The organism is Nitrospira sp. Nam74 (assembly GCF_965152615.1).
Window position 1 is genome coordinate 3,613,634 of sequence record NZ_OZ224220.1, and the last position, 113,546, is coordinate 3,727,179.

Annotated in this window: 111 protein-coding genes and 2 pseudogenes (1 of these 113 cut by a window edge); 56 read left to right on the top strand and 57 right to left on the bottom strand. The window is 56.7% G+C overall.

Features of this window, described 5'->3' with window-relative positions:
- The first annotated feature begins 77 nt into the window (after positions 1-77).
- Both ACWHYZ_RS16955 and ACWHYZ_RS16960 read left to right on the top strand, forming a co-directional pair.
- Positions 78-530, top strand: coding sequence for a VOC family protein (locus ACWHYZ_RS16955; RefSeq protein ID WP_447983855.1), 453 nt, complete (start codon positions 78-80; stop codon positions 528-530).
- A gap of 112 nt (positions 531-642) precedes the next feature.
- Complete coding sequence (locus ACWHYZ_RS16960) at positions 643-1,014, top strand: VOC family protein (protein WP_447983856.1); 372 nt, start codon at positions 643-645, stop codon at positions 1,012-1,014.
- Positions 1,015-1,062: 48 nt separating this feature from the next.
- On the opposite strand, the gene ACWHYZ_RS16965 is transcribed toward ACWHYZ_RS16960, so the two are convergent.
- From ACWHYZ_RS16965 to ACWHYZ_RS16980, 4 genes are all read right to left on the bottom strand, one after another.
- Positions 1,063-2,076 (bottom strand): polyprenyl synthetase family protein, encoded by a 1,014-nt coding sequence (locus tag ACWHYZ_RS16965; protein WP_447983857.1) that lies wholly within the window; start codon positions 2,074-2,076, stop codon positions 1,063-1,065.
- A 277-nt stretch (positions 2,077-2,353) separates the two neighbouring features.
- Positions 2,354-2,695: a small metal-binding protein SmbP gene (gene smbP, locus ACWHYZ_RS16970; RefSeq protein WP_447983858.1), complete on the bottom strand. Its 342-nt coding sequence runs from the start codon at positions 2,693-2,695 to the stop codon at positions 2,354-2,356.
- Between the two features lie 461 nt (positions 2,696-3,156).
- Complete coding sequence (locus ACWHYZ_RS16975) at positions 3,157-3,732, bottom strand: SRPBCC family protein (RefSeq protein ID WP_447983859.1); 576 nt, start codon at positions 3,730-3,732, stop codon at positions 3,157-3,159.
- Positions 3,733-3,815: 83 nt separating this feature from the next.
- Positions 3,816-4,232: a cupredoxin domain-containing protein gene (locus tag ACWHYZ_RS16980; protein ID WP_447983860.1), complete on the bottom strand. Its 417-nt coding sequence runs from the start codon at positions 4,230-4,232 to the stop codon at positions 3,816-3,818.
- A 90-nt stretch (positions 4,233-4,322) separates the two neighbouring features.
- Here ACWHYZ_RS16980 and ACWHYZ_RS16985 point away from each other — a divergent pair, with 90 nt between their 5' ends.
- Positions 4,323-5,000, top strand: coding sequence for a TIGR04283 family arsenosugar biosynthesis glycosyltransferase (locus ACWHYZ_RS16985; RefSeq protein WP_447983861.1), 678 nt, complete (start codon positions 4,323-4,325; stop codon positions 4,998-5,000).
- A gap of 110 nt (positions 5,001-5,110) precedes the next feature.
- On the opposite strand, the gene ACWHYZ_RS16990 is transcribed toward ACWHYZ_RS16985, so the two are convergent.
- Positions 5,111-6,100 (bottom strand): AraC family transcriptional regulator, encoded by a 990-nt coding sequence (locus ACWHYZ_RS16990; RefSeq protein ID WP_447983862.1) that lies wholly within the window; start codon positions 6,098-6,100, stop codon positions 5,111-5,113.
- Positions 6,101-6,304: 204 nt separating this feature from the next.
- On the opposite strand from ACWHYZ_RS16990, the gene ACWHYZ_RS16995 reads away from it, so the two are divergent.
- From ACWHYZ_RS16995 to ACWHYZ_RS17015, 5 genes are all read left to right on the top strand, one after another.
- Complete coding sequence (locus tag ACWHYZ_RS16995) at positions 6,305-7,126, top strand: class I SAM-dependent methyltransferase (RefSeq protein ID WP_447983863.1); 822 nt, start codon at positions 6,305-6,307, stop codon at positions 7,124-7,126.
- 23 nt (positions 7,127-7,149) lie between these two features.
- On the top strand, positions 7,150-7,683 hold the full coding sequence (locus ACWHYZ_RS17000; RefSeq protein ID WP_447983864.1) for a DUF4395 family protein: 534 nt from the start codon (positions 7,150-7,152) through the stop codon (positions 7,681-7,683).
- A gap of 41 nt (positions 7,684-7,724) precedes the next feature.
- Positions 7,725-8,087 (top strand): cupin domain-containing protein, encoded by a 363-nt coding sequence (locus ACWHYZ_RS17005; protein WP_447983865.1) that lies wholly within the window; start codon positions 7,725-7,727, stop codon positions 8,085-8,087.
- Between the two features lie 36 nt (positions 8,088-8,123).
- A complete protein-coding gene (locus ACWHYZ_RS17010; RefSeq protein ID WP_447983866.1) occupies positions 8,124-8,432 on the top strand; it encodes a carboxymuconolactone decarboxylase family protein in 309 nt (102 codons plus the stop codon).
- A gap of 90 nt (positions 8,433-8,522) precedes the next feature.
- On the top strand, positions 8,523-10,169 hold the full coding sequence (locus ACWHYZ_RS17015; protein WP_447983867.1) for a hypothetical protein: 1,647 nt from the start codon (positions 8,523-8,525) through the stop codon (positions 10,167-10,169).
- A gap of 693 nt (positions 10,170-10,862) precedes the next feature.
- On the opposite strand, the gene ACWHYZ_RS17020 is transcribed toward ACWHYZ_RS17015, so the two are convergent.
- Positions 10,863-11,618 (bottom strand): MBL fold metallo-hydrolase, encoded by a 756-nt coding sequence (locus ACWHYZ_RS17020; RefSeq protein ID WP_447983868.1) that lies wholly within the window; start codon positions 11,616-11,618, stop codon positions 10,863-10,865.
- A gap of 134 nt (positions 11,619-11,752) precedes the next feature.
- Positions 11,753-12,913 (bottom strand): RuBisCO large subunit C-terminal-like domain-containing protein, encoded by a 1,161-nt coding sequence (locus ACWHYZ_RS17025; protein ID WP_447983869.1) that lies wholly within the window; start codon positions 12,911-12,913, stop codon positions 11,753-11,755.
- 178 nt (positions 12,914-13,091) lie between these two features.
- Here ACWHYZ_RS17025 and ACWHYZ_RS17030 point away from each other — a divergent pair, with 178 nt between their 5' ends.
- A complete protein-coding gene (locus tag ACWHYZ_RS17030; RefSeq protein WP_447983870.1) occupies positions 13,092-13,583 on the top strand; it encodes a hypothetical protein in 492 nt (163 codons plus the stop codon).
- 636 nt (positions 13,584-14,219) lie between these two features.
- On the opposite strand, the gene ACWHYZ_RS17035 is transcribed toward ACWHYZ_RS17030, so the two are convergent.
- A complete protein-coding gene (locus ACWHYZ_RS17035; RefSeq protein ID WP_447983871.1) occupies positions 14,220-14,969 on the bottom strand; it encodes a Tll0287-like domain-containing protein in 750 nt (249 codons plus the stop codon).
- Between the two features lie 578 nt (positions 14,970-15,547).
- Here ACWHYZ_RS17035 and ACWHYZ_RS17040 point away from each other — a divergent pair.
- The 4 genes from ACWHYZ_RS17040 (at position 15,548) to ACWHYZ_RS17055 (ending at position 19,144) form a co-directional block, all read left to right on the top strand.
- Positions 15,548-15,841 (top strand): GYD domain-containing protein, encoded by a 294-nt coding sequence (locus tag ACWHYZ_RS17040; protein WP_447983872.1) that lies wholly within the window; start codon positions 15,548-15,550, stop codon positions 15,839-15,841.
- Between the two features lie 376 nt (positions 15,842-16,217).
- Positions 16,218-16,868 carry a c-type heme family protein gene (locus ACWHYZ_RS17045; RefSeq protein WP_447983873.1) on the top strand — a complete coding sequence of 217 codons (651 nt, stop codon included), beginning with the start codon at positions 16,218-16,220 and terminating at the stop codon, positions 16,866-16,868.
- Positions 16,869-17,087: 219 nt separating this feature from the next.
- Complete coding sequence (locus ACWHYZ_RS17050) at positions 17,088-17,705, top strand: DNA-3-methyladenine glycosylase I (RefSeq protein WP_447983874.1); 618 nt, start codon at positions 17,088-17,090, stop codon at positions 17,703-17,705.
- 215 nt (positions 17,706-17,920) lie between these two features.
- Entirely contained in the window at positions 17,921-19,144 is a 1,224-nt protein-coding gene (locus ACWHYZ_RS17055; protein ID WP_447983875.1) for a hypothetical protein, read from the top strand.
- Positions 19,145-19,234: 90 nt separating this feature from the next.
- Here the strand turns inward: ACWHYZ_RS17055 and ACWHYZ_RS17060 are convergent, their stop codons facing one another.
- Together ACWHYZ_RS17060 and ACWHYZ_RS17065 are read right to left on the bottom strand one after the other, a co-directional pair.
- On the bottom strand, positions 19,235-19,681 hold the full coding sequence (locus ACWHYZ_RS17060; protein ID WP_447983876.1) for a DUF2513 domain-containing protein: 447 nt from the start codon (positions 19,679-19,681) through the stop codon (positions 19,235-19,237).
- Positions 19,682-20,413: 732 nt separating this feature from the next.
- The gene (locus tag ACWHYZ_RS17065) at positions 20,414-20,803 is read right to left on the bottom strand and encodes a VOC family protein (protein ID WP_447983877.1); all 390 of its coding nucleotides are present in this window, start codon (positions 20,801-20,803) and stop codon (positions 20,414-20,416) included.
- Positions 20,804-21,343: 540 nt separating this feature from the next.
- On the opposite strand from ACWHYZ_RS17065, the gene hpnA reads away from it, so the two are divergent.
- A complete protein-coding gene (gene hpnA / locus ACWHYZ_RS17070) occupies positions 21,344-22,330 on the top strand; it encodes a hopanoid-associated sugar epimerase (RefSeq protein WP_447983878.1) in 987 nt (328 codons plus the stop codon).
- Positions 22,331-22,343: 13 nt separating this feature from the next.
- Complete coding sequence (locus ACWHYZ_RS17075; protein WP_447983879.1) at positions 22,344-23,054, top strand: hypothetical protein; 711 nt, start codon at positions 22,344-22,346, stop codon at positions 23,052-23,054.
- 246 nt (positions 23,055-23,300) lie between these two features.
- On the opposite strand, the gene ACWHYZ_RS17080 is transcribed toward ACWHYZ_RS17075, so the two are convergent.
- From ACWHYZ_RS17080 to ACWHYZ_RS17100, 5 genes are all read right to left on the bottom strand, one after another.
- Positions 23,301-23,885, bottom strand: coding sequence for a PepSY domain-containing protein (locus ACWHYZ_RS17080; protein WP_447983880.1), 585 nt, complete (start codon positions 23,883-23,885; stop codon positions 23,301-23,303).
- Between the two features lie 25 nt (positions 23,886-23,910).
- Positions 23,911-24,753 (bottom strand): SHOCT domain-containing protein, encoded by an 843-nt coding sequence (locus ACWHYZ_RS17085; protein ID WP_447983881.1) that lies wholly within the window; start codon positions 24,751-24,753, stop codon positions 23,911-23,913.
- Positions 24,754-24,766: 13 nt separating this feature from the next.
- Entirely contained in the window at positions 24,767-24,997 is a 231-nt protein-coding gene (locus ACWHYZ_RS17090) for a hypothetical protein (protein WP_447983882.1), read from the bottom strand.
- A gap of 15 nt (positions 24,998-25,012) precedes the next feature.
- The gene (locus ACWHYZ_RS17095; protein ID WP_447983883.1) at positions 25,013-26,473 is read right to left on the bottom strand and encodes a hypothetical protein; all 1,461 of its coding nucleotides are present in this window, start codon (positions 26,471-26,473) and stop codon (positions 25,013-25,015) included.
- Positions 26,474-26,647: 174 nt separating this feature from the next.
- A complete protein-coding gene (locus ACWHYZ_RS17100) occupies positions 26,648-27,814 on the bottom strand; it encodes a TIGR03118 family protein (RefSeq protein ID WP_447983884.1) in 1,167 nt (388 codons plus the stop codon).
- A 348-nt stretch (positions 27,815-28,162) separates the two neighbouring features.
- Here ACWHYZ_RS17100 and ACWHYZ_RS17105 point away from each other — a divergent pair, with 348 nt between their 5' ends.
- The 5 genes from ACWHYZ_RS17105 (at position 28,163) to ACWHYZ_RS17125 (ending at position 32,758) form a co-directional block, all read left to right on the top strand.
- Positions 28,163-29,185 carry a methyltransferase gene (locus tag ACWHYZ_RS17105; protein WP_447983885.1) on the top strand — a complete coding sequence of 341 codons (1,023 nt, stop codon included), beginning with the start codon at positions 28,163-28,165 and terminating at the stop codon, positions 29,183-29,185.
- A 67-nt stretch (positions 29,186-29,252) separates the two neighbouring features.
- Positions 29,253-29,714 carry a DUF302 domain-containing protein gene (locus ACWHYZ_RS17110; RefSeq protein WP_447983886.1) on the top strand — a complete coding sequence of 154 codons (462 nt, stop codon included), beginning with the start codon at positions 29,253-29,255 and terminating at the stop codon, positions 29,712-29,714.
- Between the two features lie 166 nt (positions 29,715-29,880).
- Positions 29,881-31,056 (top strand): endonuclease/exonuclease/phosphatase family protein, encoded by a 1,176-nt coding sequence (locus ACWHYZ_RS17115; RefSeq protein ID WP_447983887.1) that lies wholly within the window; start codon positions 29,881-29,883, stop codon positions 31,054-31,056.
- A 46-nt stretch (positions 31,057-31,102) separates the two neighbouring features.
- A complete protein-coding gene (locus ACWHYZ_RS17120) occupies positions 31,103-31,489 on the top strand; it encodes a VOC family protein (RefSeq protein WP_447983888.1) in 387 nt (128 codons plus the stop codon).
- A 273-nt stretch (positions 31,490-31,762) separates the two neighbouring features.
- On the top strand, positions 31,763-32,758 hold the full coding sequence (locus tag ACWHYZ_RS17125) for a hypothetical protein (protein ID WP_447983889.1): 996 nt from the start codon (positions 31,763-31,765) through the stop codon (positions 32,756-32,758).
- 172 nt (positions 32,759-32,930) lie between these two features.
- Here ACWHYZ_RS17125 and ACWHYZ_RS17130 read toward each other — a convergent pair whose 3' ends face one another.
- From ACWHYZ_RS17130 to ACWHYZ_RS17145, 4 genes are all read right to left on the bottom strand, one after another.
- Entirely contained in the window at positions 32,931-33,440 is a 510-nt protein-coding gene (locus tag ACWHYZ_RS17130; protein ID WP_447983890.1) for an SRPBCC family protein, read from the bottom strand.
- A 34-nt stretch (positions 33,441-33,474) separates the two neighbouring features.
- Entirely contained in the window at positions 33,475-34,158 is a 684-nt protein-coding gene (locus tag ACWHYZ_RS17135; RefSeq protein WP_447983891.1) for a hypothetical protein, read from the bottom strand.
- Positions 34,159-34,504: 346 nt separating this feature from the next.
- Positions 34,505-34,690 (bottom strand): hypothetical protein, encoded by a 186-nt coding sequence (locus ACWHYZ_RS17140; protein ID WP_447983892.1) that lies wholly within the window; start codon positions 34,688-34,690, stop codon positions 34,505-34,507.
- Positions 34,687-35,274 (bottom strand): HPP family protein, encoded by a 588-nt coding sequence (locus ACWHYZ_RS17145; protein ID WP_447983893.1) that lies wholly within the window; start codon positions 35,272-35,274, stop codon positions 34,687-34,689. Before ACWHYZ_RS17145 ends, ACWHYZ_RS17140 begins: the two co-directional genes overlap by 4 nt.
- Before the next feature lie 661 nt (positions 35,275-35,935).
- Here ACWHYZ_RS17145 and ACWHYZ_RS17150 point away from each other — a divergent pair.
- The 3 genes from ACWHYZ_RS17150 (at position 35,936) to ACWHYZ_RS17160 (ending at position 37,213) form a co-directional block, all read left to right on the top strand.
- Entirely contained in the window at positions 35,936-36,109 is a 174-nt protein-coding gene (locus ACWHYZ_RS17150; RefSeq protein WP_447983894.1) for a hypothetical protein, read from the top strand.
- Positions 36,110-36,387: 278 nt separating this feature from the next.
- Positions 36,388-36,831, top strand: a complete 444-nt coding sequence (locus tag ACWHYZ_RS17155; RefSeq protein WP_447983895.1) for a response regulator — start codon at positions 36,388-36,390, stop codon at positions 36,829-36,831.
- 247 nt (positions 36,832-37,078) lie between these two features.
- Positions 37,079-37,213 carry a hypothetical protein gene (locus ACWHYZ_RS17160; RefSeq protein WP_447983896.1) on the top strand — a complete coding sequence of 45 codons (135 nt, stop codon included), beginning with the start codon at positions 37,079-37,081 and terminating at the stop codon, positions 37,211-37,213.
- A 100-nt stretch (positions 37,214-37,313) separates the two neighbouring features.
- Here ACWHYZ_RS17160 and ACWHYZ_RS17165 read toward each other — a convergent pair whose 3' ends face one another.
- The 5 genes from ACWHYZ_RS17165 to ACWHYZ_RS17185 form a co-directional block, all read right to left on the bottom strand.
- On the bottom strand, positions 37,314-38,108 hold the full coding sequence (locus ACWHYZ_RS17165; protein WP_447983897.1) for a PEP-CTERM sorting domain-containing protein: 795 nt from the start codon (positions 38,106-38,108) through the stop codon (positions 37,314-37,316).
- A 692-nt stretch (positions 38,109-38,800) separates the two neighbouring features.
- Positions 38,801-39,403 carry a GNA1162 family protein gene (locus ACWHYZ_RS17170; RefSeq protein WP_447983898.1) on the bottom strand — a complete coding sequence of 201 codons (603 nt, stop codon included), beginning with the start codon at positions 39,401-39,403 and terminating at the stop codon, positions 38,801-38,803.
- Positions 39,404-39,508: 105 nt separating this feature from the next.
- Positions 39,509-39,850, bottom strand: a complete 342-nt coding sequence (locus ACWHYZ_RS17175) for a DUF4810 domain-containing protein (RefSeq protein WP_447983899.1) — start codon at positions 39,848-39,850, stop codon at positions 39,509-39,511.
- On the bottom strand, positions 39,847-40,188 hold the full coding sequence (locus ACWHYZ_RS17180) for a hypothetical protein (protein ID WP_447983900.1): 342 nt from the start codon (positions 40,186-40,188) through the stop codon (positions 39,847-39,849). Before ACWHYZ_RS17180 ends, ACWHYZ_RS17175 begins: the two co-directional genes overlap by 4 nt.
- A 14-nt stretch (positions 40,189-40,202) precedes the next feature.
- Positions 40,203-41,192: a CsgG/HfaB family protein gene (locus ACWHYZ_RS17185; protein ID WP_447983901.1), complete on the bottom strand. Its 990-nt coding sequence runs from the start codon at positions 41,190-41,192 to the stop codon at positions 40,203-40,205.
- 1,010 nt (positions 41,193-42,202) lie between these two features.
- Between ACWHYZ_RS17185 and ACWHYZ_RS17190 the strand changes: the two genes are divergently transcribed.
- Positions 42,203-43,426 carry an efflux RND transporter periplasmic adaptor subunit gene (locus tag ACWHYZ_RS17190; RefSeq protein WP_447983902.1) on the top strand — a complete coding sequence of 408 codons (1,224 nt, stop codon included), beginning with the start codon at positions 42,203-42,205 and terminating at the stop codon, positions 43,424-43,426.
- Positions 43,423-46,557, top strand: coding sequence for a multidrug efflux RND transporter permease subunit (locus ACWHYZ_RS17195; RefSeq protein WP_447983903.1), 3,135 nt, complete (start codon positions 43,423-43,425; stop codon positions 46,555-46,557). The genes ACWHYZ_RS17190 and ACWHYZ_RS17195 overlap by 4 nt, the downstream gene beginning before the upstream one ends.
- 107 nt (positions 46,558-46,664) lie before the next feature.
- Here the strand turns inward: ACWHYZ_RS17195 and ACWHYZ_RS17200 are convergent, their stop codons facing one another.
- Positions 46,665-47,483: a PEP-CTERM sorting domain-containing protein gene (locus tag ACWHYZ_RS17200; protein WP_447983904.1), complete on the bottom strand. Its 819-nt coding sequence runs from the start codon at positions 47,481-47,483 to the stop codon at positions 46,665-46,667.
- Between the two features lie 201 nt (positions 47,484-47,684).
- On the opposite strand from ACWHYZ_RS17200, the gene ACWHYZ_RS17205 reads away from it, so the two are divergent.
- Positions 47,685-48,134, top strand: a complete 450-nt coding sequence (locus ACWHYZ_RS17205; RefSeq protein WP_447983905.1) for an OsmC family protein — start codon at positions 47,685-47,687, stop codon at positions 48,132-48,134.
- A 39-nt stretch (positions 48,135-48,173) separates the two neighbouring features.
- Here ACWHYZ_RS17205 and ogt read toward each other — a convergent pair whose 3' ends face one another.
- The 4 genes from ogt to ACWHYZ_RS17225 form a co-directional block, all read right to left on the bottom strand.
- Positions 48,174-48,701 carry a methylated-DNA--[protein]-cysteine S-methyltransferase gene (ogt, locus tag ACWHYZ_RS17210; RefSeq protein ID WP_447983906.1) on the bottom strand — a complete coding sequence of 176 codons (528 nt, stop codon included), beginning with the start codon at positions 48,699-48,701 and terminating at the stop codon, positions 48,174-48,176.
- Positions 48,691-50,202 (bottom strand): AlkA N-terminal domain-containing protein, encoded by a 1,512-nt coding sequence (locus tag ACWHYZ_RS17215; protein ID WP_447983907.1) that lies wholly within the window; start codon positions 50,200-50,202, stop codon positions 48,691-48,693. The genes ogt and ACWHYZ_RS17215 overlap by 11 nt, the downstream gene beginning before the upstream one ends.
- Positions 50,203-50,313: 111 nt before the next feature.
- Positions 50,314-50,610, bottom strand: coding sequence for an antibiotic biosynthesis monooxygenase family protein (locus ACWHYZ_RS17220; protein ID WP_447983908.1), 297 nt, complete (start codon positions 50,608-50,610; stop codon positions 50,314-50,316).
- Positions 50,611-50,838: 228 nt separating this feature from the next.
- A complete protein-coding gene (locus ACWHYZ_RS17225) occupies positions 50,839-52,023 on the bottom strand; it encodes an NnrS family protein (protein WP_447983909.1) in 1,185 nt (394 codons plus the stop codon).
- A 422-nt stretch (positions 52,024-52,445) separates the two neighbouring features.
- Here ACWHYZ_RS17225 and ACWHYZ_RS17230 point away from each other — a divergent pair, with 422 nt between their 5' ends.
- Entirely contained in the window at positions 52,446-53,507 is a 1,062-nt protein-coding gene (locus ACWHYZ_RS17230) for a bile acid:sodium symporter family protein (RefSeq protein ID WP_447983910.1), read from the top strand.
- Between the two features lie 49 nt (positions 53,508-53,556).
- Here ACWHYZ_RS17230 and ACWHYZ_RS17235 read toward each other — a convergent pair whose 3' ends face one another.
- The 3 genes from ACWHYZ_RS17235 to ACWHYZ_RS17245 form a co-directional block, all read right to left on the bottom strand.
- Complete coding sequence (locus tag ACWHYZ_RS17235) at positions 53,557-54,072, bottom strand: hypothetical protein (protein WP_447983911.1); 516 nt, start codon at positions 54,070-54,072, stop codon at positions 53,557-53,559.
- 17 nt (positions 54,073-54,089) lie between these two features.
- Positions 54,090-54,641, bottom strand: coding sequence for a BON domain-containing protein (locus ACWHYZ_RS17240; protein WP_447983912.1), 552 nt, complete (start codon positions 54,639-54,641; stop codon positions 54,090-54,092).
- A gap of 227 nt (positions 54,642-54,868) precedes the next feature.
- Complete coding sequence (locus ACWHYZ_RS17245; RefSeq protein WP_447983913.1) at positions 54,869-55,555, bottom strand: Rho termination factor N-terminal domain-containing protein; 687 nt, start codon at positions 55,553-55,555, stop codon at positions 54,869-54,871.
- A 424-nt stretch (positions 55,556-55,979) separates the two neighbouring features.
- Here ACWHYZ_RS17245 and ACWHYZ_RS17250 point away from each other — a divergent pair, with 424 nt between their 5' ends.
- The 3 genes from ACWHYZ_RS17250 to ACWHYZ_RS17260 all read left to right on the top strand — a co-directional run bounded on the left by ACWHYZ_RS17250 (position 55,980) and on the right by ACWHYZ_RS17260 (position 59,376).
- Positions 55,980-56,756 (top strand): alpha/beta hydrolase family protein, encoded by a 777-nt coding sequence (locus ACWHYZ_RS17250; RefSeq protein WP_447983914.1) that lies wholly within the window; start codon positions 55,980-55,982, stop codon positions 56,754-56,756.
- 317 nt (positions 56,757-57,073) lie between these two features.
- Entirely contained in the window at positions 57,074-57,676 is a 603-nt protein-coding gene (locus ACWHYZ_RS17255; protein ID WP_447983915.1) for a CHRD domain-containing protein, read from the top strand.
- 437 nt (positions 57,677-58,113) lie between these two features.
- The gene (locus tag ACWHYZ_RS17260; protein WP_447987604.1) at positions 58,114-59,376 is read left to right on the top strand and encodes an RNA polymerase sigma factor; all 1,263 of its coding nucleotides are present in this window, start codon (positions 58,114-58,116) and stop codon (positions 59,374-59,376) included.
- A 236-nt stretch (positions 59,377-59,612) separates the two neighbouring features.
- Here the strand turns inward: ACWHYZ_RS17260 and ACWHYZ_RS17265 are convergent, their stop codons facing one another.
- The 5 genes from ACWHYZ_RS17265 to ACWHYZ_RS17285 form a co-directional block, all read right to left on the bottom strand.
- Positions 59,613-59,978, bottom strand: coding sequence for a glyoxalase superfamily protein (locus ACWHYZ_RS17265; RefSeq protein WP_447983916.1), 366 nt, complete (start codon positions 59,976-59,978; stop codon positions 59,613-59,615).
- A gap of 197 nt (positions 59,979-60,175) precedes the next feature.
- Positions 60,176-61,000 (bottom strand): alpha/beta fold hydrolase, encoded by an 825-nt coding sequence (locus ACWHYZ_RS17270; protein WP_447983917.1) that lies wholly within the window; start codon positions 60,998-61,000, stop codon positions 60,176-60,178.
- Positions 61,001-61,306: 306 nt separating this feature from the next.
- Positions 61,307-61,699, bottom strand: a complete 393-nt coding sequence (locus ACWHYZ_RS17275; RefSeq protein ID WP_447983918.1) for a YybH family protein — start codon at positions 61,697-61,699, stop codon at positions 61,307-61,309.
- A 46-nt stretch (positions 61,700-61,745) separates the two neighbouring features.
- On the bottom strand, positions 61,746-62,378 hold the full coding sequence (locus tag ACWHYZ_RS17280; protein ID WP_447983919.1) for a PAS domain-containing protein: 633 nt from the start codon (positions 62,376-62,378) through the stop codon (positions 61,746-61,748).
- A 237-nt stretch (positions 62,379-62,615) separates the two neighbouring features.
- A complete protein-coding gene (locus ACWHYZ_RS17285; RefSeq protein WP_447983920.1) occupies positions 62,616-63,404 on the bottom strand; it encodes an SDR family NAD(P)-dependent oxidoreductase in 789 nt (262 codons plus the stop codon).
- A gap of 307 nt (positions 63,405-63,711) precedes the next feature.
- Here ACWHYZ_RS17285 and ACWHYZ_RS17290 point away from each other — a divergent pair, with 307 nt between their 5' ends.
- From ACWHYZ_RS17290 to ACWHYZ_RS17335, 10 genes are all read left to right on the top strand, one after another.
- Positions 63,712-64,068, top strand: a complete 357-nt coding sequence (locus ACWHYZ_RS17290) for a YciI family protein (RefSeq protein WP_447983921.1) — start codon at positions 63,712-63,714, stop codon at positions 64,066-64,068.
- Between the two features lie 159 nt (positions 64,069-64,227).
- On the top strand, positions 64,228-64,992 hold the full coding sequence (locus ACWHYZ_RS17295) for a DUF899 domain-containing protein (RefSeq protein ID WP_447983922.1): 765 nt from the start codon (positions 64,228-64,230) through the stop codon (positions 64,990-64,992).
- A 151-nt stretch (positions 64,993-65,143) separates the two neighbouring features.
- Positions 65,144-65,500, top strand: coding sequence for a YciI family protein (locus ACWHYZ_RS17300; protein ID WP_447983923.1), 357 nt, complete (start codon positions 65,144-65,146; stop codon positions 65,498-65,500).
- Positions 65,501-65,759: 259 nt separating this feature from the next.
- Positions 65,760-66,125 (top strand): YciI family protein, encoded by a 366-nt coding sequence (locus ACWHYZ_RS17305; protein ID WP_447983924.1) that lies wholly within the window; start codon positions 65,760-65,762, stop codon positions 66,123-66,125.
- An 84-nt stretch (positions 66,126-66,209) separates the two neighbouring features.
- Positions 66,210-66,803, top strand: coding sequence for a DUF1579 domain-containing protein (locus tag ACWHYZ_RS17310; RefSeq protein ID WP_447983925.1), 594 nt, complete (start codon positions 66,210-66,212; stop codon positions 66,801-66,803).
- Between the two features lie 387 nt (positions 66,804-67,190).
- The gene (locus tag ACWHYZ_RS17315) at positions 67,191-67,598 is read left to right on the top strand and encodes a VOC family protein (RefSeq protein WP_447983926.1); all 408 of its coding nucleotides are present in this window, start codon (positions 67,191-67,193) and stop codon (positions 67,596-67,598) included.
- Between the two features lie 55 nt (positions 67,599-67,653).
- Entirely contained in the window at positions 67,654-68,139 is a 486-nt protein-coding gene (locus ACWHYZ_RS17320) for a VOC family protein (RefSeq protein ID WP_447987605.1), read from the top strand.
- A gap of 92 nt (positions 68,140-68,231) precedes the next feature.
- Positions 68,232-69,416: a WD40/YVTN/BNR-like repeat-containing protein gene (locus ACWHYZ_RS17325; RefSeq protein WP_447983927.1), complete on the top strand. Its 1,185-nt coding sequence runs from the start codon at positions 68,232-68,234 to the stop codon at positions 69,414-69,416.
- 168 nt (positions 69,417-69,584) lie between these two features.
- A complete protein-coding gene (locus ACWHYZ_RS17330; protein WP_447983928.1) occupies positions 69,585-69,881 on the top strand; it encodes a MoaD/ThiS family protein in 297 nt (98 codons plus the stop codon).
- A gap of 704 nt (positions 69,882-70,585) precedes the next feature.
- On the top strand, positions 70,586-71,821 hold the full coding sequence (locus ACWHYZ_RS17335; RefSeq protein WP_447983929.1) for a hypothetical protein: 1,236 nt from the start codon (positions 70,586-70,588) through the stop codon (positions 71,819-71,821).
- Positions 71,822-71,878: 57 nt separating this feature from the next.
- On the opposite strand, the gene ACWHYZ_RS17340 is transcribed toward ACWHYZ_RS17335, so the two are convergent.
- The gene (locus ACWHYZ_RS17340; protein ID WP_447983930.1) at positions 71,879-73,189 is read right to left on the bottom strand and encodes an MFS transporter; all 1,311 of its coding nucleotides are present in this window, start codon (positions 73,187-73,189) and stop codon (positions 71,879-71,881) included.
- Between the two features lie 203 nt (positions 73,190-73,392).
- Here ACWHYZ_RS17340 and ACWHYZ_RS17345 point away from each other — a divergent pair, with 203 nt between their 5' ends.
- Positions 73,393-74,721, top strand: a complete 1,329-nt coding sequence (locus ACWHYZ_RS17345; protein ID WP_447983931.1) for an MFS transporter — start codon at positions 73,393-73,395, stop codon at positions 74,719-74,721.
- Positions 74,722-74,747: 26 nt separating this feature from the next.
- Here the strand turns inward: ACWHYZ_RS17345 and ACWHYZ_RS17350 are convergent, their stop codons facing one another.
- Positions 74,748-75,698, bottom strand: coding sequence for an NmrA/HSCARG family protein (locus ACWHYZ_RS17350; RefSeq protein ID WP_447983932.1), 951 nt, complete (start codon positions 75,696-75,698; stop codon positions 74,748-74,750).
- Positions 75,699-76,018: 320 nt separating this feature from the next.
- On the opposite strand from ACWHYZ_RS17350, the gene ACWHYZ_RS17355 reads away from it, so the two are divergent.
- The 5 genes and pseudogenes from ACWHYZ_RS17355 (at position 76,019) to ACWHYZ_RS17375 (ending at position 83,265) form a co-directional block, all read left to right on the top strand.
- Complete coding sequence (locus ACWHYZ_RS17355; protein ID WP_447983933.1) at positions 76,019-77,974, top strand: AAA family ATPase; 1,956 nt, start codon at positions 76,019-76,021, stop codon at positions 77,972-77,974.
- 169 nt (positions 77,975-78,143) lie between these two features.
- A pseudogene (locus ACWHYZ_RS17360) lies at positions 78,144-79,086 on the top strand (glutathione S-transferase family protein).
- A gap of 184 nt (positions 79,087-79,270) precedes the next feature.
- Positions 79,271-79,945, top strand: coding sequence for an FKBP-type peptidyl-prolyl cis-trans isomerase (locus ACWHYZ_RS17365; RefSeq protein WP_447983934.1), 675 nt, complete (start codon positions 79,271-79,273; stop codon positions 79,943-79,945).
- 314 nt (positions 79,946-80,259) lie between these two features.
- Positions 80,260-82,674 carry a PAS domain S-box protein gene (locus ACWHYZ_RS17370; RefSeq protein WP_447983935.1) on the top strand — a complete coding sequence of 805 codons (2,415 nt, stop codon included), beginning with the start codon at positions 80,260-80,262 and terminating at the stop codon, positions 82,672-82,674.
- Between the two features lie 96 nt (positions 82,675-82,770).
- Entirely contained in the window at positions 82,771-83,265 is a 495-nt protein-coding gene (locus ACWHYZ_RS17375) for a thermonuclease family protein (protein ID WP_447983936.1), read from the top strand.
- Positions 83,266-83,610: 345 nt separating this feature from the next.
- Here the strand turns inward: ACWHYZ_RS17375 and ACWHYZ_RS17380 are convergent, their stop codons facing one another.
- Entirely contained in the window at positions 83,611-83,931 is a 321-nt protein-coding gene (locus tag ACWHYZ_RS17380; RefSeq protein WP_447983937.1) for a hypothetical protein, read from the bottom strand.
- 326 nt (positions 83,932-84,257) lie between these two features.
- Entirely contained in the window at positions 84,258-84,479 is a 222-nt protein-coding gene (locus ACWHYZ_RS17385; protein WP_447983938.1) for a hypothetical protein, read from the bottom strand.
- Positions 84,480-84,645: 166 nt separating this feature from the next.
- Here ACWHYZ_RS17385 and ACWHYZ_RS17390 point away from each other — a divergent pair, with 166 nt between their 5' ends.
- The 4 genes from ACWHYZ_RS17390 (at position 84,646) to ACWHYZ_RS17405 (ending at position 88,285) form a co-directional block, all read left to right on the top strand.
- Positions 84,646-85,911, top strand: a complete 1,266-nt coding sequence (locus ACWHYZ_RS17390; RefSeq protein ID WP_447983939.1) for an MFS transporter — start codon at positions 84,646-84,648, stop codon at positions 85,909-85,911.
- A gap of 157 nt (positions 85,912-86,068) precedes the next feature.
- Positions 86,069-87,172, top strand: coding sequence for a Gfo/Idh/MocA family protein (locus tag ACWHYZ_RS17395; RefSeq protein WP_447983940.1), 1,104 nt, complete (start codon positions 86,069-86,071; stop codon positions 87,170-87,172).
- Positions 87,173-87,401: 229 nt separating this feature from the next.
- The gene (locus ACWHYZ_RS17400; RefSeq protein ID WP_447983941.1) at positions 87,402-87,641 is read left to right on the top strand and encodes a hypothetical protein; all 240 of its coding nucleotides are present in this window, start codon (positions 87,402-87,404) and stop codon (positions 87,639-87,641) included.
- 98 nt (positions 87,642-87,739) lie between these two features.
- Positions 87,740-88,285 (top strand): 5' nucleotidase, NT5C type, encoded by a 546-nt coding sequence (locus tag ACWHYZ_RS17405; protein ID WP_447983942.1) that lies wholly within the window; start codon positions 87,740-87,742, stop codon positions 88,283-88,285.
- 133 nt (positions 88,286-88,418) lie between these two features.
- Here ACWHYZ_RS17405 and ACWHYZ_RS17410 read toward each other — a convergent pair whose 3' ends face one another.
- Positions 88,419-88,901: a hypothetical protein gene (locus ACWHYZ_RS17410; protein ID WP_447983943.1), complete on the bottom strand. Its 483-nt coding sequence runs from the start codon at positions 88,899-88,901 to the stop codon at positions 88,419-88,421.
- A gap of 474 nt (positions 88,902-89,375) precedes the next feature.
- On the opposite strand from ACWHYZ_RS17410, the gene ACWHYZ_RS17415 reads away from it, so the two are divergent.
- Positions 89,376-91,118 carry a DEAD/DEAH box helicase gene (locus tag ACWHYZ_RS17415; RefSeq protein ID WP_447983944.1) on the top strand — a complete coding sequence of 581 codons (1,743 nt, stop codon included), beginning with the start codon at positions 89,376-89,378 and terminating at the stop codon, positions 91,116-91,118.
- A 221-nt stretch (positions 91,119-91,339) separates the two neighbouring features.
- Here the strand turns inward: ACWHYZ_RS17415 and ACWHYZ_RS17420 are convergent, their stop codons facing one another.
- Positions 91,340-91,648, bottom strand: coding sequence for a hypothetical protein (locus ACWHYZ_RS17420; protein WP_447983945.1), 309 nt, complete (start codon positions 91,646-91,648; stop codon positions 91,340-91,342).
- 101 nt (positions 91,649-91,749) lie between these two features.
- On the opposite strand from ACWHYZ_RS17420, the gene ACWHYZ_RS17425 reads away from it, so the two are divergent.
- From ACWHYZ_RS17425 to ACWHYZ_RS17435, 3 genes are read left to right on the top strand one after another with little or no spacing between them, the layout of a single operon-like run.
- Positions 91,750-93,513, top strand: a complete 1,764-nt coding sequence (locus ACWHYZ_RS17425; protein ID WP_447983946.1) for a sensor histidine kinase — start codon at positions 91,750-91,752, stop codon at positions 93,511-93,513.
- Positions 93,510-93,962 (top strand): response regulator, encoded by a 453-nt coding sequence (locus tag ACWHYZ_RS17430; RefSeq protein ID WP_447983947.1) that lies wholly within the window; start codon positions 93,510-93,512, stop codon positions 93,960-93,962. Before ACWHYZ_RS17425 ends, ACWHYZ_RS17430 begins: the two co-directional genes overlap by 4 nt.
- 22 nt (positions 93,963-93,984) lie before the next feature.
- On the top strand, positions 93,985-95,082 hold the full coding sequence (locus ACWHYZ_RS17435; protein ID WP_447983948.1) for a response regulator: 1,098 nt from the start codon (positions 93,985-93,987) through the stop codon (positions 95,080-95,082).
- Between the two features lie 40 nt (positions 95,083-95,122).
- Here ACWHYZ_RS17435 and ACWHYZ_RS17440 read toward each other — a convergent pair whose 3' ends face one another.
- From ACWHYZ_RS17440 to ACWHYZ_RS17505, 14 genes and pseudogenes are all read right to left on the bottom strand, one after another.
- On the bottom strand, positions 95,123-95,416 hold the full coding sequence (locus ACWHYZ_RS17440) for a DUF1579 family protein (protein WP_447983949.1): 294 nt from the start codon (positions 95,414-95,416) through the stop codon (positions 95,123-95,125).
- A 229-nt stretch (positions 95,417-95,645) separates the two neighbouring features.
- On the bottom strand, positions 95,646-95,783 hold the full coding sequence (locus ACWHYZ_RS17445; RefSeq protein WP_447983950.1) for a hypothetical protein: 138 nt from the start codon (positions 95,781-95,783) through the stop codon (positions 95,646-95,648).
- A gap of 401 nt (positions 95,784-96,184) precedes the next feature.
- Entirely contained in the window at positions 96,185-96,424 is a 240-nt protein-coding gene (locus tag ACWHYZ_RS17450; RefSeq protein ID WP_447983951.1) for a hypothetical protein, read from the bottom strand.
- A 545-nt stretch (positions 96,425-96,969) separates the two neighbouring features.
- Complete coding sequence (locus tag ACWHYZ_RS17455) at positions 96,970-97,482, bottom strand: hypothetical protein (protein ID WP_447983952.1); 513 nt, start codon at positions 97,480-97,482, stop codon at positions 96,970-96,972.
- A 163-nt stretch (positions 97,483-97,645) separates the two neighbouring features.
- On the bottom strand, positions 97,646-97,825 hold the full coding sequence (locus ACWHYZ_RS17460) for a hypothetical protein (protein ID WP_447983953.1): 180 nt from the start codon (positions 97,823-97,825) through the stop codon (positions 97,646-97,648).
- Between the two features lie 399 nt (positions 97,826-98,224).
- On the bottom strand, positions 98,225-99,697 hold the full coding sequence (gene zwf / locus ACWHYZ_RS17465; RefSeq protein ID WP_447983954.1) for a glucose-6-phosphate dehydrogenase: 1,473 nt from the start codon (positions 99,695-99,697) through the stop codon (positions 98,225-98,227).
- 2 nt (positions 99,698-99,699) lie between these two features.
- Positions 99,700-100,608 carry a phosphogluconate dehydrogenase (NAD(+)-dependent, decarboxylating) gene (gnd, locus tag ACWHYZ_RS17470; protein ID WP_447983955.1) on the bottom strand — a complete coding sequence of 303 codons (909 nt, stop codon included), beginning with the start codon at positions 100,606-100,608 and terminating at the stop codon, positions 99,700-99,702.
- Between the two features lie 25 nt (positions 100,609-100,633).
- Positions 100,634-103,480 carry a bifunctional transaldolase/phosoglucose isomerase gene (locus tag ACWHYZ_RS17475; RefSeq protein WP_447983956.1) on the bottom strand — a complete coding sequence of 949 codons (2,847 nt, stop codon included), beginning with the start codon at positions 103,478-103,480 and terminating at the stop codon, positions 100,634-100,636.
- Between the two features lie 61 nt (positions 103,481-103,541).
- Positions 103,542-104,885: a cytochrome b N-terminal domain-containing protein gene (locus tag ACWHYZ_RS17480; RefSeq protein WP_447983957.1), complete on the bottom strand. Its 1,344-nt coding sequence runs from the start codon at positions 104,883-104,885 to the stop codon at positions 103,542-103,544.
- 3 nt (positions 104,886-104,888) lie between these two features.
- The gene (locus tag ACWHYZ_RS17485) at positions 104,889-105,437 is read right to left on the bottom strand and encodes a QcrA and Rieske domain-containing protein (protein WP_447983958.1); all 549 of its coding nucleotides are present in this window, start codon (positions 105,435-105,437) and stop codon (positions 104,889-104,891) included.
- A 26-nt stretch (positions 105,438-105,463) separates the two neighbouring features.
- Entirely contained in the window at positions 105,464-107,986 is a 2,523-nt protein-coding gene (gene glgP, locus ACWHYZ_RS17490) for an alpha-glucan family phosphorylase (RefSeq protein WP_447983959.1), read from the bottom strand.
- 278 nt (positions 107,987-108,264) lie between these two features.
- On the bottom strand, positions 108,265-108,858 hold the full coding sequence (locus tag ACWHYZ_RS17495; protein WP_447983960.1) for a sigma 54-interacting transcriptional regulator: 594 nt from the start codon (positions 108,856-108,858) through the stop codon (positions 108,265-108,267).
- Positions 108,785-109,233 (bottom strand): annotated as a pseudogene (locus ACWHYZ_RS17500) (sigma-54 factor interaction domain-containing protein). The gene ACWHYZ_RS17495 and the pseudogene ACWHYZ_RS17500 overlap by 74 nt, the downstream one beginning before the upstream one ends.
- The gene (locus tag ACWHYZ_RS17505; protein WP_447983961.1) at positions 109,142-109,576 is read right to left on the bottom strand and encodes a GAF domain-containing protein; all 435 of its coding nucleotides are present in this window, start codon (positions 109,574-109,576) and stop codon (positions 109,142-109,144) included. The pseudogene ACWHYZ_RS17500 and the gene ACWHYZ_RS17505 overlap by 92 nt, the downstream one beginning before the upstream one ends.
- Positions 109,577-110,869: 1,293 nt before the next feature.
- On the opposite strand from ACWHYZ_RS17505, the gene ACWHYZ_RS17510 reads away from it, so the two are divergent.
- Complete coding sequence (locus ACWHYZ_RS17510) at positions 110,870-111,229, top strand: hypothetical protein (protein WP_447983962.1); 360 nt, start codon at positions 110,870-110,872, stop codon at positions 111,227-111,229.
- 304 nt (positions 111,230-111,533) lie between these two features.
- Positions 111,534-113,546: the 5' portion of a response regulator gene (locus tag ACWHYZ_RS17515; protein WP_447983963.1), read on the top strand. The gene runs 252 nt beyond the window's last position; the window shows 2,013 of its 2,265 coding nt (coding positions 1-2,013); it begins with the start codon at positions 111,534-111,536; the stop codon falls past the right edge of the window.

The window sequence follows — 113,546 nt, forward strand, 5'->3', positions numbered from 1 at the left end:
CAACTCTTGCACGCTGATTGCGCTGACTCTTCGTGCTGCCAGAGACCATCAATGTTGATATTGAAAGGAGAGACATCATGGCGACCAAGGCAACACCAATTCCTAAGGGGTATCACACCGTGACGCCGGTTCTGACGGTTCATGGGGCGGCCGACCTGATCGAGTTTCTCAAGCGAGCATTCAACGCACAGGAGATTTACCGCATGCCCGGTCCCGATGGCAAAGTCATGCACGCGGAGGTGAAAATCGGTGATTCGATGGTGATGTTGGGCGAAGCCACCGATCAGTGGAAGCCGACGCCGGCCACGATCGCGCTGTATGTCGAGGATGCGGATGCCTGGTATAAGCGGGCGGTCCAAGCCGGCGCGACCTCCGTCCGAGAACCGAGCGATCAGTTCTATGGCGACCGCAGTGGAGGGGTGAAAGATTCCGCCGGCAATCAGTGGTGGATTCACACGCACATAGAAGACGTCCCGCCGGAGGAGTTGCAGAAGCGTGCCGAGGCCTGGATGAAACAACAGCGTGGCTGAGCCGGCCCTTGTTCCAGTATCATGTAACTAAGCAGGCACGGACAGGAACTTCGGGACCCGTGCTGCTGTCGCCTGTCGAGCTAGTTGATCATAACGTTGATGCAGGATCTCGATGACCATCGAGCTTAACCACACCATCGTGCCGGCACATAACAAGGTCGCGTCGGCGAAGTTTTTCGCGAGGGTGTTTGGATTGCCGTTCGATGAAGGCGCGATCGGATACTTCGCGCCGGTACAGGTCAATAAGTCGCTTACTCTCGATTTTCACGACGACGTCGATCGTTTCGAAGTTCATCACTACGCGTTCAAAGTGAGCGAAGCGGAATTCGACGAAATCTTTGGCCGCATTCAGGCCGAAGGCATGTCCTATGGGGCGAAGCCCGATTCGCTGGACGATATGAAGATCTATCATCGTGGCGGCGGACGCGGTGTTTATTTCTGCGACCCCAACGGACATATCCTTGAACTGCTCACCGTGGGGTAAGGCGGTGTCGGATGAACATGGCGCTATCACTGCGGACGACCTGCGGGGTCAGGAAGTTTCAGGCTTCCCTATCCGATCAGCGATGACAAATAATTGTGTCTTGTATAGCGAATCACTGAAACGCGCGAGGTGACATTTGGCCAGGTCAAGATACCGCCGCATGCACGAAACGGTATAGTCGATTGAGCCATGGTGGAGAAGCCGTGTGCGGACCCATTCGAATGCCTCGTGGGAATGCCGTTGTGTTCCAAGGAGGCCTTGCAGTCGCCTGCGTTCGCTATAAGTACAGTGAGCCTGCAGATGCACTAACGGCAAAGTGACGAGACCTTGCCGAAGGTCCTGACCTAGCAACTTACCAAAGCTACGCGGCCCGATATAATCCAGAACATCATCCATGAACTGGTAGGCGATGCCAAGCCGCAGCCCAAAGCGGAACAGGGCGAGACAATCGGCAGGCGAAGCGCCCGCCAAGAGTCCTCCTGTTTTGCAAGTGGACGCCATTAACGCCCCCGTTTTGCGTGCCACGATACGGACATATGCCGTCTCGGTCGTGGGGCTACCACGCTGACCCGACAGTTGTCTGAGTTCGCCGATTGCCATGTTGCGGCAGGCATAGAGCACCGCTTCGGCCACTTCAGGATTTGCGAAACGAATGAGGCCCGCGACCGCCTGAAAATAAACATAATCGCCCATAAACACTGAGGCCCGATTTCCCCAAAGCTTTCGGGTTGTAGGCTGGTTTCGGCGAAGGTCCGCCTCATCAATCACGTCATCATGAAAAAGAGTCGCGGCGTGAATCGATTCAATCAAAGAGGCCAGGATGACATCATCCGTTCCTTGGTATCCGGCGATGCCCGCACTCAAAAGCAGCAACAAGGGACGAATCCGTTTTCCCCCATCTCGAAGGATGGAAGATCCGATCACTTGGATAGCAGGTGATTGCTCAGCGAACGACTGCGAAATTATCCTTTCTAGTGAACGAACCTTTGGCCCCCATTCTGTCTCTAGCGCATCCTCTAGTGGAGAACGATGGCTCTCAATCGCAATCGGCTCTGGGGTCATGGCCCTCTCCGTCGGAGTCATCAGGAGAAATGGCAAGGTCGATCGCAATGGACCGACACACGCCGAATGCTGCCATGCTACTGCTTAACAGCCATGAGAACCCGATGATTGAAGCCAGTTCTCGAGCAGGTGATCGCCGACAAAAAGCGATCGTGCCCTCGTGACGTGCACTCGGGACGGCCACGCCATCTTTTTGGCAAGCCGCCGCTACTTCCAAATTTCCCTTGACCGGTTTACAGAACGCCCAGCGGTCCGCCGCCCGCTCTCAGCCTCTGGTTTACTTTGCTTCATTCAAGTGCATCAGCGCTGCCTCAGCCGAACTGGCTCCTTCGTCCGCATGGCCAGCCTTTCCATGCTTCACCGCATCCTTTAATCCCTTCACCCCTTCCTGGACGTGGGGATTGCCCTTCATGTCCTTCTGCGCCGCCTCGGCATGCTGCAGCGCCACCTCAGCATGTTTGGTGAGCACGTCCGCATGACCTTGCTTACCGTGTTCAATCGCTTCCTGCGTATGCTCGACCGCTTCTGTAACATGTGCGTTGGTTCCGCTTGCCATCGCCATCGCAGCGGCCGTCACCGTCACGAGTCCGACGAGAATACCTGCTATCCCCTTCATCATGATCCTCCTTGGTTATGGTGAATTGGGTTTCCGACACCTCTTTCTATACGGATACGGCCGGACGCTGGATGCCTGTGACGCGCGACCCACTCATGGACATCACTCTCGTGGTCCTTTGCCGCGACGGCACCGACGCAGTCGACATATCGCATAGAGTCACCGATCAGTGGCGAGCTTCAACAGGTAGCCACGGATACGCAACAACCCACCGTACCACATGATATCGAAGGATGATGTTAGCTAGCTAACAGACCGGCCAGGACGTACCGGAAAGGTAGGGGCTTGTGAAGGATCTTGTCCATGAAACACAAAATTCAGACCGGCCGTCATCACCTTGCTGGTACACCACGGTACCCTTCTCAATATGATGGCCGGGACGATTCGTTAGGCTAGCACACAAGTCACCGCGAAAGAGCATCGAAAGGGCTTCGCAGTGTGTGCTCGACAAAACTGAACATAGCCTAGCCTTCTCGGCGTTGGACGGCGGCGCGGAGTCGTTCAAAGTGATCTGTCAGCTCCTGCTCGATACCATAGCGGATGACCCACTGCGGCGCCCATGTTTTCGGTTGAACAGCCATCTGAAGTTCCGCCCTGGTCTTACGTCCCTCTGCAAACGGCATCAGCCGCCACAGTCGCCAGAAATGGTTTAAGTCTCCACTGAGCAGTTCCGCCTCAATATGGTACGGCGGATCAATCCGCGTGCGAATGATGACATGCAAGGTTCCCGGCAGTAGCACCCGAGGCAGGTACATCTCCGTCACCACCCCGTCGGGCTCCTCGCGAATCGCGGCCATAGTCAGACCATTGCCAAAGAGACTCGGCCAGCCGGCATAATCCGTCAACACGGCAAACACAATTTCAGGTCTGGCCGATAGAACGAGGATCGCGTGGACATGGGCTACGTCCTGCGCATCAAACACGATGTCCACAGGATGTCTATCATCCGTCGCTGAAAGGACAGATCCGGCCGTCAACACGTTCACGAAGAGGACGTAGACGAGCAAGCGAAGTAATCGCTGCCGTAGGCCAGACATCATCGGACGTCGTGGCGGTGGACCCATGGCCTTCGCGTTCATGGATGACCGTATGTGGCAAGCAGGATCGGCTCTCCCAACAAGATTTACCGGACCTCGAGGCGACCCTCCTGACCTCGTTCACGATGGCTCTTCAAAAACAATAATTTTTTATCGCAATAGAATGGCACCGTGCCTTGCGTCGTGGGGGTGAACCGCACCGTCTTGCTTTCCCCGGCGCTCACCTCGACATGAACGTGGAGCCCTGAAGCGGGATCGGCAATGACAAATGTGTGGGGGATGAACGTGGCATCGTTGTGGAGAACCAGTTCGACTGGCTTGCCTGCTTGTACACTGAGTTCATTGGGACTATAAGAGTAGCTGTCCATCACAATCGTTGCACGTTGAACGCCTTGGTCATCCGGTTGGATGACGCTCGCGTCCGCATGCCCATGGCCCTCGCTCATCAGCGTGATCGACAACAGCAGGGCCGATGTCAGCGTCAGGATTCTCAGTCGTTGCATGACCATCTTGTCTCTATCACTGTACTCTTGGAGTGGCCCGACCGCAACAGTCGGACATCCCTCAATCTTCACGGTGCTTTTTGACTTGCTATGATCTCGGTGATTATTCCCACCCTCAATGAGGAGAAGGCGTTACCTGGGACGCTTGCCCATGTGCTGGCCCAGCCTGGCGACTATGACGTGGTCGTGGTAGATGGAGGAAGTACAGACCGCACGTGCGACATCGCTAACAATGAGCGACGCATTCGGCTCCTCCACGCGCCGAAGGGACGGGCCTCGCAGATGAATATGGGAGCCAAGGATGCGGCTGGCGAGTGGTTCCTGTTCCTCCACGCCGACACGCAACTCCCAACCGGTGCGCTGGCTCGGCTCAACGCCTTCGAATCTGATGTTTCGATTCAAGCCGGAGGATTCTTCCATCGGTTCTCGGGACACGACTGGCGCCTGCGCATGCTGTCGTCTTTGAATAATGTCAGATGTCGGTGGTCGAAAGTGATCTATGGGGATCAAGCGATGTTTGTCCGCCGTGCCCTATTTGAGCGGCTCGGGGGTTTTCCCGATCGGCCCTTCTTAGAGGATGTCCTGTTCTCCAGGAAACTCGTCAGGGTCGCCACACCGTTACTCCTCACCCCACCGGTTGTCACGGACTCTCGCAAGTTTGTGCAGATGGGAATTTGGCGAAGCGTCGCCCGCGCCTCCCTGATTCTGCTGGCGGTCGAACTCCGCCTTCCAATGGTCGCCCGTACTTTTTTTCGCGACATCCGTTAACGGGACGGAGCCATGATTCTCGGCACCTTGAACCCGCAAGTGCCCTCCCAGACCTGACCCTCATTCTCCACTCCGCCTCGCTCATCATTTCGCATCGCAGCATCGGTTCGTCATGCGGGACGGACGGCTGTACTTCGTGCTGCCTTCGATTGACTGCGGAATCGCGCCGGCGGGAGGCCGAACGCACGCTTGAACGCGCGATTGAAGGACGGCTCCGACTCATACCCGACTTCCGCAGCGATCTCTGCAACGCTGCGGCTCGTGGTTTTCAACATCTGGGCGCCGAGTTGAAGCCGCCAGCGTGTGAGGTAGGCCATCGGGGTCTCCGAAAGATAGCGCCGGAACCGCTCGGCCAGAACGGAACGCGAAATGCCGACCTCATTTGCCAGCGAGGCAATTGTCCACGGATGAGCCGGCTGTCGATGCAGCAGGGCCAAGGCTTTCCCGACTTCCAGATCGCGGATGCCGGCCAGCCAGCCGGTTTGTTCCACGGGGAGGAGCGCGATGTAGCGCCGCAACGTTTCGATGAACAAGACTTCGGACAACTTGGCGAGCACGGCCTCACCACCGGGCCCGAGCGCATCCGCATCACCGACCGAATACCGGATGGAGTTTTCGAGCCATTGGCCTGAGGCGTCGTTGCGGATATTGACTTTGAGAATGGGTGGCAGGCCGCCAAGAAAGATCCGGCTCAAGTACGGCTCACACGCCATGTAGCCGCAAATGAATTTACTGATCTCCCCGCCGCCCCCCTGGCGGGAGACCTTCAGCCCTGAAGATAAAATTCGTTGCAGCTCTTCGGCGTTGTCCACCGGCGTAACGGGCGAGCCGTTTCCCATGATGTGTGAATCGCCATGGGGAAAGATAACGATGTCCCCTGCGCTGAGCCGAAGAGGCCGGCCGTCTCCCTCGACATGGGCATAGCCACAGCCCTCAGTCAGCAAGTGATAGATGATCACGTGCCTGGGTTCTGGAAAAAGATAAGGAGCTACGATGCTGGAAGCGGGTGCCTGAAAACACCAGGGCGCTGAATACTCGGCGTTGTAAAACAGCGCCCCGTCCAGCTTGACGGCCTTCAAGACTTCGGACAACACATCCATACGGGCACCGGAACCGCGGTGGCGGAGCGTCGGCAAAGTCTACCGGACGCCCGGGCAAATGAAGCACAGCCTAGCACGCCCCGGTCAAGAGAACCAGACTCCTGGATAAGACAACGTCACATGATCGTCCTATAGTGCGACATGGAATGCAGTGTCGATGGCGGATCGCGCATCGATCCGGTAACCAATAGAAAGGAGTACACCATGTCGACCAGCGCACTATCACCTGACGTAGGCAGTGTGAAGACTCGTCTCAAACAGATTTGGATGGCCGGCGACTACGATCGATTCTCGCGCTACATGGAAAGCGGTGCGCGCGAGTTCTACGAGCGTCTCAATGTCGCTCCTGGATGCCGATTGCTGGATGTCGGCTGCGGCTCGGGCCAGCTGGCGTTGATGGCCGCGAAGGATGGCTTGGAAGTGACCGGCGTAGACATCGCCTCCAACTTGGTGGAGCGCGCACAGGCGCGCGCGCAAGCGGAGCGTCTACGGGCCCGCTTCCAGGAAGCCGATGCAGAAGCGCTTCCGTTCGAGGATGCGAGCTTCGACGTGGTGACGAGCTTGATCGGCGCGATGTTCGCGCCGCGGCCTGAACTCGTGGCGAAGGAGTTGCTGAGGGTGTGCGAACCGGGGGGCACCATTGCCATGGCTAACTGGACGCCACAGGGTTTCATCGGACAGATGTTCAAGACCGTGTCGACATTCATTGCACCGTCCGGGATGCCTTCGCCGGTCTTGTGGGGTGATGAAACTACAGTGCGTGAACGGCTCGGCAATGGACTGTCGAGTCTTAATCTGGTCAGGCGCCACTATACGTTCAGTTATCCTTTTCCTCCCTCGGAAGTCGTGGAGTTCTTCCGCCTGTACTATGGACCGACCCATCAGGCGTTTGAATCCCTTGATGGCGGCGGCCGTGGGCGTCTTCGCCAAGAACTCGAAGCACTCTGGGCTGCTCAGAATCGAGCCGGAGCAGGGTGCACCACGGTCTTCGCTGAATATCTGGAAGTGATCGGCGTTCGGGCGTGAAGCTCCTTGAATAGGAGGCCCATATGAAACAGATTTCCACGATCGGAAAGGCGCGCATTGAAGCGCAGGGGTTTGTTGATCTCGACGATCAGACATTGGCGCAGGTCAACTATTGGCTGCGGATGTCTCCCGCGATCTGCATGCTCTGGGGTGCTGTTGGAACAGCCCTGACCTCAGCGACGATTCTGTGGTCGTTGGTCCCGTTTGCCGCGGTGGGGGCTCTCCTTACCGGCCACCCCTTTGATGTCCTGTACAACTTCGGGTTCCGCCACTTCGTAGATGGCCCGCGCTTGCCGAAGTATCCATTGCCTCGGCGTTTTGCCTGCCTGATGGCGACGGTCATGATCTCGGGAGCCGCTTGGAGTTTTCAGTCCGGACAGTCTGTGATCGGACACATCCTCGGTTGGTCCCTTGTTGCAGCAGCCTTCGCGAACGTCAGCATTGGGTTCTGCGTGCCTTCCTTCATTTATAGGATGGTCTTCGGGAAACCGTCGTCGTGCGCCGTGGGACACAGCCCTCTGAGAGAACGAAGACCGGAAATCATGATCGTTGGCTAGAACCGCAAGACCTTTGTAGAACACGCCACAGGAGGAACGGCATGGCACATCTCATTCAGCAACCGACCATCGTCACGGCAGCGGGAAACAAACACAAGGAGATTGCCGAGTACGTGGGGCGTCTCAACTCCGCCACGGCGGCGTTGAGCATTGCACACATGAAGAGTCCGCCGGACTGGAGTGAGCCGGGGCAGACTCCCGACTTCAATGAATATACTGTGGTCTTGCGCGGATCGCTTCGTGCGGAAACTCGCGCGGGAATTATCGATGTAAGAGCGGGGCAGGCGATTTTGGCTCCCAAGGGTGAATGGGTGCGCTACAGCACCGTGGGGCCGGATGGCGCCGAGTATGTGGCGGTGTGTATGCCGGCCTTTTCTCCGGAACTCGTACGACGGGACAAATGAGCACGCTTGAGGTGTTCACAATACAAGGAGGTCGCCATGTACGACATAAAAACTCTGAGCAAGATGAAGACTCTGGAGACCCATGCGCCCGAGGCGATGAAGGCGTTCGTGGCGTTCGACAAGGCCGCCGTGGCTGACGGAGCGATCCCGGGAAAGTATAAGGAACTGATCGCGCTGGGGGTCGCGTTCACCACACAGTGCCCGTATTGCATCGAGGTCCACGCGAACAACGCGCGAGGGCTAGGCGTTTCGGATCGGGAGATCGCCGAAGCCGTTCTCGTCGCGGCGGCGTTGCGCGCTGGCGGGGCGATCACCCACGGCACGCACGCGGTGAACGGAACCTAAACGCACTCCGACTCAGTGAGGCGGACTGTTCAAGCCTGCAGCAAGATCGACCAATTGCATTCCGCGTCCAAGAGAAGAAGGAGGTACGCCATGAAGTTCTCCCACATCATCGAGTTCGCGGCGGCTGCTCTGCTCATCTGTACCGCTCCTAGCTGGGGCACAGAATCGACAGTGGCGCCTGCACCGTCGACGAGCCTTTCTGACACGGTCCCCCTCTACACGAACCTCGGGGACCACCACAAACCCATCTCCACTCGAGTCCCGGCCACACAGCAGTACTTCGACCAGGGCCTGCGACTCCTCTACGGATTCAATCACGCGGAAGCGATCCGGTCCTTCACGCACGCCGCAGAACTCGATTCCACCTGCGCCATGTGCTATTGGGGGATCGCACTCGCCTACGGCCCGCACGTCAACGCTCCAATGGACTCGGCGAGCGGAATCGCCGCGTACGCGGCGGCGCAGAAAGCGCTAGCGCTCAAGTCCCAGGCCACGGCGCCTGAGCGCGCGTACATCGAGGCGGTCGCGCAGCGTTACGAGGCGGTCCCGCCAACCGATCGTACTCGGTTGGATACGCTGTACTCGCGCGCGATGGAGCGGGTGGCCAATAGCTATCCCGACGACCCCGACGCCGCGACGCTGTATGCCGAATCGCTGATGGACCTCCGACCGTGGAACTACTGGCAACCCGACGGGACTCCCTACCCCGGCACCAATGAAATCGTAGGCCAGCTTCAGAGAGTCATCTCGCGCAATCCGAACCACCCCGGCGCGTGCCATTACTACATCCACGCCGTCGAAGCGGTGAACCCGCAGGCGGCGGTGCCATGCGCCGAGCGGCTCGCTCAGCTCATGCCGGGCGAAGGACACATGGTCCACATGCCCGCACACATCTACATCCGCGTCGGACGGTGGAACGACGCCGTCCAGGCCAACCAACACGCCATCCACACCGACGAGGTGTTCATCGAAGGGCAGCACCCGATCGGCGTCTATCCGCTCGCGTACTACCCGCACAACATCCACTTTCTCGCCTTCGCCTCCACGATGGCGGGCCGCAGTGCGCAGGCGATTGAGGCATCGAATACACTCACCTCCAAGGTGAACGTGGACGCGGCGCGCCAGGTCGGGATGCTGCAGGAGATGCTGCCGTACCACGCGCTCACGCTCACGACGTTCGGAAAATGGGACGACGTGCTCGCCAAACCGCTTCCGCCTGAAGACATCCGCTTCTCGTATGCCATGGCGCACTACGCCCGCGGCGTGGCTCACGCCGCGAAGGGACAGTGGGCGGAGGCGCAAGCCGCGCTCGACACGGTGACGGCGATCAACGCCACGACGCCCGAAGGGGCCGATGGCAAGACGGCGCTCTCGATCGCCGTGCAGGCGCTGTCCGGCGAGATTGCCACCCGCCGCGGCGACCTTGACGCGGGCACGAACTACTTCCGGGAGGCGGCCAAGATCGAGGACGCGGGACTCTACTTCGAACCGCCCAAGTGGTACTACCCAATTCGGCACTCGCTCGGCGCCGCACTGGTGAAGGCGGGACAAAATGCCGAGGCCGAAAAGGTGTATCGCGAGGACCTCCGGCGCTTCCCCGAGAACGGCTGGTCCCTGTTCGGGCTCGCGCAGGCGCTCCGGGCGCAGGGGAAGAACTCCGAAGCGGCCGCAGCGGAAGCGCGCTTCCGCCGAGCGTGGGCGAGCACGGACGTGACGCTGACGGCATCGAGGTTCTAGCGAATTGAGTGACCTTCTGGTTCACTCCCTAAGCCCCCGGGGAGGTACTCCAAGAAGATCATTGATGGCAACCATCTAAGCCGCTCTAAGTTTGGGTCAGGTCTTGAGCTCGTCATCAGGCAGCCAAACCGAATTCAACCCCGGAGAACTGTCGGGTGAAGGAGTTATCAAAGACAAGACCTGACCCCTGAGGCCCCTCGACATTCATTGCGCCATCCGGGATGCCGTCGCCGGTCTTGTGGAGCGATGAAGCAACGGTCCGTGAACGGCTGGGCAAGGGCTCTCGGATCTCAAACCCAACAGACGCCACTCAACGTTCAGTTATGCCTTTCCTCCCTCGCAGGTCGTGGAGTTCTTCCGCCTCTACTATGGACCGGCCAATCAGGCGATCGCGTGGAGGTCGCGTTCACGACCCACTGTCCGTACTGCATCGAAATCCACGCCAACAACGGTCGATGGCTCGGTACGTCTGAGGCAGATCGCCGAGACCGTATTAGTCGCCTCGGCATTGCGCGCGGGGGGATCACCCATGATACACACGCGCTGAAGTGAACGTGAAAGTTCTCGACTGCACGTAGAACCAAGGCATCCCTTTTGCGATGGGTCAGCTTGGTTTATTGTTGTGTGAGGTGGATGAAGACCGGAAGGCGCAGGCTTGGCCAGGGGCGGCACGGGGGTTCGGTATCGATTCGGCTACCCATTCCAAGCCGCGGGCAACGTGCGGCCGGCTCTCATGTTCGCGGGCAGCGCGATATCCATTTTCGCTGGCGGCGGCATGTTCCTGCTATGCATCATCTCGATGAATGTGTCCTTGTCGATCGACAGGTTCAGACGTTCGTTGAATTGCTTCTCCTCGCCGATGGTGGATGATACCCGGCCGTTGTAATCGTGACCGGGGTAGACGATGGTGGCATCCGGCAGTGCGAACAGTTTATTGCGGACGGAATCGAACAGCTTCTCCGCAGACCCGCCCTGAAAATCCGTACGGCCATTGCCGCGTATGAACATCGTATCGCCGGTGAAGACCGCACCGGGCAGAACATAGCTGGTACAGCCATCAGTGTGGCCAGGGGTGGCCAACGCGGTCATCGTTGTGGCGCCGAAGTGCAGCTCCTGGCCATCATGCAGAAATATGTCGGCACCCGTGACAACACCTTGTGCGCCGCCACCATAGACTATTTGCGCACCCGTCCGATCCTTGATCATCGATGCGCCCGTGATGTGGTCCGCATGGATGTGCGTTTCGACGGCAAAGGCAAGCGTCAGACCCAGCTCTTTGATTGTTGTAAGGTCGCGTTCGACGTTTTCAAGGACGGCATCGATGATGACCGCCTTGCCCGAATTCCGGTCGGCCACGATGTAAGTGCGGCTTTCCGCCCTGTCGTCGATATCCTGCATATGGTTCACGTCCAGCAGGATGATCACGGTATACGTGCCTTCGATAGCCATGACCTGCGCCCCCAAGCGTGCTGTATTCGTTCGTCCAATGGACGCACGAAAGAAACGCCGCTATTTTACGTTTTACTGTCTACTCGGTCTATCGTTGGAGCAGGAGGGCGTTGTAGCAGGATCAATTCATGCAATCACCCGCCTGTGCACCGTTCCACTTCCCTAACAAACCGCTGGGTCGCCGCGATGAGACCACGAGGATCCTGTTGAATGCGGCTCCCCAAAATAAACACGACATCCCGTCCATAGAGCGGTCCCAGCTCAGCCACTTGCTCGAATCCGATCCGGCCGGCCGCCGTCGGAAACATCGGCCGAATGTGGTGCCAGGACGAGCGACACGCCGCGGCGACCGCCGAGCAGTCGTCCTTGGTCATCGCGAAGCCTGTCCCGTAGCTGGGATAAATCGAAACGTCGGCCCCGGCGAGCCGAGGCAATTGACCATACAGGGCAGCGGGAGCGACGCCGTTGTCCGGATGCACGCCGTAGCTGCCGAGGAAAGACGGATGGCTGGCGATCGGCAATGCCACGGTGTCGTCGTCGGCCAAGGCCCGAAGCGCATCGAACCCGGTCAAGCCCGGAGCGATGAGCAGGCCTCCCGCGCCTGCCTGTTTAGCCCAACGGGCACGCCGGCGTATGTGATCCATGGGACCACTCACATGCGGCAAGTACAGACAGGGACGACCTCTCTGTGCGGCTCCCTTGGCCACGGCCTCGGCGCAACGTGCGACGCGTTCCTCGAACGGACAGAAGGAATGGTCCATGAGGCCTTGGTCGTCTTTGATCAAGTCCGCACCGCCAAGGGCGAATTTGAACGCCAGATCGGAAAGTTCCCGCGGCGACAGCCCGAGCGGCTTCAGCACGGCGCAGACCAGCGCCCGATTGTGCACCCCGCACGCCTCTCGGATTCCCTCCACCCCGAATCGAGGGCCGCGCCAGCCCGATAACAAAGAGACCGGCAGCTCCCACGACAGCAAACGAACACCCGGGCGCAAACTACTCGTGCCGAACAAGACATTCAACAGGCCCGTGCAATCGTCGCCGATCAGGTTGCCGGAATACGTGATCCTGACGTCATAGCGACCAGGAGACCCAGGGCCGACTTCCTCGAGCCGCCCCACAATCTGTTCGCGAAGACGCGGCGTCAGTACCTCCTTACTGGCCTCGACAGTCTGATCCACACAGATGAGATACGCCCTAGCGCGCGCCTCCGCCTCCGAGCCGGTCACTTGGTAAACCGCAGTGACTCGGTTTTCCGCCGAAGAGTTGTCCGACCCGGCTACTGATTTGGAGATCATGGAAGCGGTTTGATCCTATGTAGCCGCCAAGCGTACGTGGTGGCGCGAAGAAATGCCAGCTTGATACGCCACTCAGGAGACGGAACTAGATTTCAAAGTCGATTCAACGTTTCCTTCTCTACGCGCTGCAATTAAATCTCGGGATCGTCACATCGAAATGCATGACTTGATTCAGTCGATGAAGGACCATGCGGAAATTCCATCTACGTTCGATGGAGAGATTCCTGAGTTCGCCTTTGGAAATGGCGAGGCTCGGTTGCTTATAGGGCAGCGGTATCTCGTAACAGACCCGGACGGGAATGAGTCGCCAGGGCTATTAACGACCGCGATGGTTAACGATAACGAGCAAAGAGCATACTGCGCGCTATCCTTCGCTAGCGGAAAAGCAGGGACATACACATGGCCCCTCTCTGAGGCAGAAATGGCAGCATGGCGGAAGCATCCTGATACATTCTTCGGCGAGGTTGGGCAGCGATCAACTAGAGCAGAAGACCCGCTTGACCTTTATGATTTCTTCCACAATTCTTATCGCCAAACGCCCAAAGAACGATTACTTGAGTTCATGGCTGACGCACCTGATCTTGAGGATCTCAGGGAGCTTGAGCAGTCACACCTAGTGAGCATATACGCGGAGCGTTGCGTTTGTTCGATAGTTGCACAGCAGTCATAGCCACCCACCGGCGGCTCCAGCTAACACCGAAGCGTGGCACCAAAAACGAGCCCCTCATACTTCACGTCACCGGGACAGCATAAAAGGGTCGGACGTCTCTTCTCATGATCCCTCTTTAGGCACATGGCCCCGGCTTATGTTGAATAGTTAGTGGGGTGATCTCCTCACATATTTTACGAGCACTTCACTGATGTCCGTCGGACTCTCCTTGGTTAGGATATCGTTCTTCCCATCACACGGAGAGACAAAATATGCCACTCTTCCACCGCATCTCCGCCATAAGCAAACCGCCGAAAAGTAGCTTATAGAGCTTATAAGAGGTCTTCATGGCGACCTACTGATTCAGATTAACTGGACCGACCAAGGTATTCGGAACATCAAGGGGTTCTGAAAAAACGCTCGAACAGCTGACTACGCCTAGTTTTGTATAGCCTAAAACGAAAAAATAAGTGCCTTGCGCACAAGACTTAGGCAGGGACGTCAATATATTCGACCTGGCTACTGGCTGGCGGGACGGGCAGGCCGTCTTGAGCCCTTCAAGATGAAACTCGATGGCTTCGCGGATGAGGGATTCAGGTGTGCACCACCTCTACTGCCATGTAGCCAAATGCGATCCTGCGCTCCATTCCTCGCTGCTCACGGAACGTTCAGCTTTACGCTAATCGCTCCGCCCAGGTCGCCCTCCTTTGCACCTTCTTTCGGGTAGCCGGAGAGGTCCCGCTCGCCCTTCGGCTCACCATGACAGGCTAGGCAGGCCTTCTGATAGTACAAGGGCAGCATCACCCGGACTGCCTTGCCCCCATCTACTACTTCACTGAGGATGCCATCACTTTGTCGGGGATAGGTGGGATCAGCAAAACGAGCTAATATCCGTCGCTCGAACTCATCTGGGGCATTTTGCGGGTTACGGGGAGGATTCATGGTCTGGCGCAAGTAGACCTCGGTGTAGCTGCGGAAGCTGGAGGCCGTGGTAGTGCCGAAGACGGCCGGAATGAAGCCCTTGAATCCGATACCTTCCAGATTAATGATGTGCCGCACATCACCCACGGTCTTCTTGCTGGCCTGGACCAATGTCGGAAGCAACTGTTTGGCCACCTCCGGCACGTTGCTCTGTTGCAGTGCGAATAGATTCAAGCCCGTCCGTTGTTGAAAATTCTCAGACAATTCTTGTTCGAATACGGCAGGGCTATAGCCCTTGTCGCCTTTCTTCCGATCATTGATCAATGGCTGCTTATTTGCGATGGTGACTCGACCGGCATCCAACAGGAGGGCGAGGAGACGGCCCGTTTCCACAAGTTCTTCCGTGGTGGGCTGTGCGGCCAAGCCGGCTTCCAATTCTAAGAGAGATACCAACATGAGCACCACAGCCAGGCTGCTGCGATTCATAAGGCCCTCATGTGTGAACGCGGTTTTGGCTCACACCTACGGGAAAGCTGAAGTGGAGTCAAGTCGTTGTCAATACTACAGGTAATTTCAATTGAGAGTGTCACAGCGTTTCTTGGTGTCTGAAGAGGTGATAAATTTGAAGATGATGCGATAGGCTCGATCGACCCTAAAGCTCGAGACTTCCTGGTGCTTCGGATACACTTTCCCGGTATGAAGTGGCGGATGAAAACTGGCATCCATACCCATAAAAGGCAGGCAAAACTGATTTCTTTCGAGAGAACCTTTCACCAATAACTCAGACACCAGTGCAGATGGTTTATTGATATGCCTTGCAGAGGGCGGTCTCGATTTGTTTATTTCAGTTCACAAATCGTTTTAGAGACATGCCCTGAGCTTACTTATATAGGGTAGCTGGTTAGGTGATCTCCTGACATCTTCTAGGAACACTTCACTGATGTCGGCTCCTCTTTGATTCGGATATCAGTCTTCCCATTACACAGGGAGCCAAAATATGCCGCCCTTCCAACGCCTGTCCGCCGTAAGAACCGTCGACGAGTACCTAATAAAAGGAGGCCATCATGGCGACCTATCTGATTCAGATTAACTGGACCGACCAAGGTATTCGGAACATCAAGGATTCACCCAAGCGGTTGGATGCCGCCAAAAAGACGCTCAAAGACCTGGGTGGTGAGGTGAAAGGGTTCTACATGACACAGGGCGCCTCAGATGCCTTGCTCATCGTCGACGTCCCAACAGACGAGGCGCTCGCCAACTTTGTGCTGAAGGTGGGCTCTGCCGGCAACGTCCGGACCTCAACCGTTCGTGCCTATGCGGAAGACGAGTACCGGAGAATCATCGGAGGCGTGTCTTGATCGTTACGGCGGTTCTCGTCGGTAGGGCGGGGAAGGAATGGCAGATAGGCAAGGGCAACACGATATATCGGGCCACTCCGACCAGGATCTAGGCGAAACACGCCGGTAAAGGGGTTTCCTGCACTCAGTGCTTCTCTCTCTCCAGAATCGGCACCATACGCTCGCGTTGTGCACAATCTGGGAGAATAGGTCCCATAGGTGAAACATCCCCGATTGAGCGGCATCCAGCCCTATGTTCTTGGCTCGGTGTCGGGCTCTATGTCATACTTATTGCCCATTATCCAGATGATCCGCGAAGCGTCCCCATCCGGCACACGGGGGAAATGAAGGGTTGCGGGGCAGAATCGCTGAGTGGGTGTAGAAAGAGGGGAAGGGAATGAGGGCGCATCCACATCTTCGGTCATTACTGTTCATGGTGATAATCATTGGGGCAGGAGCCACAGTACGAGCCGCCGAGCCATCGTTCGATCAAACCGCGCGATACCTCCTGGAATTGGCCAAAGCTTTCCGCACGGCCTATGTGCTGCAAGTCGTCGAGCATGTGCGGTCGGGCGGCATTCAACCGAATGAAGATTGGGTGAGGGCGTCCCATCTCGTACCGCTTCCGGCGCAATTCGTAAAAGGTGCGGCGGAGCAAGTGACCGGGTTTGAGCTCGGCCTGATTGGGCTCACTCCGCTGAACAGCGCCAACCGTCCAAAATCGCAAGCAGAGACAGACGCGCTCCTCAAGCTCGAGAGTAATCGGGACCTGTCGGTGCTCACCTTCATCGATGGAGCGGAGTTTAAGGCTATCTCGTCGGATCTCGCGATTGTGCAATCATGCGTCGATTGTCATAATCACCACCCCCGGGCGACCCGTCATAATCTTCGGCGATGGGATGTCGTGGGTGGAATCGTCGTGCGGCTCAAGCGCGATTCCACACCGGAAGGAATGACCCTCGACAATACAGGCCCGCCGAAACGGCCCGCTGGACCGTTGGAGCGGCTTACCCCAAACTCCAATGTTCCTCCACCCTGGGTGCGCTAAAGAAGTCACGCGTCAACGCTGAGTGACATCTACTCGACAATACCACATCAAACAGCCACAGGAAGCTGAGGCCAACATCCGCCGACGATCGGCGACCACGTCACGGCATCGACCGCGCCGGCCTATCATAGGAATGTGGCGTTGTAGAACGGTGATGCTGTAGGCTTCGACTTGTGCGAGGATACCGCTCTAGAAGAGAGTTCGTCTTTCGGAGCCGATATGCAACAGAAGTCCGGTACCCGCCGCTGCGCTTGGGTTGATCTTACCAAGTCCGACTACATCGACTATCACGATAACGAATGGGGTGTGCCAGTCCATGACGACCGACGCTTATTTGAATTTCTGATTCTGGAAGGTGCTCAAGCCGGGCTCAGCTGGTACACCGTCTTGCGCAAACGGGAAAACTACCGCCGCGCTTTTGACCACTTCGATCCGGAAACGGTGGCTCGCTATGGCGAACGAAAGGTGCAAGAGCTGCTGGGAAATTCAGGCATTATCCGAAACAAATCCAAAATTCTTGCCGCGATTAACAACGCGCGGAGGTTCCTGGAGATTCAGGAGCAGTTCGGAAGCTTTGACGCCTACATATGGAAATTTGTCGACGGCCGGCCGATTGTGCATGCCTTCAAAAGCTTGAAAGATTATCCGGCGACGAGCCGGGAATCCGACGCGATGAGTAAAGATCTGCGCCAAAGAGGCTTCACATTCGTGGGATCGACTGTGTGCTATGCACATATGCAGGCGACGGGCATGGTGAACGACCATGCGATCGCGTGTGCCAGACGGCAGGAGATCATCGATGGGTATTCGGAGGAGGATGAGCTCAAGGACTCGTAACGTATGAAGGCTCGACATTCCTCGTGCTGCTTGCCGACGCAGACGTGCGCGCTGTACGAACGCGTGAATCGACCCGCCTGCTCCCTCGGGTGCTGCGAGATCGGCCTTGACGGTGCCCGGCATCGTATGGTGAGCTTTTCGCGAACCTCCGGACGTGCGCAAGACCGGCCTGAACAGAGTTCGAAAACCGCCGAAAGTCATCAAGGAGTTTACCGATGAAGATACTGACGTTGGCAGTCTTGATGATCGCTGTCATATGGAGCCATGCGGCGGCCCAGTCGTCCGACATGGAATTCACGCCGGGTCCACGGATGATCCGCGCCATCGAGCAGACCGCGGGATACTATGTGCACCTCGGCCACAGTCTGGGGCTGACGCCGGAGCAGAAGGAGACCATGGCGCGTCTCGTTCAGGGCATGAAGACCGACATGTGGATGAAGGAGGCGGTGCTGGTCGGGATGTTCCAGGAGCTGGAGGAAAAGCGCCGGCACGGTCTTCTGCAGGACAACGAATACCGCATCGCCAATACGCTGACCGGAGGAATCGAAACCGATGAGCTCAATCTTTTCATCGACACGCTCGCCGGCTTGCGCGGGTTACTCACCCCCGACCAGCAGGCCAAGGTCCGTGAGGCATCGCATCCGGCCCTAGAATTTCGCCTCTCGCAAGGGTTCAATACGAGAATCGGCCTGATGTCCTTGGAGGCTATTGGACGGGTCTACAACGGCTACCGCGATGAGCTGCGCTTGAGCGAGGCCCAGGCGCAAGCCATGCAGTCGCTACTGGAAGGCGCGCGCCGCGAGGTGCTTCGGCTCGGCACAGAGATCGACCTCAGCCGCGTGGAGGCCGATGAGCTGGTCATGCGGCCGGACGTGAACCCCGAGGTGATCCGCGCGAAGATGCAGAAGACCGGTGAGACGGAAGGGGTGCTCTTCAACAAAATCTTTTCGGTCTCGGACCAGATCGATGCGCAGTTGACGGAGGAGCAGCGAAAGAAACTGACCGAGCTGAAACAGAATCGTCAGCGCCATGCCGCCGGCGTGGAGCGGGCCGGCCATGCGAGCGCTGCTCATGGAGAACGTCCTGGCCATGCAGCCCCAGCCTTCGATTATTTCCTGGATCAAACCGGACGGCTCGGACTCACCCCGGAGCAGGTTGCCGGCCTCGTGGCTGCGAAGAACGAGACGAGAAAAGCCGTATTGATCGAGCAGGCGAAGCTGAAGGGGGCCGAACTCCAGCTCCTGAACCTGCTTCGCTATCAGAATGGCGAAACGCCGGTGCCGGAAGATAAGCTCGCAACCGCCGTTCAAGGCCTGGAACAGGTGCGGAGCAGGATCACCCAGCTGAAAGCCCTGGGGTATCTGAAAGCGCGACAGCTCCTCACCCCGGAGCAGCAACAGCGCGTGCATCCTCCGCAAACGTTCGAGGACGGACGATAACGTATATTGTTTGTGACGTTTGAGGAAGCCCAGAGAACCGTGAATTATGTGCAGTTGTGCCAGCCGCCGAGTGACCCGTCCGGAGGACTTTTACATCTCGATTTCCACACCTGTATGATGCTTGATCTTTTCCTTAATCAATCCTTTCGCAAGGTCCATGATCGTGTCGAAACCAAAGCTGCCAATCTTCTTTGCGCCCTCCTTGGTCTTCTTCCAGAGCTCAGGGTCCCTGACGGTCTCAAGATACTCGTATCCCTTCCACGTGATGCTTTTGGGCGTCACGAAGAAGATGTAGTCGTGATCCACCTGCCGCTTTGTGCTTTGCGACACGCCTAACTTCCCCCTGAACACCCACGCTTCAATGAACCCTGCTTGATACATCAAGCGGAGATGATGATGTATCTGATCATCTGACACCCCGAGTTTTTCGGCGAGGGGTTTGACGTCGATCTCTTCCAGGGTGGTCTGATCCGGGAGAAACGAATAGCTCTCAAGCTCAAGCAAGAGCGAGCGGACCAAATCCATATCGCGGTTCATGTGGCGCTACTCCTTGTTTCAGGCGCATCCGATCCCATAGCACGCTACAGAGGATATGAGAGCACCTTCAAGCTAATTTCAGTAATCTGCGAGACCAGTCTACTGCAGAATTGTAGACGTATTCCATGCCCCTGGAGGCGGACGAAGGATTTGTGTCTGTGGAGATGAGCGAAACGAAAGGGCTGACCGGCACGCGCCGCGAAATGATGACTGGCGCTTTTTCCATCTATTGCCTTTCTCCATGATCAATCTTCAGTAGCTCTTGCCGTCAAAAGACAAAGTCTGGTGAGGCTAGCGTCTCTGGTGTGGCGGTCCCATTCGACACCAGGATTGCGACGAGTGTGTCTGTGTAGCGAGTCCGGCGATAGGTCAATTGCACGACGCCAAAGACGAATGGTTCGGATTTGATGAGCTGAAACTGTTGTTCTTGGCAGGCCGCGAGGAAAGAGCGGCACGCCGTCTCCGAGCACGGTGGGATGGACGGACACAATCAATTCATCGAGCACCAAACGAGCCGTAGTCCTCATCCGTGAAGAGCCAGTCGATCTCGCCCGCCAGGCCGGTGATGTAGCCGTCCAAGCGCGTAGCTATGAAGCAGGCAAGTGGACGCATGGGGTGGTGATTGTATAGCATCCAAGCTTGTCGTATCTCAGCCCGGTGGAGTTCGAGCGACAGATCAGTGACTCTTAACGCGGTTTCCACGGACCCGGACCAATCAGCAATCAGTGCGATTCATCTGGCTCCTTCGGTTCGATGGCAGATTTCCAACCGATTGCCACTAGGATCCTCGAAAAAGACCGCATAGTAGCCAGGCCCTTCGTGGAACCCAGGGCCTTCGACATTCCGAGCTCCTGCCCGGACGATGATCTCAGCCAGCCGGTCGACCTCGCTGGGACTGTCTGCCCAGAAGGCGATCCGGCATTCATTGGCTGTATGCCGCGACGACTCGGTGACGCCAAAAAACTCGCTTGCACTGTCCGCTCCGGCTGCTTCGAACTGCAGCCAGTGCTCGATCCCGACGTCGCGTGTGAACCCCAGCGCCGGGAGGAGCGTCTCGTAGAAGGGCCGCGCCTCGGCCAGGCTTCGCACCCTCAGATCAATGTGATCGTATCGTCTCCGCATAAGTCCTGCTTCGCCGCATGATGAGGAAGCTCGGCCATTCTACTTTTTCAGGTTAGGCTGGTCTATTACAGTTTCAGCGAAAGGAAGAGTATGAGGAGGCGGACCGCCACGCTTCGGGAAATGGTTCCTGGCACCTTTGTGCTTTAATCTTTTTCGTATCTTGCTGTTATTCATTCCGTAGGAAATGTTTTAGCCGAGTTATATAATGGTGGCTAGTGCCTATGCTCAATGCGCTGATCCGGCTCCCCAACCTCCGCCAAACGGAAACCCCGCCCCTTCATCACCCACTTCCATTGGCTGTACCGCGCTGCCACCCCTATTGACTTGACCCGCGATCGCAATTCTCTTGGGATATTCTCTTCTGAAAACGCCCAGATGGCTGATGTCCAGTCTTTATAAAACAGACATCGAGAGGAAACCTTAGGAAACCATGACAGCTTGTCAGGCTCTTATTTTTCAGGGCACGCTTAGGACAGCGACTCGGGTAGCCTAGCGAAATAGACCATAGGCGAGACCGGGCTTTAACAGGTGTAAAGAGTTGTGAAAGTGCTGGTGACTGGCGCGACCGGGTTTATCGGTGCGGCCGTCGTGCGCGCCCTCGCGGCAGCCGGCGTCGAGGTGCGTGCGCTGGTGCGGCCGAACAGCGACCTGCGCAACCTCGATGACCACAAAGTCGAGTTGTTCCACGGCCACCTGCATGACCAGGACTCACTCCGCCGGGCACTCGCGGGATGTCGGCAGCTCTACCACGTGGCGGCGCACTATGCGCTTTGGGCCAACGACCCTTCCATCTTCTACGACGTGAATGTTGCCGGCTCGTTGAACGCTCTCACGACCGCTCAGGAGCTTGGCATCGAACGAATGGTCTACACCAGCTCAGTCAGTGCCGTCGGGATCCCGCACGGCGGCGGTCTTGGTACAGAGCAGACGCCGGTTTGGCTCGATCAGATGATCGGGCACTACAAGCGCTCGAAGTACCTGGCCGAGCAGAAGGTGATGAACCTTGCGCAAGCCGGCTTGCCGGTCGTGATCGTGAATCCCAGCGCGCCCGTCGGCGAAGGAGACATCAAACCGACCCCTACCGGCCAGATGGTCGTGGATTATATGAAGGGACGGATGTGGGGATACGTGGAGACCGGCCTGAACTTAATTGACGTGGATGATGTGGCGATGGGACATCTCCTCGCCATGGACAAAGGACGCGTGGGGGAGCGTTACATCCTCGCGAACCGGAACATGTCACTGCTGGAGATCTTTGAGATCTTGGGCGGACTAACCGGAATCAAGGCGCCCCGCCTGAAACTGCCTCAGCGGATGATCCTAGGACTGGCCTATCTCGATCACTGGCTTGCGGCGTACCTGACGCACCGGCCTCCCCGTATCCCACTCGATGGAGTGCGGATGGCCAAGTACCGTATGCACTACGACAGCAGCAAGGCGATTCGCGAACTCGGGCTACCGCAGACCCCCATCGAGACGGCGCTCAAGAAAGCCGTGACATGGTTCCGGGCGCATGGCTATGCCTAAGGAAGTCAGATCCGTGCGTCGAAGTCCGTGGGGCAGGCTTCACGGGTTTTCCCATGCCGCAGGCCTGATTCCCCTCTTCATTACTATTTTCGTGTTTGCCGGCTTGGCACTGGGGCATGAAACCCAGCAGGAAATCTCTGAAGCAAACGCTTGGTTGGAGTTCAATCACCATGTTGGAGGATTTATTGTCCTGATCTTGGCAGTCCTGACCTGGGTAGAAGTGCTGCAGAGTGAAGCGGCCGGCATGGTCAGGCTCGGCTGGCCGTCCTGCCTCATTCTCACCGGGAGCTATAACCTGATTTGGAGTGACAAGTTCGCTTGGCCGATCGGACCATCAGGGTTGGCCGAGAGCCTGGCTAATCCGCAGGTACTGCAGCATAAAACTCTGGCCGTCGCCGTGCTGACGCTGGGCGTGATTGACCTGTTGCGCCGGCTGAAGAAAGCAACCCATACCGCATGGTTGTTCCTCTTCTACGGTATAGCCATGCTTACCGGCGGCATCCTGCTTCTGCACGATTCGGGCACTGCGTCCCATGCGCATCTCTCCGGGGTAACGACAAGCCATGTGCTGATGGGATTCTTGGCCCTTCTGGCGCTTGTATGCAAGGTCCTCGTCGATCATCGTCTCATCGTCGGATGGGTCGCGTACCTATATCCGTTACTCTTACTGGGGCTGGGTATGCAATTGCTCCTGTTCACAGAGTCCTCTGGTATGGGGCGGTAAGTGAGGGTCTCATGCGGACCCGTCTGGATTTCATGAGGGCTTGATGCAGTCTCACCTTTTCAAGGTGCGCCATAGCAGTAAAGGAAAAAGCACGCTGCTTAGCATGAAGAAACTCGCGGGGCCTTTTGCCGGGCGACCTGGCGATCGTCCCCCGGCTCCCTCCCCTATCGCACGACCATATCATCGCGGCTTAGCGCCCGAACATATGCCAGCACGTCTCGCATTTCCTGTTTATTGAGCCACTCTCTAAAAGGCCGCATCCCTGTGCCTGGACGTCCGTCCCTGATCACCATATACAGCTCGGCATCCCGACTTATCACGGGTATCGTGGCTCAAGAAGTTCGCCGCACGAGGAATGAGGTGGGGTCCCATGTTGCCTTGCCCATCCCCGGCCGCCCCATGACAGACTGAGCAATGGCGTTCGTACACCAGTTGGCCGTTTGTCGCGTTACCCGCGATGTTCTCAATCGCCGTCTTGTCCTGCTTCCCAAGGACCGTGCCGTCGCTGCAATCGACATCGACGAGAACATGACGGCCGTCCTCTCTCACCACTTCGACAAGCCATACCATCTTGCCGTGTTTTTCGACGACATCTAATTCACGAACGTATCCTGGGACTGTAGCGAGGGCGGCGTTGATCGCCGCGTCGATGTTGGTTTTAAGCTCCGGCGCAGCGTGATGATGGTGCTCCTCAGCCCCGGCATGTGCACCATGAGGTGGAGAGCCAGCCTTGTCTGTGGCTGCCGCCGCTTGCTCGATCTCGATCGAACCGGGAGCGGCCGCCAGAAAGATGACGCCACAGAAGAGGACCAGGGAGTTCATGGGTTTCATCTGGATACCTTGTCAGGCGTCGACGTTAGAATCGTTTTAAAAGCTCGCGTTTCTTGTCGAGATATTCTTCGTCGCTCAGGACGTGCTCATCGTGCAAGCGTTTCAATCGCCGTAGTCGATCGTCAATCGACGCCTCATCGTCCATGCGTTCTGGAGCGCTGGGCCGCGGCCCGGTGCCCGGAGGGCCGACGGCCGATTCAGATCGCACTGCTCCCAACAACCCCCGATAAGCGATCCTCAGCGTGGGGCTCACTGCCCGCACCAAATTCGGCAATCCTCGGCTCTCTGGAAAAACGGATTCATACTTACCTGCCACAAAGTCGAACGCCGCACCTGGGCGGACTATGAGCGGCTCCCGCCAGAGCGCGTCGCGAATCGTCGGCATGCTGACGACCACCCGAAAGTTGGGCAGGACGAGCCACAGGAGTCCATCCGCATGGAACCATGCCCCTGTGGTGATGTCTTCCAATTCCGCTGATCGCGGCTCGCTCAGAGCAAACACGGCCTGTTCATCTGGTCGAGCTTCCGCCAGCGTCTGACTGAGCGCCCTGCTTAAATACGTGATCTGTTCTTGCCGAAACGCCGGTTCAGACGCCCCTTTGACGGTCCACACAATCAACACGGACTGCTCTCGCTGCACCGCGATCGCTTGGAGAATGCGGGCCCAGTCCGCGGCAGGCAGGTCGAATGGATGGTCAAACGACTTCCGCTCAGTTCGGCTCTCGGCCGGGATGCGCTGAAGACGGACGACATGGCTCGTACTCTGGCAGGTCTCACACCCCAGCCGAGTTGCCGATTGCTTGCAGGCGGCAGCGCCGAGCCCGATGACCAGCATAGCGAAGCCGATGACCACGGCCTCTCGAACCATCTTTTTACATTCCTTACGGCTGTTCCGGCTGTTTCTCGGGCTCCCCCGGCTCCTCAGTGCAGACAGGCCGCCACGGCGCTGCGGTCCAGTGCCCTTTGATGACATAATCGGAAAACGACCGGTCTGCGGGTCTGCAGACGCCCTCCCGTGTCATCATCTGGGTCGAGTCCACAGCCCAAAAGAACAGAGCGCCGGGCACTGTCGCCACGAATCCGAGGAACGCGAGCGCGTACAGCGCAATCATCAGGACCCCTGTGGCTCAGAATGCGAAATCGAGGCCGAACAACATCGTTTGGCCCAGCAAATCGCCTCCTCCCGTCCCGACGCCGCGCGTGCGATACGTATTATATTCCGCATGGGCCGCGATATCGGTGCGCGATGACTGGTGAATGTAATATCTGGCCATAAACGTGTGCGAGTCGACATTGTTGTAGACCTTCGCAAACGTCGGGTCCCCCTGGCGATCGTTTCGGATCAAATCGTACCGGTAGATCAAGAGCCACCCCGGCATGCGTGTGAACGGGAGGGCTGTGGGATACCAGTCCAATTCGACGAAGCCACCATACCAGGAAGCATTTTGCGCATTCGCGATGCCTTGTGAGAGAAACAAATTCTTGCTGTCGTCGCCGTGCATCACGGCTCCAAAGAGATTCCATTCATTCCCGAGCGTGAGGCTCACATCGACGCCCACCCGGTTGAATGGTTGGCTGTTGCCCGCCACCGCCTGGCATGTTGGACAGGTCGGGTTGACCAATGTGGGCGCTTGCCCGTACATGCCAAAGACGCCGATCCGTTGCCCCGTCACAATCCCATAGCCGCCGAACGATTGCGTGGCATGACCGTAAAAATTGACGTGGCGGCCCCCCGTCCCGCAGGTCGTGCCGGCCGGACATCCGGCTAAGTGGCCACCGAAGCTATTCGTGCTGAGCGCCGCCAGGCTGTATCGAAAATAGCCGTTGGTCGCTGCGGTTTTCGTAATGCCGGCCAGCTCGGCGCCCGGCTGGTTGTCTCCGAGCATGAAGTCATTGGGATTGAGATACGAGCTGGTCGATGTCCCCGAGATCGTCGCAGTGTATGGGGTGCCCGGCAAGTAGTGATACATCACCATATTCGTATTGAGCGTTGGGCTGCGCTTTTCACTGAACGGCAGGTCAAGCTCGAACTTTCCCACGCGCACATTCAACAAATAGGTCGTCGGTTCGGGTTTGATTCCCACGAATTTCTCCAACCGCATCAGTCGAACCCAGGCCGACTCGAGCTCACTCTCAGAGGGCCCCGTCCCAAACCCTGCGCTTTTTAGTCCAGGCGTGAACACTACCCCTAATGCAATGTCACGATACAGGGTGCCGTAACTCAAGATGTCGAGCCCCGTGAATCCAAATCCGCCGGTGGTGATGCCACTGCCGTCGGTCCGGACACTGGCGAGCTGATAGCCGACCGTCGTTCGAAAGGACACGGGCCAAAAGCCCATCGTAATGGTCGGCGACTCCGGGATATCCATGTCGAGGCCCAATTGATACCCTTGGTCGCGGAAAAGGTTTCCGAAGTCGTTGAGCTTGGGAAAGCCCGGGACATGGCACACGTTACAGGCAAAGTTGTATTTTCTCGCGAACGCCGGAATGGCCGTCGCATCAGGAACGAGGGTTGACCAGGTATAGCTGAGTGCACCAATCAAGGCGATACATGCGGCGGTGATCGTCCGGCGTCTGAGGGTTCGCATGCGCTGCGTCCTCCTGCACGCAGGCCGCCGCGGCGGTGCAGCCCTCTTTGATCAGCCCGTCATGAGCAGCATAAAGGTCGCTTTATCCTCGATCCGGTTCGGACGACTCACAAGCAGACGACGCTGCGATACAGGAGACCGCAGATCCGTTACCGTTGAGTGAGGTAGGAAGTTTCACATCTTCAATCTGCGTCGTAGCAGTAAAGGAAAAAGAATAATACTGAGCAGAGCAATGGAGCTAGGTTCTGGAACAGCCGTCAAACGACCAAACAAGCCGTGGTCCTCTATTGCTCCATTCCCCGGTATCCCGGCTGTAAAGAACAGACTATTGGAATCGGCACCCATCACACCATTTCCAAACCGGAGCCCCCAGAGCCCCTCGATCACTAACGGTTGCCCATTTCGATCCTTGAGCTGCCCCAGGAACTGACCCGTCACCGGATCGAACGCGTTGATCGTCCCATTACCAAAGTTGCCCACCAGCAGGTCGTTGCTAAAGAGACCGGAGTGACTGCTGGCCAGTGTCAGCCCCCAGGGCGAGTTCAGAGGACCATTCGCAATGAAATGCCGCAGCAGTTGGCCATTGGGATTATAGATATCCACAAAGCCGTTCCCCGGTCCCGCCACATCGTCATGCAAGGCCGCATCCTGTTTGGCGTAGGTGACAAAGAGATTCCCACCCAAATTTTGAATATTGAACGGGGCAAAGCCCTGGGGAATGGACGGATCCGTGAAGGCGCCCGGTATGGAGACGGACCCAAAATTGGCATTGAAAATATCGATCTTCCCACTATGGAAATTCGTCGCATAGAGCAATGAGCCCGTATCCGCAGTAGCCGTGGCGATGCCTTTGTAGACGGCCGAGGAACTTGAGTTATCGACCTTCACGACCGCCTGCGTTCCATTGTTCCAGCCCGCGATCGTGCCGTCTTCCGTTGCAAAAAGGAACCGGGCGGGCTGACCTGGGGCGACGGCAAAGTCATTCGTTCCGTTAAAGACAGCACCCGTCGGAGCGGATGGCGGCATACCGCCTGCAGGGGGCGGAATCGTCACGACTAAGGGATTGTTCTGAGGAAACGCTTGACCCGTCCCATCGTACAGCGTAGCCACTCCCGTCTTATTGTCGGATGCCCAGAAGGGGCTGGTTGGGCTGGAGGCGAGGCCCCATGGGTTCACCAAGTTCGGATCCGTATGGGATGCTAGACCGGTAATATCGGACACGAGATTGTCTTGAACGAACTCGTCCCCATTTAATGCGGCCGAAAGTGAAGGCAACTGCAAGTGAAGAAGCAACAGCAAAAGACCAAGCACACTGATACGGAACATCGTAGTCTTCTTCATGGCTGAGCCTCACGCTAAGAGTGTGGAGGGCCCTATGAGAGTATTATTGCGTCCGCTTGCTATAAATGTTCACTGCGACCCGAAGTTTCACATCCGTCACAGAAGGATCACCTGGTCCCATATATGGTTTGACGCCTTCGTACTGTTTTCTGCGAGCGTTGAACATAGCCATAAGTATGATATTTCTGTACGTCCTTACACGTCGTTGAACTGGCTAAGGAGATAACCTACGGCCGTGGCGTGCGTCCGAATGAAGTGATCGAGGGACACGACTCAGTTGACACAATGTTCCGCGGATGAGTAGCTTGGGCTTTTTCTATCATCACTCTCAAGGAAGGAGACGAATTCATGGCGACTCACGATCAGGCCGGAGGGCCCACGCCCCAACTGTTTTTTCAGACGGCCAATGCCTACCAACGGTCACAAGCGCTGAAGGCAGCCGTCGAACTGGATCTGTTCACGGCCATCGCCGAAGGAAAGGACACGGTGCACGCGCTCGCGCAACGGTGTCGGACGGCGGAACGGGGCGTGCGGATTTTGGCGGACTACCTGACTATCCAAGGCTTCATCATCAAGACGGACAACCGGTACACGCTGACGCCGGATTCAGCGGTATTTCTCGATCGGAAATCTCCCGCCTGCATGGCATCGCTCCTGGGTTTCCTCCACGCGCCGAAGTTTATCGACGCGTTCCAGAATTTGACCGATGCGGTCCGGAAGGGGGGCACCGTGGCCGGCGAAGCCGGCACCGTCGCGCCGGAACATCCGCTGTGGGTAGAGTTTGCCAAATCGATGGTTCCGATGATGGCGAAACCGGCTGAAGAGATTGCCGTTCTTGTGAGCCAAACTCAGCCCGGCGTGAAGAAGGTTCTAGACATTGCGGCAGGGCATGGGCTGTTCGGGATCGAGATCGCCAAGCGGTGTCCTGACGCCCACATCGTCGCACTGGACTGGCCGAACGTCTTGACCGTCGCGCAGGACCTCGCCCGCCAAGCCGGCGTTGAAGGGCGATACCGGACCATTCCCGGTGACGCGTTCCAACAGGACTTTGGCACTGGCTACGACCTGGTGCTGCTCACCAATTTTCTCCATCACTTTTCGCCATCCACCTGCGAGACGCTGCTCCGGAAAATTCATCGGTGCCTCTCCCCCGGCGGCCGGGTTATCACTCTAGAGTTCGTACCCAACGACGACCGCGTCACGCCGCCTCCGGTGGCCGAATTCAGTTTGATCATGCTCGCGACGACTCCGGAGGGGGACGCGTACACTTTGAAGGAGTACGAGCAGATGTTCCGCGCCGCGGGCTTTGCCCGCACCGAGCTAGCCCCCTTGCCAGGCTCAATGGAGCAGGTACTCGTATCGTACAAATAGGACTCAGGACCAAGGCACTGCCTGCTGCACAAAACCGATGGGTCTGTCTGAAGGAAAAGGAGGACTCATGAACGGCAATGCAATTCTTCAATATCTACTGGGGGCCGGCTTCGTCGGAACGGTGATGATCGGAAGTGCGGCGGCCGCCGAGACCAACCTGAAAACGACAGCCAGCCGGTATTCCGTCACCGAGACGATCGAGCGAATCAACAACGCCGTCGTGGGAAAGGGCATGACCATCTTCGCTCGGATCGACCATAGCGAAGAAGCGAGAAAGGTCGGATTGGAGATGAAGCCGACGATCTTGCTGATCTTCGGAAATCCGAAGGGGGGAACCCCGCTGATGGTGGCTCAACCGACGGCCGCCATTGACCTGCCTATGAAAGCGCTGGCGTGGGAAGACAAAGACGGCAAAGTCTGGCTCACCTATAACGTATCTACCCTGCTGAATCAGCGGCACGGTGTGCCCGAAGATCTTGTTTCAAAGATCCAACCGGTGGAAACGCTCCTGGAGGCGGCGGTGAAATAGGCGTGGCTCACGTGCTTCTTTGCAGTTCTTGAAAATACAATCCATCGGCACTAGAGTTCGGATGTCCGCCCCAAGTCACAGGAGAACGTTTCCGCCTCAGTCAGCAAAAGCAGGACGGGACCGGTCGGTCGCTCGCGACGATGAAGGGGGTCTAGGCAATGCTTGGATGGGGACATCATCTTGCAGTCTGGTCCTCACTGGCTCTATGGCTTTGGGGCTGCTCTCCGTGCCGCCGGCATTGGAGCGCTTGCCGGACGCCTCGCCTCAGCCAGACACGTTCAAGGTCCTCACGTACAACACCTTGCATGGTTTGCAAGTCGAGCGATTTTGGGTTCGTCCCGGTGAAATGCTCGAACAGCAACTGGCTCGATTTCATCTCCGCGTGGAGCAATTGGCGAATGCAGAACCCGATGTGGCACTCCTGCAGGAAGTCAATCCGCTGCCTCACATGGCCGAACGATATGTCGAGGCCTTGCGGGCCCGCGGCCTACACTACTCCCAGGTTCACCAGGTTGACGCCTGCGGACTCCGCGTCCCAGGCCTCGCGCTTCTGAAGGAGCTCAACAATGGGCTCGTGATCCTCGCGAAAGCGCCGCTTCAACTTGAAAAACTCGATGGACTCAAACTCAGTGGGACCGGCAGTTGTCACGATGAAGTCGGATGGCAGCTCGGCGAGTTACGCTACGCGCTGATCGCGGAGATCAGGTCGCCGGCCACCCAGTCGAAATATCTGGTCAGCACGGCGCACCTGCACTCGGGCATCGAACGCGACATGTATTTTCTCCATGCCTTGCTGGAGGCGCACCAACAAGGCCGCCTCCAGCATTACGATCACTTGATGGCCGCGTTAAAAGGGGACCAGGAGCTTCGACTCCGGGAATTGCACACGTGGATCAAGGCGCTGCACCGGTACCAGGAGCAGGGTCCCTATGTAGGCCTGCTCATCGGTGGTGACTTTAATTTCGAGACCGGTTCCCCGGAGTATCGGGAACTGGAGCGCTTTGGGTTACAGGACACGGCGGAGCTGGCGCCAAAGATGCCAATGCTGAACACGTATGATCCTGCGCTGAATCCTCTGGCCGGTCATGAGGAAACGGGATTGCCGCCGGAGTTCGATCTCGCCATCGCGCCGGAATCGGCCGCTGACCGACAGGAAATCATTACCGACTACCGCCGCGCCATCAGCCAGGCGCGAAGAATCGATTTTCTATTCGGTATGTCGTTCATGTTAAAAGCCTGTTTCAAGCAGGCCTTGTTCGGACAAACCGTGTCGAGCGGCCGGCTCACCGGCTCCGACCACTACGGCGTCATCAACACCTATTCCTATCACATGCCCTGCTGAGCGCCAGAAAGCCGAAAAACAAAAAGCAGGCTATTGAAGGAGCGCCATGAAGGTTCCGTTCACAATCGGCACGGTCGGACACTTTGGCCTGGCCGTTCGTAATCCGCAGCGCAGCGCGAAATGGTTCATGAGCGTGCTGGGATTGCGCAAGGAGTTCGAATTCGATGAAGGTGTCGCAGTTGGCAACGACAGCGTGACGATCGCCTTGTCGAAAGGCAGGCCATCACCAGAAACCATTGGTCACATGTCGTTTCATTTGCCCAACATGGCCGCGCTGCGAAGAGCGCTCGAGCACTTGAAGAAGCACAAGGTCGAGGTAGAAGATCCGGGCAACGAAATCGGCCCCGAGGCTCCCGGCTCCCCCAACATGGGCGTATGGTTTCATGACCCGGACGGCTACCGCTGGGAGCTTTCCGTCCAAGGCGGAAAGTAGTGGCAAGTGCTGAGGGTGCTCTCGCGCCGACCGACACCGAGCATCGCAAGCGTCCCGAAGCGTATCTGCATGGCCCAGCAACATCAGTAACCCTCTGTTCATTTCATCGTTCCTACTTGTCTGTGGTGATCCTTCCCGCCGAACTTCGGCACAACCTCCTCTACTATTCTGACATCAGCATACGTAGACTATTCTGAGTCGAGACCGTGCTTCGGTGTCTGGCGCCTGTCTTAGCGCGTGTTGCCATTCAAGGTTCCCTGGAGGCTTCCGGCAATGACCATTAGACGTGCCGAGGCCGCATGGGTGATGCTATTGCTTGCTTCCGGATGTGCGACCGGTCAGCAAGCGCTGCTCCGTGGCCTGCCTCCTGCAGAAGAATTTGAAGCCCGCTGTGCACTATCGGTAAAGCCTTTCCATGGCGCTCGAACGGCTCAGTCCAGCAACCGGCTCGAGGAGCTGGAAGCAGCGCCGTTGCCTCCAGGGCTTTCGAGTCAAAGCCGGGAAATCGCGGAGACGATCGGTGTCCTGAATTTGATCAAGCTGATTTCGGCTCTTGAAGATCGACATGCGCAACAGGATCTGGCGGCTCATGTCCGTCTGCTCGACGCGCGACAGCAGCTGTCGAATCAGATCCAGTCGGCACTCTTCGAGGTAGAAAGTGCCACGGCCGAGGTGCGGTGTGAAAGGGAGCGTGCGGTTCTGCTCGCCGACCGCCTGGAAGACACCCTGAATAGAGACGTGAAGGTACTGACGGTGTCCGCCATCATCAGCGGAGCCGTCTTCGGTTTCGCGTCCGGCGGCTTGTTCCTTGCCGGCGTGACAACGGCCGGAACTGCCGTCGGCATTTCGGGAGGCGTGGTGGAGACGGTCTTAGGAGCGCTGGCACTCAACGATCAGCGCAGCGCTCCCTTCCAACACAAAAGAAATATCCTGCGCGAAATCTGGGTGGGGCCGGAGGACCAGAAAATTCTTCCCGACATGGTCTGGCGATTCTTGAATCAGCCCCTGAAGGAGGAACCGCGACATCGGTCGCTCCGCGACACACTCCTCTTACGATGGCGTGAGAATGACGGCCTCGCCACAGACGGATCGGACACGGAACGTCAACGGACTGCACTCCTCTTTGGACACGGCGGTGTCTATGAAATCGATGACTTGCGCGCCCGAGCCGCGATGCTCAGCCTCCTCGAAGCGGACATCAATCTCATGACGCAAGATCTGAATCTACTCATGGAAGAAGTGCTGGTCCGAGATCCTCGCGAGCCGTAGATTTGATTGAACTGAAGGAAGCAGCCTGCGTTGGGCGGACCTTACCTCGCACGATGCCATCTGCGACCTCCCCTGCCGGTTGCATCGGTGCAGTCCTACCATAACCGGCACTGGTCAGTATCATGCAGAGGCCAAACATAATTTGACCATGCTCGACTGCACGGACACTAACCTACCGTGCCTTCATATGCGCAACAAGCTGATCGAGGGCTTTGCCCCAGCCTTCGTGGAATCCCATTTCCTCATGTTGTTTTCGACCCGCCTCATCTTTGTGCATGGCGAGCGCGGTGTACTTGGTTCCTTTCTGATAGGGTTCAAGGAGAATGAACGCGGTGAACAAGAACAACCCGCACTCGGCCACCTCGCCGGCTATCGGGTTGGCCGGCCGGTAGCCAGGTGTAAGGGCATTGGTCCAGACAAGCTTTTCGTTCTTGATGATCTCAAGATAACACCCGACGTTGGGAAACTCCTGTCCTTCCGGTGACCGCATCACTGTGCGGAAAATGCCACCGGGACGAAGATCAATCTCGCACGCCACCGTTCTCCAGGGCTCTGGAGTGAACCATTGTGTCAGGTGCTCTGGGACGGTCCACGCATCCCAAACGAGGGCCGGCGGAAGGTCGACGATGCGTTCAAGGACGAGGTCAAGCCGAGGGTCGAACTGAGGAACCAAACGAGTCATCGCGGTCTCTCCTTCATGGTCTTGAGGTACATGCCTAATTGCTTCGCACGTGTGCCTGCGGAGATATGCCGTTGAGCAGATAAAATGCGCCGGTTGCGAGAATGATTGAGACGAGTCCCGCAACAAAGAGCCTTCTGACTGCTAAAAACCGGTCATATTGCACTATGAGAATGCGATCACCCTGGTTTTGCTTTTCAATGTGGGAAAAATCATGCGTGGGGTGAGACTGACGCAGCTTAACCAGTTCAGGTTCCCAGTGGGAGAGTCTCGTATTGGCCTCTTCGATGGTGGAGCGAGAAAAATTGTTCACAAAACCGATCAGCACCGGTGCCACGACCCACGCGAGGAGGAGGAATGCGGATCCATACAGCAAACTGACGAACAGTCGAGTCTGGTGATAACTTACGGCGATAGTGGCACGGGCTGCAGACGCAGCAATCACGCCATTGATCGCGAGCGCGTCTAAATACCACTGGGGGACCTGCCAGTGAAAAGGGAAAGGAATCCAGTCCACTAAACTGCGCATAAGGCCCCGGTAATAGGTCATGTAAAGCGCCGGCATGGCTGTAAGTTGAATGTCGCTCCAATGCTGGACCAAGCTGATGATGGCTGAGGCCGAAGCGAGAGTCCCGATCATGCCCATAGTCCATCCAAATGGCCCAAGAAGCTGTAAAGCTTTTTGTAGAGATGCATGCATTCTCAAGATGTGATTTTTCATCGAAGACTCTCCCTGAAGAGGAGGCGGACTAAGTCAATGGCTGCCTGCCTTGGCATGAAGAAACCGATGTCTGCAATCTATGGCGGTCGCCATCTTACTGCAAAGTCGGAACTGTATCTATCATGCCGGGGGCGATGAGGAGCGGTGCGGGCCACAGAGGTGATGGGGAGCATGGAAGGAGCCGATCGTGCCCTCGGGCGCCTGCTCAAGCCGCGAGCAGACATCGAATTCACGGCGCGGGATTTTAATCTACAAAGTGTGGCCCATAGGGTCCTTGATACAAGTGACAAGACCTCACTACAAGCGGAAGCTCTGAAATTATTGCTGACGCTTTTCTATTCCAGGATCAGAGCTGGCTCATGCCACCATCAACCACCAGCTCGGGGTCGACGATGAAGACCGACTTGGCTGATGCCAGATCGAGCACGGCACTCGCGAACGTCGTCCGGGTCCCGAAGCGCTTGATCGGGATCTGGGCCGGAATGCCCGACTCGACTGCCGGAAAGCTGCTCGAATGATTGAGAGGGATCATGCCCTCAGTCGAAGGCGGCGCAACGGTTCACCGAGAAGCGAGAGGAGCAGCACCCCGGCCATGATAACAAAGGCACTATGGAACGACGCGGAGAAGCCACCAAGGGTGATCAGCAGGACGGTGGCCGCGGCTGGGGGATGTGATGCATTCAACAGCAATTCTCCTGCGAAGGCTAGACCCAACGCCAGGGCGGAGGCAAGCACCCGGATGCCGACCAGATAATGGGTCACGAATACAGATGGAGCGTCGTTAGAACCGAACATTGCCACGACGAACAATGCAGAGACGACGGCGATGAGATGTCCGATGACGGCATTGTAAAACGACGCAGATTGCCCGGGCGAATGGGGAATCAGATAGGCCGTCGGACCGAGGCTGGCAAATAGCCAGGGTTGATCGAACAGCAAGCCGAAGAGGCCAATCACTGCGATGAGTCCGGCCACGACGGTTGGAGTCCATAGGATCTCCGGAACCTGTGGTACCATGGCACTAAGACTAAAGCCGGCGCCTGAACCGCATGGTCCTTGTCCTGAATGTTCGGTCGCGTGACGTGCGGGGCGCTCCGGTGCCTGCTCTGCTCCCATCTGTGCCATCCTTCTTGTCGTGCCCGGTCTGTATCAGTACGAGCACCTTTCCTCTTATCACTCACTTCAGAACATGTATTCCTATTGTGAAGGCTCCGGCAGAACGGCGAAAAGTGCCTCGACAATGATTCCCGCGTAGGATGAGGCCTGACGAAGTCGAACATCAGCAGAACAATGAGCGCGGGCACTTTTCTTTTTCGACATCTTGCTCTAGATCAGTTCCTTGCGGGTAAACAGAAAAAGAGGCCGACATCGTGCGTTCATCTGGTTCCTTAGGTCCAATGGCAGATTTCCAAGCGACTCCCGCTGGGATCCTGGAAAAAGACCGCGTAGTAATCCGGCCCTTCGTGATATCCGGGCGGTGATCAGCCCTCGAAGCATTGAACTGCTGCCTTCGACCAACATGATCCATGACCGTGCTTTACGCACAGTCAATCCTGTGCAGAACCGCTCAGGAAGCGCCGCGGCACTGCCACCGCCACGCGTCGTCTTTCCTGTTCGCCGCTGATCATGCCCAACCCGGCGAAGTGCCGGCAAAGCGCCAGTGCTTTACATAGGCAACAAGAAGATTGCTGTTGCGGTCGCTATGAGCCTCGACATCAGATGGACCTTTTCTTGCTTGAGATTTCTGTTGAACGAATAGAGGCAATGAGGACGCAATATGGCGGCTGCCGAATGGAAGGATATTTCAGGAAACGTCTTTGAGATGAAACGAAAGAACGCAGAATGGTGGCATCGTCGAAAGGGAGAGCCGAAAGAGAATTGGCGCAAAGGACATCCTCCGGGATTCCTTCAAAAGGCGAAGGCGCCATTGGACCAGCGCAGAGAGGGCTAGTTTCCACCCCTGGATCGCATACCTGCTGGCGGCCTGACAGATAGTGCAGGCAGGGTATTGTCCATGAATCCACGTTCCTCGGGTGATGCAGATCATGCGAACGCTGAGACCTTGGACCAACATGATGCATGACCGTGCTTTACGCACAGTCAATCCTGTGCAGAACCGCTCAGGAAGCGCCTCCACCTTTCTTACTTCCGCTTCCTTATCGAGGCATTACATGCGCGATGGTTGGCAACCGTCTTGCTTCGGCTGATACCCATTCAGCAGAGGGTGCTATGCCGCGCATCTCCCGACTCCTTATCGTTGATGATGATCCCCTCGTTCTCACGCTCCTGTCTCGACTGGCGACTTCTCGTCTCGAACAGGTAGGTGTTGAAACAGCCGACTCCCCCTACCTAGCGCTTGATCGCATCAAGACGACCTCGTTTGACCTCGTCATCAGCGATGTCAGGATGCCGGGGATGAACGGGCTCGAATTGGCCACGCATATTGGAACGATCAGTCCCTTCACCTTCATTGTGCTCATCAGTGGAGCCCGGGAGCATTCCGAATGGGTGTCGTCATGCAACATCTTTGCGTTCCTCGAAAAACCCATTGACCGCAATCTGTTCCTCCGCACCGTGTCGCAAGCCCTTGAGAATAGTCGCGCTCAATATGTCGCAGCAGAACAGACAACGGCTGTTGAATTAGCGCTGTACTCGCATTGCTACGGAGATTGAACCATCGTCCTCCGTTACTGACTCAGATCTCATCGTCTACTAGAGATGGCTCGGAAGCGTCCGGAGGACGCCGGGAGGTGCAGAAGTGAGAGCGATCATCGTATACCATGACAGGCGAGATTGGGCGATTGAGAAGCGCGAAGATGGCTATTGGTGTCTTCCGTTCGACGGCAATGAATGGCAGAAAGGGTTGCCGGCCGAAATGACTGTTGCAGACCTAGACCTGTTCTTACATGGAGGAGGGTGAATGCTCAGGAAAAAGTTCCGCATCACGCCGAGGCCACAGCACGAGATTCCAGTGATTCGGCATCAGGCAATAGATCGCGATGCGTATCAAGGTCTGGGCATGAGCATCGGCAAGAATCTTCTCAAGGCGCCGTAGTCAGCAGTTCTCAAACAGCGGGAGTCACCCGACACGGCGGTTCAGGACATGATAGGCAAGATCTTCAGCAGCGGCGCTGGCGACGAGCATAGCGGATCTTTTACCGACCCCTCCGCGAGGCTGGCAAGAAAAGACTCTCCAGCCCTTTTATCCTGTCGAGCAATAGTGTGACAAAGCCGGTGGCAAGCAGGAGCCAGGTGGAGGGTTCTGGAACAGCGGCAAATGTGGTATTCACATCAAATGCCAGGGTGACAGAGCATCCCGGCACGTTATCTCGGGTTGGAGGGCCAAGACGGCATGCGCCAGCTGCGTTGTAGTGGACGATTTCACCAATCGAGACCAGTGGCACATTGAGCGGGACCGGCCCTGCGTCACAGTGGACAAAGCGACACAGATCGCCAGCTTCAGCAACGACTCTTGCCCCAGCGAGTGTTGTTGCCGTCAATCGATGATCGCCGTTAAACGCAATGCCTCCATGCTGCGTTGGCACGCCTGCCGTCATTGAAAATATGTCACCAGGCGATGCCAAAACGAGGTAGGACAGCCGCAGCGTCACTTCGGGAAGCCCATTTGTAAAGCCGCCGATGTTCAGTCCCGACATGTGAAGGCCTGTTGAGGTCGCCGTGACATCAATCTCATGAATGGTCGGCAACATCGAGTACGAGTAGGAAGTGTTTGGATTGGGACCTCCAAAATCGGCGGGTGTGACACTGAGATTGGCAGTGAAGTTCGAATAGGTTAACGGACCATTGGAGAGGGATAGCCCCTGATTTGTCAAGGCGTCGAGTGACTCGGCATGTACATTAAACGCGGTCACGAAAATCGCCGCGAGCAACATCATGACCGTGAGGAGAAGTGCCTCTATGAGGCTCCCTCGCACAAAAGTTTTGAGCACCAAGAACCTGCTGCTGAGATCGTCTTGCACTGCCATGCCGGTCAGTAATGCATAATGCTGACCCGCTACACGCCTTTCGGAATAACAATGGCTTTGGGGAGAATCGAGGACAGGCCCACGGTTGAATGTCAGCCCATACGTCGACGGTGGACACGGGGCACCAGCGCGTAAGTTATTGAAGGTGCGGCTCCTTGTTAGTTAAAACATCGGCATTACTTAATAGTTTTCTGTGACAATTTTTCCGTCCGAAGAGAAACCTCCCCTCGGATGCTGAACCCGTAGCTTCGATTCCATCCAGTGATTCGGCATCAGGCAATAGGCCGGGATGCGTATCCGGGCGTGGGCCTCGGCCAGAATCTTCTCAAAAGCGGCGTAGTCAGCGGGTTCTCAAACAGCGGAAATCGCCGGACACGGCGGTTCAGGACATGATAGGCGAGATCTCCAGCGGCGAAGCGCGGGCGACGAGGCATGGCGGATCTTTAACCTAACCCTTCGCGAGGCTACCGGGGAAAGAGTCCTGAGCCCTTTTCTTTGTCCCACTGCGGGGCGGTGAGTGCATGCATCGCAATACCCATTCCGAGAATCGTGCACATAGATGAAAGACAAAGGGCATGAAGGTCTTTTCTCTGTGACTCCAGCGCTGACTGCACCATGTTAGGTATGCGGAGGAGTCGATGAAGGATGGGAGCGGCTTACCTGAATTTCTCTCGATCCTTTTGGAATTCTGGGTGGTATGGTCCTGCAGGAAGTCCATACCCAGGTTGGCCCGCGGCCATGTTATTGACCTGAATTGCAATGGGACGATATTGCACGGTTGTGGCGGTAATGGCCGCATTGACTGCGGCGACGACAAGAGCTCCGATGAGTCCCCCGCCGCCACCGCTGTTGCTATTGTGAACCATCTTCTGCTTTCCAGTCCACAACACAGCACCGCTGGTGGCATCCACGAGACGGTATTCGGCTCCCACGATAATGTTTGAAGCAAGAACGACGTAGGAGGTCGTCCAGTCCGTGATGGTCACATACAGAATCGAATCGGTGCCGAAAACTTCTTTCAGATTCCCGGGTGGGATGGCAGCGATTGCACCTTCGTCGGACGCCCCCAGGTCACTTAGAATATCTTGCACGAGAAACACTGGAAACACGTAATATCCACGCTCGGCAAATGCGGCGCTCACCGTCGTCAGAAAGATGGCCGGGGCATCTACGGCCGTTGTCTTATTGGCGGGTGGAATGACAAGAATCGAACGGGGTTGATGGTCAAAAAAATTCGCGTAATCCGGTTTGGGCTGCATGGCGCAACCAGAAAGGCCGAGGATCGCGCAAGCAGCAATAACACAAGAGAAGCATCTCATGGCGTTAGTTTTTTCTCCTTCTCTTTATCCTTCCGCCCCTGAATCCTAGAGAACCATCGTTTCCATTAGCGGTTTTGATTCCGGATATAACATGGCTTCCTTTTGCAATTCCTCGATAGCTTCTTCGGGTTTTCCTTGCTTGAACAGAAGATACCCGTAGTCCGCATGGATGCCGGGCCCGACCTTCATGTTGGTGGTCTGAGCTTCCTCGATGGTGGCGAGAAGCTTCGTCGTAGCGTCATTCTCCCCTCCGGCTCCGGCATGCTGCTGGCGATAAAAAAGACTCTCTTCGTAGGAGCCCCAGTAGAACTGTTTTTGGGGAAGGCATGCGGTCATGCTTAGCGCGCAGACGCAAAGCAGTGTGAATTTGAATACGCGCGGCATCATCGGGCCTCAATCGTGCGGGTTGAGTCTGTTCCGATGAACACTTTCTGTTTAAAGCGCACGAGGCCGGCTTCACGGATTTCGATCTCGTGTGTGCCTGGGGTGACGCCAAGTTGACCGCCTGCTCGATAAGCTTCACCAGTTCCGATCGCCTGGCCATCTACAAAAATCTCATCATGACCAGCGATATTGCAAAATCGGATGTATCCCTGATCTTTGTTCTGATCGACGTTTGACGTCGTGGTTTGTGAAACAGGGCCGAAAACCGGTGCGAACAACCCACACGCGGATAAGTGCAGGGCGCCGAGCAGGAATAGGCTGCGCAGTGCGACAGTGGTCATAACGCTCCTTCCCTTTAGAACTGGATTAAGTGATCAATCGTCGGCACTGGCCCATTGACGATCCGGCAGAGTGAACCCTCATTAGTCTCCGAATCCCCGAAGAACGACAGCACCTCCAGTTCACCGACTTGGGAATGAGGCAACTGTATATTGAATCCGGTTTGTGGGCTCTTGATGACTTTGCCTGCGTTCATGACCTTCAGGTGGTCACCTACGCGTAGTCCCTGGCGTGCCCCCCCAGACACAATAACGTTGAGGCCTTCCACCGCCAGAATGCCCGTGGTCCATGGTTTATCCGCAAGCTTGTTGATGAGCTTATCCACCAGATTCACAACCGCTGCAGAGAGAGCTTTGTCATTTAGGGTTGAATCAAACGTCGCTCGATCGCCGAGTCCGAGGATTGTTGACTGTTCAAGCGTGGCATCTCCCGCACCGTCGTCGCTAAAGAAGGCATGACCAGTCCGAGGATCGACGAGTCGGGCGTTTACCTTGGCATGAGCGATCTGCTGACGTGATCTAGAAAACATCTGGACTTCACCGACATCCTTGCGGCCGAACTCGGCAATGGATCCGAAAATTAAAGCATCGACACCTACCATGCTTTGCTTGAATTGTTCATGGCTCAGTCCCATTAACTCGCTTTCGGCTTCTAGCTTGTTGAGATCCTGCCGTTCGAGCACGATAAACTTTCCTGATCGAGTTAATTCGGTCGAAAGCATGTCTGCTGCCTGTTTGCCTAGCCGGTCGAAACTCGGGTCACGGTTGTAGGCCTCGCCAAATAAACTTGGCGACATGGACCGGGCTTCATTGGTGAACCGCGCCACGGCAACTTTTTGCTTCAGGATGCGCGCCGCGGCACTTGGAGAGGAGGAAGAAACGTTGGTCGGAGCCTGAGCGGCTGGATTTGATGCGGTAGGACGTGAATCCACCATTTCTCGTTTGTCATAGCTCGCACAGCCGGCGCAGAACATAAGAAAAGCCACGAAACAGGGAAGACGCCTCATAATCACCTCAGTTAAAGACGGGCATAGCCCCGTCCCAAGTGGGCCACAAGATACCATCCTTATATACGTATTGTAAACTAGTTACTTATGGTGAAGTAGCAGTTTTTTAAATCGAAACGGGAAGAGAGAAAGATGACGGGTCTCATTTACTTGAAGGAAGCTTTCTCTAGAAGACGTGACATGCAGACGGACTGCGAATGACATCGTTACTCGTTGAGGAGGAGACGAAGAAGGAAGTTACTGGAGGCGAATAACGCATACGCCTCACTCGGGAGTTATTCAAAATCAGGTGCATCTGTCGGTGAGCCATCCGACGCAGGAGGGCTGCCAGTCCGGTTCGCAACAACAGCTAGGTGGCGGCTCGGCAACGGCGGTTGAACCCACGCTGAGTGATGAAGGCAGGAACGTCGTGAGACTGGGAATTGTACCGGTCTCAACAACGACTGAGCGGCACCACGGGCCATGGTCGTCTCCAGAACACCTCGCCGATACACAGTAGAACGTAACCCATGCAGCGTTTTTCTCCTGAGGCTCACTCACGCATTCGACATTTGTCTGAAGCGGTGCAGTTACTCGTCCAAGCGTATCGATTCTGAACTCGAGTAGGAGAGCGAAAGTTCAAGCGGAGACTTCGACGTATTCAACCGGCCGGGGGAATGGGCAGGTTATCGGCTCGTAGGCCTTCGAGATAGAATGCAATAGCTTCGCGGATTACATTTACGGTTTCCCGAATCGTGGCGCCCGTAGCCACACATCCGGACAAGTCGTACAAAGGCGGCATAGTCCAACGCGAATTGTTCAATGACGATGGCATAGCGCATAGTCTGCTCTACTTCTTCCAACCAGCTTGCTTGAAGATCTTATTCAGCGAGCAAAATGGGTGCCCGCTGGTCATGTATGAATAGAACGCGGACACCGTATTGCCCGTCCTCCCGATTTCGCGGAGCGCATCGTTGTGGTAAGCCTCATGTCAGGATTCTTGGAACTCCTCCTAAAACCGTCTATGAATCATGCGAAACCCGCATCGAAGTTCCTGTACCACGAGCAAGGCCGCCGTCATACTCACTATCAGCCTCTTTCTGTCGATTGGAATAGCCCATCTGTCCGGTTGCAAGAGAGAATCGGCTTCTCCTCCTCCCCGTCCGTTGCCTGAAGTTCACGTCATAGAAGCCACGTATCAAACCGTCCCGGATGAACCGGAGTTTATCGGGGAAGCGGAGGCTTCCCGCATCGTGGAGATCCGTTCGCAAGTAACCGGGATCATGAAGGACCGGTTTTTCTCTGAGGGACGGGATGTTCATAAAGGAGAGCCCCTCTATCGCATCGATCCGGTGCCGTTCAAAGCGGCCTACGTCAGCGCCAAAGCAAGGGTGTCCGAAGCTAAAGCCAGACTTGTCCAAGCCCGTCAAAATCTCGCGCGGGTGAAGCCCCTTTTGGCCGAGCAGGCCGTCAGCCAGAAGGATATGGACGATGCAGTGGCCGAGCAGCTTGCTGCGAAGGCAGCGCTGGAAGCAGCAGAAGGAGATGTCATTAAGGCCACGTTCGATCTCGACAATACGCTGATCACCGCTCCCACCGACGGCTTGATCGAACGGACCCGTTATTATGAGGGACGGCTGGTCACCGCCCAGACGGACCTGTTGACCGTGATCCACCAGATAGACCCGATGTATGTGATCGTCAGCGCCCCCGAGACCTTTCTGCTCAAGCGCCGGCGGGACATCATTGCGAAGCGCATCGAACATCCGGGGATCTACCGGTTGACGGGGGAGCTTACCTTCGTGGACGGGACAAGGTATCAGCATGAAGGCGTCCTGGACTTTGCCGACGTGGGGCTGAGCGCCGAAACAGGATCGCGTCAGGCCCGGGTCGTCTTCCCCAATCCCGATCGCGAACTCATGCCCAGTCAGTTCGTCACCGTGCGGTTCCATGGTGTGTCGAAGCCCAATGCCATTCTTGTCCCGCAGCGCGCGGTGCAGCAGGGTCCGAAGGGACCGGTCGTCTATGTGGTCGGCGACGAAAACAAGGTGGCCAGCCGTGATGTCAAGGCGACGGTGTGGCGTGGCGATGACTGGCTCATTGAGGACGGTTTGCGCCCGGGCGAGTTGGTTGTGATCGATGGATTCCAGCGTCTCATGCCCGGCGCAGAGGTGAAGCCGATGAAGTCAGAGGCACCTCATACCGCTGAAGATGGAACGCCGGCCGCTGCTGCCCGTCCCGAAGGGACCCGATGACTCCCACGTTCTTCATCGATCGCCCGATCTTCGCGTCGGTGCTCTCGATCGTCATCGTCGTGGTGGGTCTGGCCGCCATGCAGGCCTTGCCCATCGCGCAGTTTCCGCCAATCACGCCTCCTATGGTGCAGGTCGAAGCGGATTATCCCGGTGCCAGTGCCGAGGTGGTCGCGGACTCGGTGGCGCGGCCCATCGAGTTACAGCTGCCCGGCATCGATAATCTCCTGTACTTCGACTCGACGAGTAGCAATGACGGCCACCTGACGATCCGATTGACCTTTGAGATCGGAACGGACGTCGATATCGCGCAGGTCCAGACCCAGAATCGCGAGAAGCTGGCGGAACCGCAGCTTCCGCCGGAAGTCATCCGCCAGGGCATCACAGTCAAGAAGATGTCCCCTGACCTCCTCACGGTCATGGTGTTGCAATCGAGCGATCCGCAACAGGATGCCTTTACGCTGGCCAATTTCGCCATTCTTCGCATCATCGACAACATCAAACGTCTGCCCGGCGTGGGCGACGCGATGGTATTCGGGCAGCAGAACTATAGTATGCGGCTGATTCTCAATCCCGTGCGCATGGCTCAACTGAATCTCACCCCGACGGATATCGTGACGGTCGTGCGAGAGCAGAATCGTGATTTTCCGGCCGGGACAGTCGGGCGGGAGCCCATGCCGAACGGCAGCGAGTTGACGCTGCCGCTCATCACGGAAGGCCGGATGTCGGAAGTCGGCGAGTTCGAGGAGATGATCGTACGGGCGCTGCCGAACGGCTCGACTGTTCGCCTCAAGGACGTTGCGAGGATCGAGCTCGGAGCACAATCATACGTACTCGAAGGGCGCTACAACCGGAAACCGACCGCGCTGCTCATCACCTTTCTCTCTCCCGGCGCCAACGCACTCGACACGGTGAAACGCATCCGCCATGAGATGGAGGATCTCGCCAAGATTTTTCCGTCCGGCGTGACCTACGACATTCCCTACGACACGACGCGGTTTGTCGAAGTGTCGATCAAAGAGGTCGTCGCCACATTACGGGATGCGATGATCCTGGTCCTCCTTGTCGTGTATCTCTTTCTCCAGAGTTGGCGCGCCACATTAATTCCCGCCACGGCGGTGCCGGTGTCCCTGATCGGTACTTTTGCCGGCATGTCGGCGCTCGGATTTTCCATCAATACCCTCACCTTGTTCGGGTTGGTCCTCGCTATCGGGATTGTCGTCGATGATGCCATCGTGGTGGTCGAGAATGTCGAGCGCCACATGGCCAACGGGCTCGCGCCAAAAGACGCGGCGAAGAAGGCCATGAGCGAGGTCACCGGACCGGTGATCGCCATCGTGCTGGTCCTCTGTGCCGTGTTTGTGCCGGTCGGATTCCTCGGCGGCATTACCGGTCAATTGTACAAGCAGTTTGCGGTTACGATTGCGGTATCGGTGGCGATCTCCGGGTTCGTGGCGCTGACCTTGAGTCCAGCTCTCTGCGCCTTGGTGCTGAAACCCGGCCATGAAGCCCGCCGCGGGTTCTTCGGTCTGTTCAATCGGGCTTTTGATTGGGTCCAACGCCATTACGCCATGAGCGTGGCGTTCACATTGAAACACACGGTGCTTTCACTCGCCCTCTTCGGGGTGGTGATCGTGATCGCAGCAAGTCTATTCAAGGCTGTGCCGATGGCCTTCTTGCCGGAGGAAGACCAGGGCTACTTCATCACGGTCGTGCAACTGCCGGATGGGGCGTCGAAGAAGAGGACGGATGCCGCCTCGGACCGGGTCGAAGAATATTATCTGTCGATCCCGGCCGTATACGGGACCCAGACTCTTTCAGGTCAGAACTTCGTCTTCAACACCCGCGGCACCAATACCGCGACCATGTTCGCGCCTCTTAAACCTTGGGATGAACGGGAGGGCAAAGAGAATCATGTCAAGAGCATCATCGGCGGCGCCTTTCGCGAGTTCGCCAAGATTCCTGAAGCGCTGATCCTCGCATTCAACGCTCCTTCCATTCGAGGTTTGGGCGCGACGGGCGGCTTTTCGGTGCAGGTGCAGGATCCCAGCGGAGGGGATTTCAAGAAGTTTGCGGCGGTGGCTCAAGAGTTTGTAGCCAAAGCCAGGCAGGATCCGGCGATCGGAGCGGCCAGCACAAGCTTTCGGGTCAACGCCCCGCGGGTGTATGCCAAGATCAATCGGGAGCGGGCCAAAGCGCTCGGGGTCCCGATTTCGGAAGTCTTCGACACGCTCCAGGCCTTTTTCGGCAATCTCTACGTCAATGACTTCGTCAAGTTCGGCCGGGTCTATCGCGTTCAGACCGAGGCGGAGCCGCAGTACCGATCCAGTCCTTCCGACATCAACAAGATCTACGTGCGCGCGCTGAACGCATTGGATGGGCAAGGCCCTACGATGATCCCGCTCGACACTGTCGTCACGACCAGCTACAGCAGCGGGCCCGACCCCGTGACGCATTTCAATGGATTCAATACCGCCCTCGTGCTGGGCTCTGAGGCGCCCGGCTACAGTTCCGGTCAGGCGCTGGATGCCTTGGAGCAGGCCGCGCAGGAGGTGTTGATTCCGCAAGGGTTCGACATTGACTGGAGCGGCATCTCGTATCAGGAACGAAAGGTAGGGGCGCAATCGGTCCTGGCGTTTGGATTCGGATTGCTCATGGTGTTTCTGGTGCTGGCCGCGCAATACGAGAGTTGGACTGTGCCGTTCGCAGTGATTCTCGCCGTGCCCTTCGGCGTGTTCGGGGCGCTATTGGCCGTGTGGCTTGCGGGCATGGCCAATGACATCTACTTCCAGATCGGCTTGGTCACCCTCATCGGCTTGGCGGCGAAAAATGCGATTCTCATCGTAGAGTTTGCGAATCAGCGATATGAGCATGGCCTATCATTGTTTAATGCAGCGATGGAAGCGGCCAGACTGCGCTTCCGGCCGATCATCATGACATCGATGGCCTTCATTCTCGGCGTGGTGCCCTTGGTGATCGCGTCGGGCGCCGGTGCCGCCGGTCGCCATAGCATCGGCACCGGCGTGCTCGGCGGGATGCTGGCGGCCACGTTTCTGGCCATCTTTTTTGTGCCGTTGTTTTTTGTGATCATCCGCAAACTGAGCCCAGGCACGAACCTCGACCGGCGGGAGTAGCCACACGGGCAGTGTCGTCGCCCCCTCACAAATGAAGATAGAAGGAGCACCAAGGGTCGGGAGTCTTTTATTGCCACAATTCTGGCGGCAGGGAAGCTTGTCTGCAATCAGGGCTTCTCTCCGTACGCCATCCGACGCAGGAGAATCAGCACTCCGGTCCCCAACAAAAGCCAGGTGGCGGGTTCCGGAACGGCGCTTGAAAACAGGCTAGGCGATGAGGGCAGGAACGTCGTGAGACTGGGAAGTGTACCGTTCTCGAACAATGACTGCGCGCCGCCGACGATCATCTGATGCACACAGGCACTGTTGCTGATGTTCGTATGCGTGACCTGGCCGCCGATGTCGTTCAGGCAGCTGCGGTTATTCGGCTCATTGAACAGATCGGTGACATTGAAACTCTGATCGGGATTGCTCAAGCGTTCGAGAAACGGCGGAACGATCGGGTTATCGCCCCCATTGGGCGTATGGTACAGCTCCACTTCCTGCAGCACATTATCCGGCTTCACCGTCCCGCCCGGGCATAGCACGCATGCCAAGTCAATGGTCACGAGGAAATCGATGGGTCGTCCGGGAGTTAATGTGTTAGCGAACTCCAGGGCGGAATCCCCGCCGAAGCTGTGGCCGACCACGACCAGCTCATCCGAGCGGTTCAACGACCGCGCAAAGTTGGCCGCTGCCGACTCTTGATCCCATGGAAAGACACGCCCGTTGACGTTCTGAGCTGCAAACGTCGTATCGAATTCCTGTGCCAGCGATTGAAGCCCCTCCCCGCTTTTCCCCTGAAACGACGCATTGGCAATGCGATCCAACGGGCTCGAGCCGGTACCCAGGCCCGTGAAGAAGATGTAGTCGAGTCCGGTCGGCACGGCATAGGCCGCCGTCCCTATCATGAGGACCATGCAGACGGCCAACAGCTGTGACCGCACGATCAACGTCCCGCTACGCCTTATTCTCATTTTGCTCCAGCGAAAGAGATAGCGACACCATACGTGCCTGGGCGCATGATGAGAATCAGACGCAGACTTACGAAGCCTTCTCAATGCGAATCCGCACTGCCAAAGGCCTTTTCAGGCGGGTTGGTTTAGGATGATGGGATGGGGCAGGTCACTCTTTAGAGGAGGTGATACATGTCTGAACATAAGATCACGCTGGAATGGAAACGAGAATCGGAGAATTTTTCGTATGAGTCCTATAATCGAGATCACGTGTGGATATTCGAAGGTGGGGCTCGAGTTTCTGCATCGGCCGCGCCCGCCTATCGTGGAAATCCAGCTCACGTGAATCCTGAGGAAGGCCTCGTCGCAGCCTTGTCGAGCTGTCATATGCTGACGTTTCTGGCCGTGGCGGCCAAGAAACAGGTTGTGGTGGATCGCTACAGTGACCGCGCTGTTGGAGTGTTGGAAAAGAAACAGAATGGGAAACTGGCCATCACTCGCGTCATCTTGCATCCTCAGGTGGTATTCGGCGGGACGACCCGTCCGACTCCTGAGCAGATCGCGGCGCTGCACGGGCGGGCGCATAGCGAATGCTTCATTGCGAATTCGGTAACGACCGAGGTGACGGTCGAAGCCGCATAGCACTGCGTCTTGCGCTTACGCATCAGCAGAGACGGTCGTTCATGGCACCTGAGCCTGTCGCTCGTGATTGATCAGCCAACGCTTGCGCTCTAGTCCTCCGCCGTAACCGGTGAGCGAACCGTTGCCGCCTATCACGCGATGACAAGGGACTACGACGCCGATTGGGTTGGCTCCGTTAGCGAGTCCGACGGCACGTACGGCCGCCGGTTTTCCTAGTCGCACGGCGAGTTCGCCGTAGCTGATGGTCTGTCCTGCCGGGATGCTCCGCAGAGTGCGCCAGACGCTCTTCTGAAATGCGGTTCCTTCCGTGGCCGTGGGGATGGAGTCGATCGCGCGAATATCTCCATCGAAGTATGCAGCCACTGCCGTGGCAAGCCCGGATGGGTTGTGAGCCGGCGTCAGCGTAAAGTTCTCTGCTCCGTAATGACGCGCGAGCAGACGGTGCATACGTTCGTCATAGTCGGTCCAATCTGTCGCTCGCAGGCGACCTTCTTCATCGCAGATCAACACCAACGCGCCAATCGGTGTGATGAGCGTATCTGTCAGAAGACGAAGCTTATTCGGCATGATTTGCCTCCATTGATCTGTGCCGCCGTGTACCGGTATCGGCGAGCCATAGATACTGTGCGGCATAGGCCCGCCATGGTCGCCATGCCTCCGCACGCTGGATGAGTTGTGGCACTGTGGGGACACTTCCCACCAGACTGGCTGCCCCCCGCAGAATGCCGATATCTGTTGCCGGAAAGGCATCCGGGTCCCGCAAGGCTCGGAGGGCAATGTATTGAGCCGTCCACGGCCCGAGGCCGCGGATCGTGCGGAGTTGAGCGAGGCTTTCTTCAATCGAACCCGGCGGCTCGAAGAGCCGTGGATTCGCGACTGCCGCCTGGGCCAGCGCTTTCAAGGTCGCCCTTCGCGACTGGGGCATGCGGATGCGGCTTAGATCGGCCGCCGCGACCTTGTGAGCCGAAGGAAAGACTCGAGTCAGTCGTGAATCAGCGGCATGACCAACCGGATCTCCACACAGGAGAACCAGTTTATTTCCTAACTGACGGGCTGCTTCGACACTGATGTGTTGGCCGAGCACCGCACGGACGGCGAGTTCAAATCCATCCCAGCATCCTGGCGTGCGAAGTCCCGGCAGTACGGCGATCAAAGGAGCGAGCGCCTGGTCCTTCGCCAAATGAGCACTAATCGTATTAACGTCGGCTCCTACATCGAATAGGTGACGTACACGTAGGACGAGCCCTTGAAGCGCACGCACGTAAGGGAAGTGAATCGTCGCTATGAGTGCATGACGATCCGGCGCATGCGCAACGGCAACATTGCCCTGTCCTCCCTCATGCGATACCGTCCGCCGATACACGCCGTTTTCAACGAGTTCCACACCATCAATGGTGCGCGCTCTGAGATAGGCCAACATCGCCCCCCAGTCATACGGAGGCCGATAAGATAGATACAACACGACGGGAGCCACGGCAGATGCTTGTGGCGCAGGGCGCGTTTTGCGGCGGCGCAACTCGCTGGGAGGTCTGTGGTAAAGGATGCGGAAGGCGTCATTGAATCGTCGTAAGCTGCCGAATCCTGCGGCCATGGCCACTTCTGCCATCGAGAGAGGGGTGTCATGAATTAACTGTTTGGCAAAGAGCACCCGCCGCGTTTGTGCGACTGCAATCGGAGAAGCGCCCAGGTGTTCTTGAAAGAGCCGGCGCAATTGGCGTGCTCCCATTCCTAGGCGGCTTGCAAGGGCGTCAACATTCCCGTCCTCTCCATCAAGGAAGCCCTCCGAGATCAGTGCTAATGCTCGGGAGACACTGTTCGAGGTTCCGCGCCAGCATGCCAGGTCGGGCGAGATCTCGGGACGGCAGCGGAGGCATGCACGAAAGCCGGCCGCCTGAGCGGCCGCGGAGGTCGGGAAGAATCGGCAATTCTCCCGCTTGGGCGTCCGTGCGGGACAGATCGGACGGCAGTAGATGCCGGTCGACGTGACGCCGACGAATAGACGACCATCAAAGCGCCGATCGCGCGTCTGGAGTGCGCGGTAGCAGACATCCGGGTCGAGGTGCTCCATACGCTCTACTATGCCTTATCCGGAGGCCGAAGTTCTGGCCATTTTCGGACGTGACCAGACATGGCACTCCCACGTCCCGCGCATTCTGCAACGGCACGGATAACTGCCGAATCAATACTCGAACGCGACGTCATAGAGAGCCGGCACCATTTCAGCGCCCATGTCGTCCAACTTCGACTTCATGGGCGCCGCGCTTTTTTCATAGGCTTTCCAGTATAGGTCTTCGTTCTCCCATATCGCGACATTGATGAAGTTGAACTTGCTCTCGGGCTTGATGCTCCTATGAAACTTTCCGCTGATGAACCCGGATTGCTTGGTGATATCGGCCTTCACGTCTTGCCACCACTTCACGAATTCATTTTCTTTGCCCTTCGGGACTGAAAACACGTTAACTAAGGTTACCGGCATGGCGCACCTCCCGATCTGTATCCCTCTGTAACGCTCCATCAACTGAGGCATCGATTCTAACCATAGTATCAGGATGAGCAGAATCCAAACTGAGAGACTCTGCATGAGCCTCTTAAGGTCTGATCGGAACAATGGTTGCGGAATGGGACGAGTAAGGAAAGGAGATTTTGTCTTGGGGTCCCGTAGGCCGGCATCCCGCGCTTTGCTTTAAACGCGGGCGCCGTTCCCTTATTCGTCGAGACCGGGGTAAAGAAGGAACGGGCCATAGATTACGGCGAACAGGACATATGCGCCACTCCAGGCGACTGCAGCCAACCCAAGCATGAGCGTCGTCGGGAGGTCAGTCGTGGGGCCGAAGGTCCGCAGTATTGCACCCAGACTGACCAATATATAAATGAAGACGGTTATCGGACCGGCGTGCCGGGGACGCCCCGTATGGCCGAGGCTCGCGCGAGTCATCACCGCCAGGGTCATCACGCCGACTGCGCCGGTGGTGAGCGCATGTACCGCATCTTCTTTCGGCAGACCCATCCCGAGAATCGCCCCTCCGAGGATCAGGAGCGAGATCGCCAGCCATCCATAACCAAGATGCAGGATCAGCACTAACGGATCGCGCCACGTGGCCCAGCCGTGCCAGCGCGAGAGGCGGCCCAGATTGGCGAACCCGGCCGCCACCAACAACCAGCCTGTGGCCGTCGCATGCGGCTGAACAGTCCAGGCTCCTGCGGCGATGGCCACAAGAAGGACCGAGGCACCATCGAGGCGGGAAAATGGCGCAGGCTGCATCGTCTTTCCCTGCGCAATCAAGAATTCGCTGGTGAAATTGGGAGTAACGCGCCCGCCGATGAGGGCCAACAGGACCATCACGAGCGCGAGCGCCATTCGAGCAGGAAGATCCGTTTCCGCGCCGGTCAGAGCCAGGACGTGGAACATGATGTTCGCACAGGCATACAAACTGACCAGGATCCCCATCGGGGCACGGCTCCAATCTCCCCCGGCTGCAATCTCTCGCCACACCAATCCCGCCACGCCGACAAGAAAGCCTCCGTCGACGATGGCTGACATGATGGGCGGGACCGCCGGGATCGCCATGACGAGACGTCCGGCCAGCCACACGGCAAACAAGGCCATCAGCTCTCTCCCCCTGATCGGGGGACGGTCGGTCCAATTAGGGATAGCGGTGAGCAGAAAACCCGTGATCACAGCCGGTAGAAAACCGAAGACCATTTCGTGCACATGCCAGTCCCGGGGTGCCGAGAGCGCTGCCGAATCCCCGACTCCAGTCAGCATCAGGATCCACGCAGGGACCGCTACCCCGGCGAACAGCGCCGCCCCAAGAAAGAACGGCCGGAAGCCATACGAAAAAAACGCCGGCCCCTGATAGGGTGGCTTCTCACGTACCAAATCCGTCATACGATCTTCATTCCTTGGTCATGGTGTTGTGTGGCAAGCGGATACCATTGTTGCATTACAAATGACAGTGGGAAAGGTATCATAAATCTTCCCACTCGTCCGTGCGGGTTGTTGTATTACCGAGTTCGAGGTCGGTCAGCCGCACCAGGGAATGAAGCAGATCATTTGACTGGCTCAGCCGAGTCGGACATGTCCGCGGATCAGCTTGTACAGCGTCTCCACGGCTTGTTCTTCTTTCGCAGCAGGGTCACACAAAAGACCGCGCGTTTCCTTCGACAGGCGAAATGTGTCTCGTCATCGATCCAGTCTTGCCTCTTAATTTTGACTTCTTTGCCCTTCCCTCCCCTCTTGGTATCCGACATCGCGCCTCGGGTTCTCCCGATTGGAAGAGACAGGACCACGCAGGTAGGGTGCAATACAGTATGTTTGCTCACGTCTCTCGTTGGTTTCATCGCCATCTTCTTTGGCTCCTGCTGGGTGCCTATGCCGCTGCCACCGTGCTGCCCGGACCCGGCCTCCGTCTCCGCGATGCCTCGTTGGGGACGCTGCACCTCGGGGGACAGCATTTCAAGATGTCGATCCTCCTGCTGCTGCTTGCCTCGTTGCTCTTCAACGCCGGACTCGGCATGAACCTCTCGGATATGCGGACTCTGGTTCGCACCAAAAGGCTTCTGGCGGCAGGCCTCCTTGCCAACATTCTGGTTCCCATGACCTCCGCCGTCGTCCTCGCCGCCTTCATGCACCATTGGCACAATCCGGATGAGACGCAAAACATTCTCGTCGGCCTCGCGCTGGTCGCGACCATGCCGATTGCCGGGTCGTCCACGGCGTGGGCACAAAATAGCGACGGCAATCTGCCGTTGAGCCTCGCACTCGTGCTCTGTTCCACCCTGCTTAGCCCTCTTGCAACACCGCTGGCTCTGGTGTTCTTTGCCTCGATGACGAGCGGCGAGTACCGGGACGCGCTGCAACATCTCGCCTCCTCAGGCAGTGGACCGTTTTTGGGTTTGTGGGTTGTCCTGCCGGCGCTGATGGGACTCGGCGTGCGCCACGTCGTTGGAGACGCGAGGGCGGCCGCATGGAAGTCGACGCTGAAAACGATGAATGCGGTGGTCTTGTTGGTCTTGAACTATTCGAATGCCGCCGTGTCGTTGCCCCAGACGCTCACACATCCGGACCCCGACTTTTTGTTGATTACCTTGCCCATCACGCTGGCGCTCTGTCTGATGATGTTCGCCTGTGGGCTCTTGCTCGGCCGGGTGTTGAATGCGGAGCGTGATCAGGTCATCTCACTCGCGTATGGATTAGGGATGAATAACAACGGCACTGCCCTGGTCCTCGCGGCTCTGGCTCTCGCTCAGTTTCCTGGCGTGATGGTTCCCATTATTTTCTACAATCTGCTGCAGCATATCGTCGCCGGCGGCCTCCAACAATTTCTGGGGGCTGAGAAGCGTTACCGTAAACCACTCCCCGCTGCCGCCTGACGTCCCCCTTGGTATCCAGGGGCTCGATTGCTCGCACGGTGACGCTCGTCTAGGCCGCCGCTTCCTGACTGACCGCAATATCGCTGGCTCCGGCGGCGTTGAAAATGTTCCGCGCTTGCTCAATCTCGTCAGCATCTTCGCAATGCACGGACAGAAGAATATGGCCTTCCCCTAGTCGGCCTTCATATCGTTTCGCTTCAAACTCCGGGATGCCCAGACCAATCAATCCGCCGGCCAGTCCACCCACGCTTGCCCCCAATCCCATGCCACTAAATGTGGCCAAGAGAGGGCCGGCTGCCAATAAAGGGCCGACACCGGGGATGGCTAACGTCCCGATGCCCGCCAGAAGCCCGAGGACGCCGCCGACCACACCACCGGCGCTGGCTCCGGCTGCTGTGCCTTCCAAGGCTTTCGTCTGCTTTTCGACACCGAGTCCCGGTCCAGTGTCATGGTCGGGTATGAGCGCCGAGATGGCGTTCTGGGAGAACCCCGCGTTTCTCAGTGTGTCAATGATGTCTGTTGCCTGTTCACGAGTTGCGGCAATACAGTAAACCGCCTTAGCCATGCTTGCCTCCTCTGGGGCTACTGGTGAATTTCCAATCGATCTTCGATATGGTGCGGGGTGACGGATCGGGCAATCTCCTTGATACGATCGGCTTCCCCGCGCGTACTCACACGACCCGTCAGCACGACGCGATCTCCATTCGTGACAATCGTGACATTCTTGGCCCTAAACGAGAGGGAGTCGTCCTGCATGACGGCCTGCCGGATCCGGCGTGTCGTTTCGATGTCATTCGCCGCCTCCGACTGATCGAGAGGCGTGACCCGTGCCTCGCGCTGCTCGGATACGGCGGAAGCATCATGGGCCTCGCTTCCGGTCGACGAAGATGACGCTGTGTCTCTCCCTCCCCGCGGTGATGATGAAGAAGCCGGCTTCGTCTGTACCTGCGGCGCCACTGCCGGGGGTTTGGCTTCCCTGGACGAGGCCTTCATGTCGCTGGCGGCGTCAGTCTTCGCAGGACCCACCGTGCTGCCGCTCCCCGGCGTGGTCCTTTTCTCCGTCGACGTGCAGGCGACGGCAAGGATCAATGCCGTCCCGGCCAGCATGAGGCCGAATATTCTGCTTTTCATCATCGCCTCCCCTAAAGATCTAACCCTATTGTGAAGGCGACAGGAGAACCGCCGAAAGGGACTCGACTATGAAAAATGGGTAGGACTAGGACTGACGAGGTCTGCGCACGCAAACATACTCCCCGGAGATAGCATTCCGATACGGCTTAGTGTATCACTGCAACAAAATCCACCGGCTTTCTCTGAAACGAATGAAAGCCTTCTTGAAGAAGTAAGACGCGTTGTGATAACTACGCGTCTTCTCGCTCTGGACTGTCGAGGCGGAAGAAGTTGCTGAGACTGCCCTCTTTCTTATGCTCCTGGAAATGAAAAGCCAGATTCCGCTCATCAAACGTCTGGAGCCATTCATCCCATGAAATCGGTTTCAAGGTCTGCCCGCCATAGCCTGGAAAATCAAACATCAACATCCCTGGATGTCCGTCATGCTCACTTCCCTCGACCGTTGCCGGCTGAGCTCCCCGTTCTTCTGCCCACCGCTGAATCACCTCATGGTTACGCGTCACGAGGGACTGTCCCGGGTGCTCCTCATGGTCATCCGGCGACTCGATCCATTTGGCGTACTTAGTACTGCGAGACAGGCGATCAGTGCTTTGTCTGATGCTCCTGGCTGCCCTGGTCGCTTTTCCACCGCTACGGCCTTGGGTCTTTCGTGGGCGAGATCCTTGGGATCCACGACGATTGGTATTTCCTCCACCTCGTTTCGATGACGTGTTCCCACGCCGCGATGCTGACCGACCTTCACGTTGTCCTTCGTTGGAAGCCTCCGACATCATTTCATGGATTTCTTCAAGCGCCTCTTGCATCTTCCCCAAATCTTCCTGGGTTTTTTCGAGAAATTTTAAGCTGCGTTCAAGTGCCCGTATTCCACCCCTCGATCCTCGTGTCGATGTCGACCGCGTCGATTCTTTTCGTGCCATAAAGCCTCCTTGCTGCGCGACACCGGCAATGGCCATAGCCGCCGTGTTTCATTGTGGGGGTCGCTCCAGAGCGGCCACAAGAAGGGCCGTGTGGAACCCTCCGTAGGCATCCAGCTGACTCTGCTGGAAGGCAGAGGGTCACGACGGCGCGGGCAAGAGGGGGGTTGTTGTGGCAGCTTCAATCACCACGGCATCCCCGAACGAATGCCCGACGAGGCCGGCATGTCGCACTCCCTCTTGCTCAAGATAGCCTAGGCCCGTCGAGACGTCATGAACCGCTTTTTCTAAGTCCGACGGAGTTCGAAAGCGAATGCGGAGCGACTCGATACCGTTCTGTTGCACTGTAGGTGGCGAATTTCTGGCATGAGGATGGCGTCAACCAGGTTCATTTTTTAGGACATGATTTCGGTTGGTAGAATGATGCATGGAAAAAGCGTTTAACTTTCAGGACCCCGCTGGTCGGCATGTCAGCGGGGTTCTTCAGTCATCTGCCTTACCGACGGATAAGGTTGTGGTCCTGTGCCATGGCTTTATGGGATACAAGGATAGTTGGACGAATCGCATGCTAGTCGATCAGCTGGCACGGCAGCATATCGCGACGCTACGCTTTGATTTCTTCGGACACGGCCAGAGCGCCGGGGATTTGAAAGACTTGTTATTGACGACGCTCATGGCACAAACCGACACTGCCATTGCGCTAATGCGAGGGCATGGATTCACACACGTCGGGTTGTTGGGATCCAGCTTCGGAGGCCTCGTGGCGACACTCGTCGCGGCGAAAAACCCGACCTTAGCAGCGCTGGCTCTCAGGTCTCCCGTCGGGGACTTCCCCGCCTTACTCCGACAACGGTTTGGCCGCCTTGCAATTGAACTATGGCGCCGTCTCGGCCGGGTCCCAGAATCGGCTGCTCCCATTCCCGTCCACTATGCCTTCTTCGAAGGTTGCCTGCGGCATGATGTCTACCGGGCCGCACAGCAACTCCTGGTTCCGACGACCATCGTGCATGGAAGCCAGGATGACGTGATCCCAGTGAGTCAAGCCCAGGAGTTATTTGCACAGATCCGCGCAGAGAAAACGTTTCATGTGATCCCTGGAGCCGATCATCGCTTCTCAAGACCTGAGCATTTCAGTCAGATGAGTGAACGGCTCGTCACCTGGCTCAATCGGTATCTGTCTGTGCCGGCTCCTTCTGTAGGTTGATGCGCCCGAGTAATGGACTCAGGTTACAGTCAATCGCCGCGGCCGGGCAGCAAGTGCCGAACCCGTAGAGGATGAGTGCAGGTTGCCCTTTCACCGTGATCATGTATGGTCGTCGCCCTTTTGGGCCATATCGGATTGCGTCTGATGAGTGAGGCGCGTTTCGCCGGCAAGACGTCGGGCGGCGGAAGGCTGATTGTGTTGCCATATCCGATGTTGCCCTCACCCCGAAACCTTTACTCGTTTCCATGATCTTGTTGGTGTCTTCAATCTGGCTTACACTTTTGGCGCGTTACGGTCACCAACAGAAGGAGGCTAACATGAAGCGCTTCTCACTGGCGGTGGTTTTGATCGCGGCCCTGCTCCTGTCCGCACCGGCCACTTATGCAGTACCGATTGCATTCTTCACCGGCCTTTCGGGTTCAGCTGAGGTTCCTCCCACCGGTTCGCCAGGGACGGGCTTCGCGACGGTGGTGCTCGATCCAGGAGCCAACACGATGCACGTAGATGTGACATTCAGCGGCTTGCAAGCGGGCACCTCGGCAGCGCACATTCACTGCTGTCTGCCTTCACCTGGGGCAACCGGCATAAATATCCCGGTCGCGACGACTGTTCCTGCGTTTCCTGGGTTCCCGTTGGGCGTGACCGCGGGGACTTATTCGCATGACTTTAATCTCCTGGACGCAGGGACCTACAATCCGGCCTTCGTCACGGCGAATGGCGGGACGATCGCAACAGCAGAAGCAGCGCTGGTGGCCGGAATCCAGAATAGGGAGACCTATCTGAACGTCCACACGACGCTATTCCCAAACGGGGAGATCCGGGGAATCCTTGCCACGCCGGAACCTGCCACGCTCCTCATGCTTTTCACCGGTCTCGTGGCGCTGGGGACCATCGGGTTGAGACGACACCGCAAGCATTAATTGCGGGACAAAGAAGCCTTTTTCTTGAGCAGCGGATGTACAACACGATGAGTGACGTGACGTCCACGGAGTTCAGCTGGAACGATCAGGACAGATCGCAGACGATACATAGGTAAACTGCTTTGGCCGTGGTGAAACAAACGGGGGAAGGCAACAGAGGCATTCCCCTCTTCGAACACAATAGGGATCGACGCACACCGGCTCTTTATCCAGCAGATCGTGTGCGGTCGCCTCTCGGGCCCATGCGCTTCCCCACCAGCCCGATCGTTTTCCTTCTGTTTTAAACCGTTTCAACATGCAAGTGGACGCATTGGGAGTGATTGTATAGAGTAACGAGGTCACCTGAACGCCGGGTAGCGCACGATTCGAATTCATCCGCACGCGGCGCTTCCCACATTCGCTGCTCTGGACTCTCTCAACATGAGAGCTTATTGAAAGTGAGCGAGCATCAGACCAAAGAAGCACGGGAGCTGGTGGACGACGTGTACCGCTCCGAATCGCGGCAGGTCCTTGCCACCTTGATCCGCCTGCTCGGCGACTTTGATGCCGCCGAAGAGGCACTGCATGATGCCTTTGCCATAGCGGTCGAGCGATGGTCGCGGGATGGGGTGCCCGCTAACCCCCGGGCATGGCTCGTGTCGACCGGCCGCTTCAAAGCCATCGATGGTATGCGGCGGCGCGCCCGGTTCGATGCATCGCTGACGGAACTTGCCAAGCAACTGGAATCCAGCACCACCATAAGCAGTGCTGACGGTGAGTGGGATGAGGAGAGCGTTGAGGACGACCGGCTGCGGTTGATCTTCACATGCTGCCATCCCGCCTTATCGGCGGAGGCCCAAGTCGCCATGACGCTCCGCGAAGTCTGCGGTCTGACGACCGATGAGATTGCACGTGCCTTTCTCACGAGGGCACCCACGATCGCCCAGCGGATTGTACGCGCCAAGGCGAAGATCCGCGACGCGCGTATTCCGTACGTGATACCGTCGGAGACAGATTTACCGGATCGGCTGGATGCGGTGTTGCAGGTCGTCTACCTCGTGTTCAACGAGGGGTACTCCGCCTCATCCGGTGAGTCGCTCACGCGGCACGATCTGTCGGCCGAGGCTATCCGCCTCGGCCGACTACTCATCGCGTTGCTCCCGGAGCCTGAGGCAATTGGACTTTTGGCGCTGATGTTGCTGCAAGACTCGCGGCGCGCTGCACGCACCTCGCCGACGGGCGACCTGATTCTCCTGGAAGATCAAGATCGCTCACTGTGGAATCGGGATCAAATCGCGGAAGGATTGATGCTCGTAGAGCGCACTCTCTCGTCACGCCGTATCGGGCCGTACACGGTCCAGTCGGCAATCGCCGCCGTACACGCCCAAGCACCCAACGCCGCCGCCACGGACTGGCGTCAGATCATCGCACTCTATGACGTGCTGCTTCAGGCCAACCCCTCGCCCGTGATCGAACTGAATCGCGCTGCGGCAGTGGCCATGCGTGACGGCCCTTCCGCAGGTCTTACCCTCATCGACGCCATCCTCGCGCGCGGCGACCTGAAGAACTATCACTTAGCCCACGCGGCGCGCGCCGACTTATGCCGACGACTGAGGCGCACAGCGGAAGCGCGAGCCTCATACGAACTCGCCCTGAGCCTCACCCATCAGGAACCGGAGCGGCGGTTTCTCAGGCGACGGCTGGCCGAACTGTCTGCCTGAGGTAGGCTGAGAAGATGTCGGAATAGAACCATAGATCATCAAAGAAATATTAGCGTCTACCTAGGAGCGCCAGTGAATGAAGGGGGCGGGAGTATTTTTTCGTGAGCCACTGGGACGGCCTTGCGGGCGAAGAATGCATTCCATCCTGCATCGTCGTCAGAGCCGACGCACAACTTCTCCTCCTCAAAGGAATGAGTGTCAAGAAAGATTCTGACCACTTTTTGGCTTCCCATCTCTTAAACAATTCGTTCAAAAAAAGTCAAACGGTTGCCGAAGGGATCGATGATCTTCATCTCTCTCGTTTTCCAGGGTGTCTGCTCGACTTGAGGCTTCGCATACTTGTAGTGCTTCTGAAGCAACTCGCCATTCATGTTATCGATCTCGGTGGTTTCGATCCTGATTGCACCACCAGGATTGCAGTCGCCGTAGTGCTCCGAAAGGTGAATGATGCAGTGATCTCTCGAGACTTGCAGGTACAAGGGAAAGTTGTCATCGAAACGGTGTTCCCAGTCGATTGAAAACCCTAAGAAACCAACATAGAACTCTCTTGCCTTCGTTTCATCGAGGATTCTGAGTATCGGTATTGTATTTGAGAGTGTCATAGCCCTTCACCTTCTCCGGGATACGTACCGGCTCAATTGGGTGCTAAACGGCTTCCCAAGCAGGCTGTTCGCTGAATCCGGGTTACCTCATCCCGACCTCTTTTTCGCTTCCCAAGTGACGTCGCTGCGAACAGTAACGCCCCACGGTCGGGACTTCCGCCAATAAACAGCCGAAACAGCATTGCCTCATTACTGAACTAGCTATCCGTATGCTTGCGGATGAACCCGATGATTGTTTTGACGTACGCGCCCGGCTGTGTAGCGTGCGGAATGTGGCCGGCGCCGGGGAACGTGACGACTTCTGCGCTGGGGAGCGCGTCGGCAAGCTTTGTGATTACTGCCCCGTACGCCGGCGGACTCTGGTCACCGGTCGTGAGTAGCACCGGCCGAGGGAACGTCTTGATCCATTCGAGATCGAAGAACAACTGCTCCGGATCGTTCGCCTCGTCGAAGAATGTCGGCGCGTTCTCGATACACGTCTGCCGGAGTTTGAGCGGTAGTCGGGACCAGGCCCCGGGTCCGAGTGCGACGGTCTCAACGAACTGTTCGGCAGCCCCGGCATGATCTCCGGACGCGATACGATCGAGGACGGTGCCGATCCTTTTGCGAACCTCCGCAAGGATCGGCACGGCAGCAGGGTCATTCGCGAGCAGAGAGAATAGCGGCGGCTCGTGCCCAATGACTCCTTTCAAGAGAGCTGGATGATCACCGGCCAACCGCAGCGCGATTGATGCGCCAAACGAGCTCCCGGCAACCCACGCCGGCGCGAGTCCCGCATGCTCTATCAGGGCAGCAAGGTCGGCAAAGTCTTCGTGAACGCTGCCCTGCCTCATTGGTCGTTCGCTTTCACTGTGGCCGCGCCGGTCATAGGAGAGAATTCGAAGTGACTGAGTCAGTCCCGGTACGACACTGTCCCAGCTGCGGCGCGATACCCAAGACCCATGCACCAAAATAAGAGGGACTTTCCCATTGCCGCTGATCTCATACGAGAGCTGCACACCGTTTAAGTCTGCGGTTGCCATATTGTCGCTCTTCCTTGTGCCAGGCTGCATTGTAAGTCATCGTCTGAAAGTTTCGGATGGTGATCCGCAGACCCGTTACGTACGTCTTCCAGCAGCTCCCTTCGGAATATCACTGAATTGGTAAGGAATCGATTGAAGGGATGTGCGGTCTAACCCGTTCCTCTGACCTGGACGGAATCACAGATGACATCGTCAAGAATACGCGCGCAGGTCTTTAGCAGGCCGGATACCGAGAACGTTCAATCCGCCGAACTGGAGAGTCGATGAAGCGTGTCGTTCTTGCGATTGCCTGACCGGCCATCACGTTTATACCGGCGACAGCATGTTCGCATCGCGCGCCAGCACCCATTTGCCGTTTTGCTTTTTGAGCATGGACAGCGTATGGCCTGCACGCGCCATTGATAAAGCGCCTCCTGGCGGAGTCATCACAACCGATAGTTTTGCCCACATGAAGGCCCATTCTCCGATCACCGTGATCTCCTGAATCTCACTTGTGCCGTCGAACTGCGTCCGTCCCTGACCCGACTGGGCTGCCATTGCTGCGGCGAACGCCGACTTTCCGATCATGGGTGGTCGGCCAGGCATGAGAAACACGACATCCTCCGCCATCAAGCTCAAGACCGTGTCGATGTCACCTGCCTTCGTCGCCGTCATCCATGTTGCGACGAGTTGACGTATCTCGTGTTCATCACTCTGCATGCTGGTTCCTTGATGACGTGCAGCTATTCAGCAAGCTACGTCGATCCTAGCCGCCTCTATTTAGTTGTTCTATCTCGCGGCGTAATCGTTCTATCTCCTTCTCAAGCTCTATCAGTTTCAATTCACGGCCCACGACGACATCGTGGAATTGCTCCAGCTCAGCAAGGCGTTCCTCAAGCGCTGTATTGACTGCCTTAAGCTCGGCCGTGCGTGCCATGACGCGATCCTCTAATTCGTTCTTTGCCTCTCTGAGCGTCTCTTCGGCTTGCCGACGTTCCGTTAAGTCTCGCGTGACCTTGGCATAGCCTCGGAGTGTTCCCTTCTCATCTACTAGTGCCGTAATAATGACATCGGCCCAAAACCGACTCCCATCTTTTCGTAGGCGCCACCCCTCATTTTCTACGCGGCCTTGCTCTCTCGCCAGCTTCAGAAGCTCGAGAGGTTTGTTCGCCTGCCGATCTGGCTCGGTATAAAAACGTGCTATGTGTTGACCGATGATTTCTTCTGCGCGATAGCCTTTCAGCAACTCGGCTCCACTGTTCCACGTCATGATGTACCCGTTTGGATCGAGAGCGAAGATTGCATAGTCTTTGACTTGGTCGACCAGGAGCCGAAATAGCTCCTCCGATTGCTCAAGGTTGCGCGCCGGTGTCTTACTTTCATCGGATCTGGCATTCAACGTCGTCTTCTCCTTGCGCTGGCGGATGCTGTGTATTGAGGCCGGTATATCACATAGCAGGAAGAAAATCCCATTCGTTCACCGGCGAAAGCTCCCCAGCCTTCAACTCAGTAGGCCGCAGGGGATGATTTCTCAGATGAGGGTGACCAAGCTAAACGTTCAGGCTTACCTGCCCCCTATGATGCTTCGCGGAACAGCGGTCACGGGCAGTAACCTTGGAAAACAGTTTTTCATACGTCAGAATACGCACCGCACGAGTCCTCCTTCCGCTCGGATGCTAGAACCATTGATCACCGAGGCGCGGGGACTACATACGAACGCCACGATATCACCGATTTCTTTTGGATCTATAAGGCGACCAATGAGCGAAGTCGGTCGGTTCTCTGACATAAATCGGCGTTCCGCTTCGGCTGGAGGAAGATCAGGAAATACGTCCTGGATGAACTTCTCGACACTTTCCGTGCGCGTGGGTCCGGGGAGCACTGAATTGACTGTCACCTCGCTACCTTTGGTTAATTCAGCCAATGAGCGAGAAATTCCTAACTGCATGGTTTTCGTTGCGCTATAGTGCGCCATCTCGGGGGCCGGCGAGATCCCCGATTCGCTTGAAATAAAGACGACACGCCCCTGACCACGGCGAAGCATGCCTTTGAGATAATGACGCGCAAGGCGCACGCCGCTCATGACGTTGATCTCAAAAATCTTATGCCACGCTTCGTCGCTTTCCTCGAAAAACCCAACAGCCTCATAGATTCCAAGATTATTGACCAGAATATCAACTTCTGGCAATTGGGATATCGTGTACTCGCAACCTGCGGCCGTACCGTTGTCGGCAACGAGAGGGATCAACTCTGCATTAGGAAGTCCGGCACGCACATCCGCAACGGCTTTTTCTACGCTGGCTTGCACGCGGCCGTTGATGATGACTTTGACACCTTCGGCAGCTAGAGCGCGGGCGATTTCCAAGCCTATGCCGCCGGAAGAGGCAGTCACCAACGCTGCCTTACCATTTAAATCGAGCTTCATGATGGGACTCCATGGCTATTCCCTGATCTAAACCTTCTCATGCATGGAATGTCAGATACTTACGACACCCTCTAAGCTTCCCATCAAATCCCGCTGTCTGTCAGCTTACCTTCCTTTGGCCCAGGTTGTTTCGCAAGCCCCCCTGTCGATTTTAGCCTTCCCAGACGACTATCTTACATCAACCGTCTTTCATATCCGCCTTGGAGGTCGTCGTCGTGGCCGATGGGAAGCTCATCGTCGATTTTGGTCTTCCCGAACGACTAGTGATCACAACAGTCATTCACCGACAGATTGGAGGTAAGGAGCCATGAAATATCTGCTCATGTGCTGCACCGAGGAGAAAACAATGGCCAGCCTATCCAAGAGCGAGTGCGATGCCCTCATGGAGGAAACCTTGGCCTACTGCGAGGCGCTTCAGAAGAACGGCCATCTCATTGTGGCGGAAGCACTCGAACCAGTCGAGTTAGCCACCACCGTGCGGGTGCGGAATGGCACACTGTCAACGACGGACGGCCCCTTTGCCGAAACGAAGGAGCAGTTTGGCGGGTTCTTTCTCATTAACGCCAGAGACCTCAATGAGGCCATCCAGGTGGCTTCGAAATTTCCATCAGTGCGGCTCGGGAGCATGGAGGTACGGCCTGTCATGGAGTTACACCGGCAGTAGCCGGCCAGCGGCTGCCTCGTGAAGAATCACTCATGTGTCCGGCATGTCTAACAGACTATGGCACTGATTGCAGCAAGTGCGACTCGCCGCAAAGAGACTTCATGCGCCGGAGCCGCGCAAGGACAATCTCCCGCAACCCAGATCAAAGGAGGCTTCGTCATGGCCAAGCGCACGATAGAACATCCGAAAGTCGTATCGCGAGCCGAGTGGCTGGGCCCGCGCAAGGCACTGCTCGCGAAGGAGAAGGAACTCACACGCCACCGGGACGCGGTGAACGCCGAGCGGCGCAGGCTACCGATGGTCAAGGTCGAAAAAGACTACCTGTTCGACACGCCGCGTGGGAAGAAATCTTTAGGCGAGCTCTTCGGAGACAACAGCCAGCTCATGGTCTATCACTTCATGTTTGGACCCGACTGGGAGGAGGGTTGCCGCAGCTGCTCGTTCCTGTCCGATCACATCGACGGCGCCAACTGGCATCTCCCGCAACGCGACGTGCGCCTATTGGCGGTCTCGCGCGCGCCTCTACCCAAGATCGAGCAGTTCAAGAAGCGCATGGGTTGGCGCTTCGAGTGGGTATCTTCCTTGGACAGTGACTTCAACTTCGACTATGGCGTCTCGTTTCCGAAAGAGGACGTGGTGAAGGACAAGGTGAATTACAACTACGCGATGTCGACGGCGTTCGGCAGCGAGGAACTTCCCGGCCTGAGCGTGTTCTACAAGGACGCGGCCGGGGGTATGTTCCATACCTACTCGACCTTCGCTCGAGGGCTCGATCTGCTGGCCGGCACGTATAACTACCTCGATCTGACGCCACTCGGCCGGCAGGAAGACTGGGAGGACCCACCCGGTCGTAGCGATGGTCCGTTTATGCATTGGATCCGCCATCACGATAAATACGGCAGCGTCGAGAGATCGGAGTCCTGAGCACAAATCGCGATCTATCAGCGGGGCGGTTCATGCCTTGGGGCAACCCGCCCCCAGCATCCGTACGAAGAGAAGCAAGAAAGAGATGCGACAAGGCGGCCGTGGACCTCAACCTGTAGGATGGTGGTAATTGTCGAGAGGAGGCATCAGGATGAAATACATGTTGCTGATTTATGGTGACGAGCAAGCGTTGAGCGAGACCGAACGGAAGGACTGTTACGTCGAGTCCACGCAGCTCGCGCATGACATTCACTCGAGCGGGCATTATGTAGCCGCCAATCCGTTACACCCGACATCAATGGCGACGAGTGTCCGCGTGCGCGACGGCAAGCGGCTCGTGACCGACGGTCCCTTCGCGGAGACGCGCGAACAACTGGGTGGCTACTTCCTCATCGACGCCAAGAATCTCGACGAGGCGATCGCCATCGCCGCACGGATTCCCATGGCACGCAAGGGGACTGTGGAGGTAAGACCGGTGATTGAGATCCCTGGCCTCCCGACTAGCTAGGAGGTTGTTGAAAATGGCCTCCAGCTTCTTTCTCGGCTTGGAAGCGTCCTCAACGTACTCCAAGGGTACCCCTCCGGCGCTTTCTACTCCTGAGGCCTCGCTGGACGGCCATTTTGAGCATCCTCCGGTGCGGACAGAGGAACGAGAGCCAAGCAGCGATCCAGTTCTTAAGTGAGACTGAAAACAACAGTTCGCGTGGGGAGGACATTGTCGATTATCGCTTCCTCGAACGACTATCTTACGTGAATGGAGACATCTGATGAAATATATGTTGCTCGTTCATCACGACGAAGAGGCCTTCGATAAGCTCAATGCAACTACACAGCAGCAGATGCTTGAGGAGTCCGTGCAGCTCAGTCACCAGCTCCACGCCAATGGGCAATATCTGAGTGCTTCGCCACTGCACCCGACAGCGACTGCGATGGTCGTACGGGTGCGCGACGGCAAACAAGTGGTGACCGACGGTCCGTTCGCGGAGACGCGCGAACAGCTCGCCGGTTACTTTTTGATCGATGCCAAGGATCTCGATGAGGCGATCCGCATCGCTGTCCGTGTTCCAGGAGCGCGCATCGGAACCGTCGAGGTACGGCCGGTCAAGAAGGTCGCGGGTCTCCCAAACGAATAACACAAGTTTCGAAAAACCTTTGTTGCATATCTGAATGCCTCAGGCCCAATTAAGACGATGTATCTCATCACAAGGAGGTTTCTTATGCGTTTCGTATCTCTCACATTCATCTGCGTCTGCCTGCTCGTAACAGCTTCTCGTGCTATGGCCGCAGAGGAGAAGCGTCCTGAGATGGACCACCAAGCGATGATGGAGATGTATGCCAAGCTTGCAACGCCTGGTGCGCCCCATAAGCAACTGGCGAGCCTCGCTGGAAGGTGGACGACGAAAACCAAGTCCTGGATGGAACCCGGCAAACCTCCGATGGAATCCACGGGTGCCTGTGAAGATAAAGTGCTACTGGATGGCCGCTATCTTCAACAGGAGTGCAGCGGTGAGATGATGGGGCAGCCGTTCAACGGCATCGGCCTCCACGGGTACGACAATTTCACCAAGAAGTACGTGACGACGTGGATCGATTCCATGGGTACCGGCATCTTTTTCATGGACGGGACGGCCAGTGACGACGGAAAAACCATTACACTAAACGGCGGCCACCCGGATCCAATTGAAGGCTTCATGAAGCATCGCGCGATCTGGAAATTTGTGGATGCGAATACACAGACCTTTGAGATGTATGGCTCAGGCAAGAATGAAGAGATGAAGATTATGGAGATCACGTACACTAGGAAGCAATAGGGTACCGGCCGGAACAACTTACGAGTGATGAACTCTCAATCAACCGGACATTGGAATCCCATGTCTTGCGGTGACCCTGCCGTGTGGATTCGAAACTGATAGCGACCTTACTGTAACCGTGGTTGACGAGTTGTCTCGGTGTCGATTTCCGGCACCTCGTTCGACTATTCGATAGAACTTTGGTGTCGACAAGAGAACAGTGTGCGAGATCCGGTTCCAACCAGATGCGGGAATCGGCTGTAGGAATTCATTCCAGGTCTGAACCCTTGGCGCTGTCGAATTCGTGGCCCGTTGATCGACAAATAGATAAGCCGGTCCACCCGGGTCCTCAGCCGGAACTCATAGCCGGTTAACCGACGGCGTGCAGCTACAATGAAAGGCCCAGAGATGGCTACTAAGATTTTCGTGAACCTGCCGGTGAACAATCTCAAGAAGTCAATCGAGTTCTTTACGAAACTCGATTTCACCTTCAATCCTCAATTTACCGACGAGACGGCGACGTGCATGATCGTGAGCGAAGACATCTTTGTCATGCTGTTGACGCACGACAAGTTCAAGACGTTTACGCCGAAAGCAATTTGTGATGCTACAAAAAGCACAGAAGTGTTGGTATGTCTCTCTTGCGAGAGCCGGGATCACGTCAATGACATGGTCCGTAAGGCAGTGGCCGCCGGTGGAACAACTTACAATCAACCACAGGATCACGGCTTCATGTACGGTCATGGATTTCAGGACCTCGATGGTCACATTTGGGAATTGATCTATATGGAGCCGAGCGCAATGAAGCAAGGGTAGACGCGTAGACTCCATTGCAGGCTCGGCGATGTTCTGAAAGAAGGAGCGCACCGTGATGCAAACAATTACTCCGTGCTTGTGGTTCAACGACCAAGCCGAAGAGGCGGCGAGGTTTTATGTGTCGATTTTCAAGAATTCCAAGCTCGGACATATCACCCGCTATGGGGAGGCAGCCGCCGAAGTCTCGGGGAGACCGAAGGGGTCGGTCATGACAGTGATGTTTGAAATCGAGGGGCAGGAATTCGTGGCCTTAAACGGCGGGCCGCATTTCAAATTCAGTGAGGCCATCTCGTTTATGGTGAAATGCGAGACCCAGCAAGAAATTGACGAGATGTGGGAGAAGCTGTCCCAGGGCGGAGAAAAAGGACAGTGCGGCTGGCTGAAAGACAAGTATGGTCTGTCGTGGCAGATTGTTGTTCCAATGTTAGACGAGATGCTGCAAGACCCGGATCCTGAGAAAACCAATAGGGTCATGCAAGCGATACTGCAAATGGATAAACTCGACATCAAAAGCCTAAAGCAAGCCTACAGCGAAGAATAAGTATCGAGTATCCTTCACGTGGGGGTGTACGAGCGAAGAATTTATTCGCAGAGGCACTTCCCACTATTGTGAATTTTAGAAAGGAGTCAGACATGAGCGGCGTAAGACTACTCGTTGGGACACGCAAGGGGGCATTCATTCTGACGTCAGACGGCATGCGTAAACAGTGGGACGTCCGTGGCCCCTTCTTCGGCGGATGGGAAATGTACCACCTCAAGGGCTCACCCGCGGATCCGAATCGGCTGTATGCCTCGCAGACCAGCAGCTGGTTCGGGCAGATCGTCCAGCGTTCCGATGACGGCGGCCAAACATGGTACCAACCAGGAACACCCCCAGGCGAATCGACCACCACACCGGACGGCATGCCAAAGGGTGAGAGCAACAAATTCGTATACGACAGCTCGGCCGAAACTGGGAAACCGCTCACGACGCATCAATGGTACGACGGCTCTCAACGTCCTTGGGAATTTAAGCGGGTCTGGCATCTCGAGCCATCGCTGACCGACCCGGACACCATCTACGCCGGCGTGGAAGACGCGGCCTTGTTTCGCTCGAAGGACGGAGGGCAGTCATGGCAGGAGCTTGCCGGACTGCGCGACGCCAAAGGGCACCTGTGGCAACCGGGTGCGGGAGGAATGTGCCTGCATACGATTGTGCAAGATCCGAGTCATCCAGAGCGGCTCTTCATCGCCATCTCGGCGGCCGGCGTGTTTAGAAGCGACGATGGCGGCAAGACGTGGCGGCCGGTAAACCGCGGCTTGAAGTCGCAGTACGAGCTTCCTGACCCGGATGCCGAGGTTGGCCACTGCGTGCACCGCATTGCCATGCACCGATCGCGCCCGAACGTCTTGTTCATGCAGAAGCACTGGGACGTCATGCGCAGCGACGACGCCGGTGAATCGTGGCACGAAGTCAGCGGGAACCTGCCGACCGACTTCGGATTTCCGATTGATGTGCATGCGCACGAACCTGAGACGATTTATGTCATTCCGATCAAGAGCGACTCGGAGCATTATCCGCCAGACGGGAAGCTGCGGGTATACCGGAGTCGCACGGGTGGCACCGAGTGGGAGGCGCTCACGAACGGTCTGCCGCAACGCGATTGCTATGTGAACGTGTTGCGCGACGCCATGGCCGTCGATTCCCTCGATTCGTGCGGCATTTATTTTGGCACCACCGGCGGCCAGGTGTATGCATCGACCAACGCAGGCGACAGTTGGGAGCCGATTGTGCGGGATCTTCCGGCGGTCTACTCCGTAGAGGTCCAAACGCTATGACGACTGCTGAAAATGGCCGCTGGATTCGTTCTCGGTCGCGTCTCTCGTTGCGGCGTAGCACAAGGCTACGCCTCACTCACCCCGCTCCCTGCAGCCTTGCCGGCCGACCATTTTGAACAGTCGTATGGCCAAGAGCGGGCCTCATTTACCTTAGGGGATGGATAGGCCATGATACGAGTCGTACTTCCGGCACATTTGCGAACACTGGCGCGCATCAACGGAGAGGTGACACTGGACATCGAGGGCCAGGTGACGCAGCGTTCGGTGGTCGACGCGCTCGAGTCCCGCTATCCGATGCTGCGCGGGACGATTCGTGACCATGTCACGCAACGGCGCCGACCGTTCGTGAGGTTCTTCGCCTGCGAGCAGGATCTGTCCCATGAGTCGCCGGATACGCCGCTGCCCCGTGCGGTGGCGACGGGGAACGAGCCGTTTCTTATCGTGGGAGCTATGGCCGGCGGGTAGCAGGCGGTTGAAGGCTACCGGTTACACCTGCCGAACGCCCACGCGCCAAGACGCGCCTTGACGAAGGGGGCGTTCTCGGTCAGACATGCACGTACCGTAAGGGTACGTCGCAGCCGCCGGAAGCTTGCCAACGAACTATTCGACGCCGTAATGGGAGAAAACGAGCATTGATTTGTGTCGGTCCTCTCGAATGACGGCCAACAGAGTTGGTAAGGTTGGGAGAATGAGCCGTGCAGGCCCATTCTCGCATGTCAAATGAAAGTACCCGCCGGACCATCCTTATCCGTGCGGCGGATCTCGACTTCAGTATGGGAGGCCAAAATCCTTGCACGCCCGGCTTGGCCCGGCATTCCAGTTGTTCTGGAAGGAGAAATGACAATGCCATCATGCTCTCATAACCGGCTGTCTACCACTATTCGAACCATCATTCATATCCGTCTCGATTTCTTCTCTCACTTCTCTTAACTGCCTGAAACATTCCGAAGCTAGTGCACGTCCCTTGGGGCGGTCGTGAACCTGCCACGTGTACCGCTTTAGTAGTGCTTTGTCCTACATCAGGTCGACGGACAAACTGCTTACGGTCAAGGACCTAATGGAGCACTATTGCTGCTAAACGGATCATGCCCACACGCCTGTCGTCAGCCCGCCCCACAGCCATGCATTGCCATAGCCTCATCGGATTCTGGCTGTGCGTGGTACTCATAATGACATACGCTCACCTGACCTTCGCCGATGAAGCTGATACTCCATTGGCCGGTGAACAGTATCACACCGAAGTGTTGGGAGAACCGGTCGACGTCCCGCCACGTGACCGCCGGAATGTTACCGCAATCAATTTTGGCGTGCTGTGGATTCCCAATGGCCCAAGTTATCTCGAAGTCCTGCCGTTCGGCTCGCTCTATCTCTGGCGCAACTGGGATGACGACCACCACCGTCTGCGCGCCACAGTGGCCGGCGTGGTCAATGATGTGAATTACAACATCGGTTCGCGTTCGATGAAGGGCTGGGAACTCGTATTCACGCTCGACAATACCATCATCCCGCTCGGCCGGTCCGAATATGTTCAGGGCCAACGGATCTCCGCTGTCGACGTCGAGTGGAGTTACGTTTTTGCGGGAGTGGGCCTCGGCTATCGTGAACGCTTGCTGGGCAAATCCCAAGACAATGCGCTGGAAGTGACCCTCACGTACGAACCGGGGTACCGCTGGTTCCGACGCAGTCGCGACGCATCGTCAAATTTTATAGTGCCCTCCGATACGTATGAGGGCCGCGGCCATTTCCGATTTCGCCTGGACGCGCTGGATCGGAATCTGATGGAACTGCCGCATCGAGGTTATGCGTTCGGCGGAGATGCGATATACGGCCACCGGGCGCAGTGGAGTCAGTGGGGGGGCGTGGCATTTCCCTCCCCTGACGTGCAGAAGCAAAGAGACTATGTGCTGGCGAGCGCCTATCTCGTCGCCGCAAGCGGTGTTCCATTTGTCGACAGTGAACGGCATCGCTTCATTACGTCACTGTATGGCGGGATCGGGAAGAATCTGGACCGTTTTTCAGCGTTCCGATTACCCGGTCGACCGACTGGCTACGAGTGGGAGGCCCTCTCGCTTCCGGTCATGCCGGGTGTCGCGTTCAATGAACTCTTTCCGACACGATACGGCATTGCCGATCTCATCTATCGCTATGAGGCCCTGTTTTTTCTGTACCCCTATATCAGAGCGACGTACGGCATGGTTGAACGACCGCGTTTCGGTCCTGACGGGTCCATACGATTCCAAATGGATTCGTTGCCGGCAGTGGGCGGGGGAATCATTAGCGGAGCGCCATGGCGCTCTCAGATCGAGCTCGGTTACAGTTATAACTTCGGCATCTTCCGCGATCCCGGCGGGCACGTCAGTATGGGTGGACACGGATTCTTTGGCATGTGGTCCAAGGAAATATGAGCGTGTCGCCACGATTGTCAGAGTCGCTCGCCACAGCAGATGTGCCGTAGCCCATCCTCAGTGAGCCTTGACTCTTCCCATTGCACTCGCACGCGTCACCGTTTCGGTCATGTGAGCCGAAGCGACTGTTGGAAACCCATATCGTCGGCCGAAATGCCTTAACACCGCCGCCGTAACTAAGAAAATAAGACCAGCACCAATGAGACTCGCGCCGGGGGTCACCACATCGGCGAGCCATCCAAAGAGAACCATGCCGGCCATGGAAGCAGCCATGGCGGCCGTGCTGAACGTCGTCAAGACGCGAGCCACGATGGCCCCCGGAGCAAGCTCCTGAAGAAAAGCCCAGGTAATAGGAGTGAACAGGGCCAGACTGCCTCCGAGCAACACCATCAGACAGAGGACGATCAATTTCCATGTGACAAGACCCAGCCCTCCCATCGCCGCCCCTCCAAGAAAAAGAGAGATGGACACAATGCGCAGTCGTGCGCAGACATCCCGATGCCCGAGAGTCGAAAGCCACAGTGAGGCGACCAACATGCCGATCCCCAATAACGACCAGAGCGCACCAAGTTCCACCGCCCCCATATGAAAGTGAGATTTCGCCAACGCCGGCAGAAGAAAGACGACCGCACTCGCGGCCATGCTGTACAAGCTCGCTCCGATCATCAAGGCCATGATCATGGGATGACTGACGACGAACCGAAATCCGACGAGTGCGTCGGCTAAAAAGGTACCCTTGCGTGCCGGAGCCTCGTGCGTGTCACTGACAAGCCGCAACGGCAACAGGCAGCCCGCCGAAACCAGGAATGTGGCCACGTTGATATAGAACACATTTTGCGGACCCACCAGCGCAATACCGACACCGCTGATGGCGGGCCCCGCCAGCATGCCGATGTTCGTCGTGCTTTGCAGCAACGCATTCGCCGCGGTTAACTGCGATCGAGGAACAAGAAACGGGATGGATGAGGACATGGCCGGACCGAACACGCTGGAGAACAGGGATATCAAGAAGACAAGAACGTACAGATGCGGCAGCGTCAGCATGCCAAACACGTGAAGCAAAGGTATAAGCAGGACCAGGACGGCTCGAGTCACGTCAATCCATATCATGACCATTTTCTTCGGCACGCGGTCCAGAAAGACACCGATGAGTGCACCGAACAGGAGCGGTGGAATCGTTTGGAGCACGCCTATGACGGTCGTTTTGAGAGTTGAGCCCGTGAGCTCGTAGACGAACCAGAGCAAGGCCACTTTATTAAGGCTATCGCCCACCTGAGAAATCATTTGTCCCGCCCACAGGTAGGCAAAGTTTCTGTTTCGAAGAAGAGTCCACCCACTATGACCTGTTGCCCGTTCCATCGACGGCATGGCTCCACTCATGGCATTGTCACTCTCCAGTATCGCACCTAGGCTTCTCGCTCAACGAGCGGACGTACGTACATTGAATTGTCGGAATAAGTACGACCCGGCGTCCCGTGTGTTTCCTGACAATGCCGTATGATGACCGCATATAGAATATGCTGAACACGGAATGAGCACGCTGCACGCGCTCAAAGGCACATGAGGCAAAGATGTCTTCAGTGGCTGCCGCAAAAACCCAATCGGGGAGCAAAGGGTCGCATGAAAAAAAGGCCGAAACGGGGTGGCGGCTTTTAAAGCTACGGGATCTGCGGTGGCTGTGGACCGGGCAAGCAATCTCGCAAATTGGAGAAGGGCTGAACAAAGTCGCCCTCTTGTATCTAGTCTATAACCTGACAAACTCCACGCTGATGACCACCGTTATCGGTGTGCTTCAAACCTTGCCGCCGCTGGTCCTTGGTCCCGTGCTTGGTGTCTATATCGATCGCTTCCCTAAGAAGCGCATCATGATGGGTGCCGATGCCTTGCGTGCAGGATTGGCGCTCATCATCCCGCTGCTCTATGCCGCAGACGGGCTCACCTTACCGCGCGTCTATGTCGTCGTCTTTTTGATGGCGGTCGTGTCCACCGTATTCGGCCCAGCGCTGTCGGCGACGGTGCCGCTGATTGTGGACCGCGCGCAGTTGACCGCAGCGAATGCCCTAGTCGCGAGCACTGCCATGATCGGCATGTTGGTCGGGCCGGCGGTGAGCGGACTTGGAATCGCAACCGTCGGCATGCAAGTCGTGCTCTACGTCAGCAGCGCCACATTTCTATTATCAGTGCTCTCTCTTTCGCGACTCCACGTGAAAGAGTCCAAGCCGGCACAGGCAGGCAAACGACAACACGGAAGTCTTTTAAGGGACTTAAAGAAAGGCTTGCACTTTGTGTTTGTGGAGCGCAAAACGATTTCCGGTTTTATCCTGTCGGCACTGTGTTATAGCTTGGCCTCGAGCGCGTTCGTGTTTCTGCTGCCCGTGTTTGCAGAAAAGGTCTTGCGGGTGGGGGCCATGATGCTCGGCTGGCTTTGGTCTGCCTATGGAGCGGGAATGGTGGCGGTCTCCATTGCATTGGCCTTCTCCACACAACTGAGTGCGAGCACACGCTTGCTGTTGATCGCCGGCGCCATGGTGACCGGGGGGCTGGCAAGTTTCGTGTTGGCGAGCACGACTCAACCTCTTCTTGCCCTTGTGCTCGTCGCCATCGTAGGCGCCGGGCTTGCTGCATTCACGCCCATCGTCTGGGGTATGCTGCAGGAAATGACACCGGAACATTTGAGGGGACGGATCTTCTCGATCTTCAATACCGGTGCAATGTCAGCCAGTATGATCGGCATGGTGGCCTTCGGATGGACGACCGACCGCCTGGGTCCGCAGGTCAGCCTCTTCGGCATGGCCATCATCTTCTGGGTAACGGCTGCCGCCTCTTTTCTGCTTTGGAAATTCGCCGATCTGACTCACGTGCGATCCGGATCGGATCAGGAAAGCCGTGCCGCGTCATGACGATCACGCGTGAACCACCGCTAATGCTACTCCAACGGAATGCGAGTCTTGTTCTGGGCGAGCCATGCGTCGAAATTTTGTAGCGCCGGATTGAGGCTCCGCGCCACCTCTGGTTTGCGTGCTCCGCAAAAGATCGGTTCGAAGTCCCGCTTGAACTGGAACATATTCCCCAAGTCGTCGGCACCTGGAAATCCAAAGCCGCGATAAGCTTCCGGCGTCACGGCATTGTAGCGTACCTCTCGCTCCAACGCTTTCGTCAGAGCAGCGGCCATCTGGACACCCGTCAAATGTTCACCGGCAATGCCGACGGTCCGTCCAAAAAATTCCTTGCCCTTTTTGAATATGCCCAACGCACACTTCCCGATGTCCTCGGCCGCAATGCCGGGAAGCTTTTTGTCGCCCATCGGCAAGGTCAACGCCAACTTGCCGTCTTGGCCTTTCTTCGGACCCATGCCGAAATGAATAAAATTATCCCAATAAAACGACGTCAGTAAAAACGTCGTGGGCAATCCAAGATCGTTGAATACCCGGTTGGCTTCCCCCTTAGCATCGAAATGAGGCACCTTATACTTGCCCATGAGCGTCGGCATGCGGTTATCATTGATCGGCACCCACTGCCTCGTGTCCTCCAGTGTCGACCAGATGACGTGTTGGACTCCGGCATACTTCGCCGCCTCCGCCATTCCTTTCGCTTCGGAATATTCTCTCTCCGGTGACAAGTGTGCCCAGAAAAATGTCACGCAGAAGGCGCCGTATGCGCCGGCAAATGCCCGCTTCACACTTTCCACATCGTTCAAGTCCGCGGCGACGACTTCAGCGCCCAAGTCCGCCAATTCCTTGGCCTTGTCGGAGTGCACATCCCGCGTCAATGCGCGTGCGATAAACCCGCTGCCAGGCTCGCTCATAATCGCGCGAACCAAGCCGCCGCCCTGCAAACCCGTCGCCCCAACCACTACGATGATCCTCTTCTCAGCCATGATGCAAATCCCCCATTCTTACTCCGCCTGCCGTATGAATCGCGATGCGCAGGCGTTAGAAACTAACACATTACCGCGCCGTGTGAAATAGCTGCCATATTCCCCGGTCCTGAAGGAGAGGCTCTCATGATCCACTTACCCCTGTAGGGGAGCGCGTTCCCATAGACACCCCGTTCACTCGCACTGGAACTTCGTTTCCACATTGTCCTACACAGAAAATGAGCCCGTGTCCGATGGCGCAAGGAGGTCATTGCGTGCAGAAGGGCATGAGAACGAACTGTGTCCTTTGATCCGCCCTCATTATTAAAACGGCCAACCGTATGTACTTTGATTTTTACGGGCTCATCAGTGAACCGTTTCGAACGACCCCAGACGCTGATGCCGTGTATTTCAGTCCAAGCCACCGTGAAGCATTAAGTTCAATACTTTATGGCATTAAAGAACGGAAGGGGGTCATCGTCGTCACCGGCGAAGTGGGAGTTGGGAAAACGACCATCCTTCGCCGATACCTAAAAACCGCCGAGCCCTTGCCACAGAAAACGATCCACCTCTACAACCCGAACATCACGTTCGAGCGGCTTCTCATCACCATTCTCAACCAACTGGGGGCTCAGGCCAACGGCGAAGCATCTGAAATGGTGAGCCGATTGCATGAATTGGCTCTGGCCGAACAAAACCGGGACAGCACGGTCGTCCTCGTCATCGATGAGGCTCAATGCATGCCTCTGGAAACATTAGAAGGTATTCGGATGTTGTCGAATTTGGAGACGGCTGACGAGAAACTCGTCCAAATAGTGCTGATGGGACAGCCCGAGCTTGATGCGGTACTCGACCGCCACGAACTGCGACATGTGCGGGAACGAATCGCCGTTCGCACACGAATTTTGCCTCTCACAAAAACGGAAAGCGCGGAGTATATCCACCACCGACTCATCCAGGTGAGCCGTGAACAGCGATCTATTTTTTCGAAGGGCGCTCTCGAGTTGATCATCAAAACTGCCGAAGGCATTCCCAGACGGTTAAACATTGTCTGTGATAACGCGCTCATTGCCGGCTTCCGCCTGCGCCAGCCCATCATTTCCCGCGCGATTGCCAAGCAGGTGATTGCCGATATGCACGGCCTTCATGCGGCACCGTGGTGGAGAAGCCGCACAGCGGCCGGCGTGGTCGTCAGCCTTGCGTTCATCACTGTCATGAGTATGTATTTAGGCTTTGGCATAGGCGCTCCATCTGAAAAGTTGAGCATCCCACGTCCTGAAGAAGGGATGCCCAGCCCGGCATCGCGGTCTGATCGCGTCGCCCCTGTCACCGAGGTATCACCCGCGGCGGAGCCGGTCGATAAGGCAGCGCCATCGCGCCCCGCTCGCGTCGCCCCTTTGATGGAGGCGCCGATCCCGCCAGGTGGGTCCATCGAGAAGACGCCGTCATCGTCTGTTGCTCGCGTTGCCCCTCTGGCGGAGCCCCCTGTCTCACCGACAGAGTCGCGTCACAACCGCACCTCAGAACGCCCGTCAATGGATACGTCGAGCGCTGGTGAAAAGTTGACGATGAGCACCGAGCTCACGACAGCCGAAAAAATGGAAGCGAGTGAAACCGCCAGACTCTTAGCCGTGCTGATGGATGCCGGACGCGTGGTACTGGGCAAGGCGCAACCGACTATCAACAATCCTCGACTGGAAGATAAAGGCTTCTCGCCCTCAGTGTTTGAAGCGCGGCTGAGGAAAGAATTTCAGGCCAGAACGGGGCATGATTTACGCAACCTCCCCGCCTCGCCCATGCCGGAGCAAGCCAAGCCGCTGCTACTGAAGATGGTTTTTCTGATGCTGAAGGAAGTCCATGACGTTCAACCCGACATCAACAAGAAGGGAATCGGGTTCAAAGGCTTTATCCCGGCAACATTTGCGACCAAAGTTGCACAAAACTTTACGAAGGAAACCGGGCTGAAGGTCAGACAGATCGGTCCGCCCGGGATCGATCCCCGAAACCCCGCGAACAAACCGGATGATCAAGAGGAACAGACCCTCATGCTCATTCAGAAAAACCATCCCCGTGTCGGCGATCACGTCATGGAGCAGCAACTTCCGGATCATTCAGTCCAGGTCTTACTGCCGCTGTTCTATTCGAGGCAATGCCTAGGCTGCCATGGGAAACCAAAGGGTGAGGTCGACATCTCAGGCTATGAAAAGGAAGGTTTTAAAGAAGGGGATCTCGGAGGAGCGATTTCCGTCATTCTTCCCGTCGCGAGCCCCGCAGAGCTTCGCAAGGATGAGGGATAAACACCTGAAGCGAAGCGAACGGCTGGTCCAGTCCATTTCTTCTCACCTCTTTTCCATTGCCACAGGGCCTCAATTGTTCATGATTTTGCATCTGGTTGTTACGTCGCGCCTGAGTCAATAATGCAGCGTGTGAGTGTAACCAGTGTCACGTAGAGTCGAGAGGACACGAATGACCGCCAAGGCGCAATTTCCGCATGAACAAAATGAGCACGGCGAATTCAAGCGGCAACAAGACAGCTTTCACGGATGGGTAACCGCAGATGGACGTTCCGGCTATCCGGCCGAGCCTGGGCGTTACCATCTCTATGTGTCATGGGCGTGCCCCTGGGCGCATCGGACAATCATTGTTCGAAAACTGAAACAGCTCGAAGACGTGATCGGGATGACCGCGGTAGACCCGCTGCGCGATGAACGCGGCTGGGCATTTCGAGACGGCCCACAGCATTCAACCGACCTTGTCAACGGGTTCAAATTTTTGAGCGAGGCCTACTTCGCCACCGACCAGAACTACCGCGGTCGGGTAACTGTCCCCGTGTTGTGGGACACGAAGATGCAGCGCATCGTGAGCAATTCCGACGACGATATCATGCGGATGCTCAATCGTGAATTTGACCGGCTGACCGAGAGCAGAATTGACCTACCCGGAAGACCTCCGGAGCAAGATCGACGAACTGAATACGTTCATTTACGAGAACGTCAACGATGGAGTCTACCGTGCGGGATTCGCGACCTCGCAGAGCGCCTACGAACGCGCGGTCCGTCGTCTCTTTGAGGCGCTCGACATCCTGGATGCACGCCTGGCGAAGCAGCGTTATTTGTTTGGCTCGCGCCTTGTTGAAACCGATTGGCGCTTGTTCGTCACGCTGATCCGCTTCGATGCCGTGTACCACGGACATTTTAAATGCAATCTTCGACGTCTCGCCGATTACGGCAGCCTGTTTGGGTACCTAAAAGACCTCTACCAATATAACGGCATCGCTGAGACTGTGAACTTCGATCACATCAAACGGCACTACTACATGACCCACGGCGAGATTAATCCCACCCGCATCGTTCCCGTTGGTCCTGTCCAGGATCTACAGAGCAGTCACGGCCGAGAACGTTTGCGTTGAATAGATGGCTATCTGGGTCTTCAGGAACCGTGGCTGCGCCCGGCTCATGCTCTGCTACGTTTGCTTGCCACAAAGCAAAGAAACATGTTGAACCAGGCGTGCCGCTATCATATCTTGGCGCTTCCTGGCAGCGTCTTGGCTGCGCTGTTCGGCATCATCCACCCCATTGACGAAAGGATCACCAATGCGGATCGCATTGACATGGGCTGCGGCCCTTTTCTGTCTCGGCATGCCGGCTGCGTACGCCGCCACACCGGAGCCCACCAACGATGACCAAAAGACGCTCTATGCCCTTGGCCAGGCCATTAGTCAATCCCTCGGCAGCTTCAACCTGAGCGAGGCCGAACTCGACATGGTGAAGGCCGGACTGACGGATGGTGTACTGAAACGTCCAGGCAAGGTTGATATGCAGGCGTTCGGGCCGAAGATCCAACAGCTTCAGCAATCACGGGCCGCGGCGGTTGCGGATGGCGAAAAGAAGGCAGGCGCCGCCTACCTAACCAAGGCTGCGGCTGAATCAGGTGCGACAAAGACTGAATCGGGGGCAATCATTAAAACCATCAAGCCGGGGAAGGGAGCTACACCGAAAGCCACGGACACGGTGAAGGTGCACTACCACGGGACGCTGATCGATGGCACGGTGTTCGATAGTTCCGTCCAGCGGAACGAGCCGGCAACCTTTCCTCTCGGAAACGTGATCAAGTGTTGGACGGAAGGCGTACAGCATATTAAAGTCGGCGGAAAGAGCCGCTTGGTGTGTCCATCCAATCTCGCCTATGGCGATCGTGGATCACCGCCGGTCATTAAGCCAGGCGCCACGCTGATATTCGAAGTGGAGCTGCTCGACATCGTCAAGTAGATGACGGCATAGCGACTTCACAAGAGGGCTTCATGCCCCGTGGAGCAACTCAAACTGAGAGGGGGCGGCCTCGACAGGGTCGCCTCCTCATCACTTGCCATCCATTCACCTGTGCATGTCAACAGATGTCTGAAATGAGCGAGTAACGACCAATTCACTTTTCCGAGAACAAACCCGCCGAATCTTGCAATAAGTGAACCTCGGAAAATCGGACGCTCACCCAGATTACGTACGATTCAAGCCTACATTCAGGGGCTAGCAGCTATGCTATTACAGCCATGTCTCTAGCCATACTCCCCAGATAAAGGTGGCCCATGCAAAGCACCAAGCTAACGCGAACTGAGGACTTCCCGCGTTACGGTGAAGAGCAGTTTCACATGATGACAGAACTAATCCCTGACATTGTCTTTACGACCTGTCCAGACGGCTCAGATGATTATCTCAATCAACGATTCTTCGAATATACAGGACTTGAACCTGAAGAAGGGGCAGCGGCCAGCTGGCTGCACGCTGTCCATCCTGAAGACGTGCATTTGGCCCAGAACGCATGGCCCAGGGAGAAGGAAGCCCTCACATCACATGAGATCACCCTCAGGCTGAGGGGAAAAGATGGGAGCTATCGATGGTTCATCACCAGAACTCGACCCGTTCGTGATCGAGCGGACCACATCCTAAAATGGGTTGGCACCGTCACGGATGTTCATGACCTGAAGGTCGCTAAAGCGGCCTTGCGCGAGCGGGAAGAAGAGTATCGGGCCATGTTTGAGCTGGCGAGCGTTGGCAAAGCACAAGTGGACCCGTACACTGGGCGGTATGTCAGAGTGAATCACAAGCTCAGCGAAATGACCGGCTATTCGCCGGAAGAGTTGATGAGCAAAACCATCGGCGAGATTACCCATCCTGAAGACCGGCAGCATGATTCTGACGCTCTGAAGCAATTGATGAGCGGAGAGTTGCAGGAATACTCCACTGAAAAGCGCTACATCAGAAAGGACGGATCCGTCCGCTGGGCTCATCTCGATGCGGTCATGCTCCGGGACAGTCAGGGGATGCCGCTCCGGGCCGTGGGGGTCATACAGGACATCACCGAGCGTAAACGCGCCGAGGAGGCGTTGCGGGAGAGTGAGGACCGCTTCAAGGCGTTTATGGACAATACTCCGGCCGTCGCCTTTATGAAGGATGAAGAAGGGCGGTACGTCTATGCCAACAGAATGTTCACATCGCTGTTTCAGATGCAGCATAAAGACCTCGTCGGCCAGAGTGATGCCGATGTATTTCCCAGCGAAGCCGCCCGGCAGCTGCAAGCAAACGATGCCGCTATTTTGAAAACCAATACCCCGCAACAAGTCCTTGAACAACTTCCCGCACCGGATGGTGTTTTACGGCATTGGCTCACCTTCAAATTTCCGGTCGAAGCCTCCCATCGCCGGCTTTTGGGCGGAGTAGCGTTCGACGTGACCGACCGAGTACAAGCGGAGACTGCGCTGCAAGAATCCAAGAGACAACTGCAGACACTGAACGAAACGCTGGAAGAGATGGTGAAGGCGCGCACGATCGAATTGCTCAACAAGCAGCAGACACTCAGAGCATTGGCCGCTGAGCTCACGCGAACCGAGGCGCGGGAACGGAAACGGCTGGCAACTGATCTGCACGACAACCTGGCGCAGCTGCTCGTTCTGTGCAAGATGAAACTGGAGGTGGCTGAACATAACCGGATGGATCCAGCGAGCGCATTCAAAGCGGTCACGTCGCTGCTGGACGAAGCCCTCATCTACACCCGTACCGTCATGTCGGACCTACGCCCGCCCCTGCTTGGAAATGAGGACGATTTGCGGACCGCCATTGCCTGGGTTGTCGAAAAATTACAGCGGCATGGTCTGACGGTGACCGTCTACGATGACGGACAACCAAAACTGATGGATGAAGATGTACTGACGGTCACGTACCAGGCCATTCATGAATTGCTGTTCAATGTGCTCAAACACGCCCGGACAAAGCAGGCCATCGTCTTGCTGAAGCGCGACAAGGAGTATTTGGAGGCTGTGGTGATGGATGAGGGGGCGGGATTCGTACCCGGCACCCAACCGTCAACCTTAGATGAGGGGGGATTCGGTCTTTTCAGTATCCGCGAACGCATTGAGCCTCTCGGGGGATGCTTCACAATTACTTCTCACATGGGTGTGGGCACCACCGCGAAATTGATCATGCCACTCAAGATCTGCACGAATTCGCCCGACATGTCTGAATTGACACCTCGAGGGCAGAGCCCGGGGTCCAGTGATGAGGACGCGTCCCGAACAGTGGCCGCGTCAAAAATACGCGTGTTATTGGTCGATGACCATCAAATCATCCGCGAAGGGCTGCGCAGCATCATCGAAGGACAAGACGACCTGCACGTCGTTGCAGAGGCCGCGGACGGCAAAGAGGCCCTCGACTTATCGCGTAAGCTACGCCCCGATATCATCGTCATGGACGTAAATTTACCGGTACTGAACGGACCGGAAGCGACTCGGCTCATTAAGGCGGAATTTCCAACGATTGCCATCATCGGGCTGTCCGTCCATGAGGAGAGCAAGATGGCGCAAACTATGCGCGATGCAGGCGCCTCCGACTATCTCTCTAAGGGCGGGTCTTTCGAGAGGCTCTGTCATGCGATCCGATCGGCAGCTTCGAAGGGCACGCACGAGAAACCATCGCGCCATGACACGGCGAAAACCTTTTCGCAATAGGCATGCTCTTTCTGAGCGGCCTCAAGCCCGGGGGTCAAAACAGATCCAATGCGGCCCAACCACTGGGGAAAGCCGTCGCCCTGGCCGGATAGGCCCATGTCTTTATGCCTTCCCTCGCAAATACTCATCCTCATCTTTTTTGTCAGTATGGCATCCGATGTTGCCGCTGCCGAGCCTGAATTTCATGGACAGCCCGTCACCGTCCGCAGTTGCGATGAAATCGCAGTACGTCACAAGGCCAGAATTATCGCCGTGCGCATCGCCGGCATCGATTGTCCCGGACGAAAACAGCCATTCGCAACAGAGGCGAGATCATTTGTCGGTAAGCTGATAAACAAACAAACTATCAGAGTGAAACCGATAGGTCACGACCGGCATCGGCGTGTCTGGGCACACGTCTTTCTCCCCGATGGCCGGTCATTGGCCTATGAGATGGTCAAGTCGGGTTGGGCACAGGCGTCGGCATCCGCTGTCGATGAGCGATTGTCGGCATTGGAGGAAGAGGCGCGAAGAGGGAAGCGAGGTCTCTGGGACGACAGGCCATTGGCGGCAGGAAAGACCCGGGACCATGCTCCACGAGTGAGTCATTAACGCTTGCCGGTTTACAAGCAAGAGAGGGCAATAGATCTGGCCCACCCCATACGGCCCCGCGATATGATTTTGAATACCGCCGCTCGCGTTGCCTGTGTCCTTTTTTTGGCTGACATTCTCCTAAGCTGCGCGCCCGCACGATGGGAGCATCCCACACAGGGGGCCCAGCGCTTGGAAGAGGATCGCACCGACTGCATGAACCAGGCAACAGTCGAACACATGCAGATCGACCCGCACACGGGTGCCGTCTTTGATAAAGAGGAAAGCGTGAAACGATGCTTGATATCGAAGGGTTACATTCAGCGCTCCCAACATTGACCGTGAAGAAGGTCCTGAATCGCCCCGTCAACAGCCATGTTCGCTCCAATGGCGGAGGATCTCGTCCTGGTCAAGCTTTAATCGATATTCCTCGCACCACCATCGCCCCGGTCCATTCAGATCACCGGCTTGAAACTCCCTAAACCGATAGAGTAAAAGACTGCTCCCATCGTTGTATCTGCGGATCTCTCGAGGCGGCCCCATGCGTCGGATGATGTCTTCCTTCGTCGCATCATTGACTGCACTCTTTAGATAGCGCTCTTGCCACGATTGAAACAGCCCGCATGCCGCCAATAGAATGGCGCCAAAGACGATTCCATAGGTCCTCGGCACTCGTGACCAATTCACCTTTCGGTTCTCGTACTATTATTCTATACGGCTGGAGAAGCTTTACCGGACAGGGCTGAGATCAAATTCGACGATTCCCGGGAATCTTACAGGTCACGAGACGGAGTTCTTTGACTAAGAGGAAGCCCATCGTGGGACGGTCGTTCCTCGTCTTACTATGCTCGAAAATGAGAACGGAGAGAATGAACGGTGAATGAAAAGTGGAAGGGCCGTGGATAGCATCGATATCACGTTTCTCAATTTCATCGCTGCCAGGATCCTCATCGTGAAAAGCCTCCTTGAGGGTTCGCACCGATTCGTGAATGGGTCTTTCTCTATGTCGCGTCTCACGGTGCCGTATAACTGCCATACTCTGGAATAGGGTCAGGCGCACGCTCATGACCGGCGGCCGGAAGATTCCCGTGTCCGTTCGGCGTCGCTTGGATGGCCCCCGGACGGGGTTGGCTCTCCACGCCATTGCGCGTCTGATAAGAGTCGCTGATCTCAGTACACCCAATTATGAGCGGAAGCAGCATCGTCAGCATACTCCCATACCGTAGCCGCTTCATGACGCTCTCCTTATCTCTGCTCTCGTAGGCGGTTCACCATGCCATTATCTACTTTACCATGATGAACACTGAGCAGTTTTCAATCTGTCCCGGTCTGCATCTGGCATGGTAAGGAGCGAACCGTCCGGATTACACTCATTCCACAAATCATCGGACCATAACGACGATGCCATTTCCGAAACGAACACTCATGGCCGGTGCCATCGGTAATGTGCTGGAGTGGTACGACTTCGCCCTCTATGGTTACTTTGCGCCGGTCTTCGCGTCGATGTTTTTCCCGTCTGAGCAGCCCTCGGTATCGTTGCTCTCTGCCTTTGGCGTATTTGCAATCGGATTTCTCGCCCGCCCCTTAGGGGCGCTGCTCTTCGGCTACATCGGCGACACCCTAGGACGGCGCGAAGCGCTGGCCTGGTCCGTCATCCTCATGGCGCTACCGACCGTGGTCGTCGGCCTGCTGCCAACCTATGCGATGATCGGGATCGCAGCGCCTCTCGCCCTCACATGTTGTCGGTTTCTCCAAGGTCTATCGGTCGGTGGAGAATTCACCGGGTCCGTCACGTTTCTCGTCGAGCACGCGGCGCCTTCCCAACGGGGCTACATCGGCAGTTGGGCCGGCTTCAGCGCGCAGATCGGAGCACTACTTGGGTCAGGCATGGGAGCTCTCGTGGCATCGAGCCTAACAAACGAGGCGCTGCATCAGTGGGGATGGCGCATTCCATTTTTGCTGGGAAGCCTGATCGCATTCGTAGGATGGTACCTGCGCACATGCATTCCGGAATCGCCCGCCTTCGAACAGGTGCGCCGGGCGAGGGCCCTATCCGCCGCTCCTATCCGCGAGGTCTTCACCCATCAACGAGCGGCCATTGCCAAAGTCATCGGTCTCGTCTGGCTCCACGGCGTCGGCTTTTATCTGCTGTATGTGTATCTCACCACATACCTTTCCACCATGACGACCGTTCCGCTGGGCACCGTCTTGACCATGAATACTATGTGCATGTTGCTGTTGGCTGTCCTGATTCCACTGATGGGCCATCTCTCGGATAAGATCGGACACATACGGTTACTGCTCATCGGGGCTGCCGGACTCGCCATGACCGCCTACCCGTCCTTCGTCTCGTTAACAAGCGCCGACCTGCCCCTGATGTGGGGCGCATACGCGTGGTTGACCGTGCTCATGTCCTGTTATTTCGGACCGTTTTTCGCCGTGGTTGTCACACTCTTCCCCACGGCGCAACGCTACACCGGCCTTTCTGCCGCATATAATATCGCCGCCGCCTTATTCGGTGGCACCGCTCCCCTGGTGGCGACCTTGTTAATCGAGTGGACTGGAAACAGCCTCAGCCCGAGTCTGTATTTAAGCCTCTGTGCGCTCATCTCGCTCAGCGCCATCCTGACGCTTGATAAAGCACTAGCCGGTCGCGAGCTGGCATAGAACGCTCCCTACGATGAACTGTGCCGAGACGCAGCTTCTCGATGGAGTAGGAAAACACCTACATCAATCCATCCATCGCTCGACTTACGCTCTACCACCACTAGGGGCATCATACAGACGTAGAGCATTACTAGATCGAATACCGAGGGGGAGGTCTATGCCACAGCGCAGGGTTCGATATGCAGTCGTCGGCTTAGGCCACATCGCGCAGGTTGCCGTGCTGCCGGCGTTTGCGCATGCCGCTCAGAATTCGCAGGTCACGGCGCTGGTCTCAGGCAATCGAACAAAACTCAAGCAGATCAGCAAGCGATATGGCATCCCGCATACCTATTCCTATCGGGACTATGACCGTTGTCTGAACGACGGGCATGTGGACGCCGTGTACATCGCTCTGCCGAACAGCATGCATTGCGAATATACCGTGCGGGCCGCTCGCGCAGGCATTCATGTGCTGTGTGAAAAGCCGATGGCAGTGACATCGGAAGAATGCCGGCAAATGATTCAAGCGGCCAAACAGGCGCGTGTAAAACTCATGGTGGCGTATCGTCTGCACTTCGAGGAAGCGAACATGACGGCGGTGGACCTGATCCGATCCCGCAAGCTCGGACCCGTGCGCTTCTTTAATTCCGTCTTTACCATGCAAGTCCGTCCGGGAGATATCCGCGTCAAGCGCGAGTACGGCGGCGGCACGCTGTATGACATCGGGGTGTATTGCATCAATGCCGCCCGATACCTCTTTGGAGAAAACCCGGAGGAAGTGACAGCCTTTGTCATCAGCGGCGCCGATCGTCGATTTAAAGAAGTGGACGAGATGACGGGCGCACTCCTGCGATTCCCTCAGGACCGGCTTGGCACATTCGTATGCAGCTTTGGTGCGACCGATGTATCGGCATATGAAGTGGTCGGCACGAAAGGCCGCATTCGGGTCGAGCCCGCCTATGAATACGTCGGTAAACTAAAGCAGCAGATCACAATTAACGGCAAGCCACGCGAGCGAGCGTTCCCCAGTCGTGATCAATTCGCCCCGGAACTGCTCTACTTTTCAGAATGTATTCTCAGGGACCGTGACCCGGAGCCATCCGGCGAGGAAGGTCTGAACGATATCCGGATAATCGAGGCGCTCTACCGGTCTGCGGAAATCGGGCGGCCCGTGAAGATAACCGGTCTGTCTGCCAATCGGCGACCAACGAGCGAGCAAATCATTAAGCGCCCGCCGGTCAAGAAGCCTTCTCTGGTCCAGGTACGATCGCCCAGCTTATGACATGACATAGCGGTTGCGGTTTCATTGTTTTCGCTGCTGCCACGACGGTCCCCTATCGTTTGATTAAGACGCCACCGTATTAGTCCATCCCACCATACGGGTGCTGATTCACCCAAGCCCTGATCAACAATCCTGATCGTGTCGATATCCCACTACGAGTATGCTCGCCACTTTCACCTCACTCGAGAACCGGTTACAGTATGGTTCACATCGGGATGGGAGGATAAGGATGAACCTTGAGACTGTGTTGACCATGCTGCTGTACGTAGCAGCGGGGTGGATTGCGCTGCTTGGACTGAAAAGTTTTCAGACCTGGCGGGAGAGTCATCACCATGTGGACCTGGTGACCGGTCTTATTGATGTGTCGGCCTCAACGGTGGGGATAGCATATCTCGTCTGGTGGCCCCTCTTGCTTGCCGTCACATGGAGGTGGTTTCTGCCGTTTATTCAACGATCACAGAAGGAGTAACGCGAGTTCTCCCACTTCAGTTCACTATGCCGAATCGAACACCTGACAAACCCCTGCTGAGAAAGGACGACAGAATTACGATGAGCCAAAGGAGACACATGGACCGGCCCGCATTTGGAATCGACATTGATGGAGTATTGAGCGATGTCGACGTGATGCTCGACGAACTGGCGATTCAGTACACCGGCAAGCCGTGGCCACGCGAATTCGCGGCGGCTCCGTCGAGCACGACAGAACTCATCCCCGATCACCTACTGCAACAGATTTTCGACGAGTTTCACGAGACACGTATCCCGCTCCTATCGATTCTCCCCGGTGCACGAGAAGCGTTAGAACTTCTTCAGACGCGCTACCGGTTAGTGCTGGTTACCGCCCGACGAGCAACATCCGAAACGCTCACTCGGGAATGGTTATTCGAACATGGCATTCCCTTCGACGCCCTATATCATCTCGAGAATAAATGCGAGGTCCCCGAAGCGCTCTCCCTGGCCATTGACGATCATCCCCGACATATCGCCCGCTATCTCGAGCAAGGAATTCGCTGCTTTGTCATGGACTATCCTCGCAACCGGCAGTTGATGCCGCACCCGCAGCTGACGCGCGTGCAGTCGTGGCCACAAGTCATCGAGCAGTTACCGGTGTGAGCCTCGTTGCTTCTGCTCGAATGCTTCCCCACGGGCAGAATGATCGCCTTCCAGCCAGATGAAGGCTAGGAGCTGACGGCTGATCTCCGTTGATACTGACCGCTTGCCGGGAGAACAAATTGGACGGAGACAACTATCGAGAGGCCTGTGCGGCTCGAATGGTAGGCGGGACTTCACACTGCGGTGTGCCTAGGCTGAGAAAGAGGCGCGACAACGCCTGCCATCGAGCGACATCCCGGCTACGAGAAAACACCATGCCCCCATTCGTGGTTCGGCGCAGGGTATCCCATTCCTCGTAGAGTCCACAGAGTGTGACACCCGTCTTCGAAACTTTTCCAGAGGGTGGAGGAAGGACGGCCGACATGATGCTGCTGTCGCCCTTCAACCGGTCACGAAAGATCACCGGCGGCTGCCCGTCGGGCGACACCGCCATTGAACTTTGAGCGTGATATGGCGGACACGCCGTCTCCGTGTGGTTCGTGAAGGAGCCGTCCTCGCAGCGGTACATGACCTCCTCGGCGTGAAGGATGACGCCAGACCACGCGGTCAGCAGAAGTACGCCAAGGAGAGCAAAAAGCCTGCGTGGAAAAGAATCGAACAAGATCCTTGGAGCCATGATGGTTCCGTATCATGCGCAGTGTCCCGTCTACCCGCCATCGGGACATGAGGAGGAGCCGTGTCAGCATATAGGCCTACGGACGTCGTCGGTACTCAGATCCATCGTTTGCGGTGGCGGAACACAGGCAGGTCACATGGCACTATCACTTGACTGCATAGCACTCACAATATGCAGGCTCACATGAAAACCAAGACGGCATAAAAAACGGTGTGTAGCCGGCCAAGTTGAATTACAAGCACGGCAGCCCATGTGGCTGTCTAGGCCCGCAGTCGGCCTCTTTCTTTCGTGCCGACTGACTCGCACACCAACCGGCGAACTCACTTCGAAGCTCATGCACGACAACCTGTAAGATTCCCCTATCTAACGTTTCTTCCATTTGGGTACAATGGCCGTTTGGATTTATTCCAAGAAGCCCCGTTACAGCGAACCATCATGGGAGATGCGCTCCAGGAAGGCCTTTGAGAGACGTCTATGAAAACCGATACCAATTACCCGCCGATTAATCCTCCGGCCCGTGGCTTTTCCCCGGGATTCGCAGCACTCGGCCTCGAAGCGAAACTGCTCACGGCGCTGGATGCCCTAGGATACGAGGAACCGACACCAATCCAGCGAGAGGCCATTCCTCCGCTCTTGGCCGGACAGGATCTGCTGGGCCAAGCCGCAACGGGAACCGGCAAAACCGCGGCCTTTACATTGCCCCTGCTTCAACGCATTACACAACTGGCTCGTCGCTCTCATCCATCCGCACTGATTCTTGTGCCGACCCGTGAACTGGCGATCCAGGTGGCCGAGGCCGTCAATCGCTACGGCAAGGAATTGCGCATCGCCGTGTTACCGATTTACGGAGGCCAGGCCATTGGCCCGCAACTGCACATCCTCAAGCGAGGCGTCGATGTCGTCGTGGCTACGCCGGGACGGGCCCTTGATCATATCCGTCGCAACACGCTCCAACTGAAACACATACAGATGGTCGTATTGGACGAGGCCGATGAGATGCTCGATATGGGATTCGCCGAGGATCTGGACGCGATTCTCGAACAGACCCCCGGTGAACGGCAGACCGCCTTGTTTTCAGCAACCATGCCTCCGCGCATCGCGGCCATCGCGCATCGCCACCTCAAACGCCCCGTCGAGATCAAAATCGCACGCGAGACCGTGCGCGCAGGAGCCGCTCCGCGGGTGCGTCAGACGGCGTACATCGTAAACAGACCGCACAAAGTCGCGGCCCTAGGCCGCGTGCTGGACATGGCCAGGATCACCTCGGCCCTCGTCTTCTGCCGGACTCGGGTTGAAGTCGATGAACTGACGGAGATGCTGAAAGGCCGTGGCTATCGGGCCGAGGCAATCCATGGAGGCATGACACAGATTCAACGCGATCGTGTGATGAAAGCGTTTCGCTCCGGAAAGACCGTACTCCTCGTGGCGACCGATGTCGCTGCCCGCGGATTGGATATCCCGCATGTGTCGCACGTCATTAATTTTGACGTCCCCTCGGCGCCCGAAGCCTACGTCCATCGCATCGGTCGGACCGGCCGTGCGGGCCGCGAGGGCGTAGCGATCACCATCGTGGAGCCGCGCGAACAGCGGCTGCTGCGGAACATCGAACAACTGACGAAGGCCAAGATTGAGCTGGCGAGCGTGCCGAGCGTCGCCGATCTCAAAATGAGACGGCTGGAAATGACCCGGGAGTCAGTTCAGGATGCGCTCGCCACAGGCGAACTCGATCTGTTTCGGGTAGTGGTAGAATCACTTGCAGAGAAACATGACCCGAGAGATGTGGCCGCGGCGGCCATCAAACTTGTGTATCAAGCAAACGGCGAAGAACGCGCAGAAGCAGAGATTCCAGCCATGTCGGTTCGGAGAGAAGACGCCGGCGAAATGTCCAGGCGTCCCACACTCCATCCCGTGGACCGGCCGCGCGGGTCCAAAAGCGGCGAGCGCCCAGGCGGCCCTTACGGCAGACGGTCTTCCTCCCCGACCATGACCAAACTGCACATCGCCGCCGGTCGGGCGGCCGGCATCCGGCCAGGGGATCTGGTTGGAGCGATTGCGAATGAGGCGGGCCTAGATTCTCGTGTCCTCGGCGCGATCGATGTGACTGATAAGTTCTCGCTGGTCGAAGTACCCCAAGAAATGGCTGAGGGTATCATCAACGCCCTCAGCCGGAGTCGGATCAAAGGACATAAGGTCGCCGTCCGGGTGTTCCGACAATAGACGCCGTTTTGCAGGCCATCCCGCCGAAACCAGCGCCGGCAAATTCTCGCCTGAGCACTATTGGTGAACGATTCGAGATGGTTCGGCGAGGGCTGTGCCGAGCTTCTATCGGAATGGATCGGCCCTCAGTTGGATCGGGATGAATGCGGGCATGACGAGCAAACCGCCGTCCCGTCATGGCCCATGCGTCGTTTAGGGCCGGATAGATGTTTTTTTACCGTTCACACGTCTTGAGTGGTCAGGCGCTTAAAGGCAATCGCGGGGAAGAAGACCGAAGTCCCTCGGCTCTCTTCCTCCGGCCGCTCCCGATGCTCACCGTTGTGGGCCATCTCGCGTCTCTGGTGCACGGACCCGGTGCCAGGGCCTCCCGTTCTCTGATCATCCGCAAACACATAGATGGACCATCCAACATAGCCGGCCTTCCAATGTTTCTTCATCTTCGTCGAAAACACCCGATTCCATTGTTTTGACGGTGGTAAGCCTGCTATCCTCTGTCCGCCTTGTCTTGCCATCTTAATTTTCGGTGTCAAGAACGATGATGTCTCCGCGTCCCATCACTTCCAGGGGAGTAGTAGCGCCATACCAGGAAGAAAACCTCCTGCTGCGACCGGTGACATCCCACCATGGTCACGTGAAGGAACAACTGCGGTCTTGGACTTCTCTTCCTCTCCTGCTTCTTTTATCGTTTGCCATTGCGGTGGGGCTCGGGTTTTATGCACTGGCGACATTGAGGAGCCTCCTGATACATGAGCGAGGAACCGATCTCGGTAGAACGGCATCAGGAGTCGCGGAGACGATCGATCGTGTCCTGTTTGAGCGATTCGGTGACATCCAGGTCGTGGCGAATGATGCTGCTCTGCAATCCGGCAACATGGACGACAAAACTGCACGGCTACGGGAATACAAACAACTCTACTCGTATTACGCTTGGATCGGGGCGACGGACGCAAACGGGAGAGTGATTGCAGTCGCCGATTCAGGCGCCATCCAAGATGGAATCTCGATGAAGTCCAGCCCGGCAACGGGCGAAAAGGTGCAGGATGGTCCGGACTGGTTTGAATCGGTACGCAAGAGCGGGCAGGTGTTTTTCGGCGAACGGCATGCTTCACCGGAGTCCGGCGTCGCCATGGCGGTGTTATTCGCTGCGCCCATCCATGGGACACATGGCGAATTTCTGGGCGCAGTCGCCAGCAGCGTGCCCCTCAACAATCTGCGGACGATCATCGACAAAGAAGCGGGCGTTCAATTGGGACGTGAACCGTATGAGTGGCTGGTGGTGGACCATCAGGGACGGATCATCGGCGAGAAGAATCAAGGGGATCATACAGCAGTGAATATGCTATCGTTGGGTATGCCGTCAATCATCAAAGCCGCGCAGGACCGCCACAAGCCCGGTTTTGCGGAAGAGGTCAACCTGGAACGACAGGTGCCAGTTGTGACGGGCTACGCACGGACACGAGGGTATGGAGCATTTCCCGGCTTCGATTGGACCATTCTCATGCGAGTCGACCGCGATCGTGTCTATGCGCCAATCGATCATCTCGTCATGATGGTGGGAGGCATCGGCCTGCTCGTGCTGACGCCCTTGATCGGGTTCGGTATATGGACGTCGTGGAAGTTGGTTCAAGAAGATCGCGCGTTAACTCAGGCGAGCCGGGCTCTGGAACAGTCCGTGGCCGAACTTACGCGGTCCAATGCCGATCTCCAGCAATTCGCCTATGTCGCATCTCACGATTTGCAAGAGCCGCTCCGGATGGTCGCCAGTTACACTCAACTCTTGGCGAAACGCTATAAGGGCAAACTCGACGCGGATGCGGACGAGTTCATCGCCTTTGCGGTCGACGGCGCCACCCGCATGCAACAACTCATCAAAGATCTGCTCGCCTATTCGAGAGTCACTACGCAGCGCGCGCCATCCAAACCCACGGAGTGCACCCAGGCCCTAGAGGCTGCCCTGAACAATCTTCACGTGGCGATAGAGAAGCAGCACGCGCTCGTCACGTATGATCCGCTGCCGACCGTTGTGGTTGACGGCACCCAACTTACCCAACTCTTTCAAAATCTCATCAGCAACGCGATCAAGTTCCATGGAGACCAGCCGCCACGCGTGCACCTATCCGCCGTGCGACATGGGAACGAATGGCTATTCAGCGTGCGGGATAACGGCATCGGCGTCGATCCACAATATGCCGACCGGATCTTCGTCATCTTTCAGCGTCTGCATACGTCCGCCGACTATCCCGGTACAGGGATCGGATTGTCACTCTGCAAGAAAATTGTGGAACAGCATGGCGGACGCATCTGGGTAGACTCGCACGCTGGCCAGGGAAGCACGTTTTATTTCACGTTACCATTCAGTCCGAAACATTCGAATACAGGAGTTCAGATATCATGATGGTGAGGCCCATTGAAATCTTATTGGTGGAAGATAATCCGGGAGACATCCGCTTAACGAAAGAAGCCCTCAAAGAAGCCAAGGTGCTCAATACACTGACGGTCGTGCAAGATGGAGTGGAGGCGCTGACATGCCTACGCCGGCAAGGCCGGTATGCCGACGCCAAACGTCCGGACCTTATCCTTTTGGACCTCAACCTGCCGAAGAAAGACGGCCGCGAGGTGCTGGCTGAAATCAAAAATGACGGCGCGCTGAAATTCATTCCTGTCGTCATTTTAACGACGTCACAGGATGAGCAGGACGTGTTAAAATCATACGGCCTTCATGCCAACTGCTATATCACCAAACCGGTGGAGCTGGAACAGTTCATCTCCGTGGTCAAAGCCATCGAGGATTTCTGGCTTGGAATCGTCATTCTGCCCTCAGCGGAGAGGGAAAACTCACGATGACCCTATTACCAGGATTACCGCCATGCGTATTCTTCTAGTTGAAGATAATCCGGGAGACGCGCGCCTGTTGAAGCTGATGCTGAAAGAAGCAGGCAGTCTTTCATTGGAGGTGATACAAGCCGATCGGCTTTCGGCGGCATTGAAATATGTAGCTGAAATGCCCATCGATGTGGTCGTCCTTGACCTGTCGCTGCCGGACAGTCAGGGAGTGGAGACCCTTGTGCGCATGCATAGGGCCGCCAATGCACTGCCCATAATCGTCCTGACGAGCATCGAGGACGAGGCGTTGGGACTGGCATTGGTTCAGGCCGGCGCCCAGGACTATCTGGTGAAAGGCCAAGCGACGGGCCCTCTCTTGACACGCTCGCTACGGTACGCCGCTGAGCGAAAACGGACGGAAGAAAAGCTGCGTGCCTCATCCAACCGCCTACGGACCTTGTCCAGGCGCTTGGAAAGTGTTCGGGAGGAAGAGCGGGGGAGAATCGCCAGGGAACTCCATGACCAACTAGGTGTCGGCCTGACATGCCTTAAACTCGACCTCTCACGAATCCATGCGATGATCGGGGAAGGGTTCAGTTCGAAGGACTATGCGAAAGCGGACGCCAAGATCCGTTCCATGACAGAAGACGTCGACGCCACCATTGCGTCCGTGCAACGCATTGTCACGGAACTGAGGCCGGCCATGTTGGATGACCTCGGCCTCGTGGCGGCGATTGAATGGCAAGCCCAAGACTTCGAGCGCCGAAGTGGCATTATCTGTCGCTGTATCGCCTGTGAAGAGGAGATTAGAGTGGACGGAGAGCGGGCGACGGTGGTGTTCCGCATTTGCCAGGAGGCGCTTACCAATATCGCACGCCACGCCCGTGCCACGGACGTCACCATCCGGTTGGAAGAACGGGACGGCTCTCTTCTGCTCAAAGTTGAAGATAACGGTCTGGGTATTCCGCAAGAAAAGATCGCACACCCGCACTCGCTTGGGCTGCTGGGCATGCGCGAGCGTGCTCAACTTTTCGGCGGCCACATTGATATCATGGGACGGCCGGCCGAGGGGACCACCATTATTCTTCGCCTTCCCGGCACCGACCCTTCCCATGCGGATGCCGCTGCGGTCCCCTATTAGCATTACTCAGCTGCGTGGGCAGGAATCTCGGCACGTTTCACTATCGTGCGGATGATCCCTTGCAAGGCCCCTTCAGTCTTTCGACTATAGCGAATCTCCAGCATCTTCTCTCTTGACCCGTTTTGTCTGCGCCATACATTTCAAAGATCTCTGTGTTGCGATCGATCATTTTGGTCAGGGCACGCAGCTTCATCGGACCGGCCATGGGATCGTCGTAATGGCTTTCCATGATAATCGTTTTCCCGCCGCCGACGGCCGATCCTTCAAAGACATACATGCCGGTACCCATAGAATCCATCCAGGTTGCCTCATGCTTCTTGGGTGTGCTTATCATAACCCTCACGCCCGTGCACGAATTTCTTCGCTTCACATTCCATCCTCGGGCGGGATCGAACGACGACAAGCCGTCTCCCCAACTTCATGACCCGGCGAATCTCACCCCCATTTTCAGCTGGAGCGGGCCAAAAGTAGAGCGTGTTACGTACACACTTTAATCTAACGCGCGTCGCGGCAAGGGAAGGAACGCAGATCACCGACTGGCAGCTCAACTCGACTCTGCTGAATCAGATCGCAAATCGCTCCGCAAACTGCGCCATCGACTCCGAAAAGTCCGCGCCGTACGCCTTTCCGGCGCTTACCAAGGTGGCCATGATCTGAAGTGTATAGCTGCCACCAAACCCGATCTCCAGCACCAGATCCATTTACGGATCTCCAATCGTTCGACAGTCAAGTCAATGATGCGCTTATTGATCTTATTGAAGAAGCGGCTGATCACGAGCCGCCAAACCACCCGGAGGGCTTTCGTGCCTGAGAGGCTAGTCGCTGACTTGAGCCCATGATGGCCTTTGTTGCAGTGAATCACTGACATAGGCGGCACCTCGAGGCTATTTGGGGGGATCAGTCGTGTCAAGCGATCTGCGAATGAAGTAGGAAATCGTTACGTCGTGAATGTACCGCGCATCGTTATCGACGACAGACTCACTGCTGATTGGACCGAGATCTCCCCCAAGGCCACAAGCAACAGCGTAAATCTGGTGAGCGGGTGCAGGGGGCTCATCATCAATCCATGGCCGTGATGCTGAGCCCGGATAGTGCAGCCAGGCTACGCCGCATGTCGTGGTGGGATGGAAACGGAATAATCGCGACAACCTGTCATATGTATCGCGATATGGCCAGTACGACTGAGTGAATCAATGACTTCAAAGAATTGCCACCATGTCGTGCCAGGAAACAAGCTCAGTAATTGATCCATGGTCAGCGGACCTCGTATGCGGAGTGTTGAAATCAGCTCTTCCGCTAGTGGGCAGCGTAAGGGGTCGACTTCTGTATGGGTGTGTTCCATGATGGCCTCCATGGTGGTGATCAGAGACCCGGAGGATTGGAGCAAGGCGCATGCCCCAAATACTTGTTTATTTTATAAAGACATGGAAGCACAGAGTGAGGCTCATATCAGTTGGCGAACCGTCTTCACTGTGCGAATTCGCTTACCCCACGGCATCGCCATGGTGCGCCACACAGATCCTGAATCTTCTATCGCATATCCCTCAGTCCTCCAGAGCCACAATCCTCCTCAAGTCGAGTATTCGTATGATCGAGGGCATCTTCGCCGTTGCAATGAACATGATTCCTTCGTTCCAACGTCCACCAGCTGCCGCCATGCGAAGCGGCACTGTGACCCTTGCCGTCTTCGATAAGAAATAAGAATACCCGGGTCCTGACGACGAGGCATATTCGACTCCGCCAATCGATTCGTTGATGTTTCTTTCATAGACGATCGCCGATACCGGGATTGCTCCGTCGCAGTAGCCATGCATTGACGCCGCTCAGCCTCTGGAAAGCGCGGGGTAGAGCAACGATCTCTGTAGAGCGTCGTGACCCCCTGAGGGCTTAGTGGCCTGATACCCTGATGATCTGTTCGAATCTTTCTATGCCGAGGCCAGTCTGCATCTGAGCTAACCCTAACCTGGCCTGGCCCACATAATATGCGTATCGTGGTTCACGATCGTTCGAAAGGACAAAACCAAAGAGCTCTGCAGCCATGTGGGGCCGCCCGTCCGCCTTCGCCGCTTGTCCCGCATGGAGCGCGCAGGCTATGGCCATAACTCGTGGATCCACTGCGAGACGCGAGGGCGGCTCCTCGATCAGGTGTAGGACGCCCTGCGGCAAAAAGGAGGAGCTATTCATTCTCTCGCTCATGCTGTGCACGGAACCACTTAATCTGAGCAGGTCCTGGCGCATCTCGTCGGGATCCGCGCTGGAACGGCAATGACTATAGGCTCTCCACAAATCCCCGAACGTGACGTCGCTCAACACGGTCGTATCTGCGGATAGGTTGAGACTCTGGCATCCGCCAAGCATCACCATCGACAGGAGACAGAGCCGGAGGAGTGCTATGCTCATGATCTTCCCTACAGTTTGGACATCGTCCCTTAGAGTCAGCTTCCTACCTTTGTAGGCCTTCGCCGCCTTCGCTTGCCGGATATTGATATTCGACGCGCGGCAGGCAATCAGAAGCTTCGTGTGCGTGCACTTATGAAGATTGGATGGTTTGTAAATCCATCCATCAAGGAATCCACCGGCTCTGCCCTCGCCTCGCGACGATATCTGCTTGAACGACGAGCACCGAAGCTAATCGACGGGCTTGCAGCGCGGTCAGCGTCACGAGTGAGTCTCCGATTTGCAAGATGACAGTCGTGCTGTCTCCGGATTTGACTGTTGGAACGGACTGAGTCCCTCGTCTCACGATTGTTCTCATTTCATCCTCGCAGGCCGGTGTGAATTGCGTGCCCATCCATCTCCTCAATCTGTCATAGCTTCGAAAAACATATTGAGTTGGAGAAGCTGCAAACCGCATTCCTCTTTGATGACAACAACCATTCCAATAATCACGCAGCATGACAACATGATCGCGTGCCGCGCAGCAGTGGCTAACGCGACGGCCGTGTGATCTCGTGGTTTTCCACGACGTGGTCCCGCCCGCACACGGTTACATATGCACAGTGTTACTGTGGCAAGGCACTGCGGCAGCGAAGTCAAAATCGGTTGGACAAGACCGGCAGCCTCAGATGAATGAATTCGTGTATCTCAGCTTACGTCATGAAACGGGCTGGTGAAGACAACAACCAACAAACTGACGTCCCGACTAACCTTCATGTACGCTTCTCCATGCGTGGCCATCTCTTGCGAGTAAAAGCGCCGCCTCACGCGGCCCCCATGTGCCCGCGTCATAGCTAAGTGGCGAGATCCTGGCCTTCAGCAGTGGAGTGTACAGCTGCCAGGAGGCCTCCGCCACATCAGCGCGGACAAAGCGCGTCTGGTCTCCCGACATCACATCGAGGATGAGCGTTTCGTAGGCATCCGGTAGAACAGGATAGGCGTCCTGATAACTGAAATGGAGGGATTGCGTTTCTAAAGTCAGCGGTTTGTCGCTGGATTTCACATCAAAACTAAGTGAGAAGCCTTCGTCGGGTTGCAGTGTCATCAGGAGGACATTGGGACGTGGCTCCACATTGCCCGCCGACTTGAAGAGCGAAATCGGCGGCTGGCGGAATGTCACCGCGATCTGGGTCAGCTGGCGAGGCAGCCGCTTTCCAGTCCGAAGATAGAAGGGCACCCCATGCCACCGCCAATTATCAATGGAAAGTTTGGCGGCCACAAATGTCTCAGTGTGAGAATCCGCTGCAACCCCCGGCTCCTGCCGGTATCCAGCGACGGCATGGCCATGGATCGTTCCAGGCCGATACTGACCAAACACGACCTCATTCGACTGAGGAGGACGGATAGAGCGAAGCACTTTGAGCTTCTCATCCCGAATGGCATTCGCCTCAAAGGCCACGGGAATTTCCATGGTCATCAAGGCCAGCAGCTGGGTCAGATGGTTTTGCACCATATCCCGTAGGGCTCCGGCCTGCTCATAATACTCGGCCCGATGTTCGACCCCGATTGGCTCGGCCACCGTGATCTGAACATGCTCGATTCGGTCACGGTTCCAGAGTGATTCAAACATCGCATTGGCAAATCGGAAGACCAGCACGTTCTGGACTGTCAGCTTCCCCAAATAATGATCGATCCGATACACTTGTGTTTCGTCAAAATTGCGATGGATGGTGTGGTTGAGCTCCTTCGCAGTCGCGAGGTCTCGTCCGAACGGTTTTTCGACCACCACCCGCGTCCAACCGGGGCCGTGGTTGAGCCCAGCCTCGCTGAGTCTTTCAATCGTGCTTGAAAAGATGGTCGGGGGCAAGGCGAGGTAGAAAATACGGTTGCCGGGCAATGTATGCTGCTTCTCGAGCATCGTCATACGTTGAGAGAGGACCTCATATTCGCGGATCGTGCCTTGGTTGAGTGGATAATAATAGAAGCATCGATCAATCCAAGCCGTTGTGGCGGCCGTAACGGTAAATCCACTTTGCACGAGCGCCTGTTTGGCCCAGCTCCGAAAGTCTTCATTCGTTTCAACGTCAGCGCTGCGCGCTGCGCCGAGCACGAGGGACTGATCGCTGAGATAACCTTCCGCCCGAGCATGAGCCAGGGCTGGAAGGAGTTTGCGCCGAGTCAGATTTCCGGTGGCGCCGAGGATGACGAAAACATGGGGGTCGATCTGATGGGGTCGCATATTCACCTCGCCTGTGTGACGGCATGGCCGCCACATTGATGTCGCATGGCCGCAAGGACTCTGTCGGAGAAGGACTCGGCATCGCATGATCGGAGACGTTGCAATAATGCCAGGGTGATGACCGGAGCGGGCGTATTGAGATCGATGGCTTCGGACGCCGTCCACCGGCCTTCTCCTGAATCTTCAACATAGGGCGCAATGTCGGTGAGGTCAGGATCTTCACGCAGTGCGGCGGAAATCAGATCGAGGAGCGAAGAGCGTACCACGCTGCCCGCTCTCCAGATCTCCGCAAGGTGGTGCAGATCGAAGTCAAACTCAGTCTTGTGCTTGAGAATCGCGAAGCCTTCCGCATAGGCTTGCATGAGGCCATATTCGATGCCGTTGTGAATCATTTTGGCGAAATGGCCAGCGCCATGCGGACCAACATGGCCCCATCCACGGTCTCGAGATGGTGCCAGGGCTTCAAAAATGGGAGTGAGGTAGTTCACGGCGGTACGTTCGCCGCCAATCATTAAGCTATACCCCTCTTCCAGTCCCCAAATTCCCCCACTGGTGCCTACGTCGACAAAGGCAATCCGATGCTCCTTCAGGAGGGCCGCGCGGCGCATGGTGTCTTTATAGTACGAATTGCCGCCGTCAATGAGGATATCGCCGTTCTGAAGGTGGGAGAGCAGCAGATGAATCATCTGATCGACAGGATCGCCGGCAGGCACCATCAGCCAGATGACGCGTGGGCGCGAAAGATGCTCGACGAGATGGCTGACTGAACGTGCTCCAATCGATTTAACATGGAGCACTCGCTGAATGGCCTCGGGGTTCTGATCGTACACCACGACTTCATGCCCGAACGTGAGGAGTCGTTCAGTCATCTTCGCCCCCATGCGTCCAAGCCCAATCATTCCAAGTATCATGGCTGCCTCTCTGTAGCGGTGAGGGTTAGAGAAACGTCGCGAGTCGTTGAAGGCCACCAAGGATATCTCGGCCAAGGTGGATACGAACAATCCGGCGACGGTGAGTCGCCAGACAACGGAAGTCGCCCTGTGCTTGGGCCGTCTTCAGCACCCCAAAGGTATAGGGTTCGCCCGGTATCTTAAGATCTTCGTCATCGTCTGCCGTGAGATGGACAAAGACGCCGGTGTTGGGCCCTCCTTTGTGCAGTTGTCCCGTGGAGTGCAAAAACCGAGGCCCATAGCCAAGCGTCGTGGCGACCCGGTAGCGATCTCTGATGCGTACTCGTATCTCTTGCAACGTGTGATGGATACGATCGGTAGGAGGAAGGTACGCGTTGATGGCGACATAATCACCGGGGCGGATTCGGGCCAAATGACCCGATAACACCTGCTTGATCGACCCCTGACTGAGGTCCTGGGCATTGACCGGATCGACGTACAATTGGAGTTCCTCCTGAGTGAGAGAGGGCTCATCGGCCGGTAAGGCGCCGCTTTTCAGATAAGACTCGAGCAGAAATGAGGTGTTGTCTTTGCTCTCCTGAACATTCGGCTGGTCAAAGGCGTTGAGTTGGAGCAGAGCCCCAGCCACCGCTGTCGCCATTTCCCAGCGGAAAAATTCCTCTCCAAGATTCACGAGATCCGGGACGTCGATACGAATGATGGGATAGCCCTCGGCGGAGAGGGCCGTGGTCGGATCGGATGAAACGAGATCGCCACGATGGTGGAGATACACGAACACCCGGTCCTGGCCATACTGCTTCGGGGTTCCAAGAGGTTCATCATGAATGGGGATCAGGCCTTTGCCCTCTTTGCCGGTGCTTTCGGCAAGCAGTTGTTCAATCCATGCACCGAGCGGATGAAGGGATGGGGACGTGAGCAGGGTCAGTTTATCGCGACCGTCTTGAGCCAGCTCAGCGAGCGTGACTCCCAAGGCCACACCTGGGTTGTCATGGGGCGGAATACAGGCATCACAGCTGTGGCGCATCCGCTCTGCACGGCGCAGCAGGTGCTCAACATTCACTCCCATGATGGCGCCCGGGACAATGCCGAAATTGGACAGCGCAGAATAACGGCCACCGATGTCAGGCACACCAGGAAAGACGTGTCGAAAGTGACAGCCATGGGCGACTGTTTCGAGTGGTGATCCAGGGTCCGTGATGGCGATGAACTGCTGTCCTGCCAGTTCCCCTTTTCGCTGCTGAACCCGATCATAAAAATATCGAAACAGCAGGAGCGGTTCGATCGTGGAGCCGGATTTGCTGGAGACCAAGAAGAGCGTCCGGTCTAAATTAATACGCGCCTCGATCGCACGGATTTGGGCTGGAATAGTACTGTCGAGAACCACAAGTTCAGGATAGCCGGGAAGCAGGCCGAAGATGAGGCGGAAGACCTCGGGACAGAGACTGCTGCCCCCCATGCCAAGCAGCAGGGCATGCGTGAACCCCGCTTTGCGGACCGACGCGACGCAAGCATGTATCTGGTCAAGTTGATGAACCTGCTGCTCCATGACATGAAGCCAGCCAAGGGCATTTTGGATGGTTGCCTGATGCTTGGGCTCTCTGCTCCACAGCGTCGGATCCTTCGCCCATAGTCGGCGCACGAATCCTGTTTGATGAAGGTTTTGCAGCGTGGTGGTGACCTGAGTTTGCCGAGCACCAATGGCAAATGTGGAGCTATCGAGCTTCGCCCCGAGGCATTCGGTTCGCCTCTGGCTGATGGCTGTGGTGAGCTGCGTAAATGCCGCTTGGAAGAGGGCCGTGCCATCGAGTAACAGCTTCTGGGTGACCGATGTCAGATCAATGTCACAGTGAGGCAGCTTTTTGAGAAGATCTTCTGCCTCGGTCACGCCTTCCATGAGACTAGGACGGACCTTGCCGTGATCTCTGAAGGCCGTGAAGGTCGCTGCCGGTATCGTATTGACGGTATCTGGTCCGATCAGCTCTTCGACGTAGTAGGTATCGGAATAGCGTGGATTTTTCGTGCCGGTGCTGGCCCACAGCAGCCGCTGGACCTGCGCTCCCTTGGCTTTGAGGGCCCGGAACTGAGGACTGGTACAGATGTGTTGGAATGAGCGATAGGCGAGTTTCGCATTGGCGATCGCAACTCTTCCGATAAGGGTGTGTGCCACCTTCTTCACGGAGTCAGGGGCTGTTCTAATGCGTGCCTCCAGGAGTTGATCAATGACCGTGTCAATCCGGCTCACGAAGAAACTCGCAACAGAGGCCACGTTCTGCAGACGGTCGCCTCGTTCCACACGGGCCGCCAGCCCCCGGATGTAGGCCCATGCCACCCTTTCATAGACTTCGACGCTGAATAGGAGAGTGACGTTGACGTTGATTCCCTGACTGATGAGCGCTTCGACGCCAAGAATCCCCTCCGGCGTCGCGGGCACCTTGATCATGACATTTTTACGGCCGACCGCATGGTGGAGACGCAGTGCTTCTTCAATGGTTCCGGCAGTGTTGAACGCCAACTCTGGATCGACTTCTAGACTGACATAGCCGTCACGTCCAGAGGTCGCTTCATACACCGGATAGAGTAGATCGGCCGCATCCTGCACATCGCGGATGGCGAGCGCCTCATAACATTGTTTGGCGTTGGTGAGTTCCTGAGCAAGTTGGCAGAGAGACTGCTGATAATCGGTGCTGCCCGCGATCGCTTTCTCGAAAATCGACGGATTCGAGGTCACGCCCCTGAGGCCATCATGCGTGATGAGCCGATGCAGTTCGCCGGAAGTCAGAAGACCTCGGCGGATATAGTCATACCAGGGGCTTTGGCCGTATTGGAGAAGTTGAAGCAGCGGATTGACCGTTTGTCCTGCTGTCTGTCCCATACAATCTCCCTTCCTCCTGTGTTAGTGTGAACGCCTTATTTGCAGCGTCTCCTGCTACGACTCATTCTGTGGTTCTTGCCGGACCGTCTCGCTTCAAGCTCACGATATAGCTGGTGAGGTCATGGAGTTCCTGATCCGTCAGCGGGAACTTGGGCATAATGGATCCCGGAGTCACGAATTGCGGATCGCGGAAATGCCGATAGTGCCAGTCTCGATCGGGACGGCTATCGCCCTCATAGGAAAGGTCCGGACCAATCGCTGCACCTTCGCCATGAATCCGGTGGCATCCACTGCAATTGAAATGAGCCACGAGCGCTTTGCCATGCGCGATGACTGGATCGGTACGAGGGATTGCATAGAGATCATGGAGCGAGATCGCTAACAGCCCCAATACCATTGTCAGGAAGAGCCCTCCGGCCGCCAGGGTGACGGGACGATCGGCAAGGCGGCGAGTCGATGTCCGATCGAGAAACGGCAAGAGAAAGAGACCGGCAAAAAACAGTGCCGGAAGAATCCAGGTGGCGACAGGCTCTAAGGGGCCATGCGCATATTTGAGGAGTTGGTAATAAAAGAGGAAGTACCATTCGGGAACAGGTACAAAGGTCGTGTCCGATGGATTGGCCTTATCTGCGAGCGGAAAAGAAATCGTCATTGCCAGTGCCGCAACAAGGGCAAAGATCATGAGCATGACGAGGGCATCGAGATAGACTTGTCGAGGGTAAAAGGCTTCACGGCGACGGCGTGCTCGAACCTCGTCCCATGGGCCGGCAGGCCCGACGCGACGGAGAATAAAGAGATGCAGAACCACGCCTGTGATGAGGCATGCCGGAAGAAACAACACGTGAACGGCAAAGAATCTGGAAAGGGTCAGCGCTCCGAGAGCCTCTCCACCGCGAAGTACGCGCACAAGAATATCTCCGGCGACCGGAACGGTCCCCACCATATTGATGCCGATTTGTGTGGCCCAGTAAGCGTTCTGGTCCCAAGGCAGCAGATAGCCGGTGAAGGCAAATCCCATCACGAGGAGGAACAACACCACTCCAACCATCCACATAGCTTCACGAGGCGGCTTATACGCACCATACAGAAAGGTCTGCAGCATATGGAGGCCGATGGCGACCACCATAGCCGAAGCGCCCCAATGGTGAAGGCCTCGGACGAAGGCACCAAACGTGACTTGAGTGTCGATGAATCGCACGCTGTCATAGGCATGATCGGGGGTGGGGGCATAGTAGAGCGCGAGAAACATTCCGGTGATCGCTTGCAGGCCCAGCAGAAAGAGCGTGGCCGATCCAAAGACATAGATCCAACTGGCGCCGCCAGGGATGGGCTCGTCCAGCAAGGTCCGACGGATGGGGTTGAGCTTGAGTCGGACATCCAGCCAGCCGTAAAGGCGTGATGCCATCAGTTAAACCTCAACGCGCTGAGAGAGACCTGCTTTGAACTCTTTGTAGATCACATAGACATGCCCCTCCTCGACTTTCACGGGTAGCTCGTCTAGTGGACGAGGAGCCGGACCACCGAGGACGTGCCCGTTCGGGCTGTACACACTGCCGTGACAGGGACATTTGAATTCCCGGTCTTGTCCGTCCCAGCGATACCCACAGCCTAAATGCGGGCAGAGTGGGGAGAAGACGGTGAGATGACCGTCAGCTTGTTTAATCGCCCACACCGCCTTATGCACTTTTGTGGTCATCCAGCCATCCTGAATGGTTTGGAGATAATCCAGCTGTTTGGGTTCGCCGATTGACAAGCCGTCGAGCCGCCCAATGTCCACCCATGGTTGTTCGCGTCGCTTGAACGCAGGTGAGATGACATATCCCAGAAGGGGAATGGCGAGGCCCGCGCTGATGACACCGGCACAGAATCGCATCATTCGACGAAAGAACTTGCGCCGATGGACGGAGTATTCAACAAGAGCTGGCCCGGGAGTCTCGGGGGTTGAGAGCTGATGCATAGTCGCGTCCTACTCGTTGATTCGAGTTATTGCTTCCACAAGATATGCTGATCCTCCAGCGGAATGGCCGCCTCTGGATGCGACGGGATCAGACGTGGCGTGAAGTGAAAGGCCGGCCGATTGGCTCGAACGTTCCCTCGATACAGGGCCCAGCCAGGCTCGACATCGTGGATGTCACTTTGGACGAGCGGCTCCGAGGTGGGTGGCTCACCATTCATTGAATCGGCATACAGCTCCACGCGCACACAGCGGGGGTCGAGCTGGGCCAGATGCACTCGCACCTGAAAACTCCAGTCATCTCCCTCGCGCTGTACGTGCACCTCTCCAAAGCGAAGGCTCGACCAGTGTTGCTCGAGCGCTTGTTGCCAGGCCGTCAGCTCGCCAGCAAGGCGGCTGCCATGGGCCATTCTTCGCCGAACCCGCTGAGCGGCCGGGAGGTAGACTGAGTGCACGTATTCCCGCAGCATGCGATTGCTACTAAACTGGCCGGTGAGTGTGGCCATGCTGGCGCGGATCCGAGCCACCCACCGAGCCGGGATACCCCGGCCATCACGCTCGTAAAACTCCGGCACAACGTGCTGCTCCAACAGGTCGTACAGCTGCGCTGCTTCCACCGCATCCCGCGCCGGCTCCGAATGCTCCAGCCTCTCTCCGATGGCCCATCCGACCTCAGGGCTATAGGCTTCCGCCCACCACCCGTCGAGGGCGGACAGATTGAGTCCCCCGTTGGCGAGTACCTTCATGCCACTCGTCCCGCAGGCTTCCCACGGTCGTCTGGGAGTATTGAGCCAGACATCGATGCCCTGCACGAGAGCTTGAGCCAGGGTGACCTCGTAGTCTTCTAAAAAGATCACCCGCTTCCGCACTCGAGCCCCGCGTGCAAAGCGGACAAACTCCTGGATGAGCCGTTTTCCTTGTTCGTCGTGGGGATGCGCCTTTCCAGCTACGATGAGTTGGATCGGATGCTCCGAATGTGTCAGCAGCTTGACGAGCCGCTCCGGATCATGGAGCAGCAAGGTGGGCCGTTTGTAGGCGGTAAACCGCCGGGCAAAGCCGAGGGTTAAGATATCGGGATCGAGCACCTCCTGAATGTCTTCGGCGGACCCAGCATCACTCCCGAGCCCACGAGATTGAGAGATGAGCCGCTGCCGTGCATGGCTGACGAGCGAGGCCCGGCCCTGACATCGAATACGCCAGAGTTCCCGGTCCGGAAAGTCTTGAGCGGCTTTGGCGAGGCTGTCCAGGCTGCCTAGCCACCGCTCCTTGCCTCCGGCCTGAGTCCACAGCGTATCGGTCCATTTCGAATCCCACGAGGGCACATGAATGCCGTTCGTCACATAGCTGACCGGCACCTCGTCTTCCGGCCAGCGTGGAAACAGGGGTTGAAACAGGCGCCGGCTCACGGTCCCATGCAGGAGACTCACCCCATTGACGACAGAACTGGCACGCATCGCGAGTGTCGCCATGGTAAACGCAGCCTCCGGATGGCCTGGATCGGACTGGCCAAGGGCGATGAATTCGTCCATCGAGAGGTTGAGTTGCCTCACATACTCCTGCATGAAGCGGCTGATGACCTCTGGCGCGAAGGAATCAAACCCGGCGGCCACCGGCGTGTGGGTCGTGAAGACATTGCCGGCGCGGGTAGCCCAGAGCGCCTGTCGAAAGGAGCAGTCGGTGTTTTCCATGACCTGCCGGGCTCGTTCCAGCACAGCAAAGGCGGCATGGCCTTCGTTCAGATGGCAAATTTCTGCGCCGATCCCCAGCGCCTCGAGCACGCGCCATCCGCCGATTCCGAGTGTCATTTCTTGCATGAGGCGGATCTCGGGCCGCGCGTCATAGAGTTTACTGGTAATGCCACGGTCAATCGCACTGTTCAGCGGATCGTTGCTATCGAGCAGATAGAGAGTGACCCGGCCAATCTGGACTTGCCAGATGCGAAGAACCAGCGTGCGACCCGGGAGCTCCAACGGAATTCGCAACCACTCGCCCTTCGATGGCATGACGGGCTGAATCGGCAGACTGATGGGATCATTGTAGGGATACGCTTCGATCTGCCATCCGTTCACATCCAGACTTTGGCGAAAATACCCCTCTTGGTAGAGCAACCCGACCCCAATGATGGGGACATCCAAATCACTGGCCGTCTTCAGCATGTCGCCGGCTAAGATGCCCAAACCGCCTGCGTAGAGTGGCAGCGCCTCTCCAAAGCCGAATTCCATACTGAAATAGGCGATTTGGCCTAAAGCCTGACGCGGATGGTGTTGACGGAACCATCCGGGCTGCTCGAGAGCCAGCTGGCGTGCCCTCTCAAGCTCCTTCAACTCCTTTTTGAACTCCGGATCAGCGGCGAGTGCTTCAAGCCGTGTCTGCGGAACGCATTGCAACACGGCTCGGGGGTTATGCGTGCGCTTCCAGATGTCCTGATCCAGCCGTTCCCACAGTCGGTCGCTTGAATGACTCCAGGTCCATCGAAGATCCAGCGCTAACGCAGCCAGGGCCTCCAGCTCTTTCGGCACAGTACGTAAGATGACGGATCTGTTGTGATTCATCGTTTCCTCCTATGGCGCTGCCAATACTACAGATCGATTGCTCCAGCGACCTTTTGTTACCGTCGCCACTGTGTCCCTGTTTTTACCTATACACAAATCTGGTGCCACTTCTTTTTCGTACCGAGGATTGTCAGCACCGAGCGCGAAGTCTTTTGCGATTCAAGCGGATCGACGATGTTGGGCAATGGACGGCGCAAAGGCCTATGCGAACGCACAGTCGTGAGGCTGGTTGCCCTCTCACGAAAATGGTGAATAGTCACGATGGATGACGTACGCAGTCAGGCCGAGGCGAAATGGGTGGGTCGACTCAGCCCAAGTTTCTTCATACGGCTGCGCAGCGTACTGGGATTAAAGCCGAGATGGGCGGCCGCACCCCCCGCTCCGTGAATGCGCCAATCAGTCAGTTCGAGCACGCGCAGAATACGCGTACGTTCCGCCTGCTGCAGGTTAACGAGCATCTCTCCGCGTGCCCCGATATGTGACGTCACCATGTTGTCGACAGAGTCGGATCGGGGAAGCAAGACCTGTTCGTCGATGGTCACGATGTGAGAACGCGCCAGCAGGACCGCTCGCTCAATGGCATTCTGAAGTTCACGCACATTGCCGGGCCAGGAATAACGAACTAAACGTTGCATTGCGGCATCATCAAATGCCAGACACGATCGTGTGAATTTCGCGCAGTAGCATTCAAGAAAATGCCGGGCAAGCAGCAAAATATCATCGGGACGGTCACGTAGGGGCGGAAGCATGATAGGAAATACGCAGAGGCGGTAATAGAGGTCGGATCGAAACCGGCCATCACGGATGCGTGTCGCCAGATCGGCATTCGTCGCCGCGATGGCTCGTACGTCCGGCTTTGATCGGGGCTTCACCTCCTACCCGAGTCACTTCACCGTCTTCCAATACCCGAAGGAGCTTGGCTTGTGCTGCATGTCGCCAATCTCATCGAGAAAAAGTGTGCCGCCATGAGCCAGTTCAAATCGCCCCTGCCGCCGCTGATTGGCACCAGTAAAGGCCCCTCTCTCATGACCGAAGAGTTCGTTTTCAATCAATCCCATCGGCAATGCTGAACAGTTGATCCGTACGAAGGGTTTGGTTCGACGCGTACTCCCTTCGTGAACGGCCCGGGCGAACAGTTCTTTACCAGTTCCCGTTTCACCTGTGATCAGCACGGTGCTTGTCGTCGGCCCAACGCGATCGGCGAGCGAAAGCGCCTGCAGAAAGCTCGCACGTTTCCCCACCAACATGCATGGCACTGAACTGTTGGCCAAAGTGTTTTTCCCCAGGGAGAGATGTCTCTTCCTGAACCAATTGTTCCCGCAACCGGTTGATCTGCTCATACGCTCGTACATTGTCGACCGAGATCGCGATCTGCGTGGCAAGGTGCCGTAAGAATTCCAGGTCCTCAGCAGTTGGCTCACCGGACTGCACGCTGCCAAGATTCAGCGTACCTAGGCAACGCCCTTGTGCTAGAAGCGGCAGATTAACCATCCGCCCCAGTCCCTCTTGCACATAAAACTGATCTTCCAGGAAGATTTGCTCTTGTTGGAAACGAGGCCGAATGTGCGGTTGTCGATAGTCATATACCACCCCACAACTGTCCCTGCCCGCGGAAGGATCGTACTGGGCTGGAGCACCAGCTTTGGCAAGCTCCTCTTCAATGCATGAAACCGGAACGAATCGCCCCCCTGTTTATAGAGCACCAAGCCAGCGCGCTCCCATGGAATCACCGTCCTGATGCCCTCCGTAAAGGTGTGCCAGAAACTTTCCATATGGCGCGGCGAATTAAGAACATGCGAGACCTCCAGCAACGTGCGGTAGCGTAGATCGATCGGAATCACATCGCGGACTGTGTTCACGAATGAAGACGTTCCTTCAGGATCGGACATCCTCTGAATTGGTGAATCAGTAAACAAGGGAGAGCTTTCCTCTCGGCATGAAAGGTTCCTCTCAGATAAGGCATGTACCGCGTCGTAGTACCAAGCAATGGTTATGCCCAATGACGTATACGTAGACGAAGGCTTGCCTCGCGTGAGGCTTCCGTAAGACTTGTCCGCAATACTCCGCTAGTGATATCTGCCAGCGCGCCTCACGAATACACTCAGCAGGGAATGAAAACGGGCGGAAGTGATGTGTGCCGACTGGGCGCAATCGCACCTTTCTTTACAAGGTGTGGCTTTGGATCCTTGGCTTCGTTCACCATGTTGGTTGAAGGATAATCAATTACCGGCAGCATGGCTGCGGTGTGGCGCATTTGCGTGTGAAGAGCTATGCAGCTGCCGGCGAGGCTTTCGACTCGATCCGGAGTTGAAATCACTCACAGGTGCAGTACGTATCCGGGATGTTGGAGAAGCAGCAACAAACCTGTTAACGCATTTTCCGAGTATCGCACCTCTGCCCCGTCTCACCCGACAATCGGGGCTCTTGATGAACTTCATATTGATGTTGCCGCAGGTTCGAACAACCGACGCATCGTCATAAAAAGCGTGTTCCACGCGAAGACTGCTCAGGGACACATTGCCCTTGCTATGTAAAGGGTCAATACAAGTACCAAGAGACTCAGAGTCATTTGTACTCTTTCGCATCAGTTCGTCTCCATTGCACAATAGCGCCGTGATAGTCGCAGAGGAATACGAGCACGTCATCTTTCAATTCGAGGGAAGCTACAGGGTGTGGTGTCCTCGGGCGAGCCAGATGTTGCGGTTTATCAAGTGTCCCGATGAATGCCGGTGTGGTCGCTTGCTCCGTGGACGCACCAAAATCATTACGACGGAGGACTTGTAGTAAACGGACGATGAGTTCATCGACTTAGTGCCGCTTTCACCGTCATACGTGTTTCCCCGCCTTGTTCGGAATTGAACACGAGTGTCACAATGAACCGCCATGCAAATCTCTTGGATCATGCTCCTTTGTCTGCTTCTCGGTATGGGATGCAGCACGCCCCCGCCTCTCTCGCCTGGGATGCTGGCTAAGGCACGGGCGCGGCAAGACGTGGATCGATTGAATGCACGCGTTGTACTCGCCTACCAAAAACGCCAGGAGGCTCTCGCGCGAGTTCAGGATCTTCAGACCAGACTCCGGCATCCAGGCTTATCGCCTAAGGAGCGTGAGAGCTACCAGGTGGATCTGGATGAAGCCAATCGGCAGATGACAAGCCTGTCCGAGCACCTCTCCGAGTTAGAGGAGGAATTACGCCAGGAATGGGAGGTCTATCGTACGCTCTATGGCAAGGGCCACGGCTAACCGCACCGTTGACTGAACCAAGTTGGGCCCAAGACCGTAAGGCCATTTCCATGGTGATCTGAATGACTTTAGAGTAACCATTTATCTAATCATGTCGTTAGGTGGATCCGTGACTGCCTTTGTTCCATGCTTTGCCGCGTCATCCTCGTTTATGGTCTATCCTTTCCATCTCATCGGGCCTAATACAATGTGTAATCCTAAGGGACGCGTCCGCCTCGGGCCTACGCTAAAAAGGCCGCATTATCCCTAGACCATCCAGGTCCTTTTAGGGTACTGGTAGAGCGCCGACTAGGAGGCAATCACGGTGCTCGCCGGTACTCCCGCTGCTCAGACTCTCGTTGAGGCGATTCATAATCTGGCCTCATCCCACGACCTTCGTTCTATCATGCGGGTCGTTAGCCAATTCGCAGGAAGGCTCATTCATGCGGAGGGGGTGACCTTTGTGCTCCGAGAAGGCGAGCAGGTCTACTACGCGGACGAGCAGGCGATTTCCCCCTTGTGGAAGGGGCGGCGATTTCCGGCGAATAGCTGTATCTCCGGTTGGAGCATCCTGCACCGGCAAACCGTGGCAATACCGGATGTGTATCGCGATGAGCGTGTCCCTGTCGAGGCCTACCGTCCGACCTTTGTGAAAAGTCTCTTGATAGTCCCCATACGTCGCAGCGATCCTATCGGCGCAATCGGGGCCTACTGGGCCACGGAGCATCAGGCGACGCCTGATGAAGTTGAACTGCTCCAAGCTCTCGCAGATTCAGCAGCGGTTGCCATTGCGAATATCGAGCTCTATGAAGAGCTCAAGAGAGCCAAAGAAGCGGCGGAATGTCGCGCCGCAGAAAAGGCGCAGGAACTGGAAGAACGCCTGAAGGTGGAATGCGCCCTCCGAGAAAGCGAAGAGCGCTTCCGGGCTATGGCTGAAGTCCGCCCTGTGGCGGTGATCATCTCACGCTATGCTGACGGGCAGATTCTCTATGCCAATGAACAATGTTGCCACATGTTTCATACCGATATGAAGACCCTATTGGGATGTGCAACCCGCGAGCTGTACAAGGATATCAACGATCGAACGAAGCTCCTTGATCTCCTCTCCCAGCATCAGCACATCGAAAACTATGAGTTGGAACTGAAAAAGGCCGATGGAGCACCGTTGTGGGTGAGCGCGTCGATCCAAACCGTGACCTTTCAGCACGCGCCTTCGCTCTTGTGCACCTTGCTCGATATCACCGACCGAAAGCGGGCACAGGCGACCGTGGAGCATCTCTCCCAAACATTTGAGGTCGATGTCAAAGCACAGTCGGCGGCAATCGACACGGCGAATAAGACATTGCAAGCGCTCAATGAGCTGAAATCGCTTGAAATCATTGAACGAACACAAGCGGAGCAGGCGTTAATGGAGCTCAACGCGACCTTGCAAACACAAGTGGCGGAACAAACGAAGGCGCTCGTCATGAAGCAGCAAGAACTCCGGGCACTGGCACTCGAACTGAGTCGGACGGAGGAGAGACTTCGTCAAGAGCTGGCGACACAACTCCATGACGATCTGGCCCAACTGTTGGTCCTCAGCAAGATGAAGCTGGAGAAAGCCCAGCGGGTGACGAGGCGCGAAGAAGCCGGGCGGGTTCTGTGCGAAGCCAAAGCCTATGTCGAAGATGCGCTCACCTACACGAGGACGTTGATGAGCGATCTGCATCCGGCCTTATTGGGCGATGCGACGGATTTGTCAATGGCCGTCTCATGGGTATGTGAGAAGATGGAGCGGCATGGGTTGACCGTCACGATCAACGACGAGGGGCCTCACGAAATGCTGCCCCATGAAATCGTCATGCTCATGTACCAATCCATCCAGGAATTGCTCTACAACGTCCTCAAGCACGCCAGAAGCAAAGAGGCCCGTGTTTCCCTGCAGCGAACCGAAGATCACATTGAAGCCACTGTTCGGGATTGGGGCATAGGCTTCGATCCTTCCAGCATTCGTCGCCCCTCACAGGACGGTGGCTTCGGCCTCTTCAGCCTTCGCGAGCGGTTAGAGTTGCTCGGCGGCCGTCTTGAGATCACTTCTGCCGCCCATAAGGGCACATCGATCAAAGTCGTCATCCCGCTCCATCCGGATGCGTTAAGCAGTGGCCGGTCCGGGTCGCATGCGGTAAAGCCATTCACGAAAGGGTTGACCATCGGTGAGGGCGTATCTGAGCGGGTCGAGCTCCAAATCAGAGTGTTATTGGCCGATGATCATAGGATGATGCGGGAAGGTTTGAGCAGTGTCATCAACGCCCAGCCCGACATGATGGTGGTCGGTGAAGCATCCGACGGCATGGCCGCA

Bases quoted from the DNA above. Each gene is read 5' to 3' on its own strand.
- ACWHYZ_RS16955 (WP_447983855.1), top strand. From the start codon at position 78: ATGGCGACCAAGGCAACACCAATTCCTAAGGGGTATCACACCGTGACG.
- ACWHYZ_RS16960 (WP_447983856.1), top strand. From the start codon at position 643: ATGACCATCGAGCTTAACCACACCATCGTGCCGGCACATAACAAGGTC.
- ACWHYZ_RS16965 (WP_447983857.1), bottom strand. From the start codon at position 2,076: ATGACCCCAGAGCCGATTGCGATTGAGAGCCATCGTTCTCCACTAGAG.
- smbP (WP_447983858.1), bottom strand. From the start codon at position 2,695: ATGATGAAGGGGATAGCAGGTATTCTCGTCGGACTCGTGACGGTGACG.
- ACWHYZ_RS16975 (WP_447983859.1), bottom strand. From the start codon at position 3,732: ATGATGTCTGGCCTACGGCAGCGATTACTTCGCTTGCTCGTCTACGTC.
- ACWHYZ_RS16980 (WP_447983860.1), bottom strand. From the start codon at position 4,232: ATGCAACGACTGAGAATCCTGACGCTGACATCGGCCCTGCTGTTGTCG.
- ACWHYZ_RS16985 (WP_447983861.1), top strand. From the start codon at position 4,323: ATGATCTCGGTGATTATTCCCACCCTCAATGAGGAGAAGGCGTTACCT.
- ACWHYZ_RS16990 (WP_447983862.1), bottom strand. From the start codon at position 6,100: ATGGATGTGTTGTCCGAAGTCTTGAAGGCCGTCAAGCTGGACGGGGCG.
- ACWHYZ_RS16995 (WP_447983863.1), top strand. From the start codon at position 6,305: ATGTCGACCAGCGCACTATCACCTGACGTAGGCAGTGTGAAGACTCGT.
- ACWHYZ_RS17000 (WP_447983864.1), top strand. From the start codon at position 7,150: ATGAAACAGATTTCCACGATCGGAAAGGCGCGCATTGAAGCGCAGGGG.
- ACWHYZ_RS17005 (WP_447983865.1), top strand. From the start codon at position 7,725: ATGGCACATCTCATTCAGCAACCGACCATCGTCACGGCAGCGGGAAAC.
- ACWHYZ_RS17010 (WP_447983866.1), top strand. From the start codon at position 8,124: ATGTACGACATAAAAACTCTGAGCAAGATGAAGACTCTGGAGACCCAT.
- ACWHYZ_RS17015 (WP_447983867.1), top strand. From the start codon at position 8,523: ATGAAGTTCTCCCACATCATCGAGTTCGCGGCGGCTGCTCTGCTCATC.
- ACWHYZ_RS17020 (WP_447983868.1), bottom strand. From the start codon at position 11,618: ATGGCTATCGAAGGCACGTATACCGTGATCATCCTGCTGGACGTGAAC.
- ACWHYZ_RS17025 (WP_447983869.1), bottom strand. From the start codon at position 12,913: ATGATCTCCAAATCAGTAGCCGGGTCGGACAACTCTTCGGCGGAAAAC.
- ACWHYZ_RS17030 (WP_447983870.1), top strand. From the start codon at position 13,092: ATGAAGGACCATGCGGAAATTCCATCTACGTTCGATGGAGAGATTCCT.
- ACWHYZ_RS17035 (WP_447983871.1), bottom strand. From the start codon at position 14,969: ATGAATCGCAGCAGCCTGGCTGTGGTGCTCATGTTGGTATCTCTCTTA.
- ACWHYZ_RS17040 (WP_447983872.1), top strand. From the start codon at position 15,548: ATGGCGACCTATCTGATTCAGATTAACTGGACCGACCAAGGTATTCGG.
- ACWHYZ_RS17045 (WP_447983873.1), top strand. From the start codon at position 16,218: ATGAGGGCGCATCCACATCTTCGGTCATTACTGTTCATGGTGATAATC.
- ACWHYZ_RS17050 (WP_447983874.1), top strand. From the start codon at position 17,088: ATGCAACAGAAGTCCGGTACCCGCCGCTGCGCTTGGGTTGATCTTACC.
- ACWHYZ_RS17055 (WP_447983875.1), top strand. From the start codon at position 17,921: ATGAAGATACTGACGTTGGCAGTCTTGATGATCGCTGTCATATGGAGC.
- ACWHYZ_RS17060 (WP_447983876.1), bottom strand. From the start codon at position 19,681: ATGAACCGCGATATGGATTTGGTCCGCTCGCTCTTGCTTGAGCTTGAG.
- ACWHYZ_RS17065 (WP_447983877.1), bottom strand. From the start codon at position 20,803: ATGCGGAGACGATACGATCACATTGATCTGAGGGTGCGAAGCCTGGCC.
- ACWHYZ_RS17080 (WP_447983880.1), bottom strand. From the start codon at position 23,885: ATGAAACCCATGAACTCCCTGGTCCTCTTCTGTGGCGTCATCTTTCTG.
- ACWHYZ_RS17085 (WP_447983881.1), bottom strand. From the start codon at position 24,753: ATGGTTCGAGAGGCCGTGGTCATCGGCTTCGCTATGCTGGTCATCGGG.
- ACWHYZ_RS17090 (WP_447983882.1), bottom strand. From the start codon at position 24,997: ATGATTGCGCTGTACGCGCTCGCGTTCCTCGGATTCGTGGCGACAGTG.
- ACWHYZ_RS17095 (WP_447983883.1), bottom strand. From the start codon at position 26,473: ATGCGAACCCTCAGACGCCGGACGATCACCGCCGCATGTATCGCCTTG.
- ACWHYZ_RS17100 (WP_447983884.1), bottom strand. From the start codon at position 27,814: ATGAAGAAGACTACGATGTTCCGTATCAGTGTGCTTGGTCTTTTGCTG.
- ACWHYZ_RS17105 (WP_447983885.1), top strand. From the start codon at position 28,163: ATGGCGACTCACGATCAGGCCGGAGGGCCCACGCCCCAACTGTTTTTT.
- ACWHYZ_RS17110 (WP_447983886.1), top strand. From the start codon at position 29,253: ATGAACGGCAATGCAATTCTTCAATATCTACTGGGGGCCGGCTTCGTC.
- ACWHYZ_RS17115 (WP_447983887.1), top strand. From the start codon at position 29,881: ATGGGGACATCATCTTGCAGTCTGGTCCTCACTGGCTCTATGGCTTTG.
- ACWHYZ_RS17120 (WP_447983888.1), top strand. From the start codon at position 31,103: ATGAAGGTTCCGTTCACAATCGGCACGGTCGGACACTTTGGCCTGGCC.
- ACWHYZ_RS17125 (WP_447983889.1), top strand. From the start codon at position 31,763: ATGACCATTAGACGTGCCGAGGCCGCATGGGTGATGCTATTGCTTGCT.
- ACWHYZ_RS17130 (WP_447983890.1), bottom strand. From the start codon at position 33,440: ATGACTCGTTTGGTTCCTCAGTTCGACCCTCGGCTTGACCTCGTCCTT.
- ACWHYZ_RS17135 (WP_447983891.1), bottom strand. From the start codon at position 34,158: ATGAAAAATCACATCTTGAGAATGCATGCATCTCTACAAAAAGCTTTA.
- ACWHYZ_RS17140 (WP_447983892.1), bottom strand. From the start codon at position 34,690: ATGATCCCTCTCAATCATTCGAGCAGCTTTCCGGCAGTCGAGTCGGGC.
- ACWHYZ_RS17145 (WP_447983893.1), bottom strand. From the start codon at position 35,274: ATGGGAGCAGAGCAGGCACCGGAGCGCCCCGCACGTCACGCGACCGAA.
- ACWHYZ_RS17150 (WP_447983894.1), top strand. From the start codon at position 35,936: ATGGCGGCTGCCGAATGGAAGGATATTTCAGGAAACGTCTTTGAGATG.
- ACWHYZ_RS17155 (WP_447983895.1), top strand. From the start codon at position 36,388: ATGCCGCGCATCTCCCGACTCCTTATCGTTGATGATGATCCCCTCGTT.
- ACWHYZ_RS17160 (WP_447983896.1), top strand. From the start codon at position 37,079: ATGCTCAGGAAAAAGTTCCGCATCACGCCGAGGCCACAGCACGAGATT.
- ACWHYZ_RS17170 (WP_447983898.1), bottom strand. From the start codon at position 39,403: ATGCAGCCCAAACCGGATTACGCGAATTTTTTTGACCATCAACCCCGT.
- ACWHYZ_RS17175 (WP_447983899.1), bottom strand. From the start codon at position 39,850: ATGATGCCGCGCGTATTCAAATTCACACTGCTTTGCGTCTGCGCGCTA.
- ACWHYZ_RS17180 (WP_447983900.1), bottom strand. From the start codon at position 40,188: ATGACCACTGTCGCACTGCGCAGCCTATTCCTGCTCGGCGCCCTGCAC.
- ACWHYZ_RS17185 (WP_447983901.1), bottom strand. From the start codon at position 41,192: ATGAGGCGTCTTCCCTGTTTCGTGGCTTTTCTTATGTTCTGCGCCGGC.
- ACWHYZ_RS17190 (WP_447983902.1), top strand. From the start codon at position 42,203: ATGCGAAACCCGCATCGAAGTTCCTGTACCACGAGCAAGGCCGCCGTC.
- ACWHYZ_RS17195 (WP_447983903.1), top strand. From the start codon at position 43,423: ATGACTCCCACGTTCTTCATCGATCGCCCGATCTTCGCGTCGGTGCTC.
- ACWHYZ_RS17205 (WP_447983905.1), top strand. From the start codon at position 47,685: ATGTCTGAACATAAGATCACGCTGGAATGGAAACGAGAATCGGAGAAT.
- ogt (WP_447983906.1), bottom strand. From the start codon at position 48,701: ATGCCGAATAAGCTTCGTCTTCTGACAGATACGCTCATCACACCGATT.
- ACWHYZ_RS17215 (WP_447983907.1), bottom strand. From the start codon at position 50,202: ATGGAGCACCTCGACCCGGATGTCTGCTACCGCGCACTCCAGACGCGC.
- ACWHYZ_RS17220 (WP_447983908.1), bottom strand. From the start codon at position 50,610: ATGCCGGTAACCTTAGTTAACGTGTTTTCAGTCCCGAAGGGCAAAGAA.
- ACWHYZ_RS17225 (WP_447983909.1), bottom strand. From the start codon at position 52,023: ATGACGGATTTGGTACGTGAGAAGCCACCCTATCAGGGGCCGGCGTTT.
- ACWHYZ_RS17230 (WP_447983910.1), top strand. From the start codon at position 52,446: ATGTTTGCTCACGTCTCTCGTTGGTTTCATCGCCATCTTCTTTGGCTC.
- ACWHYZ_RS17235 (WP_447983911.1), bottom strand. From the start codon at position 54,072: ATGGCTAAGGCGGTTTACTGTATTGCCGCAACTCGTGAACAGGCAACA.
- ACWHYZ_RS17240 (WP_447983912.1), bottom strand. From the start codon at position 54,641: ATGATGAAAAGCAGAATATTCGGCCTCATGCTGGCCGGGACGGCATTG.
- ACWHYZ_RS17245 (WP_447983913.1), bottom strand. From the start codon at position 55,555: ATGGCACGAAAAGAATCGACGCGGTCGACATCGACACGAGGATCGAGG.
- ACWHYZ_RS17250 (WP_447983914.1), top strand. From the start codon at position 55,980: ATGGAAAAAGCGTTTAACTTTCAGGACCCCGCTGGTCGGCATGTCAGC.
- ACWHYZ_RS17255 (WP_447983915.1), top strand. From the start codon at position 57,074: ATGAAGCGCTTCTCACTGGCGGTGGTTTTGATCGCGGCCCTGCTCCTG.
- ACWHYZ_RS17265 (WP_447983916.1), bottom strand. From the start codon at position 59,978: ATGACACTCTCAAATACAATACCGATACTCAGAATCCTCGATGAAACG.
- ACWHYZ_RS17270 (WP_447983917.1), bottom strand. From the start codon at position 61,000: ATGGCAACCGCAGACTTAAACGGTGTGCAGCTCTCGTATGAGATCAGC.
- ACWHYZ_RS17275 (WP_447983918.1), bottom strand. From the start codon at position 61,699: ATGCAGAGTGATGAACACGAGATACGTCAACTCGTCGCAACATGGATG.
- ACWHYZ_RS17285 (WP_447983920.1), bottom strand. From the start codon at position 63,404: ATGAAGCTCGATTTAAATGGTAAGGCAGCGTTGGTGACTGCCTCTTCC.
- ACWHYZ_RS17290 (WP_447983921.1), top strand. From the start codon at position 63,712: ATGAAATATCTGCTCATGTGCTGCACCGAGGAGAAAACAATGGCCAGC.
- ACWHYZ_RS17295 (WP_447983922.1), top strand. From the start codon at position 64,228: ATGGCCAAGCGCACGATAGAACATCCGAAAGTCGTATCGCGAGCCGAG.
- ACWHYZ_RS17300 (WP_447983923.1), top strand. From the start codon at position 65,144: ATGAAATACATGTTGCTGATTTATGGTGACGAGCAAGCGTTGAGCGAG.
- ACWHYZ_RS17305 (WP_447983924.1), top strand. From the start codon at position 65,760: ATGAAATATATGTTGCTCGTTCATCACGACGAAGAGGCCTTCGATAAG.
- ACWHYZ_RS17310 (WP_447983925.1), top strand. From the start codon at position 66,210: ATGCGTTTCGTATCTCTCACATTCATCTGCGTCTGCCTGCTCGTAACA.
- ACWHYZ_RS17315 (WP_447983926.1), top strand. From the start codon at position 67,191: ATGGCTACTAAGATTTTCGTGAACCTGCCGGTGAACAATCTCAAGAAG.
- ACWHYZ_RS17320 (WP_447987605.1), top strand. From the start codon at position 67,654: ATGCAAACAATTACTCCGTGCTTGTGGTTCAACGACCAAGCCGAAGAG.
- ACWHYZ_RS17325 (WP_447983927.1), top strand. From the start codon at position 68,232: ATGAGCGGCGTAAGACTACTCGTTGGGACACGCAAGGGGGCATTCATT.
- ACWHYZ_RS17330 (WP_447983928.1), top strand. From the start codon at position 69,585: ATGATACGAGTCGTACTTCCGGCACATTTGCGAACACTGGCGCGCATC.
- ACWHYZ_RS17335 (WP_447983929.1), top strand. From the start codon at position 70,586: ATGACATACGCTCACCTGACCTTCGCCGATGAAGCTGATACTCCATTG.
- ACWHYZ_RS17340 (WP_447983930.1), bottom strand. From the start codon at position 73,189: ATGCCGTCGATGGAACGGGCAACAGGTCATAGTGGGTGGACTCTTCTT.
- ACWHYZ_RS17345 (WP_447983931.1), top strand. From the start codon at position 73,393: ATGTCTTCAGTGGCTGCCGCAAAAACCCAATCGGGGAGCAAAGGGTCG.
- ACWHYZ_RS17350 (WP_447983932.1), bottom strand. From the start codon at position 75,698: ATGGCTGAGAAGAGGATCATCGTAGTGGTTGGGGCGACGGGTTTGCAG.
- ACWHYZ_RS17355 (WP_447983933.1), top strand. From the start codon at position 76,019: ATGTACTTTGATTTTTACGGGCTCATCAGTGAACCGTTTCGAACGACC.
- ACWHYZ_RS17365 (WP_447983934.1), top strand. From the start codon at position 79,271: ATGCGGATCGCATTGACATGGGCTGCGGCCCTTTTCTGTCTCGGCATG.
- ACWHYZ_RS17370 (WP_447983935.1), top strand. From the start codon at position 80,260: ATGCAAAGCACCAAGCTAACGCGAACTGAGGACTTCCCGCGTTACGGT.
- ACWHYZ_RS17375 (WP_447983936.1), top strand. From the start codon at position 82,771: ATGTCTTTATGCCTTCCCTCGCAAATACTCATCCTCATCTTTTTTGTC.
- ACWHYZ_RS17385 (WP_447983938.1), bottom strand. From the start codon at position 84,479: ATGAAGCGGCTACGGTATGGGAGTATGCTGACGATGCTGCTTCCGCTC.
- ACWHYZ_RS17390 (WP_447983939.1), top strand. From the start codon at position 84,646: ATGCCATTTCCGAAACGAACACTCATGGCCGGTGCCATCGGTAATGTG.
- ACWHYZ_RS17395 (WP_447983940.1), top strand. From the start codon at position 86,069: ATGCCACAGCGCAGGGTTCGATATGCAGTCGTCGGCTTAGGCCACATC.
- ACWHYZ_RS17400 (WP_447983941.1), top strand. From the start codon at position 87,402: ATGAACCTTGAGACTGTGTTGACCATGCTGCTGTACGTAGCAGCGGGG.
- ACWHYZ_RS17405 (WP_447983942.1), top strand. From the start codon at position 87,740: ATGGACCGGCCCGCATTTGGAATCGACATTGATGGAGTATTGAGCGAT.
- ACWHYZ_RS17410 (WP_447983943.1), bottom strand. From the start codon at position 88,901: ATGGCTCCAAGGATCTTGTTCGATTCTTTTCCACGCAGGCTTTTTGCT.
- ACWHYZ_RS17415 (WP_447983944.1), top strand. From the start codon at position 89,376: ATGAAAACCGATACCAATTACCCGCCGATTAATCCTCCGGCCCGTGGC.
- ACWHYZ_RS17430 (WP_447983947.1), top strand. From the start codon at position 93,510: ATGATGGTGAGGCCCATTGAAATCTTATTGGTGGAAGATAATCCGGGA.
- ACWHYZ_RS17435 (WP_447983948.1), top strand. From the start codon at position 93,985: ATGCGTATTCTTCTAGTTGAAGATAATCCGGGAGACGCGCGCCTGTTG.
- ACWHYZ_RS17440 (WP_447983949.1), bottom strand. From the start codon at position 95,416: ATGATAAGCACACCCAAGAAGCATGAGGCAACCTGGATGGATTCTATG.
- ACWHYZ_RS17445 (WP_447983950.1), bottom strand. From the start codon at position 95,783: ATGGATCTGGTGCTGGAGATCGGGTTTGGTGGCAGCTATACACTTCAG.
- ACWHYZ_RS17450 (WP_447983951.1), bottom strand. From the start codon at position 96,424: ATGGAACACACCCATACAGAAGTCGACCCCTTACGCTGCCCACTAGCG.
- ACWHYZ_RS17455 (WP_447983952.1), bottom strand. From the start codon at position 97,482: ATGAGCATAGCACTCCTCCGGCTCTGTCTCCTGTCGATGGTGATGCTT.
- zwf (WP_447983954.1), bottom strand. From the start codon at position 99,697: ATGCGACCCCATCAGATCGACCCCCATGTTTTCGTCATCCTCGGCGCC.
- gnd (WP_447983955.1), bottom strand. From the start codon at position 100,608: ATGATACTTGGAATGATTGGGCTTGGACGCATGGGGGCGAAGATGACT.
- ACWHYZ_RS17475 (WP_447983956.1), bottom strand. From the start codon at position 103,480: ATGGGACAGACAGCAGGACAAACGGTCAATCCGCTGCTTCAACTTCTC.
- ACWHYZ_RS17480 (WP_447983957.1), bottom strand. From the start codon at position 104,885: ATGGCATCACGCCTTTACGGCTGGCTGGATGTCCGACTCAAGCTCAAC.
- ACWHYZ_RS17485 (WP_447983958.1), bottom strand. From the start codon at position 105,437: ATGCATCAGCTCTCAACCCCCGAGACTCCCGGGCCAGCTCTTGTTGAA.
- glgP (WP_447983959.1), bottom strand. From the start codon at position 107,986: ATGAATCACAACAGATCCGTCATCTTACGTACTGTGCCGAAAGAGCTG.
- ACWHYZ_RS17510 (WP_447983962.1), top strand. From the start codon at position 110,870: ATGCAAATCTCTTGGATCATGCTCCTTTGTCTGCTTCTCGGTATGGGA.